Here is a 113,957-nt window from a genome sequence, read left to right on the forward strand (position 1 = left end):
CAGACACACCACCGTCGCCGTCGGCAACCTCGACGAGGTGGAGGTGGCGACCGGCGTGCGCGAGCCGCAGGCCGCCGCCCAGGCACTCCTCGACGCCGGTGTCGAGATCGCCGTGGTCAAGCAGGGGCCCAAGGGTGTCCTCGCCGTCAGCCGCGACGGCGACCGCGCCGAGGTCCCGCCGCTGCCCGTGAACGTCCTCAACGGCCTGGGCGCCGGTGACGCCTTCGGCGGCTCCCTCTGCCACGGCCTGCTCGAAGGCTGGGACCTGGAGAAGATCATGCGGCACGCCAACGCGGCCGGGGCGATCGTCGCCTCCCGCCTGGAGTGCTCCTCCGCGATGCCCACCCCCGAGGAGATCGACGCCGCGCTCGCCGCCGGAGCGGTGCTGTGAGGGCCGGCCGCGTCTCGGGCGCGCACCAGGACGGCGGGGCCGGCGCCTCCGCCGGGCAGGTGAAGGTGGACGTCTCCGCCCTCGTCCACACCCGCACCCACCACCCCGAGGCCATTGCCGAGGCGGCTGCCCGCCGCACCCGCCGTCCGCTCCTCAACGAGGACGGCAAGCTGATGATCGTCGCCGCCGACCATCCGGCCCGCGGCGCCCTGGGCGTGGGCGGCGACCGGCTCGCCATGGCCAACCGGGCCGGGCTGCTGGAGCGGCTCTGCCTGGCGCTGTCCCGGCCCGGCGTCGACGGCGTCCTCGCCACCGCGGACATCCTGGACGACCTGCTCCTGCTCGGCGCCCTCGACGGCAAGGTCGTCATGGGCTCGATGAACCGCGGCGGACTGCAGGGCGCCTCCTTCGAACTCGACGACCGGTTCACCGGCCACCGCGCCGAGGACATACAGCGCCTCGGGTTCGACGCCGGCAAACTGCTCCTGCGCATCGACTACGACGACCCGGGCTCCCTGACCACCCTGGAGTCCACCGCCCGCGCCATCGACGACATGGCCGCGCGCCGGCTGCCGGTCTTCGTCGAGCCGTTCATCAGCCGCCGCACCCCCGAGGGCCGGGTGAAGAACGACCTGTCCGCGGAGGCGGTCACCAGGTCGATCGCCATCGCCTCGGGTCTCGGCGGGAGTTCGGCCTACACCTGGCTGAAGGTGCCGGTCACCGACGACCCCGACGACATGGCCCGGGTCATGGAGACGTCCACCCTCCCCGCCGTGCTGCTCGGCGGCGAGGTCGGCGGCACCGTCGAGGAACAGGCCGGCGCCTACGAGAAGTGGCGCAGCGCCCTCCGACTCCCCACCGTGCGCGGCCTGGTGGTCGGCCGCTCGCTGCTGTACCCGGCGGACGGCGACGTGGCCGCCGCCGTGGACACCGCCGTCGGACTCCTGTGAGGGCGTGGAAATGACGACCAACGAACTGCATCTCGCCAAGGGGGCGACCGCGAACGCGCAGTACGCGCTCGACATCGATCCCCGGCGGGCCGGTTGGGCGCACAGCAGTCTGCGGATCGTCGAACTGGCCCCGGGGGGAACGCATTTGTTCACCACCGGGGACAGCGAGTGGATCGTGCTTCCGCTCCAGGGCGGTTGTACGGTGCGAACAGAGGGAAACGAGTTCCAGATCCTGGGCCGGGAGAGCGTGTTCAGCGGAGTCTCCGACTTCGTGTACGCGCCCCGGGACGCCCAGGTCCAGATCGCCTCCGGCGCGGGAGGCCGCTTCGCCCTGGCAGGAGCGAAGTGCGAGCGACGACTCCCCGCCCGCTACGGCCCCGCGCCGGAGGTCCCCGTCGAAGACCGCGGCAGCGGCACCAGCGCCCGCCAGGTGCGCAACTTCGCCTCCGCGTCCGCGTTCGACTGCGACAAGCTGATCGCCGTCGAAGTGATCACACCCGGCGGCAACTGGTCCTCGTACCCGCCGCACAAGCACGACGAGCACCGGCCGGGCGAGGAGTCGGAGCTGGAGGAGATCTACTACTTCGAGATCGACGGACCGAACGGTATCGGGTACCAGCGCGTATTCCCCTCCCGCGAGGGCGGTACGGACGTCCTCGCCGAGGTCCGCTCCGGCGACGCCGTGCTCGTTCCCGACGGCTGGCACGGCCCGTCGATCGCGCAGCCCGGGCACGACATGTACTACCTGAACGTCATGGCGGGGCCCGGTGCGACGCGGGAGTGGCGGATCTGCTTCCACCCGGACCATACGGAGGGTTACCGATGACGATTCGGCTGACCGTCGCGCAAGCGCTTGTCCGCTTCCTCGCCGCCCAGTACACCGAACGGGACGGCGAGCGCCGCCGCCTGATCGGCGCCACCTGGGGCATCTTCGGCCACGGCAACGTGGCCGGGCTCGGCCAGGCACTCCTCCAGCACGGCGACGAGATGCCATACCACCAGGGCCGCAACGAACAGGCCATGGTGCACGCGGCGGTCGGCTACGCGCGTCAGTCGAACCGTCTCGCCACCCACGCCGTGACCACGTCCATCGGTCCGGGCGCGACCAACCTCGTCACCGGCGCCGCCCTCGCCACGATCAACCACCTCCCGGTCCTGCTCCTCCCCGGCGACGTCTTCGCCACCCGCCCCGCCGACCCGGTCCTCCAGCAGCTCGAGGTCCCGTACGCGGCCGACGTGTCCGTGAACGACTGCCTGCGCCCGGTGTCGAGGTTCTTCGACCGGATCAACCGCCCCGAGCAGCTGATCCCCTCCGCCCTCGCCGCCATGCGCGTCCTCACCGACCCCGTCGAGACCGGCGCCGTGACCCTCGCGCTCCCGCAGGACGTCCAGGCCGAGGCGTACGACTGGCCGGAGGAGTTCTTCGCCGAGCGGGTGTGGACGGTACGCCGGCCGGGCGCCGACCCCGCCGAACTCGCCGCCGCGGTGCAGGTGATCAGGAGCGCGCGCCGGCCGGTGATCATCGCCGGCGGCGGGGTCCACCACAGCCGGGCCGAGGACGTCCTCGCCGAGTTCGCCGCGGCCACCCGGATTCCGGTCGCGTCCACCCAGGCCGGCAAGGGCTCGCTGCGCTGGGACCACCCGCAGGACGTCGGCGGCGTCGGCTACACCGGCACCGCCACCGCCGACGAACTCGCCCGCACCGCCGACCTGGTGATCGGCGTCGGCACCCGCTACACCGACTTCACCACGGCCTCCGGCACCCTCTTCGAGAACCCGGACGTCCGCTTCCTCAACCTCAACATCGCCCCGTACGACGGCCACAAACTCGCCGGTCTGCCGCTGGTCGCCGACGCCCGCAGCGGTCTCGCGGAGCTGAGGAAGGCCCTGGACGGCCACCGGACCGCCGACTCGTACGTCACCGAGTACACCGAGGACAAGGAGCGCTGGGAGCAGCGCGTCGACGCCTGCTACGAGGCCGACGAGCCGGACGTCCGGCCGACCCAGCCGCAGGTCCTCGGCGCCCTGGACGCGCTCGTCGACGAGACGGACGTCCTGGTCAACGCGGCCGGCTCGCTTCCCGGCGACCTGCACAGGATGTGGCGGGCGCGGTCACGCGACCAGTACCACCTGGAGTACGGGTACTCGTGCATGGGCTACGAGATACCGGCCGCCATCGGGGTGAAACTCGCGGCGCCGGAGCGCAACGTGTGGGCGCTGGTCGGCGACGGCACGTATCTGATGATGCCGACCGAGATCGTCACCGCCGTGCAGGAGGGGATAGCCGTCAAGGTGCTGCTGGTGCAGAACCACGGCTACGCCTCCATCGGCGGTCTGTCCGAGTCGGTGGGCGGCGAGCGGTTCGGCACCGCGTACCGCTTCCCCTCGGACGACGGCACCTTCACGGGCGCCCCGCTCCCCGTCGACCTCGCCGCCAACGCGGCGAGCCTCGGCATGCGGGTGCTGCGCGCGAAGACCGTACGGGACCTGCGCGCGGCGCTCGCCGAGGCGCGGGCCGCCGACACTCCCACATGTGTCTACGTGGAGACCGAAACGGCCGACACTGTGTCGGGCCCGCCTCCCGCGCAGGCCTGGTGGGATGTACCTGTGGCCGAGACCGCGGCCCGATCCGCCGCGGTCAAGGCACGTGAGCTCTACGAACGGCACGTCTCGACCCGACGCCGCCATCTGTGAAGGAGTAACCGGTCATGACGAAGATCGTCAACCACTGGATCGGCGGCAAGTCCGTCGACGGCACGTCGGGCACCTACGGGCCGGTCACCGACCCGGCCACCGGCGCGGTGACCACGAAGGTCGCGTTCGCGTCGGTCGACGAGGTCGACGCCGCGGTCGCCGCCGCCAAGGACGCGTATCTGACCTGGGGCCAGTCGTCGCTGGCCAAGCGCACGGAGATCCTGTTCCGCTTCCGCGCCCTGCTGGACGCCAACCGGGACGCGATCGCCGAGCTGATCACGGCCGAGCACGGCAAGGTGCACTCCGACGCCCTCGGCGAGGTCGCCCGCGGTCTGGAGATCGTGGACCTGGCGTGCGGGATCAGCGTGCAGCTGAAGGGCGAGCTGTCCACGCAGGTCGCCAGCCGTGTCGACGTCTCCTCGATCCGGCAGCCGCTGGGTGTCGTCGCGGGCATCACGCCGTTCAACTTCCCGGCGATGGTCCCGATGTGGATGTTCCCGATCGCCATCGCGTGCGGCAACACGTTCGTGCTGAAGCCGTCCGAGAAGGACCCGTCGGCGTCGATCAAGATCGCCGAGCTGCTGGCCGAGGCCGGGCTGCCCGACGGCGTCTTCAACGTCGTGCACGGTGACAAGGTGGCCGTGGACCGACTCCTGGAGCACCCGGACGTCAAGGCGGTGTCCTTCGTCGGCTCGACCCCGATCGCCCGCTACATCCACACCACGGCCTCCGCCAACCACAAGCGCGTCCAGGCCCTGGGCGGCGCCAAGAACCACATGCTGGTCCTCCCCGACGCCGACCTGGACGCGGCGGCCGACGCGGTCGTCTCCGCCGCCTACGGCTCGGCCGGCGAGCGCTGCATGGCCATCTCCGCGGTCGTGGCGGTGGGCGCGATCGGCGACGAGCTGGTGGCGAAGATCCGCGAGCGCGCCGAGAAGATCAAGATCGGTCCCGGCAGCGACCCGACGTCCGAGATGGGCCCGCTGATCACGGCCGTGCACCGCGACAAGGTCGCCTCGTACGTCGAGGGCGCGGCGGCCGAGGGCTGCGAGGTGGTCCTGGACGGCACCGGCCACACGGTCGAGGGCTTCGAGGACGGCCACTGGATCGGCATCTCGCTGCTCGACAAGGTGCCCACCACCGCCAAGGCGTACCAGGACGAGATCTTCGGCCCGGTGCTGTGCGTCCTGCGCGTGGACACCTACGAGGAGGGCGTGGCGCTGATCAACGCCTCCCCCTTCGGCAACGGCACCGCGATCTTCACCCGGGACGGCGGCGCGGCCCGCCGCTTCCAGCTGGAGATCGAGGCCGGCATGGTCGGCGTGAACGTGCCGATCCCGGTGCCCGTCGGCTACCACTCCTTCGGTGGCTGGAAGGACTCGCTCTTCGGCGACCACCACATCTACGGCAACGACGGCACGCACTTCTACACCCGGGGCAAGGTCGTCACCACCCGCTGGCCCGACCCGGCGGACGCCCCCGCGGGCGTCGACCTGGGCTTCCCGCGCAACCACTGAGCGCGACCGCTCGCCTCGTCGAGGCCGTCCGGATACCGGACGGCCTCGACTTTTTTTGCCCGCCCCGCTGCGGTTATCGTTTCGATGGGATGAAACGGATGCCTTAAGTTCTTTGTGTTCATAGCCTTTGAAAGCAAGGTCATGCGACCTGAAGGCTTGATGGTTGAGCCATATCGCCTTCTCCTCCTGCGAAAGCGATGTGATGCACGTCGCTTTACAAGTGCGGAATCCGAAGGTAAACGGCCATTGACGCAATGGTTTTCGTCGGGGTTCCATGCAGCACGGCCCAACCGCCGGAGGCATCCGCACGAGTCGATCGGAACCGCCCGCATGACCGACACGCTCCGCCCTGTCGACAACGCCGTCACAGAGGCGTCCGACAGTCCCAAGACGCTCAAGCGCTCCATCGGAGTAGTTGGCGGCACCCTCCTCACCCTCTCCTGCGTCACCCCCGCCTCCACGCTCTTCGTGGTCGTCCCCGACCTCTTCGGCTCCCTCGGGACCGCCACCGCCCTCACGATCGCCATCGGCTCCCTCCTCTGTATCGCCGTGGCGTTCTGCTACTCCGAGCTGGGCACCCTCATCCCCAGCGCGGGCGGCGAGTACGCGATGGTCTCGACGATGGCGGGCCGGCTCGCCGGCTGGCTCGTCTTCGTCCTCTCCCTGCTGGTCGTGATGATCGTGCCCCCGGTGATCGCGATGGGCACGGCCGACTACCTGGCCCCGATCGTCCACCTGGACCCGGCCATGACCGGCGCCGGCGTGATGCTCCTCGCCACCCTCGCGGGCCTCCTGGACCTGCGCGCCAACGCCTGGATCACCGGCATCTTCCTGGTCCTGGAGGTCATCGCGGCGGGCCTGGTGGCCGTCCTGGGCTTCACCCACAGCCACCGCGGGGTCGGCAGCCTCACCTCCATGCAGGTGGCCGACACGGGAGGCCACACCACCACGGTCACCGCGATGCTCGTCGTCTCCGGCCTCGCCATCGCCCTCTTCGTCACCCAGGGCTTCTCGACGGCCGTCTACCTCTCCGAGGAACTGGAGGACCCGCGCCGCAACGTCGCCCGCACGGTCCTCGCCACCCTCGCCATCTCCACGGTGATCATCCTGGTCCCGGTGGCCGCGATCACCATGGGCGCGACCGACATCAAGGCCCTGACGGGTGGCGACATCAGCTCCATGGTCACCGCCTGGTCGAACTCCGCGGTCGGCACCTTCGTCAGCCTCTGCGTGGCCCTCGCGATCATCAACGCGGGCATCGTCATGGTCATCCAGAACTCCCGCGTCCTGTTCGCCTCGGCCCGCGACAAGGCCTGGCCGACCCCGGTCAACAGCGCCCTCTCCCGCCTGGGCCGCTTCGGCTCCCCCTGGGTCGCCACCCTCGCGGTGGGCGTCCCCGGAGCCCTGCTCTGCTTCGTCAACCTCGACACCCTGTACGGCGTGACGGGCGTCTCGGTGACCGGCATGTACCTCCTGGTCGCCGTCGCCGCCCTGCTCTCCCGCCGGGCCCACCACAAGCACACCCCGGCCTGGCGCATGCCCCTGTGGCCGGCCATGCCGGTCCTCCTCATCGTGGTCCTCGGCTACATCCTCACCCAGCAGGAAACCAGCTACCTCCTCTGGACCGGCGGCATCACCGCCACGGCCACCCTCTACTGGGCCTTCTACCTCCGCCCCCGCAAGGAGACCCACTGGGTGGTCTCCATCCCGGAGGACGCGCAGGCCTGACGGGCCCACGCCCTCGCCGAGGACGCCTCCCCCGTGACCCCCTTGATCAAGCCGTGGGTCATGGGGGAGCGGCGCGTCCAGGCGCGGGGCCTTGGCGGGCCGCCCGTCAGCGCCAGGTGCAGGGGACGCGGGTGACGTCCTCGGACGTCTTCCACAGCTCGGTGAGGACGCCGACGGCGGTGGTGCCCTCACCGCGGCAGACGGCGTGGCCGGCGGATGCCCCGGCTGTCGTCGGTCCTCCTTCGGGGAGAGCAGGGGGCGTGGGCCGGTGGGGTCACAGGCAGGATCCGCGGTCCTCGCTGTCCCCGATGATCGCGAAGAGCATGCGGCGCAGGTCCTGGATCCGGTCCGGGCCGAAGCCGTCCAGGACGGAGGCCTCGGCGGCGTCGCACGCCTCGGCGACGGTCGCGCGCAGCCTCTCGCCCGCCTCGGTGATCGCCGGGATCCGCAGGCGGCGGTCACGGGGATCGGTGTGGCGGACCACCAGGCCGCGGCGCTCCAGCCCGTCGAGTTGGCTCATCAGGGTGGTCTTGTCCAGGCCGAGGGCCTTGCCGAGTTCGCCCTGCGTGAGGTCCGGGGTCTTGTCGAGGGCGCTCAGCACGATGTAGTCGCGCAGCTGGAGACCGTGTCTGGCGGCCTGGTCACCGGTGACGCCGTGCATGTGCTGGGCGGCCCGGTGCAGCAGCCAGGTGATCTCGGACTCGGCACCGGGGCTCGGGCCGGTCATGCGTGCCGGCCTGGGCGGGCCTGTGCCGCGGGGTCGGGCACGAGCAGGGGGATGCCCTCGTAGGAGCCGAGGTCGTGCGCGGGGACTATCCGCAGCAGGCCGTCCAGGGCGATCATGCGCAGCAGGTCCCGGCGCAACTGCGCGGGATCGCTGTCGGCCAGCCGGCTCATCAGCCACGGCCGTTCGGCGGGCCGGCGGATGCCGTCGATCTGCCAGGTGAGGTCGCCGACGAAGGCGTACCGCGGGCCGGTCGGCAGGGTGACGAAGACAATCACCGAGCCGGTCGTGTGGCCGCCCGCGAGGGCGATGACCACCGAGCCGTCGCCGTGCACGTCGTAGGTCGAGGGGAAGCCGAGGTAGGGCCGGTCCGCGAAGGCGTACTCGTGGATCTCGTGCCCCCGGGACACCTGGCGGTAGACCTTGCCGTCGGGGTCGGCGGCCGCGTACTCGCGTTCGAGTCTGTTCATCCAGAGGGGGGTGCCGCCCAGTCCGTCGAGGCCGCCGACGTGGTCCCAGTGCGCGTGGGTGGGCACGACGCCGAGCAGCCGGCCGCGGTCGTAGCCGATGGCGTCGAGTTGCTCGGCGGCGGTGCGGCCCGCCTGGTAGGGGGCGCGGACGAAGCGGGGGAGCATCGCGATGTGCTCGGCGACGGCCGCGCCGAAGCCCGCGTCGATCAGCAGATCTCCTTTCGGGTGCCGCACCAGGACCGCCGAGGCGGCGAAGGGCCGCTTGTCGCGGAACGAGCCGCCGCGGAAGGCCAGGGCCGCGCGGGTCTCGTACGTGCCGGTGGGCAGGTGGTGAACGGTCATGTCCGCCGGCGGCTCGGCCGGCGGCAACGGCGCTGTCCAAGCGGGCGGCCGGGGGAGAGGTGTCATGCCGAGAACCGTACGAGCCAAGAACATCTGATGCAAGACGTTCTTGGTTCAGATGATTCGATGGCGGGTGGGGGTCGCCCCGGCATACCGCACCCGGAGTACAGGTCGGCGCCGCCGTACTTCCCAGGGATGGCCAGGGGTTCACCCCGGCGTCGGCATCGGACGTCACCGCCTGCCCGTACCGTTGAAGCATGGATCTTCGACCCCCCGGCCTACGAGCCCTGCTCCGGCGGCCGCGACGGCTCCTGTCCGCCGCGGCCGCCGTCGTCGTGCTCGTGGGCGCCGGCACGTGGACGGCCGTCGCCTCCGGCGGCCCGGCCCCGGTGCACCGCGCCGACAAGGTCATGGCGGTGGACGGGGTGCGTCTCGACACCTCCTTCTTCACCACGTCCGGCACCGGCCGGCGCCCCGCGGTCCTCCTCGCCCACGGCTTCGGCGGCAGCAAGGAAGGCATGCGCACCGAGGCCGAGGACCTCGCCCGCCACGGCTACGCGGTCCTCACCTGGTCCGCCCGCGGCTTCGGCGCCTCCACCGGGAAGATCGGCCTGAACGATCCCAAGGGCGAGGTCGCCGACGTCTCCAGGCTCATCGACTGGCTGGCGAAGCAGCCCCAGGTCCAGCTCGACAGGGCCGGCGACCCACGCGTCGGCATGGCGGGCGGCTCGTACGGCGGCGCGATCTCCCTCCTCGCCGCCGCCTACGACCACCGGGTCGACGCCATCGCTCCCTCCATCACGTACTGGAACCTCGCCGACGCCCTGTTCCCGGGCGGCGTCTTCAAGAAGCTGTGGGCCGGGATCTTCTTCAACACCGGCGGCGGCTGCGCCGACTTCCAGCCCGAGCTGTGCGCGATGTACAACCGGGTCGCCGAGTCGGGCAAGCCGGACGCGGCGGCCGTGAAGCTTCTCGAAGAGCGGTCACCGTCGGCCGTCGGCGACCGCATCAAGGTGCCCACCCTGCTCTTCCAGGGCCAGACCGACTCCCTGTTCACGCTCTCCCAGTCGGACGCGGCGGCGAAGGCGATCAGGGCGGCCGGCGCCCCGGTGGACGTCGACTGGATCGCCGGCGGCCATGACGGCGGCGACCTGGAGACCAGCCGTGTCGAGGCCCGGACGACCGCATGGTTCGACCGGTATCTGAAGGGCGACAAGGCCACCGGCACCGGGCCCGGCTTCCGGATCACCCGTACCGGAGGGCTGGACTCCACCGACGGTGCCGCCCAGTTGCGCGGCGCGAGCGCCGACAGCTACTCCGGTCTGGAGAGTCACCGGAAGGACATCGCGCTGAAGGGCGGCACCCAGCGCGTCGACAACCCGGCCGGCGCCAGCCCGCCCGGCGTCTCCGCGCTGCCCGGCCTCGGCGGCTCCGGCGGCCTCGCCCAGCTCTCCTCCCTCGGCGTCGGCGTCTCCCTCGACTTCCCCGGCCAGTACGCCCGCTTCGACTCGGCGCCCGTCACCGACACCGTGCAGATCACCGGCACCCCCACGGCCACCGTCCACATCGCCTCGACGGCCGACGACGCCGTCCTCTTCGGCAAGGTGTACGACGTCGGCCCGGACGGCACCCAGCAGGTGCTGCCCTCCCAGCTGGTCGCCCCGGTCCGCGTCGAGGGAGCCAAGGCCGGCAAGGACGTCACGGTCACCCTCCCGGCCATCGACCACGAGGTGCAGAAGGGCCACCGGCTGCGCCTGGTCCTCGCCTCCACCGACCTCGGCTACGCCTCCCCGACCGCCCCGGCCACCTACACGGTCTCCCTCAAGGGCGCCCTGAGCGTGCCGACGGCACCCCAGGTGGACACGGCCGCCGCGCCGCTGCCCGCCTGGGTGTGGTGGCTGCCGCTGGCCGGCGCGGTCGCCGCCCTGGCCCTGCTGCTGACCGGCCGCCGCCGCACTGCCGCCGGCCCGGCACCGGCCGCCGAGCTGGCCGGAGTGCCCCTGCAGATAACGGATCTGAGCAAGCGCTACGCGGGTTCGGCCGACCGGTACGCGGTCCGCGAGCTGTCCTTCCGTGTCGAGAAGGGCCAGGTGCTCGGCCTCCTCGGCCCCAACGGGGCGGGCAAGACCACCACCCTGCGCATGCTGATGGGCCTGATCAAGCCGGACGGCGGCGAGGTCCGGGTCTTCGGCCACGCCATCCGCCCCGGCGCCCCCGTCCTCTCCCGGGTCGGCGCCTTCGTGGAGGGCGCCGGTTTCCTGCCGCACCTGTCCGGCCGGGAGAACCTGGAGCTCTACTGGCAGGCCACCGGCCGCCCGCCCGAGGACGCGCACCTCGACGAGGCCCTGAAGATCGCCGGCCTCGGCGACGCGCTGGCCCGCGCGGTCCGCACGTACTCCCAGGGCATGCGGCAGCGCCTCGCCATCGCCCAGGCCATGCTCGGCCTGCCGGACCTGCTCATCCTCGACGAACCCACCAACGGCCTCGACCCGCCGCAGATCCGCGAGATGCGCGAGGTGATGATCCGCTACGCGGCCGCCGGCCGCACGGTGATCGTCTCCAGCCATCTCCTCGCCGAGGTCGAGCAGTCCTGCACCCACCTCGTGGTGATGGACCGCGGCCGGCTCGTCCAGGCCGGGCCGGTCGCCGAGATCATCGGCTCCGGCGACACCCTCCTCGTCGGCACCGGCACCCCCGTCGCGGAACCGGTCGTGGAGAAGGTGGCCGCGCTGCCCGGCGTGGCCACCGTGACCAGTACGGACGACGGCCTGCTCGTCCGCCTGGAGCCCGGCGGCAGCGCCCCGCAGCTGGTCGCCGAACTCGTCCGGCTCGACGTTCCGGTGGCATCGGTCGGCCCGCACCGCCGGCTGGAAGACGCCTTCCTGACCCTGATAGGAGGTTCCGCATGAGCACGCTCACCGAGGAGTCCGCGGTCGCCTCCGGCTACCGGGCGGGCCGCACCCTGCCGCTCCGCGTCGAACTGGTCCGCCAGCTCAAGCGGCGCCGCACCCTGGTGATGGGCGCCATCCTGGCCGTACTGCCCTTCGTGCTGCTGATCGCGTTCGCGGTCGGCGGCCGGCCGGGCGAGCGCAACGGCCAGGTCACCCTCCTGGACACCGCCACCGCGTCCGGCGCCAACTTCGCCGCCGTCAACCTGTTCGTGTCGGTGGGCTTCCTGCTGGTCATCCCGGTCGCCCTGTTCTGCGGGGACACGGTCGCCTCGGAGGCCGGCTGGTCCTCCCTGCGCTACCTGCTCGCCGCACCGGTGCCGCGGGCCCGTCTGCTGTGGTCCAAGCTGGTCGTCGCGCTCGGCCTCAGCCTGGCCGCGATGATCCTGCTGCCCCTGGTCGCCCTGGCCGTCGGCACGGCCGCCTACGGCTGGGGCCCGCTCCAGATCCCCACCGGCGGCGCACTCGACACCACCACCGCCACCCAGCGCCTCGTGATCGTGATCGGGTACGTCTTCCTGTCCCAACTGGTCACCGCGGGACTGGCGTTCTGGCTCTCCACGAAGACCGACGCCCCCCTCGGCGCGGTCGGCGGCGCGGTCGGCCTGACCATCGTCGGCAACGTCCTGGACGCGGTCACCGCCCTCGGCCACTGGCGCGACTTCCTGCCCGCGCACTGGCAGTTCGCCTGGGCGGACGCCGTACAACCGCACCTGGAGTGGTCCGGCATGATCCAGGGCACCGCGGTGTCGATAACGTACGCCCTGGTGCTGTTCGCCCTGGCCTTCAGGGGTTTCGCCCGCAAGGACATCGTCTCCTAGGTCACCGGACGATCTCCCTCCGGCCTCGAAGCCCCTGGTCCGTGGCCGCTTCGAGATCCATCCGCAACGCATCGGGGCGCACGTTCCGGCCCTCGGTGCCGTCAGAGTCGATGACAAGTCAGGAAGTCGACTCCGACCGGCACAGGGGGCACACGCGATGAACCGACACCGGACACGACGACGGACCTACGGGGCGCTGCTCGCCCTCACCACCGCCGGCACCCTGCTCCTGGCGGGCTGCGCGGGCGACGGCGGCAACCGCTCCAACGGACCGGACCACACCCGCGCCCCCGCCCCCTCCCAGGCCCGGGGCGACGAGACCGCCCCGTCCTCCGACCACCTCTCCACCTTCGCCCTCGACGTCGACACCGCCTCCTACGGCTACGCCCGCCGCACCCTCGCCGACGGCGGCCGCCCCGACCCCTCGACCATCCGGCCCGAGGAATTCGTCAACAGCTTCCGCCAGGACTACCGCACCCCCGAACACAACGGCTTCACGGTCACCGTCGACGGCGCCCGTACCAGCAGGCCGAACTGGTCCCTGGTCCGCGTCGGCCTCGCCACCCGCCCCGCCGACACCGAAGAACGCCCGCCGGCCGCCCTCACCTTCGTCATCGACGTCTCCGGCTCCATGGACGAGCCGGGCCGCCTCGACCTCGCCAAGAAGTCCCTGGACACGATGACCGACCGGCTGCGCGACGACGACTCGGTCGCCCTCGTCACCTTCAGCGAGCACGCCGAACAGGTCCTGCCGATGACCCGCCTCGGCGGCCACCGCGCCGAGATCCACGACGCCGTCGACGGCCTGGAGGCGCTCTCCTCCACCAACCTCGGCGAGGGCGTCGAGACCGGCTACGCCACCGCCGTCGCGGGCCTGCGCGAGAACGCCACCAACCGCGTCGTCCTCATCTCCGACGGCCTCGCCAACGACGGCGAGACCGACCCCGACGCCATCCTCAGGCGCATCGACGGCGACCGCCGCGAGTACGGCATCACCCTCTTCGGCGTGGGAGTGGGCAGCGACTACGGCGACGCCCTCATGGAACGCCTGGCGGACAAGGGCGACGGCCACACCGTGTACGTCGCCGGCACCAAGTCCGCCGCCGACGTCTTCTGCCGTCAACTCCCGCAGAACATCGACCTGGTGGCCCGCGACGCCAAGGCCCAGGTGGCCTTCGACCCGCACACCGTCGCCGAGTTCCGCCTGATCGGCTACCAGGACCGCAAGGTCGCCGACCGGGACTTCCGCAACGACCGGGTGGACGGCGGCGAGATCGGCCCCGGCCACACGGTCACGGCCCTGTACGCCGTCCGCACCAACCCCGGCACGGACGGCCACCTCGCCACCGCGACCGTCCGCTGGCTGGACCCCGACACCCGCACCCCGCACGAGAACACGGGCGCGATGGAGACCGGCGCCCTGCACGACGACGTCTGGTCGGCCTCCCCGCGCTTCCAGGTGACCGCGGTGGCTGCCTACTTCGCGGACGCGCTGGCGGGCGGCGACTACCACCTCCCGGGAGCACCGGGCCTGACGAAGCTGCAGTCCCGGGCCGAAACCCTGGCGAGGGTGACCGAGGACAAGGACGTAGCCGAACTCTCCACAGCGATCGGCGAGGCAGCGCCCCTTTAGGGGCGCCGCGCCCCTAAAGGGGCGCGGGGAACTGCGCGACCAGCCACAACGCACCCGCACCCGGCGTACAACCGTATCTCCTACGGCGCGACCCATTGACCTCTTCTTACTTCCGAGTAAGTTGACGCACCATGAGCGTACGCGGCGACCTCGGACGAGCACGTCAGCGAACCGACCTGGCCGACCGGAGCAAGGTCGAGGTCGTCAAGGACGAGGCCGGGGTCGTGCGGGAGGCGTGTAGGGCGCCTCTCGCCGCCCCGCTCACCACCGGCTCCCTCGCCGACCTCCCGTACACCAACGCGGCCGAGGAACCCCACGCCACCGCGATCCGCCGCCGCGAGGGCACCGTCACGGCGGCCGCGTTCGCCGCCCAGGTGACCTCGGTGGCAAAGGGGTTGATCGCCGCCGGCGTCGCCGCAGGCGACCGTGTGGCCGTCATGTCCCGCACCCGCTACGAGTGGACGGTCCTCGACTTCGCCGTCTGGGCGGCCGGCGGTGTGCCCGTCCCGGTCTACCCCACCTCCTCCGCGGACCAGGTGGACTGGATCGTCCGGGACTCCGGCGCCCGTCACGTCGTCACCGAGACCCCGCAGAACACGGCGACCGTCATCACCGGCACCGCCTCCCACCCGCACCCCCCGCGCACCTGGGAACTCGACGGCGGCGCGCTCGCCGACCTCACTCTCCTCGGCGAGGGGATCCCGGACGAGGAGGTGGCCAGGCGCCGTGCCGCCCTCACCCCCGGCACCGTCGCCACGGTCTGCTACACCTCCGGCACCACCGGCCGCCCCAAGGGCTGCGTCCTCACCCACGCCAACCTGCACGCCGAGGCCGCCAACACGGTCGAGCTGCTGCACCCCGTCTTCCAGGCGGTCACCGGGCAGACCGCCTCGACCCTGCTGTTCCTGCCGCTCGCCCACATCCTGGGCCGTACGCTCCAGCTCGCCTGTCTGATGGGCCGGATCGAGATGGGCCACTTCCCGAGCGTGAAGCCGGACGAACTCAGGCCCGCGCTGCGGGAGTTCCGGCCGACCTTCGTGGTCGGGGTGCCGTACCTCTTCGAGAAGATCCACGACACCGGGCGGGCGACCGCGGAGAAGATCGGCCGGGCCGCCTCCTTCGACCGCGCCGAGCGGATCGGGGTGCGGTTCGCCGCGGCCCACCTGGAGAAGTTCCTCGGCACCGGGAAGGGACCCGGGCCCGGCCTGTACGCCGCCTGGGCGCTGTACGACCTGCTGGTCTACCGCCGTATCCGCAAGGAACTCGGCGGCCGGATGCGGTACGCCATCAGCGGCGGCTCACCCCTCGACCGCGACCTCAACCTGTTCTTCCACGCGGCCGGGATCGTCGTCTACGAGGGCTACGGCCTGACCGAGACCAGCGCGGCCGCCACGATCGTCCCGCCGCTGGAGCCCCGCCCCGGCACGGTCGGGCAGCCGATCCCGGGGGCGGCCGTCCGGATCGCCGACGACGGCGAGGTGCTGGTGAAGGGCCCCGTGGTGTTCGGGTCCTACTGGAACAACCCGGCCGCGACCGCCGAAGTGCTGTCGGACGACGGCTGGTTCGAGACCGGCGACCTCGGCGAGCTCGACGCGGACGGCTATCTCACCATCACCGGCCGCAAGAAGGACATCCTGGTCACCTCCGGCGGCAAGAACGTCTCCCCGGCCGTGCTGGAGGACCGGCTGCGCAGCCGGCCGCCGGTCGGCCAGTGCCTGGTCGTCGGCGACAACCGGCCCTTCGTCGCCGCGCTCATCACCCTCGACCCGGAGGCCGTCGCCCACTGGCTGTCCGTGCGGAAGCTCCCGCCGGACACCCCGCTCGCCGAGCTGGTGCGCGACGTCCGGATGCGGGCGGAGGTGCAGAAGGCGGTCGACCACGCCAACCTGGCCGTCTCCCGCGCCGAGTCGATCCGTGCCTTCGCGCTGGTCGAGGGCGAGTTCAACGAGGAGAACGGGCTGCTCACCCCGTCCCTGAAGGTCAAGCGGCACGCGGTGAGCGCCCGGTACGCGGCCGAGATCGAGGCGCTGTACCGCGGCTGACACGGCGATCGCCGCCGCGCCGTCCGGGTCCCCTTCGGCCACCCACCCGATCGGCCCTGCTCGCGTGAGAAGCCGGATCCGTTCACGGTATGCCTCCCCGAAAGGCGCATGAAGGACATGTCAGGCGCCGTGGTCAGAGGCCCGGCCGTCGTGGGCGGCGGGCCCGATGAACTCCTGGGAGGACCAATGCCTCGCCGTATGCTCCGCTCGGCTGCCACCGTGCTCGTGGCTTCCGCGCCGCTCCTCACCGCCGCGCACGCGCAGGCCGCGTCGGGGGACTTTCCCTGCGCCGTGGGCATCCAGAAATTCAGCACCCCGACGGTGAGTCAGATCAGCCTGAGCCTGTACTGCGGTCAGGCGCGGACCGTCGACGTGAGCGTCGCGGCAGGCGGTGTCGAACTCGCGAGTCTCCAGGAGGCCGTCCAGGCCGGCGTCCAACGGACCGTCACCCTCACCGTGCCCAAGGTCCCTCAGGTCTGCGCCACGCTGCGGACCGACGGTGTGAGCACCGTGGTGTGCACCCCCGACAAGAGCCGATTGTCCGAAAAGAGTTAATAGGTCGATTGATTGCACTCGCTTGGGTGTGTCTGGAATGTGGGGCTAAGTGAGGTGCGTGTTATCGTCTGTGACGAGTCAGGCACGGTCCGTAAGGAGGGTCGTGTGCGTGAGGAAATCGGAGACATCATGCAGAAGCTCAAGAAGGCCGCTGCCGTGGCGGTCATGGTCGGCGGCATCGGGCTTGCCGGTGGTGGGGTCGCCAGCGCGGGGGGCTTCAACGACCCGTACCCGATTGACGTCGCCGCCAACAACGTTCAGCTCGCGGACTGTGAGCAGACGTTCGACGCCGGCGCCGCCTTCGCCCCGGTCAACGGCGCGGTCACCGGCGACCTGAACCAGAACATCGGCAACTTCTGCGCGAACGCCAACGTTCGGCGCTGATTTCAGAGGTGCTTCGGAGGGCCGGTCTCGTGCTGTCGCGCGAGGTCGGCTCCTCGTTGTGTGCGGAATATGGCCAGTTTCAAGATTTATGGGCCTGTTGGTGACACTCGATGGAGTATGTCTCGAATGACACGTTAAGTGAAGTGCGTGTTATTGTCTGTGACGAGTCAGGCACGGTCCGTAAGGAGGGTCGTGTGCGTGAAGGAATCGGAGACATCATGCAGAAGCTCAAGAAGGCCGCTGCCGTGGCGGTCATGGTCGGCGGCATCGGGCTTGCCGGCGGAGGCATCGCCAACGCGGCGGGCTGCGACGACCCGTCCCCCGAAGTCGCCGTCAACAACCTTCAGGTCGCGGACTGCCGGCAGTCGTTCGATGGCGGCCTCGCCTTCGCTCCCTCCAACGTCGCGGACATCGGCGGCGGCTTGAACCAGAACATCGGCAACTTCTGCGCGAACGTCAACGCTGAGCGCTGATCAGGGGTGTTGCCGGGGGCCGGTCTCGTGCTGCTGCGCGAGGCCGGCCCTCCGTCGTGTGCCGGGCCTTCGGTGGGTGCGGGCGGGCGTGTGCGAACTCGTTCTCCTCGTGTCCGCCAGAGGCTCTTTGCCGTGTGTGGCCCGGCGGGCCGGGGTCCGTGATCTGCCAGTGAGGCGGTTTGCGTGATTTATAGGCCTTATGGCGCTATTAGTGCCACTCAAACGGGCGTGTCTGGAATGTGGCGTTAGATGAAGCGCATGTTATTGTCTGTGACGAGTCGGACACGGTCCGTAAGGAGGGTCGTGTGCGTGAAGAAATCGGAGACATCATGCAGAAGCTCAAGAAGGCCGCTGCCGTCGCGCTCATGGTCGGTGGCATCGGCGTGGTCGGCGGTGGCGTCGCCAGCGCCAATGACGGTCCGCACGTCATCGTCGACAACCTGCAGGTCGCGCGCTGCCACCAGGAATTCTCCGGGGGCACGGCCTTCGCCCCCGTCGGTGGTGCCGTCACTGGTGACGAGCACCAGAACATCGGCAACTTCTGCGCGAACGTCAGGTAGTTCCGCTTTTCAGGACGCCGGCGGCAGTCGGGTCCACGCACGAACAAGGGGATGCCGAGCAACAAGAGCTCGGCATCCCCTTGCCGTGTCGGTCGCATCCCGCCGCGCGGCGGACGAGAGTCAATACATGGAGGTTACGTGCGCAGGTTCAAGAAGGTCATGCTGATGACCGGTGTTATCAGTGGCGTCGGCCTGGTGGCCGCGGGTTCCGCCCAGGCGGCGGAGTGTGACCGTCAGCCGCCCCCCGCCAACACACAACTCCTGAACTGCGAACAGACGTTCCAGTCCTCCCTGGTCACCGTCAACGCGCCGATCACGGTGGGCGGAGACATTACGCAGAACCTCGGCAATTTCTGCACCGCGCTCGCGCCGCAGCGGTGATTGGCCGGGCAGCCCGGCGACAGGCCGGGTGAAATTCCGGGCCTGTGTGCGGAGATGGGTCAACGAAGTCAGCGACCGTCATGGCGGTCGCTGACTTTTTTCACATCAAAGCGCCGACCGCCAATAGCAATTAACACCAATCGTCCTATGGCGCCAGGCGGATGAAAACCGGCCGCGACTCGGCCGAAAGAGGGGTTACCGCTTGATACGGGTTTTCCCGCTGAGGCACCATCGGGTTCATCCTTCTGCTGAAGAGGGTGTGAGCCGGTTCGCGCCTCGGAGGGGACATGAGCAATTCGATCATCATGCCGCGCTGTCCGCAGACGGGGAAAGCCTCGTTCCGCACCGAATCCGAGGCGCGATGCTGGCTCATCAAGCAGCCGCTGCTGGAGAGAATCCCGGACCGCATCTACCTCTGCTCGGAATGCCGCTACTGGCATTTCACCGGATCCCATCACTGGACCAGTCAGAAAATCAGATGGCAGCGAAACTACGGCAGACGTGAGGCTGTTTCCCGGCGCCACGGCGGGCGGCGGAAGAAGAACTGACCACGCGCCTGCCGGCAGCCGCCCGCTTTCCTCTTCCAGCTTCTTCTTCGACCAGAAAGACAACCAGAATGCGACAGAACCTGAGCAAGGGAATGATCGTGGCCGGTTGCGCGACGACCCTCCTGTCGCTGTGGGGCATCCCGGCGCTCGCGGACTCGCGGACCGACGCGAGCACGGCCGAGGCACCCGACACCCTGCCCGGGCACAGTGCCGCCGACGCCCCGGCGGCCGCGCCGGCGAAGGCCGACGTGGCGCCGGCCTACGGCGCGCAGGGTGCCGGCCGGAGCGCCGAGCACGGTGCCGCCGGCAAGACCAGTGAGCACGGTGCCGTCGGCGGCAAGACCAGTGAGCACGGTGCCGTCGGCGGCAAGACCAGTGAGCACGGTGCCGTCGGCAAGGCCAGTGACCCCGGTCGCACCGGTGGTCAGCGGGGCGTCGACGGTTACGGCGACGACAGCGGCGCCGGCCGCGGGGCCGCGCAGGGTGACACGAGCGTCTCCGGGCAGACGGCCGGACACGGCGACACGGACGGCGTCGGCCATGTGGTCGGGCAGGGCGTGGAAAACGTCTCCGAGATCATCGCCGGACACGGCGACGCGGGCGGCTCCGACTCGATCGCCGGACACGGTGCCGGCAGCGGCCAGGGCGACGTCGTCACCGGCGGCTACGGTGACGACGAGACTCCGCCCACGACTCCCCCCACGCCGCAGCCGACTTCGCCGCCCCGGGTGGTGACACCGCCCAAGCCGGCTCACGACGTGCACACCCCGGCCCCCAGGCCGTCGACGCCGCCCGCGGCACGTCCCGAGTGGCCGTCGTCCCTCGCGCAGACCGGCGTGGGAAGCGAGACCATGGCCGCCTCGGGCGTTGCCGCGTTCCTGATGGCCAGCGGGGTCGTCTTCTACCGACGGGGCCGGGCCGGGTCCCGCCGGTAGTGCTGTCCGGCAGGGGGGTCGGACCTGCCGCGTCCGGCCCCGGGACCGACCGTCAGCAGCGTGCCCGGGAGGGTGCTTCCGCGGCGCTCCATCCCACCCGCGCGGGCGACGTGTCGCTGAGCGGTGTGCCGCGCAGGCGGCGGCGCACCCCTCGTACCAGTGCCGTGGCCGTGAACGTGGCTCCGTGGACGAAACGCATGGCGGGGCCGAACGAGGAAGCGGTGAGCAGGCCCGCCAGGAAAAGCCCCGGGTGCGAGGACTCCAGATCCCGCCCGGCGGCCGGGGAGCCGTCGGCCGTCGTCGCGAGGCTGTCGCGCAGTTCGTCGGAGAGCAGGCCGAGCCGGTCCAGGGTCGCCCGGAACCCGGTCGCGGCGATGACGTGTTCGGTCTCCAGCGTCAGCGGCCCCCCGGTCAGGCTGACCGTGTCCAGCCGCAACCCGCCCGGCACCGCACTCGCCGCGGTGATCTCCCGGTCGAGCAGCACCTCCACCACCGGCTCCACCCGGTCCCGTACCCACCAGGCTCCCGCCGGGCCCAGCGCGGTGGCCGCGACGCGGGTGCGCACCGACTCGGGAAGGCGCCGGAAGAGGCCCGGGCGCTCGGCGTAGAACCAGTTGCGCCAGCCGCAGCCCAGGCCGCTGTGCGGCATGCGGGCCGACTGCCACCAGGGACGCTGCCAGGGAGGCGGCACATCGTTCCACTGCAGCCGGTCGGCACGGGCCATCACCCGTACCCGAGTGCCCTGTTGGGCGAGCAGCGCCGCGGTCTCCAGGGCCGCCTGGCCGCCGCCGATCACCGTGACGTCCCGGCCACGGAACTGTTCGAGGTCACTGTGATGGCTGCTGTGCGAGACGAGCGAGGGATGCAGACGGCGCAGCGGAGCCGGGATCTGCGTGAAGGGCATGACACCGACCGCCAGCGCCACCGTCCTCGCGTGCAGCACCTCGCCGTCCTCGGTGACCGCCTCGAACCCGGCCGGATGGGCCGCCACCCGGCTCACCATGCGCTCGTCCACCGGGGGGACGGCGTTGGACGCGAACCACAGACCGTACGCGGCGAACGTCGTCACCGGGATCGGTTCGGCGTGACGAGCCGTCATCCCCCGCGTGGCGCAGTACGTGTCCAGCCGCCAGCGGCCCTCGGGATCCGTGAGGTTGGAGGCCCACGGCTCGGACTTCAGGAACATACCGGGTGGCATGTGGTCCCGCCAGGAGGCCATCGGCCGTCCCAGCACACGCAGGTTCAGCCCGGCGGCCGCCGCGTGGGACGCGATGGACAGGCCGTACGGGCCGGCACCCACCACTAGAAGGTCGTACATCAGGAGCTGCTCGCTTTCTCGTCGTCGGTCGAAGCGGACGTGCTTCTTCGGGAGTCCGGGCCTGCCGGAGCGGGAGCCACCGGGGCGGGGCGCAGTCGCTGCCGCAGCCTGTGCGAGACGTGCCGGCACCACAGCGCCCGCATCGCGCGGCCGGGGGCGGGGTCGTCCGGTGCGTGCCAGGCGAGTTCACGTCCGCCCGGGGCCGGTCGCAGCGCGGCGAACGGCGCGTAGTTCTCCACCACGAACGCCCGCCCCGCCCTCGGCGCCGCCCTCGGCAGCGGACGGTGTGTCAGGTCCAGGTGCAGGGCCCGTACGACGTCCAGGCCGCTGGCGTCGGAGAACAGCCGGAACTGGGCACCGGGACGCGGGTTGAAGTCCAGCAGGTGATACCGGCCCGTGGTGCCGCACTGCCGGAAGTCGATGTCGAGGACGCCCCGGTAGCCCAGTTCTGAGGTGAACCGCTCGGCCAGCGCCCGTACCTTCGGGTTCGGCGCCCAGTGACCGACCGCGGTCAGCCCGGCTCCGGGCGGCCAGGCCCGCTGTTTCTGCCCGACTCCGCCCGCCCGCACCGCGCCGGAGCGGTCGGCGTACCCGTGGAAGAACCAGTCGCGGCCCGGCCCCGGTGGCAGACGCTGCTGCAGCAGCAACGGGCTGCCGGCGTCCTCGGCGCGCGCGTACAGCTCCCGCGCCTGCCGGGCCGAGGTCACCACCGTCGTGCTGCGCAGTCCGCTGCCGGCCGGCAGCAGCCAGGGCCGGCTCCATTTCGCCACCGCCGGCAGGCCCAGCCGGACGGTGGCGGCGACGGCCTGCGCCGGACTGTCCGGAACCAGGGTCTCCGGATGCGGAACGCCCACGGACGCGCACAGGGCGGCCAGTTCGCCCTTGTCGGCGAGGCGTTCGGGCAGCTCACCGGAGACGGCCGGCAGCAGAAAACAGGGCGCCAGGGTCTCGCCCGTGCGGCCCACGGCGATCGCGCTCGCGTCGTCCATGGGGATCAGGACGGCGGGAGTCCTGATCTGGGCGGCCACCTTCAGCAGCAGGTCGGCGATCTGGCCCGGGGAGGCCCCGAGCGGGGGCGGAGCGTGCATGCGGTGCAGAAAACGCGATCGCGCCACGGGACTTCCCGTGGAATCCGCGACCACGTGTACCTCCACTCCGGCTCTGCCGAGTGAACGCACGGCCCCCAGTGTTCCGTGGTGAAAGGGATTCCGGTCCACGCGCAGCACAACGGCGGGGACGCGGATGTCGAGCAGTGACACGGGCTTTGTTCCTTCGCATCGGCTCACCCGTCCGGGCGAGCAAGGCACTCGAAAGCCATAGGACGGTGGCGGATTTCCATTTCATGTGACTGACTTCAAATGACAGAGCGTCAGCAACGCGGGAGCGCGGACGCGGTCGTGCGGCAGCGGAGAGGAAAAGGAATGGCCCCACAGCACGGTTGGACCCGAACCGGGCGGCTGGCGGTGACGGCCGTGACGGTCGCCGCCGCGATGGCGCTGACGTCCGGCCCCGGCTTCGCGGCGGTGACGGCGCGTCCGGCCCACCCGCCCGCCCCGGTCCCGACGCCGTCGCCGGTGACCACACCGTCGCCGGTGACCACACCGTCCCCGTCGGCGGCGAAGGTCCCCGCCGCCACGCCGGTCCCGTCCGTTTCCAAGCCGCCGAAGCAGGTCCCGTCCGCGCCGGCCACCGGGACACCGGCCCCGACGCCCCGGCAGGAGACGCCCGCGTACGGTGCCTTCCTCGGTTCCGACGCCCTGGGGGTGGCCCGCATCGCGTCCTTCAGCGACTGGCTCGGCGGTGCCGAGGTGCGCGTCGGGCACACCTATCTGCCGGGCGACCGCTGGAGCAACATCGAGGGCGAGCCGGACTTCCTCCAGGTGTGGGCGGACTGGCGCAGGGCGAAGGACAACCGGATGTTCGTCCTCAACGTGCCCATGCAGGAACGCAACGAGGAGAACCTCTCCGACGCCGCCGTCCGCGTGCTGTTGCGGCAGGGCGCGGCCGGCGAGTTCGACCAGCACTTCCGTGTCCTCGCCCAGCGGCTGGTCGCCGCGAAGGTCCCGGACACGGTCCTGGTGCTGGGGTGGGAGATGAACGGCACGACCTACACCCACCGCTGCGGGCCGGATCCGGAGGCCTGGAAAACGTACTGGAAGAGAATCGTCACCGTCATGCGTTCGGTGCCGGGCCAGAGGTTCCGGTTCGACTTCGCGCCGAGCCGCGGTCTGGACGCCGTCGCCTGGACCCGGTGTTACCCGGGGGACGACACGGTCGACATCATCGGAATGGACGCGTACGACCAGCCGCGCGGTCTTTCCTTCGACGAGCAGGTGACGGAGCCCTACGGACTCCGGGCACAGGTGGATTTCGCGAAATCCCACGGCAAGCCCATTTCCTATCCCGAGTGGGGTCTCTTCCGAAACGGCGACAACCCCGTGTACATGCGGCGCATGCTTGCGTGGATGGACCAGCACAAGCCGGTGTACAACACGCTGACCGACTACTGCCCTCACGGTGTCTGGGAGTGCAACCGGTACTCCCTCTCGTCCCTCGTCTACCGGTCCGCCCTCTTCTCTTCCGCGGGCCGGCCCACCGGGCCGGCCACACCCACGACATCCGTGCCACGGCCGCCCGCGACCGGTTGCTCGCCGCTGGACACCGGTGACTGGCTCCAGCACTGGCCCGGCGTGCTGATGTGTCTGCGCCCCGAGTCGTGGTTGCGGGCCCGGTGACGGTCCTGGCCGACGGCGGCCTCCGGGGCCGGCCCGCCGCCGTCACCACGAGGGGCAAGGCGGCGCAGCACCTCCTTGCCGCGCCGGCGCGCGACCACGTCCCAGGCGACCGCGGACATCAGCGGAGCGGTGGGCCGCCGGGCCAGCAGCAGCCGGTGGTTGGGGACCGCCCGTGGCCGCCAGTGGTGCTTGTACGGCTCGTCGCCCCGCAGCAGGCTCAGCGTGGCCGGCCCGTCCGCAGCCATGTGCCGGGTGCACGCGTCGAGCAGCATCACCGCCACGTCCGCCTTGCGTTCCCGCAGGCGCGGATGGGCGCCGTACAGGTAGGCACCGGCGAGCGGCCGCGACAGCAGGGTCAGATCCACGGCCACCACGTCGTCGTCGATCCGGAACTCGGTGACCATCGCGTTGCCCGAGCGCACCATCGGCCCCACCGAGCGCACCAGGTGTTCGCAGAACCGGCTGCGCAGGTGCTCCGGCGTCACCTTCCGGCCCTGCCACTGGAGCCGGTGCAGCTCCAGCAGTCTGCGCAGTGCCGCGTCCACCTCGTCCGGCCGTACGACGTGCCGCTGCACGCCGAGCGTCTGGAGCCTGCGGAGCTTGGCCCGCACCCGCTGGGCCTTGCCGGACGGCAGCCGCGAGAGCAGTTCGTCCATGGGTACGGCGGGCAGTTCCAGGCACAGGGAATCCTGTATCCGCAGCCTGGGGCCGCCCCAACGGTCGTACACCCGCTCGACGGCGCTGCCCGGGCGTACTTCGCGGAAGTCGATCAGCGCGGTGCGGGCGGCGGCCGCCAGGCCGTCGGCGAGGGCGGCGGTCGCGCGGTCGGCGCGCTCGTCGTCGACGAGCACGTCCGCGTGGTCGGAGATGTCGCCGCCCAGCGGGACCAGCACCGGCAGCGGGCGGCGCCGGAGCATCAGGGGAGCGGCCGCGACCAGGTCGCCGCCCTCCCGTACCAGGAACACCCGCAGCCGGCCTCTTCGGCCGTAGGACAGCCACCACGAGTGCAGCCAGGCGTGGCTCTGGAACGGGGTCGCCGTGCCGCACCGCGCGTACAGCCGCTCCCAGTCCGCCGCGAGTTCGGCGAAGGCGGACGCTTCGGTCACGAGTTCGGTGGAGAACGCGGGCCTCACCGGGTGCTCCGTTCGCACTCCGGATACCGGCGGTGTGTGCTGCGCGGGAACCGGTCCTGCACAGTTGCCTCCCTTGCGAGGAATCCGGGCTGGTGCCAACCCGGCGCGTGTCGGTCGCACGCACGATCGACCCGGGCGGTGTCAGTGGGCGTCGACGGCGGCGTCGGCGTCGATGACGGTGTCCGCGGTGGCGGCGGTGTCGGTGTCGGTGTCGGTGTTGATGACGGTGGTGGCGGTGCCGGTTTTGACGACGGTGTCGGCGGCGGTGTCGATGACGGTGTCGATGACGGTGTCGGCGGCGACGGCCGGCCCCGGCACGAGCGCCGTGGGCACGGCCTCCTCCTTGGGCCTGCGGGGCCGCGCGAGCAGGAACAGCCCGCCGAGCAGGCCGCCCGCGCTCGCGCCGACGGCAGACGTCACCACCGGCGACGCGGACGTCGGCACGGTCGGCCGCACCGCCGGGGAGAACTCGAGGAGCTGGATGTGGGTGCTGCCCTTGGTGCCGTTCGCGTGCCGGACCAGCGCGCGGGTGACCCCGTTGGCCATGCCGGAGGCGAGGCGGGGCCGCGAAGAGGTCGCCGAGACCGCGACCACCGGCGCGTCCGGAGAGGTCGCCGTCCGCACACTGCGCTGCAGTGTCCGCATCGGCACGTGCGCCTCCGCCTGGGCGTCCAGGAGGACCGCGAGCTGGGTGGCGGCCCGGCCGTACGCCTGGGCGAAACCGAGCGCGGTGCCCGGGTCGAAGCGGTCGGTCGGGACGACGACGACGTAGCTGGTGGCCGTGTACACGGGGCCCCGGTACACGGCGTAGCCGCCGCCCAGCGCACCGCCCACGAGGGTGCAGCCCGCGAGCAGCGACCAGGCCAGCAGGGCCCGGCGGGCCGAGTGGCTCAGCCGCCTGCGCCGCGTGGGGTTGTCGGTCATGACGAAGTGACTCCCTGAGGTGAGGAGGAGGACGGACTGGACACCGCGGCCGCGTACACGTCCATGAGCCGGGCGGCACTGCGGGCGATGCTGTAGCGGCGGGCGGCGTCCGGGGCCGTTCGAGGGCCGGGGCCGGCCGCGCGGAGCTCGGCGACGGCACGGGCGTACGCCTCGGGGCCGCCGCGGACCCGCCGGGCGGCGGGGGCGGCCTGCGGGGGCAGGTCCTCGATCGCCGGACAGGAGGCGTAGACCACGGGCAGCCCGCACCCGAGGGCTTCCACGACGGCCAGTCCGAAGGACTCGTCCGGCGACGGCGACGCGAGCAGGTCCATGGCGCAGGTGAGGGCGGGCAGGTCGAGGCCGTCGGCCTCGTCGGACAGGTAGGGGCGCTCGCCGGCGAACACGACGCGGCCGGCCACGCCGGCCTCGTGGGCCGTGCGGCGCAGGACGCTCTCCTGCGGGCCGCCACCGACCAGCAACAACCAGTGGTCGTCGGGAAGCCGGGAGACCGCCCGGACCAGGACGTCGAAGCGCTTGCCCGCGGCGAGCCGGCCGACACAGCCGACGACGTACGCCTCGTCCGGCAGCCCCAGCCGGCGGCGGGCGCGGTGACGTCGTACCGGGTCGAAGCGGAAGCGGGCCAGGTCGATGCCGTTGGGGACGACCTCGATGCGGGGGGCGGGCACTCCCCAGCGCCTGAGCCGGTCGGCGACCGTGGGGGAGACGGCGACCGTGGTGGAGCCGAGCCGCTCGGCGGCCAGGTACAGCGCCCGGACGCCCGCGGTCAGCCTCCGGCCCTCCAACTGGGAGTCGCCGAGGGAGTGTTCCGTCGCCACGACGGCTCTGACACCGGCGAGCCGGGCGGCCGGCCGGCCGTAGACGCAGGCGCGGTACAGATGGGTGTGCACCAGGTCGTAGCCGCCCGCGCGGATCAGGCGGACCAGCCGCGGAAGCGCCCAAAGGTCGCGGTTGCCGCGCATGCCGAGGTGGTGCACGCGGACCCCGTCGGAGACCAGCCCGGCGGCGACGGCACCGGGATTGGTGAGGGCCACCACCTCGCCCTCCACGGGAAGATGCCGCAGCAGCAGGCGGAGTTGCTGTTCGGCGCCGCCGATGCCGAGGCCGGTGATGATGTGCAGCACCCTCATGTCACACGCCCCCCACCGGACGCCGGCGCAGCCGGTGGAGCCGGTACTTGAGGTGGAGCCGCCAGGAGGTGTCGTTCTCGCCGACGTGCAGCCGGGGCAGGGCGTGCCGGCCGGTCAGCGGACCGGGATCGATGGCGCAGGCGTAGGCGTAGCCCGCGTCGCGTACGGCGGTGACCGCGCGCCGGTCGACCGTGCCGTACGGGTAGCAGAAGCCGTCGACCGCGCCGTCGGTCAGCTCCTCCAGCAGCTTTTTGCTGTGGGCTGCCTCGGCGGCGAGGGTGATGTCGTCGACCCGGGTGAGATCGACGTGTGTCAGCCCGTGCGAGCCGATCTCCACCCCGGCGGCGGCCGCGTGCCGGACGCCCTCCGCGGTGAGCAGCGCCTTGCGCGGGCCGAGCGGATCCCAGGAGTTGACGCCGCCGAACCGCCCGGGCAGCACGAAGAGGGTGGCACCGCAGTCCCACCGGCGCAGCACCGGAAGGGCCTGGGTGAGGAAGTCGGCGTATCCGTCGTCGAAAGTGAGAGCGACCAGGCCGCGCCCCTCGCCGCGGGCACGGGCGGCGAACAGCTCGCGCAGCGTCACGGCGCGCAGTCCGCGTCGGTGCAGCCAGGCCAGCTGCCGCTCCAGCCGCCCCGGGGTGACGGTGATGCGGTACGGGTCGTCCGAGCAGTCGCCGACGGAGTGGTACATCGCCACCCACGGCACCGTGCCGGGGCGTACCGCCGGACGACCGCTGACGACGGTGGAACCAGCGGAATCAGTGGGAACGGCCATGAGTCAGCCTTCGTGTGACGGTGTGTGCGGACTGGAAGACGGCCGTGCAGCCCTGGGCGCCCAGGGCCCGGCCGAGCAGGACGAAGACGGCGATCACGGTCAGGCTCCCGGCCGCGAGGCCGGCCACCGGGGAGCCCGGCCCGCGCGCGGCGAGCGTTCCCGCCGTCGTCGCGACCGCGGCCGCCAGGGCGGGCCTGCTCAGCTCCGCCAGTACCTGCCGCACCCGGATCGGGACTCCGCGGGCGCCGCCGTGCGGCATGAACCCTCCCCGGGGTGCCGCGGCCGGTGCCGGTGCCGGTGCCGGTGCCGGGACCGCGACCGTGCCCGGGGCGTCGGGCCGCTCACCGCTTCCGGAGTCCTCCGTGCCGCAGGAGGACCCGGGGGCCGGGACCTCGGCCGCGGGTGCCGGGACCTCGGCCGTGGCGTCCGGGACCTCGGCCGCGGGGTCCGGCTCACCCGCGAAACCGACGAGCAGCAGCGCCGCCGTGACGGTGATGCCGGCCGCGTTGGCGGCGGCGATCCCCGACACGCCCCAGGAGCCCACGGTCCCCACCCCGATCCAGGTGGTGGTGACGACGCCCGCGGTCATGGCGAAGAACGGGTACCAGGTGGCCCGTCCGGCCGAGAAATAGGAGCGGATCAGGACTCCCACCAGGGTCTGGCCGAGCAGGCCGAGGGCGTACACCCGCAGCACGCCCGCCGTGGCCGCCGTGTCCTGCGCGGTGAACGCGCCCCGCTGGAAGAGGACCTGGACGATCTGCGGGGCGCAGGCGATCACTCCGGCCGCGCCGAGGAGCACCAGGCAGGAGGCCAGGGCGAGGTCCCGCTCCACCCGGTCCCGGGCCCGTTCCAGGTCGCCGTCGGCGATGGCCCGCGCCACCAGCGGGAAGGTGACGGTGCACAGCATCAGGGACAGCGTCATGGGGATCTGGGCGATCTTCTGCGCGTAGTTGAGGTGCGAGATGGCCCCGGCGGACAGCGTGGAGGCGAGGAAGCGTTCGATCAGGACCTGGGACTGACGGCACAGCGCGAACAGGAGAACCGTGGCGACCAGGGCGAGGCTCATCGGCCGTGCCTCGGCCGGGGCACCGGCGGCGGCGCCGGTGCGGCCGCGCAACTGCCGCCACAGGGAGGGAAGCTGCACGACCGCCATCAGGCAGCCGCCCACTGCGACTCCGGCCGCCGCGGACCGCACGCCCCAGCCCGGGCCGAGCAGCAGCATCGAGGCGATGATGCCGGCGTTGTAGACGACGTAGATGGACGCGGGCGGCAGGAAGCGCCGGTGCGCCCGAAGGGCCGCGCTGCAGTACCCGGCCAGGCCGAAGGTCAGCACGCAGGTCGCCGTCAGCCGGGTGCAGTCGACGGCGAGACGCGGGTCGGGCAGGCCGGGGGCCAGCGCCGAGACCAGGTAGGGGGCTCCGCCGGCGGTCAGCGCGGACACGGCGACGAAGCAGAGGGACAGGCGGGGCAGGGTGGTGGCGACCAGGCTGCGGACCGGATCCCCCGGCGCTCCTTGCGTGCGCCGTGCCAGCGCCATGCTGAACGCCGGGATCAGCGCGAAGGCCAGCCCGTCCTCGATGAGCAGGGTGGCGGCGAACTCCGGCACGGTCCACGCGATCAGGAAGGCGTCTGTCTCGCTGCCCGCCCCGAACAGGCGGGCCAGCGCCTGGTCGCGTACCAGCCCGAGCAGCGCCCCGAGGACCGAGAGCGACGCGGTGATGAGCGTGGCCTTGGCGAGAAAGCCCCCGGTGACCGCGGCGGATTCGGCATGCTCCCCGGCCCGCGCGTCGGCCGGCGCCGAGGGCCCGGCCGCATCCTCGCGGGGAGCGCCGGGAGCGCCGGGAGCGCCGGGAGCGCCGGGAGCGCCGGGAGCGCCGGGAGCGCCGGGAGCACGCCGGGTGCGCGCAGTCGTCGTCATCGCGCGACGGCCTCCTTGGCCGTCCCCGGCATCGCGGCCGGTGCCGCGGCACCCTCCTCGTCGGTCCCGCCCAGCGCCCACCACGCCACCAGCCCGAAGGCCATGGAGGTCACCACCGTGGAGTGGCCGCCGATGTCGCTGTAGGCGAAGTCGGTCAGCTGCCACACCAGCAGTCCGCAGGCGACGAGCGCGCAGTCCATGCCGTGCCGTGGCGTGCTCCGCGTCCGCCGCAGGCGGCGCAGCGCGCACACCAGCAGGGCCAGCCAGCTGCCGACGAGACAGAGCAGCCCGATCAGACCCTGTTCACCGAGGACCAGCAGATACATGTTGTGCGGTGACAACAGCGGCTGCCTCAGGTACGCGGAGCCCGCGCCCTCGGTGTCGCTGGCCGACGACAGCGCCACCGAGGCGTAGCCGTCCCGGTACTCGGGGAATCCCTTCAACCCGACGCCGGCCACCGGACGTTCGCGCCACATGGCGGTCGAGGCCGACCACATCGCGTACCGGTCGGCGACCGACTGGTCGGGGGTGTCGGCGACCTGCGTGATGCTGTCGATCCGTTCCTGCAGCATCTCGGTGCCGACCCCCAGGCCGCCCACCAGGACCACGCACGCCGCGGCCGTGGTCGCGGCGACCTTGAGCGCGCGCCGCAGCCCGGCCAGTACCAGCTGCAGCGTGCAGGCCACGGCCGTCGCGATCCACGCACCCCGGCTGAAGGACAGCGCGAGCGGCGGCAGCAGCGCCAGCACGCACCCGGCGGCACCGACCCGCTGCCGTACGCGGGAGTGCCCGAGCGCGAGACCGACCGCGCACACCATGCCGACGGCGACCACCGTCGCCATGCCCATCACGTCCTGCGGCCCGAACGTGCCCACGGCCCGGATGTGCGCGCCCCGGTAGGAGGCACCGGTCCCGGTGACGTACTGGTGCACGCCGACGGCGCCCTGCCACAGCGCGAGCCCCACGAACGACCAGGACAGCAGCCGGACGTCCGCCCGGTCCCGGAGCAGCAGCAGCACGGCCGCCGGCACCAGGACGAAGATCTGCAGATAGCGGGCCAGGCCGATGACCCCGCCTTCGGCCGAGGGCGCCCCCAGCGCGGCGACCGTGACCCCGACGACCGGCAGGCCCAGCACCACCGCGGCGGTCCGCGACAGGGGGCGCCGCCGGTCCCGTACGAGACGGAGCACGCAGACCAGCACGACCAGCCCGGACGCCACATCGGCCGGTCCCGGGCCGTCCGTGCCGGCCGAGGAGGGCGGCAGCGCCAGCAGGCCGAGCACGGCGACCGCGGGCAGTACCGGCAACAGCGCGGCGATACGACGGGACGACGGGGCCGGGAGATGGCTCACTGTGGTCAGCTTCCCGTCGGGCGTACGAGCGCGGCGGCGGTGCGCAGCAGGATGCAGACGTCCTGCCACAGCGACCAGTTGTCGATGTAGGCGTTGTCGAACCGGCAGCGGTCCTCGATCGAGGTGTCACCGCGCAGCCCGTGCACCTGGGCGAGGCCGGTAAGGCCGGTCCGTACCCGGTGACGGGCCGCGTAACCCGGATGCTTCTGGCTGAACTGCGTGACGAAATAGGGACGTTCGGGGCGCGGCCCGACCAGGCTCATGTCCCCCCGGAGCACATTCCACAACTGGAGCAGCTCGTCGAGCGACGTGCGCCGCAGAATGCGGCAGAACCGGCGCATCTCGTGCTCGTTCGCCACGCTCCACCGGGTCGCCGCCTCGTGTGCGTCGGCCGGCCGGTGCGTGCGGAACTTCAGCAGCGTGAACGGCCTGCCGTCCTTTCCGATCCGCTCCTGCCGGAACACCACGCCCGGGCCGTCACAGATCCGCAGTACCACCGCGCAGGCCAGCAGCAGCGGGCTGACCAGCAGCAGCAGCGACCCGGACAGGACGACGTCGAGGGCGCGCTTGCCGGCACCGCCGCGGCGCCGCGAGGTCATCTCCAGGCGCCGGCACGGGAACCCGGCCAGCCGGCCCCTCGGCCCGTACGACGGTGTCTCCGCGTCGACCTCCCAGATCAGGCAGCCCGACTCGGCCAGAGCCCGCAGCAGCGCCTCCTGCTCGGTCCGCACCGAAGGGTGGACGGTCAGCACCGCGCGCACCCCGTTCTGGATGACCGCCCGCTGGACCTCCTCGCCCGTCGTCAGTACCGGCAGACTCCCGGTGCCGTTCGCCCGGTCGGACACGACGCCCACCGGGCGCACCCCGCACCGCGGATGCCGCAGCACGGCGGCGGCCACGGCCTGGGCGGTGGCCGCCGGGCCGATGACGAGCGCGGTGCGCGGGTGACGCAGCAGCGCCGCGCGTCGCCTCGCGTGCACGGCTGCGCGCAGTGCGCAGCTCGCCGCGATCTGCACGGCGAGGCCCGCCAGGAGCACACCGAGGGTCAGCGTGTGCTGCGGCCGGTACATCGCCACGAGTGCCGCGAGCGCCAGCCAGGCGACCGTGATCCGCCCGCAGACGGCGGGCAGTTGCTCCAGGAATCCCTCTTCCGGCGGTCGTGCCCCGTCCGGCCGCAGCAACAGCGACGCGGCCACGAGCACGCTCACGGACAGCGCGGGAAGCGCTGTTCCGAACGGCGCCAGGCCTGCCAGCGCAGCGGCCGCGCCGTCGGCGACGAGCAGCGGAACCGGCGAGGCGGACCGGGCCGGTGCCCCGCGGACGGGGGACCGGAACCCGGGGGCGGTGCCGCGGCGTGGCGGCATGACCGAGACGGGCGAGAATCCGTGGCTCAGACGCTGTGCGCCGGAGAGGGGAACGGTGCTTTCCGCGGTCACGAGTGGATGGACTCCCTGTGCGAGGTGGGCGCGGAGGGGGGCGCCGCCCACGGGCCGATCAGGTCGCGGTAGAGGTCCGCCATCGCCCCGGTGGCGTGCCGTACGTCGTGCCGGGTGAGTACGTGGTCGCGTCCCTGGTGACCGAGCGACTCGCGCAGCGGGGGGTCGAGCAGGAGTGCGGTGAGTGCCTCGGCCAGCGCTGCCGGGTTCCCGGCCGGGACCAGGCAGCGCGGGGTCAGTGCGGGTGGCAGGCTTTCGCGGGCGCCGGCGACGTCGGTGACCACCACCGGCCGTCCGCAGGCCATCGCCTCCAGCGGGGCCAGGGCCATGCCCTCCCAGCGCGACGGCAGCACGACCAGATCCGCCGCCTGGTACCAGGGGACGACGTCGGCCGCGCCGCCCGCGAACAGCACCGAGGCCGGCGCCCGGCGGAGCAGGAGATCGCGGTCCGGTCCGTCGCCGACCAGGGCGAGACGCGCGCCGCCCACCCGGCGGGCGACCTCGTGCCATGCCTCCAGCAGGACGTCCTGGGCCTTCTGCCGGCACAGGCGTCCCACGCAGACGACGAGCGGCGCGGCGGGGTCGAGCCCTCGTAGCGGTGCCGGCCGGCGGTGTCCGGCACCGCGGGGGGCGGGCCGGTACCGCCGTGGATCGACGCCGTTGGGAACGACGCTCCACCGGGCCTCGATCCCGGCGCGCACGCCGGCTGCTCGTTCCGCCTCGCTGACACATACGACGCGCGAGGCCCAACGCGCTCCCCACCGTTCCCACCGCAGGGCGAGCGCCGAGGTGAGACCGTCCACGGCCTGGAACGACCACGCGTGCGGCTGGAAGACGGTGGGCAGGCGCCCGCGGACGGCGAGCCGTCCGGCGATCCCGGCCTTCGCGCTGTGCAGGTGCACCAGATCGGGGCGCACCTCACCGACGACGCGGGCCAGGTCACGTACCTCCCGGACGAGTGACGCACCGGGCGGCCGGGTCGCGTGCCAGCGCCGTACGTCCGCGCCCAGCGTGCCCAGTTCGGCGGTGAGCCCGCTGTCGGGGCAGGCGACCGTGACGGCGGCTCCGGCGGCGCGCTGAGCCCGTACCAGGTCCGTCACGACCCGTGCGACTCCGCCGTCCACGGGCTGCGTGACGTGCAGGACACGGGGTCGAGGGCCGGTTGCTGACAGATGCATACGCGATGTCCTCGCTCGCAGTGGCGCTCGGTTCGGCAGGGGAGTACGTCTCACCGCTGGGCGTCGACGGCGACGAAGAACGCACCTGCCCAGGCCATGTCCTGACGGGACGTCAGCCGGAAGGCCAGCCGGTCGCCGCCGTCCCGCAGCGCCGGTGCGAGGTCGAACACGTCCGAGTCGTAGCCGAGGGTGTTGGCGTAGGCGGGCACCCGGTCCGGCTGGGCCGCACCGGGCTGGCTGATCGTCGAGTCGAGGACGTCGTCGGCCGGGCCGGCCGGACCGGTGAGCGCGGTGACGGCGGTGCGCTCATCGCGCTCGGTCACGCGGGTGGTGGCGAGGCGGAGCGTGTCACCGCGCACGCCGCGGTCACCGTCGTACGCCACCAGGCCCGCGCTGCCCCCGGCGCCCGCGGGCAGCGGCCAGGCGAGTTTCCCGAGTTCGACCTCCCCGGTCGGGGTCAGCGCGTCGAAGCCGTCCCAGAGAGAAAGCTGCCGCAGCGGATCCGCCGGGTTCTCGTACGCCACCACCAGCGTCCAGCCGCCCCACGCGCCGGCCGCGGACCTGCCCTTCGCCACGTTGACCTGGCTCACCGTGTACAGGCCCGGCTTGCTGTACCGCACCAGTTCCGTGACGTCGGCGGAGGCCTGGTAGGCGTCGGCGCCGTTCGCCACGCGGTGGCCGACGACCGTGTCCGCGAGGACCTCCTTGTACTCCCCGCCGGGCTCGGCGATCAGTACGCGCCCGTTGTCCTTCGGCGGCTTCTGCTCGCCGACCCGGAGGTTGCCGCCCCAGTACAGCCGTGCGTAGCTGACCCGTGATCCCTCGGGAAGACGGACCTCCGCGCGCGAGGAGTTGTACGTGTTCGGGTCCCGGTCGACGTCGATGTACGTCATGTCGAAGGCGCCGTTGACCCCGGTTCCCCCGGCGCGCGCCGCCGGACAGGCGGCCGCCGTCGCCGTCGTGGGGGCCGGCTGGTCCGCCTGGCAGGTGATGGAGGTGTTGGCGGCGCGCACGATGCCGCCGTGCTGGAGGGCGTTGTACCGCTCGGTGAACGGGATGCGGTCCGCCTCCGGTGACGGCGGCGCCGCGGACGCGGCGGCCAGGGCGGCGGGTGCCAGGATCCCGGCCACAGCGAGGGCGGTGACCGTCCCATGGCGCAGCGGGGAGAGCAGGAAGTCGCGCATGACCGGGTTCGGGCCTTCCGGAAGGGTGTGAAAGGAGGAGGGGAGGACGCCGTGGAGACGATGCGTGCGCCGCGCGGGGCACGCCGGAGGTGAGTAACTCTAGACGCTAGTGGTACTAATCCGGCGAAACCTACGAAAGTGTCGTAATTCTGACTTTCGGCCGAGTGTCGTGAACCGCGTTGCCTCCGCATCCGGCCGCACTCGACCTGAGGCGAGAGCCGCTGCGGACTGCCGCCGCGCCGGCGCGCCCTGGTCGGCCGGGTGCAGCCGCGCCGGGAAGACACGCTCGCGCGGGATCGCCGCCGGGCCGGGTCGGGCATCCGCGTCGGCGTCGCCACCGCCCACGCCTGCGCGACGACCGCCAGGGCGTTCCGCGGGTCCCGGTGCGGTCCGAATCGAATGCCGTCGGTCTCCGTGGCCGTCCTCACTCCGGCCCACTCCGGCGCACTCCGGAGCGGCGGTGCCGAAAGGGCTCCGTGACTCATGGATCTCATATGAGGACTCGGTAATTTCGGGCCGCCCGGTTTCCGGATCGTCCGGGGCTCGTTGATTACGACGACAGCATTCCCGCTGGCTGTTTACCCGTCGTAGAAAGGAACACCAATGAAGTCTCTGAAGGCCGCCGCCGTTGTTGCCGGGTCTCTCGTCGTGGCCGGTGCGGCCGCACCCGCGTTCGCGGTGGACGCGCCGTCCGGCCTGAACGGCACGGTGAAGAGCGTGACCCAGGGAGTGGACGGAATCGGGGTCACGAAGAACAGCCCGGTGAACCGCACTCTGCAGGGCGCCACCGGCGCTTTGAACGGTCAGAAGCCGCTTGTCGGCGGTCTGCCCCTGGGCGGCTGACGATGCCGCGATCTTCGCCGGCCGGCGCCTTCTGACCGGCGCTCACCGGCGTATCGGGTTTCGAACAGGCCGATTCCGTACGACGCGGAGTCGGCCTTCGGTCTCTTCTGCAAGCGGGCATTGAATGCGTTCGGGGAATTTTCCGGCGAGGGGGTTTCCGGCGTCCTTGTGGCTCGTTGACCGGGGTGGGGCCGTGCTCTTCACGGACCCGCATGTTTCACCGATGAAAGGAAATCACCATGAAGCCCATGAAGGCTGCCGCGCTCGTCGTCGGCGCCCTGACGGTGGCCGGTGCGGCCACGCCCGCCGTCGCCCACAGCGGCACCGGGGCCAAGGACGCGGGTCTCGCCGGAGTGGTGAAGCAGGTCACCGGAGGGCCTGTCAGCGTGCAGCCGCTGCAGACCCTGCACACGGTCGCCGCGAAAGGGGAGGGTGCCCTCCCCGGCCCCCTCAAGGACGAGGGGCACGCCGTGCACCAGCGCACGGTCGGCCGTTTGATCGGCGGACTGTAGAACCGGCCGGTGCCGGAACCACAGTCGACGGGAAGTTCGGAGGAGCGTTGACCGTACCGGTGAACAGCGCGTCGAAGCCCACGCGGCGGCGTCGGGTGCTGTGGGGGCTGCTGGCCACGGGAACCATGGCGACGATGGCGCCGGCCCCGCCGTCGCCGGGGCGGTCCGCTCCGAAGGAGGCACGGTTCGCCGAGACGTACCGTGGGCGGCGCATCACCGGAGCGAGCCACGGTGCCGGCCCGTCCGGGGACCCCTGCCGCGCCATGTGGCACGTCACGGTGGACGGACACCCGCTGCCCCTGATGCGCCGGGCGGACGGCAGCTGGATGACCATGGTCGACCACTACCAGTCGTACCCGACCCCGCTCCTCGCCGCCCGTGCCGCCGTGGACGAACTCGGCCCCACCGCGCGGCCGGCGGCGCCGGACGGGAACGACGGCCGCATGGTCCACGGCGGCGGGCGCAGTGAGCGGTCGAGAACCCCGAAGGACCATGTCCATGGTGTACACGCGTAAGGACGTCAGCACGCTCACCCGTGCCGAGCGGCGCCGGTTCGTGGGCGCGCTGCTCGAGCTCAAACGCAGCGGTGAGTACGACGACTACGTGCGCATGCACATCGAGTACTACACGCCCGACGGCGAGAGCGGCCTGCGCGCCGCCCACATGGCCCCCTCCTTCCTGCCGTGGCACCGCAAGTTCCTGCTGGACTTCGAGCGGGCACTGCGCCGCGTGGACGCGTCGGTGACCGTGCCGTACTGGGACTGGACCCGCAATCGCACCCGGACCGCCGTACCGTGGACCGAGGATCTGCTCGGAGGCGACGGGCGGCGGTCCGACCGGCAGGTCACGTCCGGGCCGTTCGCGTTCCGTAACGGCCGGTGGACCATCACGGCAGGGGTGACCGACACCGAGTACCTCATGCGTGATCTCGGCCGTTCGCACGATCCGCTCACCCTGCCGACGTCCCGGGACGTGGAGTCGGCCGTCGCCGACCCCCTGTACGACACGGCTCCCTGGAACTCCACCTCCCCCAGGGGATTCCGCAACAAGCTGGAAGGGTGGGGGCCGGGACACCCTCCGGCTTCGTGGCGCAACCACAACAGGGTGCACCGCTGGGTGGGCGGTCACATGGTCAGCGGCGCGTCCGTCAACGACCCCGTGTTCTGGCTGCACCACGCCTTCGTCGATCTCCAGTGGTCCCGGTGGCGGCGGCGCCATCCGCATGCCCGCTACCTCCCCGCGGAGCCACCCGCCCCCGGCGACGCCCAGCACGGCAGGATCGTCGCACGGCGGGAGAAGCTGCCACCCTGGGACGTGACACCGCAGCAGATGGAGGACCACGGCGCGATCTACCGGTACGCGTAGCACGTTCGGGCGCCGCGTGGCCGGGTGCCGGCCGGGACATGGTCCCGCCGGCGAAGGGCCCTGAAGGGTCCGGTGCGGGCCACCGGACCCGGTACCGGGCGCAGCGGGTGCCGGGCGGGGAGTCAGTTCGTCGCGAGGGTCGATCGATACCACTGCTCGGTACGGCCGAACCAGGTGGCGAACCCTCCGCCCGGACGCTGTCCGAGTTCCGACCAGAGGGCATCGGCCTCGAAGAAGTGATCCGTCGTGAGGATGTCGAGCATGTCCGGCGGAACCCCCTTGGCCGCGAGGATCGCCTTGGCCCCCTCGACGGTGAGGTCGGCACGGGGCCAGTCGATCCCCGCGCAGTCGGCGACCGCCCGCAGCGCGCAGCCGACGGTGACCGGCGTCGGATCCGCGGCGTGGTACACCCGCGAGGCCAGGGCCCCGTCGGGCGCCAGCGCCGTGGCGACCAGCAGCCGGGCCAGGTCCGGTGCCCCGATGACCGACGTCCGCGACAGCCAGCCGGCCACCGCTCCCGGCAGGGCCCGCAGCAGCCGTGCCAGGTTGGGGCCGACCCACATGTCGCCTGTTCCGAAGACCAGATGGGGCCTGAGGACCACACCGCCGGCCGCGAGGACCGTGTCCTCCGCCGCCGCGCGGGTACGGGAGGTGACGGAGCCGGGGTTGCGGGCGAGTTCCTCGGGCCGGTGGCCGCGGAAGGTGCCGCGGCCGTACACCGAGGCCGTGCTGAGCTGGACGATCCGGCGCACTCCGGCCCGCCGCGCCTCGGCGACCAGCGCCGCCGTACCGCGTGCGTTGACCGCCTCGTTGGCCGCGGCGCTGCCGCCGATCTGCGCCGCGCAGTGCAGGACCACGTCGACTCCGTCGCACACCCCGCGCAGTGAGCGGGGGTCGCGGAGATCGGCGTGCACGGTCCGGGTACCGGAGCAGGACCGGGGCAGGGCCCGGCGGTGGCTCATGAGCCTGAGGTCGGCCCGCCGGCGCTGGGCCTCGCGCGTCACATGGGCTCCGACGAACCCGGACGCGCCGGTGATGAGAAGAACGGGCACGGGGACACTCCCGGGGGGCGGTCGGGGTCAGCGGACACGGGGCCGCAGGACCAGGTCGGCGGTGAAGACCGTCTCCTCACGCTGGCTGCCGCGCACCCGCACCAGCAGGTCGCCGCCGGTGCCGTACGGCTCGGGATCGGCGGTGATCCAGCAGGGCGCGTCCAGTTCGGCGTACCGCGTGAACTCGCTGCGCACGCCGAGCAGCAGGGCGCAGGGCACGCCGGTGCGGGCGTGCGCCGCCTGCCGGGCCGCCTCCAGCAGGAACATGCCGGGTATGTGGTCGACCGGGTGGTCGAAGTAGGTCGGGTGCGCGGTGTCGACCCGCAGCTCCCATCTGCCGTACGTACCGGGCGCCGGCTGGCCCAGAACGACGTGCCGGGAACTGGCGTGACCCACGGCGGCCGGGTCGAGGGCGGCCGGCTGGACACGGTCGGTGGTGGTGGGGCGCTCGCCGCGCATCCTCCGGTACACCTCGGGGCTCATGCAGCGGAAAGCGGCCGAGGCGGTGGCGCGGGCCCCGTTCTCGCGCACCACCGTGACGTCGTAGCGCATCTCCCGCAGCCGGCCGGCGCGGCGGACCACGTCCCGGCAGACCGTGTGCATCTCGACGTCGGTGGGGACCGGGTCCGCGATGAGCAGGCCGGGCTCGGCTGTCACGGACATGTCAGACATGAGGAACTGCTGGCCGAACGGCACGCCGAACTCGGCGTGCGCGAGCAGGGATCCGATCTGGCGGATGGACTCGATCAGCAGCATCGGGTCCTGGTAGCCGCCGTCGGGGGCGAACAGCGCGTGGCTGCGCGGCCATTGGGCCCGGACGACGAAGCCGTCGAAGCCGTCGCCGTGCGGGGACACGTCGCGCTCCCAGCCGGTGAGCAGGACCTCGGAGACGGCCGCGCGGTGGACGTACTCACGCGGCACAGTGGTGGTCAGTCCGGGAAGCAGGGGCTTCGGGGCGATGGCCCGTTCGGTGAGATGCGGCATGTGCAGCGCTCCTGTGTCGGTGTGACGGAGGGAGGGGGCAACAGACCGTACGTCGGCTGTCACCCCCCGTGGCCGACGTTCTGGGCAACAAGATACAGACAGGTCGGTCCGGTTCTGCAAGAGTCCAGGCAATTTCTTGTGCGAGTCGGGATGTTCGCGGGCTCGACCGTCAACGGCGGTTGGCCGTTATGTCGGAATTGCAAGCGTAAAACGTACAACCTTGTATGGTTGACCCTCATTCGGTGAGGCTTGGTTGATTCTTTTCCGGTGAGGGTTGAGTGGAGGATGGCCTCCCACTTGTCCGGTAATCCAACGAAATTGCAGGTCGCGATGGCAGTGTCGAAGGCCGGCCGGGGCGACACGCTCCTCGGGTTCGCCAGTTGACAATCAGACAAGTCTGTTTGGTACCGTCTGGGGTGAACCCGCAGTCCGAGATGACGTGGATGTGCCTCAGGGGGAGCAGATGAACCGCCAGTTCGCGGACCTCGTGACGCCGTCGCCGCGGCACCACCGCTCGCCCGGCACCGTCGTCCCGGCCGGGCACTCGGACCCGGCCGGGCACTCGGCCCGCCCGGTCCCCGTGTCCGGCGCGCCCCGGGCGGGAGCGCTGAGCGTCCTGGTCGTCGAGAGCGACCCGCGGGCCGCCGAAACGCTCAGGCAGGGGCTGGTCCGGCACGGCTACGCCACCCACGGCGCCACCACCGGCGCCCAGGCGCTGCGCGGCCACCGCGAGGCCGACCTGGTGCTGCTCGGCCTCGACCTGCCCGACCTCGACGGCCTTGAGGTGTGCCGGGGCATCCGCGCGGTCAGCGACCTGCCCATCATCGCCGTCACCGCGCGCGGCTCGGAACTCGACTGCGTGCTCTGCCTGCAGGCGGGCTCGGACGACTACCTCGTCAAGCCGTACGGATTCCGGGAGTTAGTGGCCCGGATGGAGGCGGTGCTGCGCCGGGTGCGGGTGCAGCCGGCGGACCAGCCGGCCGTCGGCCGGGCCGTCACCCACGGGCCGCTGCGCATCGACCCGGGCGCCCGCACGGCCACCCTCGACGGACGGCCGCTCGACCTGACGCGCAAGGAGTTCGACCTCCTCCACCTGCTGGCCTCGCAGCCCACCACGGTGATCCCGCGCCGTCAGATCATGGCCCAGGTGTGGGAGGACGCGTGGTCGCCGCGCGGCCGCACCGTCGACACCCACGTGGGCACCCTGCGCGGCAAACTGGGCTCCAGTTCCTGGATCGTCACCGTCCGGGGGGTCGGTTTCCGGATCGGCGGTCCCTAGCCCCCTTCTCCCAGGTCATGCCGGATGCCGGCACCCGGCCCCGGGAACCGTTTTCTGACAACTCCCGCCGCGGTACTGAACGCAGGCTGTCCTTGCGGCTTACGATACAGACCAGTCTGTTGAATTCAGTGGGAGAGCGTAGGAATCTGGCATGGCTCAGCAGGAACGTGGCAAGCGATCACGGCGGTCGATCCTGGAGGCGGCGGCCCAGGTCTTCGACGAGCGCGGCTACGACGCCGCCAGCACCAACGAGATCCTGGCCCGCACCGGACTCACCCGGGGGTCCCTCTACCATCACTTCCCCTCCAAGGAAGCCATCGCGCTGGCCCTGGTGCAGGCCCACGCCGAGGCCCTGGAGGTGCCCGAACGGCCCATCAGGCTGCAGTCGGTGATCGACCTGACCCTGGAGTTCGCCCGGCGCCTCCAGCACGACGCGGTGCTGCGCGCGAGCGTACGGCTGGCGACAGAGCAGACGTCGTTCGACTGCCCGCCGCAGACCACCTACGAACAGTCCATGGACACCATCCTGGCGCTGCTCCAGGAGGCCGAGAAGCGGGACGAGATCCTGCCGGGGGTGGACGTGTGCGAGGTCGCCTCGCTCATCGTCGGCTCCTTCACCGGCCTGCAGATCATGTCCCAGGCCTACACCGGCCGCGCCGACCTTCCCCAACGCACCAGCGTCTTCTGGAGGTTCCTGCTGCCCGGCCTCGCCACGCCGGGCCTGATCGGGCGGCTGCGCACCACGCCGCCCGCGGAGTGACCGGCCCACTCTCAGATCCTGCGCTCGCCGCCCCGGTTCGGCCGGTCCCGGTCGAACAGCGGGCGCAGCAGCCGCCACAGGCGCTGGGTGATCTCGCCGTCCCACCAGCTGGGGTCGGTGTGTCCCAGGGTCTCGATGCCCGCGGCCATCACCACGGCCAGGTCCGCGAGGTCCTCGGACGGCTCCGCGGACTCCTTCTGCGCCTCCGTGACCCGCTCGTGGACCGAGGCCAGCAGGTCGTCACGGAGCCGGGGCGGCCCGGCCGAACCGTCCGCGGCCAGCTGCATGCCCGCGCGGACGACCTTCTCGGTGCGCATGGCCTCGCCGAGCGCGAACAGAAAGCGTTTGGGCGCGTCCGCCACCGGGCCCGCGAAGGCCTCGTCGGTCAGCGCCTCCACCCGCGCTCTCGCCTCCTCGTACACGGCGGCGGTCAGCGCGGTGGTGGAGGAGAAGTGATGGTAGAGCGCCCCCCGGCTCACCCCGGCCCGGCGGCAGATGTTGACCAGACCCGCGTCGGACAGCCGGCCGTCGGCGATGAGCTCGGCGGTGGCATGGACGAGAGCCTGCCGCGTTTGCTCGGATCGCGCCTGCATCAGGTCGCACCCGCCTTCCCCTGCCAACAGTGTGTCCGGTACATGCATCACCTGCGGGCACCGGTGCCAATGGTGGTGAGAATCATACAACCATGCCTGTTTCCTGGGAGGAACCCGGCGGGAGTCCGCCTCCTCATGATCTCCACAGGATCCCAACGTCCCTGGCGGCAGCGATACTTGTCTGGAAACATGTGCGACGAGCGGTGATCCAAGGTGGTCGACAATCAGACAGGTCTGTTTGTAATAATGATCAAATCGGGTCACTTGACACGGGTTTGACACTCCGCTGACAGAGCTGCGGAGGTTTGTGGGAACCCTGAACCGCCGTCCGTTGAAGCGCCCGCCGGGCCCCGTGAGACTGGTGGCAGTTCCACACGGACCGAGGATTCGGGGGATGGAATGCGAGAGCCGGAGCGACTCACGGACGGCCACGCCAGCCGCGACTGCCACAGGCGCTGCGGCCGGATCTGTGTCCGCTGCCTGGACCGGATCGACGGCCAACTGCGCACCCTGCTCGACCTGTACCGGGAGAGCGACCAGGCGCTGGTGCCCGGGGCGCCGGTGCTGCGCGAGCGGGTGAGCGGCAGTCGCGCCACGGTCGGCATCGTGCTCGACGAGCGGGTGCTGGCCCTGCGGGCCCGGACGGGGGAGGTCATGGCGTCGTGGGCGCGGCTCGTCGTGGACGAGCGCACCGGCGCCCGGCCCGCCGGCCGCGGGGTGCCCGCGCTGGTCGGGTTCCTGCGCGGGCAGCTGCCCTGGTTCGCCGGGCACCCGGCGGGCGTGGACCTCGACGAGGAACTCGCCGAACTCCGCACCGACTTCCGCCATCTGCTCGGCCCCGGCCCGGTACGCCGGTTCGCCCTCGGCCCGTGCACCCGGCCCGGCTGCGCGGGGACGCTCCACGGCATCCTGCCGGCGGACGGCGGCGACCGGGTGCCGGACCAGGTCACCTGCGACACCGGCCACGCACTGCCGCCACGGCAGTGGCTGCTGGTCGCGGGCCGGATCCGGGAGGTGGCGACGACATGACGGAGCCGGACGTGCCGGCCGGGCCGGCCACCGGTACCGCGAGCGGGACGGAAGGCGGGGCCGCGAAGCCGCGCACGGTCCCCACGGAACTGGCGGCCCTCGCGATGGGCGTCACCCAGGCGACCATCCGTAAATGGGCCAGCCGCGGCAAACTCACCCGGTACGGCGGCCCCCGGCGGGCCGAATACGACCTCGGCGAACTCTTCGCGCTGGCCCGCGCCAACGAGACCGAATAACCGGGCGCGAAGTGCGGCCGCATTACCGGAGCGAATTCGAGTAACCGTCCGCCGTACTCTCCGCCGTCGCCCCGTTCTCTCGACCACCCCCAGGAAACCGGACCCGTGCGGGGGTCCGGTGCGAAGCAGCCCCCGCGGCCGTCCCCCCTGCCGCGGGGGCTTCTTCGGTTTACCCGTCCAACTGTCAACTCGCTTTATTTAAAGGGGCGTTGACGCATCCGAACAGAGGTGTCACACTCTTTCCGGCGCCCCCATGTCCTGATGGCGGTGGCGCTTCTCGCGGGCTGTGGCTTTCGCGCCCGTGGCATCCTTCTCGAAATCCGAATCCGTGTCCCCGCCGGGGGCGCGGATTTCTTGTTTTCTCTCCGCCCCGACTTGAGGAAGTGTGGTCGATGCCTGTTTCCACCTGGACACCCGTCGGTCAATGGACGGGTACGGTCACGCACGACGGCGAGGTGGACGAGTACACCGTCGCCTTCGCCCCGGACGGCTCGCTCTCGGTCACCACGCGCAAGAGCTCCGGCACCGGCGCCTGGACCGTCACCGGTGACGACTCGCTGGAGTTCTCCCTGCGCGAGGACTTCAACCTCGACGTCACCCAGATCAGCCCCAACGGCCACCGGGCCGCGTACATACAGATCGACATCACCGCGCGGCACGACGGCGACGCGCTCACCGGCGAGGGCAAGGCCGTCGTGCACGGCCCCGACGACGTCGTGATCTACGCGACGGACGCCCGGACCGAAGCGCGCCGGGTGTCATGACGGCCGAGGTCGCCCGGCTCACCGACGTGCTGAGCCTGCGGGACCTGGCCGGGCGCTATCTGGCCGGCCTCGACGAGGGCGGCTTCGACGAGACCTGGGCGAGGTCCCTGTTCACCGAGGACATCGAGATGACGTTCCCGGTCGGCAGCCACCAGGGCCTCGCCGGGGTGGCCGGCTTCACCACCGAGATCATGGCGCGCTGGGGCCGCACCCACCACCACGGCTCGGAGACCCGGGCCGACGTCGACGGCGACCGGGCCGAGCTGAGCTGGAGCCTGATCGCCTCCCACGTGCACCACGGCTCGCCGCTGCCGCCGGATCCCACCCAGTACTTCCAGCTCGGCGGCCGGTTCACCGGCACGGCCCGGCGCACTCCCGACGGCTGGCGCTTCGACCGGCTGCGGCTGCGGATCGTGTGGACCACCGGCGCCGTGCCCAGGGGAGTGACCCAGGTCGACCGACAGACCCTCGACACCCGAGGAAACACGCCCACTTCAGCCAAGGAGAACCCACCCATGCCGACCACGCTCACCGCGGACCAGCAGAAGGAACTGATCGAGAAGGTCTTCCACGAGGGCCTGGACCTCGGCGACCTGTCGGCCGCCGACCGCTACCTCACCGCCGACTTCCGCAACCACGGCAGCCACGACGACTCCATGCGCGGCCCGGAGGCGTTCAAGCACACCATCAGGATCCAGCAGTCCGCGTTCAGCGACATCAAGTACGAGATCCTCGACTTCATCTCGATGGGCGACAAGGCCGCCATCCGCTGGGTCATGCACGGCCGGCACACCGGCCCGTTCATCGGCATCCAGCCGACCGGGCTGCAGGTGCAGCACCAGGCGATCATCTGGTTCCGCTTCGAGGGCGACCGGATCGCCGAGCGCTGGGGCATCGTCGACAACTTCGCCCTGGAGCGTTTCCTCAAGTCCGGCGGCCGGCCGGCCGGTCCGCTGACCCCGGCCGGTGGTCCGGCCGGCGGCCCGGGTGCGGGCAAGCCCGCGGCCTGATCCGCCCGTCCGGCCGGCGCCCGGCCCCCGCTGACGGCGGCGGGGGCCGGGCGCCGTACCCCGGCCCTATCCCCAACGGAACCGAAGGACTCGACCGAGCAAGGGACTTGAGACATGCCGATCGACAGGAAAGTCGCCCGCTTCAACCGGCGGTTCGCCAACCATCTCGTCGGGCCGCTGTTCAGCCGGCTGCCCGGTTTCGGGAAGGTCCACCACCGCGGCCGCAAGTCGGGGCGCGAGTTCACCACCCCCGTCAAGCTGTTCCGGCGCGGCGCGGACATCGTCATCACACTGCCGTACGGGCCCGGCTCCGACTGGGTCAAGAACGTGCTGGCGGCGGGCGGCTGCGAGATCACCACGCGCGGCCGCCGGATCCAGGTCACCGGCCCGGTGGTCTTCACCGACGACGGTACGACGAAGATGCCCGCCCTGACCCGGCGGATCCTCTCCCGGGTCGAGGCCACCGAGTTCCTCGCGCTGACGCCGGTCCGGACGTCCGCGCCGGCGGCCCGGCGGTGACCGCCGCCGGCCTGGTCACCCGGCCCCTGCGGGTGACGCTGCTGGTCGGCTCCGCCCGGGACGGGCGGCTCGCCCCGGACGTCGCCGGCTGGTTCGCGCGGGTGGCCGCCCGCCGTGACGACCTGGTCCTGGACGTCGTCGACGTCGCCGAGCACCCGCTCCCGGCGAGCCTCGACGCGGCCGACCCGCGGGCGGCGGCGCTCCGGCCCCGGCTGGGCGGAGCGGAGGCGTACGTGGTCGTCGTACCGGAGTACAACCGCAGCGTGCCGGGCCCGCTGAAGACCCTCATCGACAGCTTCCAGACCGAGTGGGAGGCCAAGCCGGTCGGCTTCGTCGGCTACGGCCTCGGCATGGCGGGCGGGACGCGGGCGATCGAGCACCTGCGGCAGATCTTCGCCGAGTTCCACTGCGTGGGGATGAAGGACGTCGTGACGTTCCCGCGGGTGCTGGAGCACTACGCCGCCGACGGCACGTTTCCGGCGGAGCCGGAAGGGGCCGAGACCGCGGCCAAGCTGATGCTCGACCAGCTCACCTGGTGGGCGACCGCGCTGCGCGAGGCCAAGGCTGCCCGTCCTTACGGCGCTTGAAAGCGGCGTCCAGAACAACGCGATCAGCCGCATCGGGCCTGTGGACGGTCCGCCACGGATCGCGGCACTTCCTGCGCATCGCGGTGCCCCGCGTGGTTGTCGGGCGGCCGCGGCGCCGACGTGGCTTGTCGCGCAGTTCCCTGCGCCCTTTACGGGGCGCGTCAGTCGGGCGGCCGTGGCGCCGTCGTGGCTTGTCGCGCAGTTCCCCGCGCCCCTTACGGGGCACGTCACCTGACCCCCCTTTCACAGGAGAACGTGATGGCCGCCGCCCCCGATCCCCTTACCCCTCTGCTCGTCGCGGTGCCCGTGGTGATCCTTGCCTGCAGGGCCGGTGCCCAGTTGCTCAAGCGGCTCGGGCAACCCCCTGTCGTCGGCGAGATACTCGTCGGCATCCTGTTCGGCCCCTCCCTGCTGGGCTGGCTCTGGCCCGGCGCCCAGGCGTGGCTGTTCCCGCAGTCGGCGTTGCCGTACCTCGGCGTGCTCGGGAACCTCGGCCTGCTCGTGTTCATGTTCCTGGTCGGACTCGAACTCGACCTCAAGTCCCTGCGCGGGAACAGCAGAACGGCCGTCGCCGTCTCCCAGGCCGGCATCGCGCTGCCGCTGGCGCTGGGCGCGCTGCTGGCCCTCGGCATGTACGGCGACCTCGCGCCGCCCGGCACCGGGAGGCTGCCGTTCGTGCTGTTCATCGCGGTGTCGATGAGCATCACCGCGTTCCCGGTGCTGGCCCGCATCCTGACCGACCGGGGCCTGTACCGGACCCGGATCGGCGCGCTCGCCATGGCCAGCGCGGCCGTGGACGACGTCAGCGCCTGGTGTCTGCTGGCGGCCGTGGTGGCGGTGACCAAGAGCAACTCGCCCATGGAGGCCCTGACCACCGCCGGGTACGCGCTCGTCTTCACCGCCGTGATGTTCCTCGTCGTACGGCCGCTGCTGGCCAGATGGGCCGCCCGGGCGGAAGGCCGGTACGCCGACGGTGTGGTGCTGGTCGTGCTGTTCAGCGGGCTGAGCCTGGCCGCGTACGCCACGGACCGGATCGGGGTGCACGCGCTGTTCGGCGCGTTCCTGTTCGGCGTGGTCACCCCGCGCGGCAGCAGGCCGACCGAGGCCACCGCGGCCCGGATGCGGGCCTTCGTGGTGCCGGTGCTGCTGCCGCTGTTCTTCGTCGGCACCGGGCTGAAGACCGATGTGGGGCTGCTGGGCGGCAGCGGCACGCAGTGGCTGTGGGCGGGGGCCGTGCTCGTGGTCGCCGTGACCGGCAAGTGGGGCGGCGGCACGCTCGCGGCCCGGCTCTCCGGCCGGGACTGGCGGGACTCCATGTCACTGGGCGCGCTGATGAACTGCCGGGGCCTGACCGAGCTGATCGTGCTCAACATCGGGCTCGGGCTGGGTGTCATCGGGCCCGAGCTGTTCACCGTCCTCGTGCTGATGGCACTGCTCACCACGGCCATGACCACCCCCGCGCTGACCCGGATCCGCAAGGGGATCGACGAGGACCTCGGACGGGAACCGGCCGGAATCGGCCAGGAAGAACCCGCCCTGGAGATAGCAAGAACCCGCTGACCTGCGCCTTCGGGTGCGGCAGCGGCGTCAGCCGCCGACCGGCGAATAGTTCCGGCCCTGATGGTTGGATTATTGCTAGTTGGAAGCTTGATAGATAAGCAGGTTGACGATAGTCTCGCGGTACGACGACGGAGCAGTGAGGGAGAGACCGATGAGCCAGGACTTCAAGAACCTCGACATGACGATGATGTTCGCGATCCACGACGCGCTCCGCCGCGAGCTGGAGCGCATCGCCCGGATCACCGCGCGGGTCGACGAGGACCCCCGGCACGTACTGAGCACCGCGGTCGGCTGGGAGCTGTTCAAGAAGTTCCTGACCATCCACCACGTCTCCGAGGACGTGAAGATATGGCCCGTGATGGAGGCGGCCCTGGCCGGCCAGAACTCCGAACTGGCCCTGCTCGCCGACATGGAGGCCGAGCACGGCGTCATCGACCCGCTGCTCGCCGCCATCGACGCCGCCCTCGCCGACCGCGACGGGGGCCTGGAGCGCCTCACCGGTCTGACCGACACCCTCTACACCCAGCTCAGCGCCCACCTCGACCACGAGGAGCGGGACGCCCTGCGGCTGATGGACAGCACCCTCTCCCAGGAGCAGTGGGCGGCCTTCGCCGCCGAACAGCGCACCCGGGTCGGCGACGACTCCGTCCGCTACCTGCCCTGGCTGCTCGACGACGTGGACGCCGCGAAGGCCGCCAAGCTCCTCGGCAACATGCCCGAACCGCTGCGCAACGCCTACGAGAACGACTGGCGCAAGGCCTACGAGGGCCTCGCCATCTGGACTCCCGAGACCGCCACCACCAGCCGCTGACCGGATCCCGAGGGCTCCGCTCGACGCCCTCTCCCTGAGAGATCCGCAGACATCCGCAGACATCAGCCGACATACGCAGACAGACACAGACAGACACGGAGACCCCCCATGTCGCTGCACGACCGCACTCAGGCCGTCCCCGAGGCCGCGGCCCCGCCGCAGCAGGACGGCAGACTCGGACTCGCGTTACTCGTGATCGCCGCGGCCCAGCTCATGCTCGTCCTCGACAACACGATCGTCGCCGTCGCCCTGCCGAGCATGCAGAGCGCCCTCGGGCTCAGCGAGTCCGGCCTCGGCTGGATCGTCACCGCCTACGCCCTGGCCTTCGGCGGGCTGCTGCTGGCCGGCGGCCGCGCCGGTGACCTCTTCGGCCGCCGCCGGGTCTTCCGTACCGGACTGATCCTGTTCACCGCGGCCTCGCTGCTCGGCGGCCTCGCCCAGAGCGGCGAACTGCTCATCGCCGCCCGGGTGATCCAGGGCGCGGGCGCCGCCATCGCCGCCCCCACCGCCCTGTCCCTGCTGGCCACCACCTTCCCGGCGGGCCCCGCCCGCAACAAGGCGCTCGGCGTCTACGGCGCGATGGGCGGCCTCGGCTCGGTCGTCGGCCTGCTGCTCGGCGGCGCGCTCACCGAGTACCTGAGCTGGCGCTGGGTGATGTTCATCAACATCCCGATCGCCCTGGCCGTCCTGTTCGGCACCGGCGTCCTCACCGAGGGCGAGCGCGAACGCGGCAAGGTCGACGTGCCCGGCGCGCTCACGGCCACCCTGGGCTTCGGCTCGTTCGTCTACGCCATCAACCGCGCGGGCGACAAGGGCTTCGGTGACGGTGTCACCCTGATCGGCCTGGGTGTCGCCCTCGTCCTGATCCTCGCCTTCGTCCTCATCCAGCGCGCCGCCGCGGCGCCGATGATCCCGCGCGGGGTGCTCGCCGACCGGAGCCGGGTCGGCGCCAACCTGATCATGTTCCTGGTCGGCGCGGGCATGCTCGCCACCTTCTACTTCCTGACCCTCTACATGCAGGTCGTCAAGGGCTACGCCCCGATGGTCACCGGCGTCGCCTACCTGCCCTTCGCCCTCGGCATGGGCATCGCGGCCGGCGGTGTCGGGCCGCAACTGCTCGCCAAGCTGCCCGAGCGCAACGTGATCGCCCTCGGTCTGCTGATCGGCACCGCCGGCATGGTCTGGTTCAGCTTCATCGAGCCCGGCCAGACCCCGTGGGCCGCGCTGCTGCCGGCCCAGCTGGTCGCCGGTCTCGGCCTCGGCATGGTCTTCGTGGCCGTCACCATCGTCAGCGTCCGCGGGGTCGCCCCGCAGGCCACCGGCGCGGCCTCCGGCCTGGTCAACACCGCCCAGCAGATCGGCGGCGCCATCGGCCTCGCCGGCCTCGCCGCGGCCGCCACCGCCATCACCGACCACGAGCTGCCGGGCAGCGTCCCGCACGCCCTCACCACCGGCTACTCGTACGGGTTCCTGCTCGGCGGCGGCCTCTACCTGCTGGCCCTGATCGTGGCCCTGGCCACCCTCCCGGGCACCCGCCCCCAGCAGCAGGACGCCGAGCACCCGCCCGTCGCCCTGTGACCAGCCCCGGCGGCCCCGCCCTGACGACTCGGGCGGGGCCGCCGGTTTCCGGTGCCGGACCGGCCGGGAGACCGTCGATATACTCGGGCAGGAGGTGCTGTCTTGCGGTACGAGAGCGATGAGGAGCGCGGCCCGGTGACCGGGACCGAGCAGACCGCGGAAGTGCCCGGAGTCCTCCCGGACTCGCTCACGGGCTTCATCGGCTACCTCCTGCGCCGCGTCTACGCCCAGTTCTCCGCCACCGACGACGGCGACGGCGGCGACTCCCGCGACTTCCTGGTCCTCGACGCCCTCACCGGCCGCGACTGGGAGTCCCAGCTCGACCTCGCCGAGCGGCTCGGCATCAACCGCACCATCATGGTCGGCGTCATCGACCGCCTGGAGGCCCGCGGCGAGGTCCGGCGCACCCGCAACCCCGACAACCGGCGCCAGTACGTGCTCTCCCTGACCGATGTGGGGCGCGAGGCCGTCGAGGCCAGCCGGCGGGCGGTCGCCGAGCGGGACGCCCGGCTCACCGCCGTACTCACCGACGAGGAGACCGCCCGGCTCGACGAGCTGCTGGCCCGGCTGCTGCCCGAGTCGGCGCAGCCCCTCGTGCAGGGCACCGAGTACCTGGTCGCGCAGGCCCACCACCGGCTGCGCAGACACGGCGACGACAAACTGGCCGGCACCGGACTCAGGGTGCGGCACTACGGCCCGCTGTACGCCCTCGACGTCCTCGGTCCCATCGCCCAGCAGCGGCTCGCCGAACTGCTCGCCATCACCGGGCCCGCCGCCTCCCAACTCGTCGACGAACTGGTCAAGCTGGGACTGGTCCGGCGTGGGCGGGATCCGCACGACCGGCGCCGGTACGCCCTCGAGGTGACCGACCTCGGCCGTGAGCAGCTGGGTGTCGTGGCCGGCGCCGTCGCGGGGCTCGCCGCGGACGTCTCCGCGATGCTCGGCCCCGGCGGCGACGACGAACTGCGCGGACTCCTGCTGAAACTCCTGGCCCCGACGCATTCCGGACCGGCATTCGCCGAGAACGCCAAGTCATCGGTTCCCGCCAGGGGTTGACCTGTCGGCCAAAGAATGTCACGCTTAATTCGGCGGATTAACCACGCCCTTTTTCAGGCTCTTCGCACTGTTCTTCCGAATTCCTTTCGGAAGAACCGCGAGGGGCCTTTTTTCATGCTGATTTCCCGTTGCGCACCGCCCCTCGACGAAGGAGACAGTCATGGTCGCCAAGAAGACCGACGGCGCGCCGGAACCGGCGCGCACACCCGAGGACATGACCTTCGACGTCATCATCCTCGGCTCGGGCCTCGCCGGCTCCGTCACCGGTGCCATCCTGGCCAAGCACGGCGCCAAGGTGCTGCTGGTCGACGCGGCCGCGCACCCGCGTTTCGCCATCGGCGAGTCCATGACCCCGCAGCTCGTGGAATGGATCCACATCCTCTCCGAACGCCATGACATTCCCGAGCTGAAAAGCCTGGCGAGCGTCGAGGCCTCGACCCGCGACATCGGCCCGACCTTCGGTACGAAGGCGCACTTCGGTTTCCTGAAGCACGAGGTCGGAAAGGAGCCCGACCCGCGCGAGGCCACCCAGCTCGCCCTGCCGAAGATATTCCACCAGAACAGCCACATGTTCCGGCAGGACAGCGACTCCTTCATGTTCCACGTGGCCATCAGGTACGGCTGCACCCCGCGGCAGAACTGGCGCGCGAACGAGGTCGAGTTCGACGACGACGGTGTGACCGTCCTCGGCCGCAGCGCCGCCCCCGGCGCCGAGCCCGAGCTGTACCGGGCGAAGTACCTGGTGGACGCCTCCGGCTTCCGCTCCCCCCTCGCCGACAAGTTCGACCTGCGCGACAAGCCCACCGCCCGCTTCAAGCACCACTCCCGCTCGATGTTCACGCACTACGTCGGCATCAAGCGGTTCGACGACGTCAGCGGCCACCCGCAGGAGCTGCGCCCGCCGGCCGACTGGCACACCGGCACCATGCACCACCTCATCGAGCGCGGCTGGTTCTGGATCATCCCCTTCGACAACCACCCCAAGTCCCGCAACCCGCTGTGCAGCGTCGGGCTGACGATGGACGAGCGCACGTACCCGAAGCCCAAGGACCTCACCCCGGAACAGGAGTTCCAGTCATTCCTCGACAAGTACCCGGCGGTGAAGCGGCAGTTCGACGGCGCCACCCGGGTCCGTGAGTGGATCTCCACCGACCGGCTGCAGTACTCCTCCAAGCAGACCGTCGGCGACCGCTGGTGCCTGATGTCGCACGCGGCCGGCTTCCTCGACCCGCTGTTCTCCCGCGGCCTGTCCAACACCCTGGAGGTCGTCGACGCGCTCACCGCCCGGCTGGTCCCCGCCCTCAAGGACGGCGACTTCTCCGCCGAGCGCTTCGCGTACGTCGAGCGCGTCGAGCAGGGTCTGCTCCAGTACAACGACGACCTGGTCAACAGCTCCTTCATCGCGTTCTCCCACTTCCGGCTCTGGAACGCGGTCTTCCGGGTCTGGGGCTCCTTCATCACCCCCGGCACCATGCGGCTGACCCGGGCCCGCCTCAAGCACTTCAAGGACCACGACGTCCGCCACTTCGAAGAGCTGGAGAAGGTGCCGTACCCGGGCCTGTGGTGGCCGCAGAGCGACTCCTTCAAGCGGATCCTGGAGACCACCGCGGAGACCTGCGAGAAGTACGAGGCCGGCGCGCTCACCGGTGACGAGGCCGCCGACATCGTCTTCGGACTGCTCAAGGAGTCCCCGGTCGTCAACCCCGTCTTCGGCTGGAAGGACGAGGAGCGGCGGTTCATCTACCCCAACACGCTGACCATGGCCCGCTTCCTGTACTGGGCCTCCGTCGAGGCGCCCGCCGAGATGAACAGCGTCGGCCGGGAGTTCCTGCTCGGCATCGTCAAGGCCGGCGCGAAGGTCCGCAAGCTCCTCTGACCCTCCCGGAAGGGCTCCTCCCAGAAAGGGATGCGCATGTCCGCAGCAGCGCGGTCGCTGACCCGCGCCGAAGAAGAGACCCGGATCGTCGAACCGCTGGACCTGCGCCGCGTGTGCGGCCTGTTCACGACCGGCGTCACGGTCATCACCACCGGCCCCGACGGCGACGCGGACGGCACCACCGTCAACTCGTTCACCTCGGTCTCGCTGGAACCCCCGCTGGTGCTGTTCTGCCTGCACCAGCAGTCCCGGCTGCACACGCTCCTGGAGCGGAGCGGCGGGTTCACCGTGAACTTCCTGTCCGGCCGCCAGCAGCCGCTGGCCCGGCACTTCGCCGGGCGCCGGGCCACCGCCGACGCCTTCGAGGGCGTACCGCACCACTTCACCGCGGACGGGCTGCCCGTGCTCAGCGAGGCCCTCGCCCACCTGACCTGTACCACGGTCGACGTGCACACCGCCGGCGACCACGACATCGTCATCGGCGAGGTGGTGGAGCTGGGCGTCCCCGAGCACGGCCTGGAACCGCTGATCTTCTTCGACGGCTCCCTGGGCCCGCTGGAGACCGGCGCGGACCGCTTCCAGCACACCCGGCAGGCGTCCTGACATGCGCAGAGTGCTCATCGCCAACCGTGGCGAGATAGCCGTACGCGTGGCCAGAGCCTGCCGGGACGCCGGGATCGCGAGCGTCGCCGTCTACGCGGACCCGGACCGCGACGCCCTGCACGTCCGGGTCGCCGACGCGGCCTTCGCCCTGGGCGGTGACACCCCGGCCACCAGCTACCTGGACATCGAGAAGGTGCTGCGGGCCGCCCGGGAGACCGGCGCGGACGCCGTCCACCCCGGCTACGGGTTCCTCTCCGAGAACGCCGAGTTCGCGCAGGCGGTCCTGGACGCGGGCCTCACCTGGATCGGGCCGCCGCCGTCCGCCATCCGCGACCTCGGCGACAAGGTGGCGGCCCGGCACATCGCCCAGCGGGCCGGCGCGCCCCTGGTGCCCGGCACCCCGGACCCGGTGAACGGCGCGGAGGAGGTGGTGGCCTTCGCCGCAAAGCACGGCCTGCCGATCGCCATCAAGGCGGCGTTCGGCGGCGGCGGACGCGGGCTGAAGGTCGCCCGGACCCTGGAGGAGGTGCCGGAGCTCTATGAGTCGGCGGTGCGGGAGGCGGTGGCCGCCTTCGGACGCGGCGAGTGCTTCGTGGAGCGCTACCTGGACCGGCCGCGGCACGTCGAGACGCAGTGCCTCGCGGACCGGTACGGCAACGTGGTGGTCGTATCGACCCGCGACTGCTCGCTGCAGCGCCGCCACCAGAAGCTGGTGGAGGAGGCTCCGGCACCGTTCCTGACCCCGGAGCAGACCGCCGAGCTGTACCGGGCGTCCAAGGCCATCCTGCGGGAGGCCGGCTATGTCGGCGCGGGGACCTGCGAGTTCCTCGTCGGGCAGGACGGCACGATCTCCTTCCTGGAGGTCAACACCCGCCTTCAGGTGGAGCATCCGGTGACCGAGGAGGTCGCCGGCATCGACCTGGTCCGGGAGATGTTCCGGATCGCCGACGGCGCCGAACTCGGTTACGCGGACCCCGAGGTGCGGGGCCATTCGTTCGAGTTCCGGATCAACGGCGAGGATCCGGGGCGGGGGTTCCTGCCCGCGCCGGGCACGGTGACGGTCTTCGAGCCGCCGTCGGGGCCGGGGGTACGGCTGGACGCCGGCGTGGAGTCGGGCAGTGTCATCGGCCCCGCCTGGGACTCGCTGCTCGCCAAGCTGATCGTCACCGGCCGCACCCGCGCGGAGGCGCTGGAGCGGGCCGCGCGGGCGCTCGACGAGTTCCGCGTGGCGGGGATGGCCACGGCGCTCCCGTTCCACCGGGCGGTCGTCCGGGACCCGGCCTTCACCGGTGAACCCTTCCGGATCCACACCCGCTGGATCGAGACCGAGTTCGTCAACGACATCGAGGCCTTCGCGGCGGACCCGGCCGCCGGATCCGAACCGGAGGAGTCCGGCCGCGAGACGGTGGTGGTCGAGGTCGGCGGACACCGGCTGGAGGTCTCGCTGCCGGCGGTCCTGGGAAGAGTCCCGGACCGGACGCTCGTGGGGGCGGCCGCCGCGCCCCGCGCCCGCCGCCGGGGCGCCGCAGGTTCCGCGCCCGCGGCCTCCGGGGACACGCTCACCTCTCCCATGCAGGGCACCGTCGTCAAGGTGGCCGTGACCGAGGGGCAGCGGGTCGAGAAGGGCGACCTGGTCGTCGTACTCGAAGCCATGAAGATGGAGCAGCCGCTCACCGCGCACCGGTCCGGCACCGTCACCGGGATCGCCGCCGAGGCCGGGCAGGCCCTCGCCGCGGGCGCCGCGATCTGCGGCATCACGGACTGATCCAGAACTGATCAAGACCGATCGAGGACTGATCGCTTTGGCAGCACTCACCTATACCGACGCCATGAACGGAGCGCTGGAGCGGCTGCGTTCCGTGGGGTACGAGCACGGGCGCGGCTTCGTCAACCACGCCCCGATGGCCGCCGAGGCCCTCGCCCACATGGGATACGCCGACGAGGTGCCCGGCTGGGTGGAGGGACACCTGCGCGGCCACACCTTCCACGACGTCCCCGAGCGGCGGTTCACCCTCGACCCGGCCGACGAGGCCGACTGGCGGCAGGCGCTCGGCGAGTTCGGCCGGGTCGCCGACTGGACCACCCTGTTCGAGCGCGAGCTCGCCGGGGGCGAGTGGACCGACGTCCTGGCCCGCTGGTGGCCCCGGCTGCTGCCCGGCATGTCCGGGGTGCTCACGCACGGGGTGATCCGCACCGCGCACGCGGTCCGTGCGGTGGTGACCGCCGGCCCCGACAACGGGCCGCAACTCGCCGAACTGGCACAGGGCCTGGGGTACTGGGCGGCCCGGTACTCCGAGGGCGGGGTCGTGGTCGAGGAGAGCGGTGAGGGGGACGGTGACAGGGGCGGCGACGGCGGCGGCGACGTCGTACGGGCGCTGGACGACCTCGTCGCCGAGTTCTCCGGGATCTACGCCACCCTCTCGCTCCCGCATCCGATCCCGCTGATCCACTCGGTCACCGGGCCCGCCGCCGTACGCCTGGTGGTGGAGCACCTGCCGGCGGACCAGCGGTGGCCGTCGTACCGGGTCGCGCGGGCCGTCAGCCGCACCATGCTCGACTGGTTCCACGCCGTGCCCCGGCCCGCGGTCCCGCTGCCGGACGCCCCCGATCCGGCGGCCCTGTTCGCCGAGGCGGTCCAGATCGGCGACGAGCACGCCATCAAGCTCGCCGAAGTGGCCGTACGGCACGAGGCGCTGGCGCCCGACCCGCGGCACGCAGCGGCCGCGCGCGTGGCCAACCGGGCGATCGGGCGCCTGTACCGCTGACAGTTCGTCTTCGCCGACGGTCTCCCCGACGGGACCGTACGGAACCGTTCCCGAGGAGTGTCATGGACGCACAAGTCATCGTCGTGGGCGCCGGGCCGGCCGGCATGATGCTCGCGGGCGAGCTACGGCTCGCGGGCGCCGACGTCATCGTGCTGGAGAAGCTGCCCGCGCGCACCGGAGAATCGCGCGGCCTCGGCTTCACCGCCCGCACCATGGAGGTCTTCGACCAGCGCGGACTGCTGCCCCGCTTCGGGGACATCGAGGTCAGCAACGTGGGCCACTTCGGTGGCCTGCCGGTCGACTTCGGTGTCCTCGACGGCGCCCACCAGGCTGCCAAAACGATCCCGCAGTCGGTCACCGAGACCGTCCTGGAGGAGTGGGCCGGCCGGCTCGGCGCGGACATCCGGCGCCGGCACGAGGTGCTGTCCGTCAAGGAGAAGGAGGACAGCGTCGAGGTCGAGGTGCGCGGACCCGAGGGGGTGCACCAGCTGCGCGCCGAATACCTCGTGGGGTGCGACGGCGGCCGCTCGACCATCCGCAGGGCCGCCGGGTTCGACTTCCCGGGGACGCCGTCGACGCTGGAGATGTACCTCGCCGACGTGCGGGGCATCGAGCTGGAGCCCCGGATGATCGGGGAGACCCTGCCCGGCGGGATGGTGATGGTCGGGCCGCTGCCCGGCGGCATCACCCGGCTGATCATCTGCGAGCGCGGCACCCCGCCGCAGCGCCGCGAGAAGCCGCCGACCTGGGAGGAGGCCGCGGCGGCCTGGCAGCGGCTGACCGGCGACGACATCTCGCACGCCGAGGCGGTGTGGGTGTCCTCCTTCGGCGACGGCACCCGCCTCGTCACCGAGTACCGGCGCGGCCGGATCCTCCTCGCCGGCGACTCCGCGCACATCCATCTGCCGGCCGGCGGCCAGGGCATGAACACCAGCATCCAGGACGCCGTGAACCTCGGCTGGAAGCTGGGCGCGGTGGTACGGGGGCGGGCACCGGAGACGCTGCTCGACACGTACCACGACGAACGGCACCCGGTCGGGCAGCGGCTGATGATGAACACCCGGGCGCAGGGGCTGCTGTTCCTGTCGGGGCCCGAGGTGCAGCCGCTGCGCGACGTGCTGACCGAGCTGATCCGGTATCCGGAGGTCAGCAGGCATCTGGCGGCGATGGTGTCCGGGCTGGAGATCCGCTACGACGTCGACGGGGGCGCGGGCGCGCTGCTCGGCCGACGGCTGCCCAACGTGCCGCTTGCCGGTCACCGGAGGGTGGCCTCCAGCACCGAGGCGCTGCGTGCCGGGCGGGGTGTACTGCTCGACCTGGCCGACAACGAGAGGTTGCGGGAGCGGGCCTGGGCCTGGCGGGACCGGGTGGATGTGGTGACGGCGGTCGCGGAGGTGGCGGCCGGCAGCCCGCTGGCCGGTACCACGGCCGTGCTGGTGCGGCCCGACGGGTATGTGGCCTGGACGGCGCCGGGCAGTCACGCGGATCTGCCGATGGCCCTTGAGCGGTGGTTCGGGCCTGCGCGGTGAGTGCGCCGCCGGGAGTGCCGGGTTGTGTCGTCGTGCGGCTGCCCCGCCGTCGTGGCTGGTCGCGCCCACGCGGCGGCAGCCGCAAATTCAGCACGGCCTCGCGCCCCTGAAGGGGCGCTTTTCCTTGAGGAGATTTCATGCACAGCACCCTGATCGTCGCCCGTATGGAACCGGGCAGCAGCCAGGAGGTCGCCCGGCTCTTCGGGGAGTTCGACCGGACCGAGATGCCGCACCTCATGGGCACCCGGCGCCGTGAGCTCTTCGCCTACCGCGGGCTGTACTTCCACCTCCAGCACTTCGACACCGACAACGGCGGTGAGCTGATCGAGGAGGCCAAGACCGACCCGCGGTTCGTGCGGATCAGCGCGGACCTGAAGCCGTTCATCCAGGCGTACGACCCCGCCACCTGGCGGTCCCCCGCCGACGCGGTCGCCACGCGCTTCTACGACTGGGAGGGCCGGGCGTGAACGCCAGGCGAGTGGTCATCACCGGGGTCGGTGTCATCGCCCCCGGCGGTGTCGGCACCAAGAACTTCTGGAACCTGCTCAGCGAGGGCCGCACCGCGACCCGTGGCATCACCTTCTTCGACCCGTCCTCCTTCCGGTCCCGGGTCGCCGCCGAGGTCGACTTCGACCCGGAGGAGCACGGGCTGAGCCCGCAGGAGATACGGCGGATGGACCGGGCGGCGCAGCTGGCCGTCGTCAGCGCCCGCGAGGCCCTCGCCGACAGCGGGCTCGACCTGTCCGGCGCCGACCCCTACCGGGTCGGGGTCAGCATCGGCAGCGCGGTCGGCGCGACCATGGGCCTCGACCAGGAGTACCGGGTGGTCAGCGACGGCGGCCGGCTCGACCTCGTCGATCACACCTACGCCGTCCCGCACCTCTACAACTACCTGGTGCCCAGCTCGTTCGCGGCGGAGGTGGCCTGGGCGGTGGGCGCGGAGGGCGCGGCCACCGTCGTGTCCACCGGGTGCACGTCCGGGCTGGACTCCGTGGGCCACGCCGTCGAGCTGATCCGTGAGGGCTCGGCCTGCGCGATGATCGCCGGCGCCACCGACGCCCCGATCTCCCCGATCACCCTGGCCTGCTTCGACGCCATCAAGGCCACCACCCCGCGCAACGACGACCCCGAGCACGCCTCACGACCCTTCGACGGCACCCGCAACGGGTTCGTGCTGGGGGAGGGGTCGGCCGTCTTCGTCCTGGAGGAGCTGGAGGGGGCGCGGGCACGCGGGGCGCACATCTACGCCGAGATCGCCGGGTACGCCTCCCGCTGCAACGCCTTCCACATGACCGGACTGCGGCCCGACGGCGCGGAGATGGCCGAGGCCATCACGGTCGCCCTCGGCGAGGCGCGCCTCAACCCGGAGGCCGTCGACTACATCAACGCGCACGGCTCCGGCACCAAGCAGAACGACCGGCACGAGACCGCCGCGTTCAAGAAGAGCCTCGGCGACCACGCCTACCGGACGCCGGTCTCCTCGATCAAGTCGATGGTCGGGCACTCGCTCGGCGCGATCGGCTCCATCGAGATCGCCGCGTCCGTCCTCGCCATGGAGCACCACGTCGTGCCCCCGACGGCCAACCTGCACACCCCCGACCCCGAGTGCGACCTGGACTACGTGCCGCTCACCGCCCGTGAGCACCGCACCGACGCGGTGCTCACCGTGGGCAGCGGGTTCGGCGGCTTCCAGAGCGCGATGGTGCTCGCCCGACCGGAGAGGAGCGCGGCCGCATGACTACGCGGACCGTGGTGACCGGGCTCGGCGTCGCCGCGCCCAACGGCCTTGGCACGACCGACTACTGGGCCGCCGCCCGAGCCGGGAAGAGCGGGATCGGCCGCATCACGCGGTTCGACCCGTCCGGGTATCCGGCGAAGCTGGCCGGTGAGGTGCCCGGCTTCAGTGCCGGGGAACACCTGCCGAGCCGGCTGCTCGCGCAGACCGACCACATGACCCGGCTGGCGCTCGTCGCGACGGACTGGGCGCTGGCCGACGCGGACGTCAGCCCGGCCGACCTGCCCGCCTACGACATGGGTGTCGTCACCGCCAGCTCCTCCGGCGGCTTCGAGTTCGGGCAGGGGGAGCTGCAGAAGCTGTGGAGCCAGGGCAGTCAGTTCGTCTCGGCATACCAGTCGTTCGCCTGGTTCTATGCCGTCAACAGCGGCCAGATCTCCATCCGCAACGGGATGAAGGGCCCGAGCGGGGTGGTCGTGTCCGACCAGGCCGGCGGGCTTGAGGCGCTCGCGCACGCACGCCGGCAGATCCGGAAGGGGACGCGGCTCATCGTCTCCGGGGCGATCGACGCGTCCATCTGCCCGTGGGGGTGGGTGGCGCAGCTCGCCAGCGACCGGCTGTCCACGTCGGAGGAGCCGGACCGGTCCTACCTGCCGTTCGACGCCGCCGCGGCCGGGCATGTGGCCGGCGAGGGCGGGGCCATCCTGATCCTGGAGGCCGAGGAGACGGCCGTACGGCGCGGCGCCCGGGTGTACGGGGAGATCGCGGGGTACGGCGCGACGTTCGATCCGGCGCCGGGGACCGGGCGGCCGCCGGGGCTGCGCAAGGCGATCGAGCTGGCGCTCGCGGACGCGGGCGCCGACGCGGCCGACGTGGACGTCGTGTTCGCCGACGCGGCGGCCGTGCCGGAGCTGGACCGGGTGGAGGCCGACGCGCTCAGTGACGTGTTCGGGCCGCACGGGGTGCCGGTGACCGCGCCGAAGACGATGACGGGGCGGCTGTACTCGGGTGCGGCGCCGCTGGACGTGGCGACGGCGCTGCTGGCCGTCCGGGACGGGGTGGTGCCGGCGACGGTGAACGTCTCGCCGGAGGCGAGCTACGACCTCGACCTGGTGGTGGGCGAGCCGCGGCTGACCGAGGTGCGGACGGCGTTGGTGCTGGCGAGGGGGTACGCCGGGTTCAACTCCGCGATGGTCGTGCGGGCGTAGGCCGCCGACGTGGGGTTCGCGTCGTGGTGCGGCCGCGGGCCGGCGGGGGCTGATCGCGCCCACGCGGCGGAGCCGCACATCCGACTCAGCCCCGCGCCCCTTACGGGGCGCTGCAGTCGCGTCGGCTTCCCAGCTGCGGGCAGTCGTGCCGCAGGGCGGCACGGGTGGGCGCTGGGGGTCCCCCCGGCCGAAGGCTGGGGGAGGCACCCTGCCGGCGCCGGTGAGCGTCCCCACCCCCCAGCCCCCGCTGACCTCAGCCCCTCCAAAGACCCGCCCGTCCTCCCGGCCCCGCCGTCTCTCCCACATCCGGGGCCGGCAGGGCGGGCGTTCCCATTCGTAGTCGTGAAAGGAAGAACACCGTGGCAACTCAGTCCTTCACCCTGGACGACCTCAAGCGGATCCTGCTGGAGGCCGCCGGTGCCGACGAGAGCGTCGATCTCGACGGGGACATCCTCGACACCGACTTCGAGGAGCTCAGCTACGAGTCCCTCGCCATCCTGGAGACCTGCGGGCGCATCGAGCGGGAGTACGACATCACGCTGGACGACACCGTGGTGACCGAGGCCAGGACGCCCCGCGAGCTGCTGGCGCTCGTCAACGCGCAGCTCGGTGACGTCGCCGCCGCGGCCTGACCTCTCTCCCCTCCCCTCCGGCCGCCGGCGCCCGCCCTGACCGGGCGCCGGCGGCCTTCCCATACCCCTGAAAGGGAGCTGCAGACATGTCCGAACAGCAGCAGAGGGTCGCCCTGGTCTCCGGGGCCACCAGCGGAATCGGTCTCGCCACGGCGCGGCTGCTGGCCCAGCAGGGCCACCGCGTGTTCATCGGCTCCCGCGACGCCGGGAACGTCGAGCGGACCGTGAAGGAACTGCGCGAGGACGGGCTGGACGTCGACGGCACGACCCTCGACGTGCGGTCCCCGCTGTCCATCGAGAACTTCGTGCGGGCCGCCGTGGAGCGGTACGGCACCGTCGACGTGCTCGTCAACAACGCCGGCCGGTCCGGCGGCGGGGTGACCGCCGACATCGACGACGAGCTCTGGTACGACGTCGTGGAGACCAACCTCAACAGCGTCTTCCGCCTCACCCGTGCCGTCCTCACCACCGGCGGCATGCGGGACAAGAGCCGGGGACGGATCATCAACATCGCGTCCACGGCCGGGAAGCAGGGCGTCGTGCTCGGGGCGCCGTACTCCGCCTCCAAGCACGGGGTCGTCGGGTTCACGAAGGCCCTCGGCAACGAGCTGGCCCCCACCGGCATCACCGTCAACGCCGTCTGCCCGGGGTACGTGGAGACGCCCATGGCACAGCGGGTGCGCGCCGGTTACGCGGCCGCCTACGACACCAGCGAGGACGCCATCCTCGACAAGTTCACGGCGAAGATCCCCCTCGGCCGCTACTCGACCCCGGAGGAGGTCGCCGGTCTGGTCGGCTACCTCGCCTCCGACACCGCCGCCTCCATCACCGCGCAGGCCCTCAACGTCTGCGGCGGCCTCGGCAACTTCTGAAAACCCCGGCACCCTCAAGGAGTCACCCATGTCCGAGCCGAAGGAAGTCGAGCACGAGATCACGATCTCGGCGCCGGCCGCCGAGGTCTACCGGCTGATCGCCGACGTGGCCAACTGGCCGCGGATCTTCCCGCCGACCATCTACGTCGACCACCTGGAGCGCTCCGGGAACGAGGAGCTGATCGGCATCTGGGCCACCGCGGGCGGCCAGGCCAAGAACTGGACCTCGCGCCGCGTGCTGGACCCCGAGGGCCTGCGGATCACCTTCCGCCAGACCGTCTCCGCCCCGCCCGTCGCGAGCATGGGCGGCACCTGGATCATCGAGCCGCTCGACGAGGCGACCTCGCGGGTGCGGCTGCTGCACGACTACACCGCCGTCGACGACGACCCGGCGGGGCTGGCCTGGATCGACGAGGCCGTCGACCGCAACTCCCGCTCCGAGCTGGCCGCGTTGCGGACGAACGTCGAACTCGCCACCGCCTCTGATGAGTTGACGTTCTCCTTCGAGGACACCGTCCAGGTCGACGGTGCCGCCAAGGACCTCTACGACTTCGTCAACGAGGCCGACCGCTGGTCCGAGCGGCTGCCGCACGTGGCGACCGTCCGGCTCACCGAGGACACCCCGGGCCTGCAGACCCTGGAGATGGACACCCGCGCCAAGGACGGCTCCACGCACACCACCAAGTCGTACCGGGTCTGCCTGGACGGCCGGAAGATCGCCTACAAGCAGACCACCCTGCCGGCCCTGATGAACCTGCACACCGGCTACTGGACCTTCCGCGAGACCGACGAGGGCACCTTCGCCTCCTCGCAGCACACCGTCGTGCTGCGCCCCGAGAACATCGCGAAGATCCTCGGCCCGCAGGCGGGAGTCGCCGAGGCCCGGGAGTACGTGCGGGGCGCGCTCAGCACCAACAGCCGCGCCACCCTGAACCACGCCAAGGCGTACGCCGAGGCGAGGCGCTGACCCATGGCCGGTGCCGACGCGGTCGACACGCACGTCCTGGTGGTCGGCGCCGGACCCGTCGGGCTGATGCTCGCCGGTGAACTGCGCCTCGGCGGCGCCGACGTGACCGTCCTGGAACGGCTGGCCGCCCCGACGACGGAGTCGCGGGCGTCCACCCTGCACGCCCGGACGATGGAACTGCTGCGGCAGCGCGGCCTGCTGGACGGGCCCGGCGGTCTCAGCGACCCCGAGGCGCCGCCGAACGAGCCCCGCGGCCACTTCGGCGGCCTCCCCCTCGACCTCACCCTGCCCAGCAGCCATCCCGGGCAGTGGAAGGTCCCGCAGACCCGCACCGAGGAACTCCTCGGCGCCTGGGCGGCCCGGCTCGGGGCGCGGGTGCTGCGGGGCCATGAGGTGCTGGAGCTGGCGCAGGAACCGGACCGGGTCCGGCTCGTCGCAGAACACCACGGCGTCCGCCGGGAGTTCGCCGCCCGGTACGTCGTCGGCTGCGACGGCGAGCAGTCGGCCGTACGACGCCTCGCGGGCATCCCCTTCCCCGGCGACGACGCCGGACGGGAGCTGATCCGCGCCGACGTCGACGGCATCGACATCCCGAACCGGCGGTTCCAGCGGCTGCCGAACGGGCTCGCCATCGCCGCCCGGCGCGGCGACGGTGTCACGCGGGTGATGGTCCACCGGTTCGGCACCCCGCCGCGCACCGCGCGGACCCGCTTCGCCGACATCGTGACCGCCTGGCGGGACGTCACCGGCGAGGACATCGCCCACGGCACCCCGCTGTGGGTGAACTCCTTCGGCGACGCCTCCCGGCAGGCCGAGCGCTACCGCGCGGGCCGGGTGCTGCTCGCCGGCGACGCGGCCCACCAGCAGATGCCGATCGGCGGCCAGGCCCTCAACCTCGGCCTCCAGGACGCCGTGAACCTCGGCTGGAAGCTCGCGGCCACCGTCCTCGGCCGCGCCCCGGCGGGGCTGCTGGACACCTACCACGACGAACGGCACGCCGTCGGCCGCCGCGTCCTGTCCAACATCCGCGCCCAGGCCCGGCTGCTGCTCGGCGGGCCCGAGGTGGAGTCGCTGCGCTCGGTCGTCGGCGAACTCACGTCGTACGACAAGGTCCGGGCCCACCTCGCCGGGATGATCAGCGGCCTCGACGTGCGGTACGGGGCCGCCGAGGGCGACGAGGCCGCGCTCACCGGCTCCCGGCTGCCCGAGCTGCGGCTCGACTCGGGGGCGAGCACGGCCGAACTGCTCCGCCCGGCCCGCGGGTTGCTGCTCGTGACCGACCCGGCGTTCGCCGCGGCGGCGGAGGGCTGGTCGGCGTCGGTCGACACCGTCGTCACCCGCCCCACCGGCCCCCTCTCGGGCCACACCGCCGTGCTCGTACGACCGGACGGATACGTCGCCTGGGCCGGCGACGGCGCGGCCGGCCTGCTCCCGGCCCTGACCCGCTGGTTCGCACCCGACCCGCGCCCCACCACAACCCTCCACCCACCACAACCGACCGTCAGGAGAAGGAAGATGGGCAACCTGACCGGAAAGACCGCGCTCGTCACCGGCGCCAGCCGGGGCATGGGCCGGGCCACCGCCGAACGGCTCGCCGCCGACGGCGCGCTGGTCGCCGTGCACTACGGCAGCAGCGCGGACGCCGCCGCCGAGGTGGTCGCCGGGATCGAGAAGGACGGCGGGCGGGCGTTCGCCGTCGGGGCCGAACTGGGCACGCCCGGTGACGTCCACGAGCTGTTCCTCGCCCTGGAGGCGGGACTCAAGGAGCGCACCGGCGAGACCGAGCTGAACATCCTGGTCAACAACGCGGGCGTGATGGGCGGCGTCAAGGCCGAGGACACCACCCCCGAGCAGTTCGACCGGATCTTCGCCGTCAACGCCAGGGCGCCGTTCTTCGTCATCCAGCGGGCGCTCGCCAACATGCCCGACGGCGGCCGGATCGTGAACATCTCCTCCGGCCTGACCCGGTTCGCCAACCCCGACGAGATCGCCTACGCCATGAGCAAGGGGGCCGTCGAGCAACTCGCCCTGCACTACGCCAAGTTGCTGGGTCCGCGCGGGATCACCGTCAACAGCGTCGCGCCCGGCATCACCCGCAACGGCAACCCGCTGTTCGACATCCCCGAGGCCGTCGAGGCCATGTCCGCGCTGTCCGCCTTCAACCGCGTCGGCGAGCCACAGGACGTCGCCGACGTCGTCGCCTTCCTCGTCTCCGACGACGCCCGCTGGGTCACCGGCTCCTTCGTCGACGCGAGCGGCGGCACGCTCCTCGGGTGACGCGGTGACCAGGACCCTTCCGCCACCGGTCGCGGCCGGCCCGGACGAGCGGTTCGGCCCCCGGCTGTGGGGGCTGCTGCTCGTCCTCGCCGGCAACATGCTCATCGACGCGCTGGAGGTGTCCGTGGCGGTGGTGGCGCTGCCCGCCATCGGCACGGACCTGGGACAGCCGCCGACGGTCACCCAGTGGGCGATGACCGGCTTCGCGGCCGGCTTCGGCGGCCTGCTCCTCTTCGGCGCCCGCGTGGTGACCCTCCTCGGCCGCCGCCGCGTCTACCTGGCGGCCCTCCTCGCCTTCGCCGCCGCCTCCGCGCTCAGCGCCCTCGCCCACGACCCCTGGCTCCTCCTGGCCACCCGCGTGCTCAAGGGCTTCTGCGCCGCCCTGACGGCCCCCACCGGCCTGGCGATCATCACCAGCACCTTCCCGGAGGGCCGCCCCCGCTCCCGGGCGGTCTCCGTCTACACCCTGTTCGGCGCGGGCGGCTTCACGGCGGGGCTGGTCCTGTCCGGCTGGCTGACAGAGACGTCCTGGCGCTGGGCCTTCGCCTTCCCGGCGCCGGTGGTACTGCTGCTGTTCGCGCTCGGGCTGCGCCTGGTACCGGGGGAGACGCCGGGCTCCCCGGACGGAGTCGGCCCGGGCGCTCCGAGTGGGGGCGAGGTGAGCGCCCCAAAGGGAACCGGCACGAGCGCTTCGAGTGGGGGCGAGGTGAGCGCCCCAAAGGGAACCGGCACGAGCGCTTCGAGTCGGGGCGAGGCGAGCGCCCCAAGGGGGCGCGGGGCTGTGTCGGACATGCGGCTACCGCCGCGTGGGCGCGATCAGCCCCCACGGCGCCGCACTTGTACCACGACGGCCCGCCGTTACGACATCCCCGGCGCCCTCACCTTCCTGGGAGCCCTCCTCGCCCTCGTCCAAGGCATCACCCAACTCCCCACCCACGGCTGGAGCGACCCGAGAGCCCTCGGCCCGCTCTGCACGGCCGCCCTGTTACTGCTGGCCTTCTGGCAGATCGAGCGCCGGTCCGCCGACCCCCTGCTGAACATCGGCCCCTCGCTGCGCCGCAACCCCGCCCTCATCCGCTCCGCCGTCGGCGCCGCCTGTCTCAACGGGGCATACCTGGGACTCCTGTTCGTCCTGACGTACCAGACCCAGACCCTCGTCGGCTGGTCCCCCCTGCGCACCGCGCTCGCCCTGCTCCCGGCCGCCGCGCCCCCGGCGCTCACCGCGCCGGCCGCCGGCCGCCTGGTCGCCAGGTTCGGCGCCCCGCGCCTCATCGTGGCCGGCGCCGCCTGTGCCTTCGCGGGCTGTCTGCTGCAACTGCGCCCGCACGCATGGCCGTTGGACTACCCGGGCCGGATGCTGCCGACGCTCCTCCTGATCGGCGCCGCCTTCGTGCTCTCCTTCGCCGCACTCAACATGCAGGCGATGTCCCGTCTCACTCCCGCCGACCGGCTCACCGGCAGCGGCCTGTACCAGACGGCCGTACAGCTCGCCGCGCTCCTCGCGGTCGCGCTCGTCGCCGCCCTGCTCGCCGCCCACGCGCCGGCGCCCGGCGCGGGTCCGGCCGCCGCGGCCGCCGCCTGCCGGCCGGCGCTGACCCTGGTCGCCGCCCTCGGCTTCCTGGGCCTGCTCGTCGGCCTCACCGGCCTGATCCGCACCCCACCCCCACCCTCCTCACTCCACCACGGGGAATGACCATGGACCAGACAACCCAGACCTGGGTCTTCGACGACCTGGACGACGACGAACTCGACGACTTCGACTACGAGTTCGAGCACGACCAGATCGTCGAGGTGGTGCCGCCCAGCCTCACGCACCTCGCCTCCGTCGGCCTCGCCGAACGCACCCGGCTCATCGACGCGTACGTCCGCGGCGAACTCGCCCGGGTGCTGCGGGTGGCCCCGGAGAGCATCGACACCGTGGGCCGCCCGATGAACAGCCTGGGCATCGGGTCCATCACCGGCCTGGAACTCCAGCGCCGGATGGAGGCCGCGCTCCGTGTCGACGTCAACCTGAACCGGCTGCTGCGCGCCAACAGCGCCGCCGAACTGGTCGACTGCCTCGCCGGACAGCTCGGCCCGGAGGACAGCCCGCACAAGCACGCCGGCCGCGACGAGCACCACCTGGTCGCGCACGTGCCGAGCCCGAGGTGATCGGGCAGATGCCGGTCCTGGAGTCCGGGACGGCCCCCCGCACCGCCGGGCCCGGACGGCCCGCGGCCGGGCAGCTGGACGTCTGGCTGGTCCGCCGGGCCGCCCTGGAGAGCGCGGCCGAGTTGCTCGACCTGTCCGAGCTGAGCGAGCCGGAGCGCCGGCGGACCGCGTCCTTCGTCCGGCCCGCGGACGGGGTGACGTACGCCTCCGCGCATGTCGCCCTGCGCCGGCTGCTCGGCGCCTATCTGGGGCTGCCCCCGCAGGACGTGCCGTTCGTGCGGGAGCCCTGCCCGGGCTGCGCCGAGCCGCACGGCCGGCCGGCGGTCGCCCACCCCGACCCGCCGCTGCACTTCTCCCTCGCGCACAGCCACGGCATGGCCGTGGTCGCCGTCTCCCGTACGGTCGTCGGCGCCGACGTGGAGCGGCTGCCGCGCGCGGAGACCGTCGAGGTCTGCACCCCGGCACTGCACCCGGGGGAGCAGGCGGAACTGGCCGCGCTCGGCGACGCCGGGGAACGGCGCGCGGCCTTCGGGCGGCTGTGGACCCGCAAGGAGGCCTACCTCAAGGCGCTCGGCACCGGGCTCTCCCGCGACCCCGGCCGCGACTACCTGGGCGCCGACCCGGACCGCAGGCCGGCCGGCTGGACGCTCCTCGACCTGCCGTCCGGGCCCCGGCACAACGCGGCCGTCGCGGTGCGCGGCGGGGCGCCCGACCAGGTCACCGTGCGCTGGGTGCCGCCGACCGCGCTGTACGCGGGCGAGACGGTCGACCTGGACGCCGACGGGACGGTGGGCGTGCCCGTGGGCGTGACCACCCGAGTATCCGACTGGGGAGCGTGACCCGCCAATGTCACTCGAACAGCAGACCGACCGCCTGAGCCTGCACGACCGTGAGCACCGCGGTCAGTGGACCGCCGCCGAGCGCATCGAGGAGCTCGGCCTGATGAAGGAGGCCGCCCGGCACGGCGATCCGCTCGCCACCGAGCGCCAGCACGCCAAGGGCAAGCTCACCGCGTACGAACGTATCGAACTCCTGCTCGACGAGGGGTCGTTCAACGAGGTCGAGATGCTCCGCCGGCACCGCGCCACCGGCTTCGGCCTGGAGAAGAAGCGGCCGTACACCGACGGCGTGATCACCGGCTGGGGCACGGTCCACGGCCGTACCGTCTTCGTCTACGCGCACGACTTCCGCATCTTCGGCGGCGCCCTCGGCGAGGCCCATGCCCAGAAGATCCACAAGATCATGGACATGGCCATCGCGGCGGGCGCACCCCTGGTGTCCCTCAACGACGGCGCCGGCGCCCGGATCCAGGAAGGCGTCTCCGCCCTCGCCGGCTACGGCGGCATCTTCCAGCGCAACACCCGCGCCTCCGGGGTGATCCCGCAGATCAGCGTGATGCTCGGGCCGTGCGCGGGCGGCGCCGCCTACTCGCCCGCCCTGACCGACTTCGTCTTCATGGTGCGGGACATCTCCCAGATGTTCATCACCGGCCCCGACGTGGTGAAGGCGGTGACCGGCGAGGAGATCACCCAGAACGACCTCGGCGGCGCCGACGTCCACGCCGGTGCCTCGGGCGTGGCCCACTTCGCCTACGACGACGTGCGCAGCTGCCTGGAGGACGTGCGGCACCTGCTGTCGCTGCTGCCGTCCAACAACCGTGACCTGCCGCCCCGTTCGGTGACCGCCGACCCGGCCGAGCGCCGCACCGACCGGGTGCTGGAACTGGTCCCGGACGACCCCGGGCGGGTCTACGACATCCGGGCCGTCATCGAGGAGATCGTCGACGACGGCGACTACTTCGAGATCCAGCCCGGCTGGGCCACCAACGTGGTGTGCGCGCTGTCCCGGCTGGACGGCGAGGTCGTCGGCCTCGTCGCCAGCCAGCCCGCCTCGTTCGCCGGGGTCCTGGACATCGACGCCAGCGAAAAGGCGGCGCGGTTCGTGCAGTTCTGCGACGCCTTCAACATCCCGCTGGTCACCCTGATCGACGTACCGGGCTTCCTGCCGGGCGTGGACCAGGAGCACAACGGCATCATCCGGCGCGGCGCCAAGCTGCTCTACGCGTACTGCAACGCCACCGTGCCGCGGATCTCCCTGGTGCTGCGCAAGGCCTACGGCGGCGCCTACATCGTCATGGACTCCCGGTCCATCGGCACCGACCTCGCCCTCGCCTGGCCGTCCAACGAGATCGCCGTGATGGGCGCCGAGGGCGCGGCGAACGTCATCTTCCGCCGGGAGATCGCCGCCGCGGACGACCCCGAGGCCACCCGCGCGCAGAAGATCAAGGAGTACCAGGCGGAGCTGATGCACCCCTACTACGCGGCCGAGCGCGGCCTGATCGACGATGTCATCGACCCGCGTGAGACCCGCTCCACCCTGATCCGCGCCCTCGCGATGCTCCGCAGCAAGCAGGCCGACCTGCCGTGCCGCAAGCACGGCAACCCGCCGCAGTGAGCGCGCCGGAGCGCGCGAAGGGCCCGGGCGGGGCGGACGGTGCCCTGGTCATCAGGGTCGTGAAGGGGCAGGCGAGCGCCGCCGAGCTCGCCGCCCTCACCACCGTCCTGCTCGCTCGCGCTGCCGCCCTCGCCGCGGTTGACCCCTGCCCCCTGGAGTCCCGCCCGGTGGCCGCCTGGCGCCGCCCGGAACGCCTGGCAACCCACCGCGACCCCCGCGGCTGGCGCGTCACCGGCGGCCGAGCGGCCTGACCGGCGGGCCGTGCGGCCTGACCGGCGGTCGTGCGGCCTTACCGGCGCCTCATGCCGTGTTACCGGCGCTCATGCCGCTTCACCGGTGGCCTGGCCCGGACGGCTTGACCGGCGGCAGGACGGCATGACCGGCGGTCGGACGGCTGACCGGCCCCCTCGACCGAATCCCCGACCGAATCGGAGTCACGGACCCCATGACCTCCCCGCCCCTCGACCGCGTCGACACGCTCTCCGCCCTGCACTCCGAACTCGACTCCCTGCGCTCCGAACTCGACTCACTGCGGGCCGACTTCGGGGCTCTCGCCGACCGTGCGGCGGTCGCCGAACTGATCGACCGCTACATCACCCTGCTCGACACCCAGGACGACCACGGCTTCGACCCCGCCTGGCCGGCCACGGTCTTCACCCCGGACTGCCGCCTGGAGTTCCCGGTCGGCGCCGTCGAGGGCCGGGACCAGGCCGCCGCCTTCCACCACGACCGCAAGTCCCGCTTCGCCCGCACCCACCACCTGGCCGCCAACTACGGCATCCACGTGTCCGGGGACACCGCCCGCGTCCGCGTCCACCTCATCGCGTCCCATGTGCACCACGAGGACGGCCCGGACCCGGACGGCCGTTTCGACATCGGCGGCTACAGCGAGGGCGAGGCGGTCCGCACCCCGGGCGGCTGGCGGCTGCACCGCTGGCGGTTCCGGCTGCTGTGGTCCGACGGCGCCGGCCCCCGTCCCGGCCCCGACCCCCGCGAACTGCGCAGTTCCCAGCCCCGACCACGCCACCCGAAAGGACGATGAGACAGTGTCAGGCATACCGGCCATCAGCGCGCTGAACCTGGGCGCCCTGCGCGACACCTCCGGCGACGACCGCCGGGCGGCATTCGAGACGTTCCTCTGCCGGAACCTCGCCCAGCACCTGGACATCCCCCCGGCCCACCGCATCGCCCGCGACCGCCCCCTCTACACCCAGGGCATCGACTCCCTCACCGCGCTGACCCTCCAGCGCACCCTGGAGTCGGCCCTGAACATCCCGGTACCGGCCCACCACCTGCTGCGCGAGCAGTCGGTGGGGGAACTGGCCGCGATCCTGAGCGATCTGGTCGGCCGGAGCTGAGCCCCGGAAGGGCGCCACCGGTGGCCGAGCCCGGTGCCACCGGTGGCCTCTGGCACCCGGCGGCTGTGACAACGTTGTCCGCCGTCCCGCGGCGACGGGTCCATGCGTTGCTGTGGCCGGATGTGATCCGTCTGCCGGCGGTGGCCGCGCTCCCCGAGGCGCTGCGGACGGCGGCGGCCGAACGGTTTCCGCCGACCGGATCCCCGCTGCGGCAGGGGAGGGGGAGAGCGCCCCCGGCAGGACTCGAACCTGCGGCCAAGCGCTTAGAAGGTGTCAGGGGCTGAGCGGTGTGCTCACCTGCGTCTTCGCTGGTCGCTCGCGAACGAACGCCGTCAAAGCGCTTGGTCTCGTCCGGGGGACCCTTGGCCGACTGCCGTCCATCGTGCCTTCGTACCGGCTGATGGGGACAGGGCGAAGACACGTTCGCGGCCTACCGGTCGTGCAGGATCTCGGGCCGGGTGACGGGCACGATGGTGACCAGGTCGTCGAGGCCCTTGAAGTCGTCGGGGTTGGTGGTGAAGAGGGGGAGTTGCTCGGCAGCCGCGGTGGCGGCGATCATCAGGTCGGCCATGCGTCGACGGGGCTTGCGTCCTGCGGAGACAACGGCGGCGCAGATTCTGCCGTAGAGGCGGGCGGCCTCCACGTCGAAGGGGATGGGGTCGAATTCGTTCTCGGCGCGCTGCAGGACGTCCATGCGGCGGGCCCGCTCGGCATGTTCGTCGTAGTCGCTCTGCTCGCCGGTGCCGCGCACCTGGTGGGGCCCAGCCGAGAGTTCCGCGAGAGTGATCGCGCTGATGGCCATCTCGGCGGGCAGTTCGCCGGCGTCGATCCACTTGCGCAGGATCATGATGTTGGTGTCGAGCAATCCCTGCTCGTGCTCAGCGGGCATACGGGTCGTCCAACTCCTGCTCGACGACGGCGTCCTGGTCGTCGCGGAAGGCATCCAGTGAGATGTCGGGGGCGGTGCGTGACATGGCCGCGAACTCGGCACGGGGAACGAAGCGGCGACGGCCGCGGAGCGGGATCAGTTCGCCGACACGGTGTCCGTCGCGGGTGACGGTGAACGCCTGTCCTCCCTGGACCGCGTCCATGATCTCTTTGGAGCGGGTGCGCAGATCGCGCTGAGTGATCTCCGGCTGCGCTGTCATGCTGTCCACGATAGCGAAGGTGTGCTACTCGGTGCTACACCGTTACTCGCGATCGTGGATAGATTGAAGGCGCTTGCTCATGGAGCGATGTGCATCCGGGACACGAAAAAGCCCCCCACGCGTTCCCGCAGGTGAGGGGCCGTGCGCGCCCCCGGCAGGACTCGAACCTGCGGCCAAGCGCTTAGAAGGCGCCTGCTCTATCCACTGAGCTACGGGGGCCGGCTGTGCTGGCCTCGTACGTACTGCCCTGGTGGGGGCGGGTCCGTGACGTTGCCGGGGACAAGGATAGGACTTGCTGATCCGTGCCCCTGCTGCTTCGCCTCCGTGGCTCAATGTGGAGGTTCAGTGAAGCGGTCCTGATAATCGCAGGCAGGTACGAATCGTGCATCGCTTTTGGCGCCCGGCGCACCGGGTGTTGTGCACTCGTTATGCCTGGACTGTGCCTCCGTCCCGGTCGCCCCTTCCGCCCGTTGTGTCCTGTCGGCGCGCAGACATGTCTATATGCTTCAGAATTCCCCTAAAATTGGGCATTCTTCGCATGTGGTGACCTTGGACGTACGGCCTCAGCTGCTCGACACACTCTCCGCCCTGCGCGACCGTGTCGCTGCCGCACGCTTCCCGCTGCCCCTGGCGGGGGCTCCACGCGCGCGTGCCAACCGCGACGAACTCCTCGCACAGCTCGACGATTATCTGGTGCCCCGCCTCAGAGAGCCCGAAGCGCCTCTTCTGGCCGTCGTGGGCGGCTCCACGGGCGCGGGCAAGTCGACCCTCGTCAACTCACTCGTGGGCCGCCGGGTCAGCGAGGCGGGCGTGCTGCGGCCGACCACCCGCACGCCGGTCCTGGTCTGCCATCCGGAGGACCATCACTGGTTCAGCGGCATGCGCGTGCTGCCCGACCTCACCCGCGAATGGGTACCGCACCAGGAGCCCCGCGACGATCTCCTCCTCCCCGGCGAGAACCCCGGGCGCGTGCTGCGCATCGAGACCGCGGAGAGCATCCCCCGCGGCCTCGCCCTGCTCGACGCCCCGGACATCGACTCCCTGGTCGTCGACAACCGCGTCCTCGCCGCCGAACTCATCTGCGCCGCCGACATCTGGGTGATGGTGACCACGGCCGCCCGCTACGCCGACGCCGTCCCCTGGCACCTGCTGCGCACCGCCAAGGAGTACAAGGCCACCTTGGTGACCGTCCTCGACCGGGTCCCGCACACGGTCGTCTCCGAGGTCTCCCGGCAGTACGGCGCCCTCCTCACCAAGGCCGGACTCGGCGACGTACCCCGGTTCACGGTGCCCGAGCTGCCCGAGTCGGCCTGGGGCGGCGGGCTGCTCCCGGCCACCGCGGTCGCCCCGCTGCGCGCCTGGCTCCTCCACCAGGCCCAGGACCCCGGCGCCCGCAGCCACACCCTGGCCCGCACCGCCCACGGCCTCCTCGACTCCCTCAAGGCCCGCATGCCCGAGCTGGCCGGTGCCGCCGCCGCCCAGTACGCCGCCGCGCTGCGCCTGACCTCTGCCGTCGACACGGCCTACGACAGCGAGCACGCGCGCGTGCGAGGACGCCTGCAGAGCGGAGCCGTCCTCGCCGGCGACGCCCTCAAGCGCTGGCGCGCCTACCCCCTGGACTGCACCGCCGGTGAACTCCTGGACGCCCTGGCGGAGAGCCTCGCCGCCCTGCTGCTGTGCGCCGTCACCGCCGCCGACGAACGCGTCGACGACGCCTGGCGGCGCGAGCCGGCCTCCGCCGCCCCCGGACTCGCCGACCGCGACCCCTCCCTGGAGAGCGCCGAGCACCGCATCGGCCTCGCCGTCCGGCGCTGGCGGCGCGAGCTGGAGGAGTACGCCGAGGACGAGGTGCGCGAGCTCGACCGCAGCGTCGCCCCGGACTCCGAGGCCGTCGCCGCCCTGGTGGCCACCGCGCTGCTCGGCGGACGGCGTACCAGGGCGGCGGGGGAGCGGCTCGCCGAGCGCATCGGCGCCCACGGCGCGCTGCGGCTGCGCGACCGGGCGGGACGGCTGCTCAACGAGCACGTGGACCGCGTCCTGTACGCCGCACGCGAGCGCCGCCTCGCCCCGCTGGACGCCCTCGACGTGCACCCCGAACCCCAGTCCGAACTCATCGCCGCCCTGTCCGTCCTGCAGAAGGAGAGGTGACCGGTGACCGCCGTCACTGACCACGACCACACGGATCACATGAAACGCATGGATCACACCAGTGACTACACCGGTGACCACGCCGACGGCTTCGAGACCGGCCTGACCGCGGCGGACTCCGCACCGGACGCCGTACGGGAGTCCGTACGGGCACGTGTCCCGGACGGTGACCAGCACCGGGACGGGGCCGAGGGGGCGCCCAAGGAACCCAAGGGGACCAAGGCGCCCGCGGACACCGGCAAAGCCACCGAGCGCCCCCGGGTCCCCGAAGCCGGCGGATCTCCGCAGGCTCCCGAGGCTGCCGAAGCCGCCGCCGGAACCGAGAACGTGCCGCACGCGCGCGTGCGGGACCAGCAACGGGAGCCGGCCGAAGACACCCCGCCCGCCGACGACGATCAGGCCGCCGCCGCCGCCGACGACGACGACGTGTGGGACGACGGCCTCATCGCCCGCCGCGTCACCGAGACCGCCAAAGCCGCCGTCCCCGTCCTGGAGACCCGCGGCCCCGGCGCCCCGGCCCCCGCCCCGCTCGCGTACGACGGCCCGCTGCGCTCCCGCCTCGACGCACTGCGCGAACTGGTCGGCCTCTCCCGCACCCGCCTCGACAGCAACACCCTCGCCGAGGCCGGCCGGGTCCTGGACGAGGCGGCCAACCGGCGCCGGCTCTCCGGCCAGCACACCGTCGTCGCCCTCGCCGGCGCCACCGGCAGCGGCAAGTCCCAGCTGTTCAACGCGCTCGCCGGAGTCGCCATCTCGGAGACCGGGGTGCGACGGCCCACCACCGCCGCGCCCATCGCGTGCAGCTGGAGCGACGGCAGCGCGGCCCTCATCGACCGGCTCGGCATCCCCGGCCGGCTGCGCCGCCGCCCCGTGCACAACCCGGAGGCGGACGCGCAACTGCGCGGCCTGATCCTGATCGACCTGCCCGACCACGACTCGGCCGCCGTCCAGCACCGTGAACAGGTCGACCGGATCCTGAAACTGGTCGACGCGGTGATCTGGGTCGTCGACCCGGAGAAGTACGCCGACGCGGTCCTCCACGAGCGCTATCTACGGCCCATGGCCGGCCACGCCGAGGTCATGTTCATCGTCCTCAACCAGACCGACCGGCTGCCCGGCGAGGCCAGGGACCAGGTCCTGGACGATCTGCGCCGGCTGCTCGACGACGACGGCATCGCGCTCGGCGAGTACGGCGACCCCGGCGCGACCGTGCTCGCGCTGTCCGCGCTCACCGGCGACGGCGTCGGCGAACTGCGCGATGTGCTCGGCCAGTTCGTGTCCGAGCGGGGCGCGGCCGCGCGCCGTGTCGCCGCCGACCTGGACGCCGCCGCGGCCCGGCTGCGCCCGGTCTACGCCACCGGGCGGCGCGCCGAGCTCAGCGAGGAGGCGCGCGACGAGTTCGCGGCGCGGCTCGCGGACGCGGTCGGCGCCACCGCCGCCGGCGAGGCCGCCGAACGGGCCTGGCGGCGCAACGCCAACCGGGCCTGCGGCACACCCTGGCTGCGGTTGTGGCGCTGGTACCAGAAGCGCGGCGAGCCGCCCACCGGGCGCCTGCGGAAGGCCCAGCCGGAGGAGGAGGCCACGGCGCGGCAGCGCGTCGAGCAGGCGGTGCGCACGGTCTCCGAGCGGGCCTCGGCCGGGCTGCCCGCCCCCTGGGCGCAGGCGGTGCGCGAGGCGGCCGTACGCGGTTCGCAGGGTCTTTCGGAGGCGCTCGACGAGCTGGCCGCACGGGCCGGACTGCCGCCGGGGCGGCCACCGCGGCCGGGCTGGTGGCCGGTGGCGGTGCTCGCCCAGGCCGCCATGACGCTGCTCCAGGTGCTCGGCGGGCTGTGGCTGGTCGGGCAGATCGCCGGAGTGATGGCGCCCAACCTGGGCGTTCCGGTGCTGCTGATGATCGCCGGGATCGTCGGCGGACCGCTGGTCGAGTGGGGCTGCCGGATCGCCGCCCGCGGACCGGCCCGCCGGTACGGCCTGGAGGCCGAGCGCCGGCTCCGGGAGGCGGCGGCCGGCTGCGGACGGGCCCGGGTGCTGGACCCGGTGGCGGCGGAACTGCTGCGCTACCAGGAGGTACGGGAGCAGTACGGGAGGGTGACGCGAGTGGGCGCCGGAGTGAGGTGACGCCGGGTGGGCGTCGGAGTGAGGTGACGCGGACGGTGCCGGGATCGGGTGTCGCGGGCGGCGCCGGTGCCGGGGCCGGGTGACGCGGACGGATCGGGGACGGGTGACGCGGACGGGCCTGGGTGGGGTCAGGCTCCGGCCGGGGGCGTGGGTCACCCGTCCGGGCGGTGGAGTTTTCCACAGGCCGGCGGTGGTCCACAGCGCCCGGCGGGTCCGGGCCGGCGGCGGCAGTCTGGTCCCACGGCGATCACGGCGCACATGGGGTGCACCTCGACGTACCAGCGCGTACACGGAGGTACCCCGATGTGCCTCGGATGGATGCGGGCGCACACGGACACGTCCGGACACATTCGGCGAGCACGAGCACGAACGCATCCCCCGCACGCGGTCGCCGCGGTGGACACAGTCGTACGGGACGGACCCGTACGCGGATCCGCCCGGCCGCGGCGGCCGGGCGAGGGAGGGGTTCGTGATGAACGAGACGATGGTCTGCGCGGTGGGCAACGTGGCGACGCAGCCGGTGTTCCGGGAACTGGCGGCGGGACCGTCGGCGCGGTTCCGGCTGGCGGTGACCTCGCGCTACTGGGACCGGGAGAAGAACACCTGGACGGACGGCCACACCAACTTCTTCACGGTGTGGGCCAACCGGCAGCTCGCCACCAACACGGCGACCTCGCTGGCGGTCGGCGACCCGGTCGTCGTACAGGGGCGGCTGAAGGTGCGCACCGAGACCCGGGAGGGACAGCAGCGGACCTCCGCCGACATCGACGCGGTCTCGATCGGCCACGACCTGGCCCGCGGTACGTCGGCCTTCCGGCGCACCGGCAAGCCGGACACGACGACACCGGCACCGGTGCCACCGCGCCCGGAACCGAACTGGGAGACACCGGCGGAGTCCTCCGGCACGTCCGCACAGACGCAACCGGAACCAGAACCGGAACCGGCGGCGGTGACGTGACGTGGTGTAACCCTCCACGTACGAACGCCCTTTGACGGCTTATCGGTGAAGGCACTCCGCGGCGCCGGCGCCACGGCCGGGGTGACCGGGTGGATTTGCCGACAAGCCAGGCTCGCCGAGGCTCCCGCGATAACGATTACGGATCGGATCGCTCATCGGACCATCTCACCGGGAAAGGCCGGTCCGGCTGATCCATAGGATGCCGGGCGTGGCCCCTGGGGCCGCTGATTCTGCTGGTGGGACCATCCCCCCCGCTTCCAACGGGTCCTGCTCGAAGGGGAATTCTGTGCTCGCTGCGTTCTCTGGTCCTTCGGCGCCCCGCGCGTCCACCAGGCACTACGGCACCGCCGTGGCCGCGAGAGGCATGGCCCGCCTCGCCGCCGCGACCCTGGTGTCCGGGCTGGTGGCCGCCGTCGCGCTGACCGGCGCCGGCCGGGCCGCGGCCGACGACGGGACCGCCGCGAGCCAGAGCGGGGCGACGGCGACCATGGGCGGGCTGAAGACCTACGGCGCGGCCGTGGTCCACGGCGACGGCGGCGACGAACAGGTGGCCGCGGGCCTGTTCGAGATGTCCGTGGACGGCGGCGGCACGCTCCAGACGTACTGCGTCGACCTCCACAACCCCGCCCAGCGGGACGCCAAATACCGCGAGACGGCGTGGAGCGGCACCTCGCTCGGCGCCAACAAGAACGCCGGCGACATCCGCTGGATCCTGCAGAACTCCTACCCGCAGGTCAACGATCTCGCGGCGCTGGCCCGCAAGGCCGGGGTCGGCAGCCTCACCGAGCAGGACGCGGCGGCCGGCACCCAGGTGGCGATCTGGCGCTACTCGGACGGCGCGGACGTCGACGCCGTCGACCCGCAGGCCGAGAAGCTGGCCGACTACCTGGAGAGGAACGCCCGCGGCCAGAACGAGCCGCCGGCCTCGCTGACCCTCTCCCCGGCAGCCGTCTCCGGCCGGCCGGGCGGCCTGCTCGGCCCGGTGACGGTCCACACCAACGCGCGCACGGTCACCGTGATACCGCCGTCCGACGCGGCACTGAGCGGCGTACGGATCACCGACAAGGCCGGCAAGCCGGTCACCACCGCCCAGGACGGCGGCAAGCTGTACTTCAAGGTCCCGGACGACGCCGCGGACGGCTCGGCCGAACTGACCGTCCAGGCGTCGACGACGGTCCCCGTCGGCCGCGCCTTCACCTCCGACAGCCGCAGCCAGACGCAGATCCTGGCCGGCTCCAGCGAGTCGACGGTCGCCGCGACCGCGAACGCGACCTGGGCGGGCCAGGGCGCGATACCGGCGCTGTCGGCCGAGAAGGACTGCGCCCGGGGCGGCGTGAACATCACCGCGGCCAACACCGGAGACAAGCCGTTCACCTTCGAACTGGTGAGCACCGAGTACACCATCCCCGCCGGCACCTCGCGGACGGTGACCATCCCGCTCCAGGAGGACCAGGCCTACGACTTCACGATCACCGGCGCGAACGGCCTCGAACGCCGCTTCACCGGTGTCCTCGACTGCAAGACCCAGGGCACCGACGCCGGCCTCACCACCCAGACCCTCAGCGACCCCAGCCCCGCCTCGGTCGGCGGCGCCGGGGTCGACGCCAACCTGGCCGCGACCGGCGGCGACTCCGCGACCGGCGTGATCACGGGCGTGGCCATCGGCCTGGTGGTGATCGGCGGCGCGGTCCTGGTGATCCTGCGGCGGCGCGAGAACCAGCAGACGGGCTGACTCCCGGGCGGGCACCATGACGGCATGAGCACCTCACCCGCACCCCGCACGTCGTCGTCCTCGGACTCCGTCCTGTCCCTGTGGTCGCACGACTCGGTGCTGTCGATCGGCTCAGGACGCCGGGCCGGCGAGGAGCGTGTGCGTATCCGGTCCGGCGGCGCGGGCCGGGGGCCAGGCCTCGACCGCGGGCGCCAGCGGCCGAACGTCCCGTTCGGACGGCGACAGCCGGGTGTGGGCGAGCCGTGACGGAAGGGGCGGCCACCGTCCGGTGACCGCCCCGCACTGAGAATCCCTACCGCCGCCCCGTCAGGACGGCGGTGCTTACTGGACCATGAGCGGGCCGATGACCGCGTCCAACTCCGCGTCCGTGAGGGGGCCGCCGGTGCCCAGGCCCTCCCAGCGTTCCATTTCCCGGAGGCGTTCCACCGGGACGTGGTAGGCGCTGAAGAAGTGGACCATGAGCTGGAAGACCTTGAAGTCGTCCCCCATCTCCCGCATCACCCAGCGCGCGGCCTCGGAGGCCGGGCGGCCCTCCTCGCCGAGCCGGCGCAGGCCGGCCACGATCGCCGTTCGGTCGGTCACTTCCTGAACACCACCTTCGCCGCTGTGTACTCGCCGGGCGAGCCGACGGTCTCCTCGATGGTCACCTTGGTGAAACCGTACTTCGCGGCCATCTTTCCGGTGAACGTCGCACGGGCGGCGTCCTCCGGGGTGTCGTAGATCTCGAAGTACCCACCACAGGTGTTGTGCACCAGCACGTCGAGGTCGGTCGCGTAGCAGGTGTGGTCGGTCTCCACCTCGAAGTTCGTCCGCAGCGGCACCGTGGATACCCCGCCGCGGATTCTGCTGCACAGCCGGCAGCTCGACAGGAGCCGCTCTGCCGCCGTTGAGGTGTCACCCCGCCGCCTGGCGATCTCCACTGCGCGAGCCCCGTGGCGTTGTTGGTGTACGACCCCGGCGAAAGTCGCGCCGGCTCCCGCGATGACGCCTGCCAAGCCGATCAGCGCGCCCCACGCTGATGAATCCGTGGTGAGGACGGTCGCAGGCCGGAAGGGCAGGAGGTGCGGCTTCCGAGGCGTTGATTCGATGCCGCTCAGGATTTGCTGACGTCCATCGATGTTCCCGTCGCGCGACTCGACGACCCCTCTGCGGAGCAGGCGGCAGACGCGGAGCCGGCGCTCGCCGGATGCTGTCCCGCTCCTTTCGTCCGTGCTTCCACGTCGCGGGCGCGAGTAGCCCCGGCTCAGGTTGGCTCCTGGACCGTCCCCGGGCCGTCCGGGGCGCTTCCCGAGGGCACGCAACGGCGACCGAAAGTGACAGACGAGTCACCGTCGACAGGCGAGTCACCGCCGCCAGCGGTGAAACCGCAGGTCACAGCCCTCCAACCAAACGGGTTAACACCCAAGGCTGGACGTCAGGCAAGATGGGGTGTATCTGCCCACTGCCAGATTTCAAGATGCCGGACGGTTTCTCTTGGCTGAGTTCATTTACACCATGCGCAAGGCGCGCAAGGCGCACGGCGACAAGGTGATTCTCGACGACGTCACCCTGAGCTTCCTGCCGGGTGCCAAGATCGGCGTCGTCGGTCCGAACGGTGCCGGTAAGTCGACCGTGCTGAAGATCATGGCGGGGATCGAGCAGCCGTCCAACGGCGACGCCTTCCTCTCGCCCGGTTACAGCGTCGGCATCCTCCTGCAGGAGCCCGAGCTCAACGAGGAGAAGACCGTCCTGGAGAACGTCCAGGAGGGTGTCGCCGAGATCAAGGGCAAGCTCGACCGGTTCAACGAGATCGCCGAGCTGATGGCCACGGACTACTCCGACGCCCTGCTCGACGAGATGGGCAAGCTGCAGGAGGAGCTGGACCACGCGAACGCGTGGGACCTGGACGCTCAGCTGGAGCAGGCCATGGACGCCCTCGGCTGCCCGCCCGGCGACTGGCCCGTCACCACCCTCTCCGGTGGCGAGAAGCGCCGTGTCGCGCTCTGCAAGCTGCTGCTCGAAGCTCCCGACCTGCTGCTGCTCGACGAGCCCACCAACCACCTCGACGCCGAGTCGGTGAACTGGCTGGAGCAGCACCTCGCCAAGTACGAGGGAACCGTCGTGGCCATCACCCACGACCGGTACTTCCTGGACAACGTGGCCCAGTGGATCCTCGAGCTCGACCGCGGGCGCGCGTACCCGTACGAGGGCAACTACTCCACCTACCTGGAGACCAAGGCCACCCGCCTCAAGGTCGAGGGCCAGAAGGACGCCAAGCGGCAGAAGCGGCTCAAGGAAGAGCTGGAGTGGGTGCGGTCGAACGCCAAGGGGCGCCAGGCCAAGTCCAAGGCCCGTCTCGCGCGGTACGAGGAGATGGCCGCGGAAGCCGACAAGATGCGGAAGCTGGACTTCGAGGAGATCCAGATCCCGCCGGGCCCGCGGCTCGGCAGCATCGTCGTCGAGGTCGACAAGCTGAACAAGGCCTTCGGGGACAAGGTCCTCGTGGAGGGACTGTCGTTCACGCTGCCGCGGAACGGGATCGTCGGGATCATCGGCCCGAACGGTGCCGGCAAGACCACCCTGTTCAAGATGATCCAGGGCTTTGAGACGCCGGACTCCGGCGACATCAAGGTCGGCGAGACCGTCAAGATCTCGTACGTCGACCAGGGGCGCGCCAACATCGACCCCAAGAAGACGCTCTGGGAGGTCGTGTCCGACGGACTCGACTACATCAACGTCGGCCAGGTCGAGATGCCGAGCCGGGCGTACGTGTCCGCGTTCGGGTTCAAGGGCCCGGACCAGCAGAAGCCGGCCGGTGTCCTCTCCGGCGGTGAGCGCAACCGCCTCAACCTCGCGCTCACCCTCAAGCAGGGCGGCAACCTGCTGCTCCTCGACGAGCCGACCAACGACCTGGACGTGGAGACCCTCTCCAGCCTGGAGAACGCGCTGCTGGAGTTCCCCGGCTGCGCCGTCGTCGTCTCCCACGACCGGTGGTTCCTCGACCGGGTCGCCACGCACATCCTCGCCTACGAGGGCGAGTCCAAGTGGTTCTGGTTCGAGGGCAACTTCGAGTCGTACGAGAAGAACAAGATCGAGCGGCTGGGCGCGGACGCCGCGCGTCCGCACCGTGCCACCCACAAGAAGCTGACCCGGGGCTGATCGGTCTTGCGTCATCTCTACCGCTGCCCCCTGCGCTGGTCCGACATGGACGCGTACGGCCATGTCAACAACGTGGTCTTCATCCGCTACCTGGAGGAAGCCCGCATCGACTTCCTGTTCCGCCCGGACAAGGAGTTCAAGCAGGGGTCCGTGGTGGCGCGCCACGAGATCGACTACAAGCGGCAGCTCGTCCACCGGCACCACCCGGTCGACATCGAGCTGTGGATCACCGAGATCAGGGCCGCGTCCTTCACCATCACCTATGAGGTGAAGGACGACGACCTGGTCTACGTGCGGGCCTCCACGGTGGTCGTGCCGTTCGACTTCGAGGCCGGCCGGCCGCGCCGGATCACCGCCGAGGAGCGGGACTTCCTGGAGGAGTACCGCGACGACGACAAGGAGGAGGCCGTCGCCGCATGACGGTGCTCCACCTCGCTGACGACGGGGAGGCGGCGGATCTCGCGGCCTTCCTGTCCCGGCTGCTCCACTACGACCGCTCGGCCGCGGTGCGGCTCCAGGCGGCCGGTACCGCGCTCGCCGTCTTCGGGCGGCCGCCGTCCTTCGAGGTGCTGGCGATCCGCGCGGTACGGCTCGCCAAGCCGTACGAGGACGGCCTGGACGTCACACTCGACGTGACCGTGTCGGCGGGGGAGCTGCTGGAGTCGGTGGACGAGCGGGCCGCCACGGCCGCCGTACCGAAGCCGGTGACCGGCCCGCCGTGGGCCGGGGTGCTCCCGCCGCGGGGCGGCTGGCAGGCCGAGCCGGGACTGCCCGCGCCGCACGCACTGCGGGCCATGGTCGCCGCCGCGGTCGGTGAGTTCCGGTCCCGTACCGAGGAACTGGCCCCGGACGGCCGTACCCGGGCCGAACTCGACCGGATCGGGCGGGACATCTGGTCCCGGACGGTCGGCTCCACCCCGCTGCCGGTCCGGGCCGTCCACGCTGCGCAGGCACTGGGCTTCCTGCGACCGAGCGACGAGGCCGTGCTGTTCTCGGCGGGGGCGTGGCTGCGGCTGCGGACGCCGTTCGGGTCGATCGCCGTACGACGGGCGGGACTCGGGGCCCTGGACGTCAGCGTCCGCTGAGCGCCGACGGCGGTCAGTCAGGGGTGTTGATCATCGAGGCGGCCGCGTAGGTGAGGTAGTTCCAGAGCTGTTCGCGGTGCACGTCGGTCAGGCCGAGCTCGTCCACGGCCACCCGCATGTGCCGCAGCCAGGCGTCGTGCGCCGCCCGGTCCACGGTGAACGGCGCGTGCCGCATCCGCAGCCGGGGGTGGCCGCGGTTGTCGCTGTACGTCGTGGGACCGCCCCAGTACTGGATGAGGAACAGGGTGAGCCGCTCCTCGGCCGGTCCCAGGTCCTCCTCCGGGTACATCGCACGCAGGACCGGGTCCTCGGCGACGCCCTCGTAGAAACGGTGGACCAGCCGGCGGAAGGTCTCCTCCCCGCCGACCTGCTCGTAGAAGGTCTTCTCCTGCAGCGTGCCGCGCCGAATCTCTCTCACCCGTACATGGTCTCAGACGGGGCGGCCCAGGACTCAAGGCCTAGGACCCCGGGCAGCGGTACGGCACGCGCCTAGGGTGGAGACATGGGCGCCTACGACAGCGGGATCGAGGCCCTCGCGGCCATGGCACGGGCCGCGCTGGTGCGGGAGATCGACGCCGAGGGGGTCTGGGCGGCGGAGCCGGTGTGGCGGGAGGCGTTCGCACAGGTGCCGCGGCACCTGTTCGTTCCCTATTACTACGTCGCCGGGGCGCGCGGCTACGAGCGCCGATGGGGCGAGAGCCCGGATCCGGCGGCCCGGGAACGGTGGGTGCGCGGCGCCTACGAGGACGTACCACTGGCCACCCGGCTGCGCGACGGCGAGCTGATCTCCTCCAGCAGCCAGCCCTCGCTGATGGCACGGATGCTGGTCGCGCTGCGGGTGGCCGACGGCGACCGGGTGCTTGAGATCGGCGCGGGGACCGGCTACAACGCGGCACTGCTGGCGCGTCGGCTGGGCGACGACGACCTGGTCACCACCGTCGACCTGGAGCCGGAGATCACCGAGTCCGCGCGGCGCCACCTGGCCGCGGCGGGGTACCGGCCGGCCGTGGTCACGGGGGACGGCGCGCGCGGGGTGCCGGACCGGGCGCCCTACGACCGGATCATCGCAACGTGTGCGCTGCCGAACGTGCCGCGGGCGTGGGTCGCGCAGTGCACGGAGGGGGCGCGGATCCTGACGCCGGTGGCCACGGGGCTGCTGGCGCTGACCGTGCGGGGCGGAGGGCGCGCCGAGGGGAGGTTCCTGCCGTCCCCGGCGTTCTTCGTGCCGTTGCGGGGCGTGACGAGGGCGGGGCTGGGAGATCTGGACGGGGTGCCGTCCCGGGCCGTTGAGGACGAGCTGTTCCAGTTCCTGGTCGAGCTGACCCGGGGGGTGCTCAGTCCACGGGAGGCGTACGAGGTGTGGGCGCGGGAGGGCAGGCCCGGGCGGGAGCGGTTCGGGGTGAGCGTCGAGAAGGACCGGGAGTGGGCGTGGCTGGACGACCGGGAGGGGCCGTCTGTCTGGCCTCTCCCGGTGTGAACGGTGTGCTGCGCCTCAGCCCCGTCGGACGGTGATCGTCGTCCAGGCCCCGACGTGCACCCGGTCCCCGTCCTGCAGCGGTACCGGGACGAACGGCTGGATCGGCTCCTCGCCGCCGTTGACCGTGGTCCCGTTGGTCGAGTTCTGGTCGACGACCGCCCAGCTGCCGTCCGGCTGCTGGACCAGGACCGCGTGCTGGTGGGAGACGCCCGGGTCCTCCGGCGGCACCGACAGGTCGATGTCGGGGGTGTCGCCGGTGGAGTGCCGGCGGCGGCCGATGGTGACCTGGTTGCCGGTGAGCGTGCGCTGCTGCTCGGGGGAGTACGCCGGCAGGTTGAGGCCGGCCGCCTCCGGACCCGAGCGCTGCATCATCGCCATGAAGTACTCGCGGTCCGGGCCGATCGTCGCCGTCCAGGTCGCCGGAGCCTGCGGGGCCTGGGGGAAGGCGGGACCGGGCGGGGCCTGGGTGGAGCCGGGCTGCGGGTAGCCGTAACCGCCGGGGCGGGCGGGTGCGCCGGGGCCGGCGGCCTGCCCCGGAGGGGAGATCACCCAGTCGTCGTCCCGGCCGCCGAAGGACGGTCCGGCCGGCGGCCGGGTCTCCTGCGGGAAGGCGGGCGGCGCGGTCGGCGCCGACTGCTGGAAGGCTCCGGGTGCGCCACCGCTGGTCGGGCCGGGGCCGGCGGGCGGCCGGGACGGGTCCGAGCCGCCGAACGGACCGGCGGCGGGGCCGCCGGACGGATCACGGGTGTAGGGACCGGAGGCCTGGCCGGCACCGGGAGGGGCGCCGAAAGCGGACGCGCCGCCGGCGTTCTGGCCCGGGGCACCGCCGTACGGCGGAGGCGGAGGCGGCGCGGAGGGACCGCGCTCACCACCGAAGGGCGCGGGAGCGGACTGGCCGCGGTCGCCGCCGAAGGCGGGCGGGCCGGACTGCTGGCCACGGTCGCCGCCGCCGAACGCCGGAGGGCCGGACTGCTGGCTACGCTCGCCGCCGCCGAACCCCGGAGGGCCGGGCTGGCCGGGCTGGCCGGGGCGTCCGCGGTCGCCGCCGCCGAACGCGGACTGGCCGCCGCCGCGCTCGCCCGCGAACGGTGTCGGGCCCGAGGGCTCGCTGCCGAAGGACGGGATCGGCTCGGCCGGGCGGTTCATCTGCGAGGGGCGCGAACCCTGGTACTCGTACGAGTCGCCGCCGCCGAACGACGGCGGGGCCGGCGGCCGGAAGGTGGGCGCGGCCGGGCCGCCGCCCGCTGGCGGGCGCGGGGCGGCCGGGGTGTACGAGGTGGCCGTGTTGGTCAGGAAGTTCCACCGGCACTCCTCGCAGAACGGCGCACCGCCCTCACGGGGCGTACGGCACTGCGGGCACAGCTCCGGCTCGGCCCCGTTCGGCACGGCCGACAGATGGCGGCCACCGCCCATCGGGGCGCCGGCCGGGGCGCCGGGCGCGGGCGGCGGGAAGCCGTAGCCGCCGGCGGTCGGCGGGGGCGGCGGAGGTACGGCACCGGCCATGCGGTGACCGCACACCTCGCACCAGTCGTCGGAACCCGACTGGTGTCCGTTCGGGCAGGTCGGCATGGCGGGCTTCCCTCTCTGTCAGGTTCGTCCTGAGCCTGTCTGGGTGATCCTGCGTGTGGACCGTCAGGTCACTTCTTTACACGAACAGTCTTTGTGGACCGTGTCTCGAGAGTCATCTCGTCGGCCTCCTCGACCTTCGCCTTCAGTCGCACAGTACCTGTCGTGGCATCGACCACGTCCACCACCTTCGCAAGCAGTTTCGCAGTATCCGCGTTCCCGGAAGCGCTTGCCAACTGAACGGCCCGACCCAGTTTGGCCGTTGCCCCATCCATATCGCCCGCTTTGCGGAGGTCCAGACCCTGTTGGATGGCCTGAGCCAGTTCGGCCTGCCCCGTGTAGTGGGCGACCTGGGGGTTGAGGGAGGTCGAGGCGGCCATGTCGTCCGTCCAGACCGCCCTGATCAGCCCCTGTGCGCCGAGGTTCTGGACGCTTCCTCCCCCACTCTCGGCTGCGCTCGAGCGGGAGGTGCCCCCGGGCTGCGGGACGACCAACGAGACACGCGCGGCGAGCATTTCCTGGCCGAGGCCGGCCGCGGGGACCTCCACACAGACGTGGTAGTCGCGGGACTCGTCGCCCCAGGAGCCGGTCGGGTAGTCCCCGGCGCGCGGCCCCGCCTCGGTGCGCCGGCCGGTCAACTCCTCGACGGTGGGCGCCACTTGCTTGACGAACTTGATGGTGGTGCCGACCGGGGTCCACAGCCGCAGCGCGACGTCCGCGACCTCCTTGCCCATCGCCGTCTCCATCATCTGCGTGAAGTCGGCGGCCAGACCCGTGGGGTCGGCGACTATGTCGGCGGTGCCGAGGAGCGCGGAGGCGATCCCTGTGACTTCTTTCACTTCCCAGTCGGTGCCGACCCCGCGCGCGTCACAGGTGAACCGTCCGGCGCAGGAGTCCAGGGCGGCCTTGAGGTCCTCCGGCGCCTCGTGCTCGTTGCGGCCGTCGGTGAGCAGGATGCCGTGCCGGATGGTGACGTCCGCGGAGGACAGGAGACGGTCGGCGAGCCGGAGCCAGGTGCCGATCGCCGTCCCGCCGCCCGCGCTGAGCCTGCGCAGCGCCTGCTTGGCCTGCTCCCGGGTGGTGCGGTCGGCCACCGCGAGCCGGCCGCCGCCCGGGTAGACCTCCTTGGCGACGTGCGTGCCGCCGATCACCGCGAAGTGGGTGCCATCGCGCAGGGTGTCGATGGCGGCCGCCGTGGCGTCCCGGGCGTTGCGCATCTTGGTGGGCGGGTAGTCCATCGAGCCCGAGCAGTCGACCATGACCGCCACGCCGGCCGACGGTCCCTGCCCGGGGGCGTACGACGCCCCGGCCGCGGTCCCGACGGTGCCGCCGCCGGTCGCCGTCACCGTGACGATCGCGTTGACCTCGCGGCCGCCGTCCGGCAGGTACTCGTTCTGGTACACGTCCACCGAGAACTGCGGCACGCTCGACTTCGAGAAATTGGCCATGACTGCTCTGCTCCCCCTCCACCCCACGCGTGGTGGGTGCTGACGGTGTGCGGACCGGTCCCCTCCGGTCCGCCCGTGCTTCCCCGTACGTCTTTCGCCGTACGCCTCGTCCTCGTACGCCTGTCTCCCGTTTGCGGCCGTTTTGCGGTGGCCTCAGGCGGATCCTGCCCCCTGCGGCGGTTCCGGGAACGGCAGCAGCGCCACTGTTACGTTGTCGTGGCCCCCGCCGTCCAGGGCGTGGCCGACCAGCACCCGGGCCGCGTGCAGCGGCCGCTGGGCCGCGTCGGCGGGCACGACCTCGGACATCTCCTCGGCCGTCTCCGCGTAGTTCCACAGGCCGTCGGTGCACACCACCACCACACCGGCCCGGTCCGGCTTGAAGGAGGCGGTGTGCGGCTCCAGTTCGTACGCGTCCGCGCCGAGCCAGCCGGTAATCGCGTGGGCGCGCTCGTCGGCGTACGCCTCGGCCTCGCTCATCAGGCCCGCGGCGACCATCTGCGCCGCCCAGGAGTCGTCCTCGGTGAGGCGGGCCGACGGCGCGCTCCGGTCCACCGGCACCCAGTAGACGCGGCTGTCGCCCACCCAGCCGACCACCAGCAGGTCCGCAGCCACGACCGAGCCGACGATCGTGCACGCCGGGGCGTTCTGGTGCGGGGCGTGCTCACGGGCCGAGGGGGGTTCCTCCGTGAGGGCGTTGACCGCCTGGGAGGCGGCGACGATCGCGTCGTGCATCGCCTGCTGCGGATGGGTGCCCTGCTCCAGCGCGGCCAGCAGCGACTCGATCGCGGCCCGGGAGGCGGCCATGGAGGCCTCGTCGGGGCGGGTGGCCGAGGAGACGCCGTCGCAGACGACCGCCACCGAGGCCGGGGTGCCGTCGGGCAGCGCGGTGTGGCCGACGGCGAACGCGTCCTCGTTGCGGTGGTGGCGCAGCCCGCGGTCGCTGACGGCGGCCACCGGGCCCGCCTCCTGCTCCATGTGGTCGCGTTCGCGGGGCTGGGCGTGCCCGCAGTTCTCGCAGTAGCCGTCGTCGTCGACCCGGCCCGCGCGGCAGGCCACGCACACCTTGGGCAGCTCGGCGGTCTCACTGTTCTCGGCCGACTCGGCGGTCTCAGTGGAGGAGGCGGAGGCGGCCACCCGCGGGTCCGGCGCCTGGAGCGGATAGTCCTCGGGCTCCGGCGGCCGGTCGAACCGCACCCCGGAGGCCGGCGACACCGGCGAGCCGTGCGCCGGTGAACCGTGCGGCGACGGGGAGTCCGGCGAGCCGTGCGCCGGCGTCGACCCCGGCAGCGGCTTTCCGCCCGAGTCGGTGCCGGCCAGGTCGGTCGGCAGATGCGGGGCAGCGGGTGTGCCGGAGCCCTCCGGCTCGGGCGGTGGCCATTGCACACCCGAGGGTCCCACACCGGGGGCGCCCATGGTGAGGGTCGGATGGTCCGGCGGCGCGGCGGGCACGGCCGACAGGTCGTACCCGCACGCGCCACAGAACAGGTCACCCGATTCGAGCGGCTCCGCGCAGCTCGGGCACTTCGCCGGTGCGGCCTGCTGGGGCATCTGCGACATCAACTACACCCACGTCCGGGGGCGGTAACGGTTGGCCCGTTCCACCAGGTCGATCCTCTCCTCACCGCCGGTCGCCAGTCTGGCCAGCGTGCGGTACGAGCGTTCCAGGCCGAAGCGGAGGCCCCGCTCGTCCAGACCGCTGCCGAGCAGCACCCGGCCGCCGACGGCGGGCTGGGAGTCCTGGCCTCCGGAGAGTATCCAGTCCAGCGCGCAGCCGAGGACTTCCGCCGACAACTGCTCGCGCCGGGCCGGATCCAGACCGTAAGCGTCCAGCGCCTCGATCTGCCCGGCGGCGGCCGTCAGATCGTCCAGGAACGGCGTGTCGTCGGCCGCCGCGGTCCGGTGCCGCAGCCGCGCCCGTACGGCCGCCACCCGGGCCGCCGTGTAGTGGATCGAGGCCTCCGGCACCGACTCCAGCGTCCGTACGGCACCACGCCGGTCCCCGGCCGCCAGCTGCACCCGGCCCAGGCCGAACGCGGAGCTGACGAAGCCCGGGTCGGTCGCCCACACCAGCCGGTAGTACTCGGCCGCGTTGTCCAGCTGGCCGAGCACCTCCGCGCACAGGCCGAGCGCCAGCTTGGGCGCCGTCTCGCCGGGGAAGGCGTCGTAGACCGCGTCGAAGGACAGCGCCGCGCCCTCGTGGTCGCCGGTGACCAGGGCGGCCACGCCCCGGTACCAGACCACCCGCCAGTCGTCGGGCCGCTCGTCCTCCAGCCGGCCGAGGCTCACCAGCGCGGCCTCGGAGTCGCCGTTCTCCAGCAGGGCGCGGATCTGCCGCAGCCGGGTCTCGACCGTCTGGGCCGGCGCCGCGGCCAGCGCGCCGAGCAGGCTGACCTCGCCGACCAGAGAGGTCGACAGGCCGGCCAGGAACCCGGCGTTCGGATCGCTCTGGTCGACCAGCGGGACCGGCAGGGCGAGCGCGGCCGCGGGGACGGCGACGGGTTTGACCAGGGCCGGGTCGGCCGGGGCCGCTCCCGACGGGTCCAGGGCCAGCGTTCTGGACGCCGTGCGCCGCGCTCCCAGCCGGGACACGTCCCCGTCCAGCTTCGGGAACAGCTCGGTGTCCGTGACCTTCACCTCGGGCCCGAAGAGCGTCGACAGGGCGGGCCGGGCGGTGCCGGTCTGCACCGAGACGACCTCGCGCAGCACGCCGGTCAGCTGCTCGGCCATCTCCTGCGCGGAGGCGAACCGGCGGGCCGGATCGGGGTCGGTGGCCCGGACCAGCAGCCGGTAGAACGACTCGTACTGGCGGAAGACCTCGATGGTGTCCGGATCGGGCAGCGAGTCCACGAAGACGGTCGTGTAGCCCTGGAAGTCGAAGGTGAGGACAGCGAGGGTACGGCCGACCGTGTAGAGGTCGGAGGCGACGGACGGGCCGACCTCGGCGACCTCCGGCGCCTGGTAGCCGACCGTGCCGTAGATGGCCGACTCCTCGTCGTCCGTCCGGCGCACCGCGCCCATGTCGATCAGCTTGAGCTGGTCCTCGCTCTGGATGGCGTTGTCGACCTTGAAGTCGCAGTACAGCAGGTTGCGGCTGTGCAGGTGGCCGAGGGCCTCGAGGGCCTCGATGCCATAAGCGCACGCCTGCTCCACCGGGAGCGGGTCGCGGCGGCCCTCCGGCGTACGGCGGGCGTTGGCGATCTCCTTCAGGGACTTGCCGCCGACGTACTCCATGACGATGTAGCCGTCGAGGGAGCCGGTGCGCTGGTCCAGGTGCTCGACGAAGTTGTAGATCCGCACGATGTTGGCGTGCTCGATCTCCGCGAGGAACCGCCGCTCGGAGATCGCGGCCGCCATCGCGTCCTGGTCGCCGGTGTCCAGCAGCCCCTTGAGGACCACCCAGCGGTCGGAGACGGCGCGGTCCACCGCGAGGTAGATCCAGCCCAGGCCGCCGTGCGCCAGACAGCCCACGACCTCGTACTGGCCGTGCACCACGTCGCCGCCCTTGAGCTTGGGCACGAACGAATACGGGTTGCCGCACTTGGTGCAGAACCCCTCGGTCCGGCCGGGCCGCTCCCCGCGGGCCCGGCCCACCGGCGCCCCGCAGTCCGACCGCGAGCAGAACCGCTTCCGCTCCGGCACCTCGGGGTTCTCCAGGACCATCTCGCGCGGGTCCGGCTTCGGCACCCGCTCCACCGTGACCAGGCCCGCGCCCAGCCGGCTGCGCCCGGACGTGCTCGCCGACGAACCGGAGCTGCGCACCGACACCGAACGGCCCGTCGACCTGCCCGACACGGACCGCGACAGCCGCCCGGAGACCGACCGCCGTGACTTCGAGGACTGCGAGGACGTACGCGAACTGCTCCCGCTGCCGGTCCCCGAACTCCCGCTGCCCGTCGAGTCCTTGCCGCCGGCCGTAATCCCGGTGGGCGACGAGCCGAGCATCCCTCCCGCGGCCGCGACGACCGGCGCCAGGCCGCAGGTGTCGCAGTACAGCTCACCGCCGCCCACGTCCTCGTACGACCCCTCACAGCCCGGCCGCTGGCAGGTCTCTCCCGCCTGACTCACGACTACTCCCCCCTCCGGTCCTCGGGCCCGCCCTGCCGCGGCACCCGAGGCGCCCCCAGCGCCTCGGCCACCGACTGCTGATAGCGCAGCACCGCCTGCTCCGCGACCCGGAGATCGCAGGGCGCACTCCACAGCATCCGCCGGGCCGCGTCGTACCGCTCGGTCAGGAACGGGTCCTCCGCCAGCCCGTGCCGGGCCACCTTCGCCTTGTACGCGTCCAGCCGGCCGCGCAGCTCCGCACGCACCGCGAGCGGCGCGGTGACCGCCGTCAACGACTCGCGGGCGCGCAGCAGTTCGTCCTCCGCCTTCTGCTCCAGCGATTCGAGCAGCGGAGACAGACGGTGCCACTGGGCCCCTCTGCGGTACTCGGCAGCCGTCGCCAGCTGCTCCTGCAACGCGGTCGGCGGGCCGCTGACCACCGGCACCTCGGTCGCCGCGATCTTCGCCAGCACCTCACCGCGTGCCGTGCGGGCCTCGGCGAGCGTGCGGTCCGCGCGGGACAGCACGTCCCGCAGCCTGATCAGCCGGGCCTCGGCGTCCTGCCGTACCGTCAGCACGGCGTCGATCTCCCGCCGCACCTCCTCCAGCGCCCGCGCCTCCCGGTCGTACACCGTGGTGTCGGGACGGCCGCCGCCCGGCGCCGAACTCCCCTGCGCGGGAACCCAGAAGGCCAGCGGATCCGAGACGACGTCCGCACGGAGCCTCGTCAGCGTCCGGGTGATCCGCTCCAGGTCGTCGCCCGCCGGGTGCTCGCCGGGGCGCACGCCGACGGAGTGCGCCAGCTTGCGGGTGCGCTGCAGCTCGGCGGCGAGTAAATCGATCCGCGCGGGCAGCGCCGACCACACCGCGTCGGCGGTGACGACCATGTCCAGCGAGGTCGCGTACAGCTCGTTCATCCGGTCGACCAGGGCCGCCAGCGAGAACCGCTCGCTGAGCCGGCCGGCCGCCGACAGCAGGGTCGGGGCGTTCGCCGTGGCGGTCGCGCTGCCCGCCACCGTCACCGACTCGCCGCGCAGCAGCTCGGTCAGTTTCTCCAGGTCCTCACGGCTGGACCAGCGGCGCCGGGCCCGGATCTCCCGGGCGGAGCGCAGCGCGTCCGTGTAGGCGTCGAAATAGGCCCACAGCAGGGTGATCGAGGCCTCGGCGGCCGTCCACCGCTCCCGGGTGGTCCCGGTCAGCTCGGCGCCTTCGAGGAGTCTGCGGCCCGCGTGGTCCTGGAGGGCGAGCAGCGAGGTCTCGATCGCCTCGTGCTCCGCGCCGAGCCGCGCCAGCGCACGGTCCACCTCGTCCCGGTCCATCACCGGCCCGGCGGGGTCCGTGACGCCCATCGATCACCTCTCGCTTGCTAGTCGGGGCTGGGCCGGCGGGTGCGGGTCAGCTCTTGCGCAGGTACTGCGGCGCGGGCGGTTCCGACGCCGACGAGTCCGCTCCCAGTGTCGCCGACAACCACTTGTCGTACGACGCCTGCCAGCCGTCGGACCGGTACTCCACCAGGATCTGGTTGACCCGGCGCACCAGATCGGTCGCGTCCTTCTTCATCGCCACCCCGTAGTACTCGGTAGTGAAGGCGGCGCCCTTGAGCTCGACCGTCGGGTCCTGGGCGGCCTGGCTGGCGGCCAGCGCGCCGTCGGTGACCACCGCGTCGACCTCACCGAGCTGCAACCGCACCAGGCAGTCGAGCTGGTTGGGGACGGTGGTGGAGGTGTCCGCCGAGGCGACCAGCTTCCCGGACTTCCTGTCGGCGTCCAGCTTGGTGTGTGCCGTCGAACCGGCCGCCGTGCAGATCCTCTTGTGCGCCAGCGTGCCGTTGTACCCGGTGATCGACGACGACTTGGGGGCGAGGACCTGCTGCCCGGTCTTGAAGTACGGCGCGGAGAACGCGACGTCCTTCAGCCGGTCGCAGTTGATGGTCATCGTGCGCACCACCATGTCGACGCGGCCGTCCTGGATCGCCGGTATCCGCTGGCTCGTCGGAATCGCCTTGAACTGCACCGCGTTCGGGTCGCCGAGGATGTCCTGGGCGATCCGGTGCACGAGGTCGATGTCGAAGCCCTCCAGCTCCGCGTCCGAGGTGTTCGGGTTGCGGTAGCCCCAGCGGTAGCTGTTCTGGTCGACGCCGACGATCAGCTTCCGCCTGGCGCCGGTACGGGACTTGATGGCCGCTATGGCCGGACCGTCCACGCTCGACGGCGCCCAGGTCTCGTCCTGCGCCTGGGAGTCGACGCAGGTGTCGGCCCTGGCCGGGCTGCCGGTGGCCAGCCCCGGGCCGCCGAGCCCCTCGCCCTGCCCGCCCCCGCCGCCGGACTGGGTGAGCGGCAGCAGCAGGACGAACGCCAGCGCCAGGACGCAGCCGACCGCCATCGCGCCCACCCCGCCCCAGCCGCGCAGGGAGGCCCGCATCCTTTGCACGAACATCGCCACGCCCCCTCTCACCGGTACTCCGAAAGCCTGCGTCCGATGCCGAACAGCGCGCCGGCCGCCGCTGCGACGCCGAGCATGGCCGCACCGATCGGCAGTCCGGACATGGCGTCCCGGCCATGGGTGGCCTGCTCCTTGAACTGGGCCTCTTCATGGGCCAAGGCGTTCTTCAGGTTCGTGTCGACGCTGTCGAAGCACTCGGCGGTCGCGTCCTTCGTGCCGATCACCTTGTCCAGCGCCGCCTGGTAGTCGCCGTTCTCGTCCTCGGCGCGGGCGTCGGCGTGCCACTCCTTCCACACCTTCATGTTCCCCTCGGCCGCCACGACGGGCTTGCTGCCCGCCGTGTCGTCCGCGAGCGCCGCGGCGTCGGTGAGGCTCTTGCCGAGCGCGGCCATGTCCTTGTCGAAGTCGTAGTAGTACGCGTCGTACGTCCGCCCGCCGACCGAGACCGTCTCGGCGCCGCGCGCCACCAGGCTCAGGTTCTCGTTGCCGCGCGCCTTCAGGGAGGCGATCCGCGCGTCGTGCAGCACGTTCAGCGAACGGACGCCGTGGTCGTAGGAGCCGTCCAGGCCGGCCCGGGCGACGGTGTGGCCGACCACCAGCCACAGCAGCGTGCCGACGGTGGCCGCCGAGGCCGCGACCAGGCCGCGGTTCAGCAGGCGGTTCGTCCGGCGGTAGTGGCGCAGCTGGGCCCAGGCGAGCGCGGCGAACGCGAGCAGACCGAGGACGATCGCCGCCCACGGGTACGGCGTCGCGTCCGAGTAGTCGGAGGCGAGACGCGCGTTCTCCTTGGTGTAGAGATCCTCCGCGGCCGGGAGCATCTCCTGCTGCATCTTCTCGTTCGCGTACCGCAGATACGCGCCGCCGACCGGGTAACCCTGCCGGTTGTACACGCGGGCCCGCTCCACCAGGCCCTTGTACTCCGGCAGCAGCGTGTTCAGCTTCGCCACGGCCGCCTCCGAGGGCGAACCGGGCTCGGAGTTGGCGGCGGCGGTGACCAGTTTGGCGGCGGCGGTCTGGATGTCCTTCTCGTACCGCGCGCGGGACGCGGCCGTCTCCTGACCGCCCGCCAGGAAGCCGCTGGAGGCGGCGGTGTTGGCGTCCGCCAGCGAGCGGTAGATGTCGGCGGCGCCCGAACTCAGCGGCTGGCTGCGGTGCAGCACGTCGTCTGCGGCGGCCGCGCGGTCGGTCATCTGCCAGGCGGTGACGGCGCCGAACGCGACGATCAGCACGGCCAGGACGGCGCCGATGAGGCGGAGCCGGCCGGGTTCGGTGGTGGCGGCGGCGCGGAGCCGGTCGGCGCCCTCGGCGAACGCGGTGCGGCGGGAGGGCGTGGGGGTGCCGGGCCGGGTCCGCTGCGCGGGCAGGGCGGTGCCTGTGCCTGGCGGTGCCGCGCTCTTCGTCGGCGGGTGTGTCACTTGACCTCCCCCATGGTCATCCGGTCGCCGCCCAGTATCGCCGCCCGGACTGACATTGGGCACCGGCCTTCACTGGATCTTGATCGGATCGCAGCGGAACCCCTGCTCATGAATACGCCGGGGGGATCGGTTCGGTTCCGGAGGGGTGGTGACGGTGCGTACGGGGGCGCGCGGCCCGGTGGGGGCTGGTCGCGCAGTTCCCCGCGCCCCTGAGGGGCGCGCTGCCCAGCCGTGTCTCATAAGCCGCGGGCAGTCGTGCCGCTGGGGCGGCACGGGTGGGCGCTGGGGGTCCCCCCGGCCGAAGGCTGGGGGAGGCACCCTGCAAGCGCCGGTAAGCGTCCCCACCCCCGCCCAGCCCCGCCACGGGTCACCCCTCGAAGTAGGCCCGCACCCTCTCCCGCACCTCCACCCCCGCTCCCACCACGTCCAGCCCCAGCAGCGCAGCGCCCAGCACCGGCCGCGCCGTCACCACCCTCGGCACCGCCTTGGGCGCCCGCGCGGCCAGCAGCTCCCGTACCCCGTCGTCCAGTTGCGGGTGCCCGCCCGCCAGCACCCCGCCCCCCAGCACCACCGGCGTCTCCTCCTCCAGCAGCTCGAGGCGCGTCAGCGCGACCACCGCCATGGCCACCACCTCCTGCGCCAGCCGGTCCACGACCGCCCGCGCCACCGGGTCGCCGTCTGCCGCCGTCGCGAACAGCACCGGGGTCAACTCGTGCCGGCGGGCGGGCTCGACCTCCTCCCGGTGCAGTGCCTCGATCAGCGCGAGCATGCTGCCGTACCCGAAGTACGCCGGAAGCGCGCGGGCCAGGGCCGTTGGCTCGCCGCGGCCGTCCTCGGCCCGTGCCGCGTGCCACAGGGCCTCCTCCGCCAGCCCCCAACCGCCGCCCCAGTCACCGGAGATGCGGCCGAGGGCGGGGAAGCGGGCGGTGCGGCCGTCGGGGCGCATGCCGACGCAGTTGATGCCGGCGCCGCACACGACGGCGACGCCGCGCGGCTCGGTGACGCCGGCCCGGAGGATCGCGAAGGTGTCGTTGCGGACCGCCACCGTCGTCCCCCACGCGCGCGTGGCCAGCGCGGCGGCCAGCTGCTCCTCCTCGAAGGGGAAGTCGGCGTTGGCCAGACACGCCGACACGTGGGCGGCCGAGGTGACCCCGGCGGCGCCGTACGCCTCGGCGACCGCCGTGGCCACCTCGTCCACGGCCTGCTCCACGCCCACCACCGGCGGCCGGAAGCCGCCGGCCCGGGCCGTGGCGAGGATCTCGCCGTCCGCCGCCACCACCGCGACGTCGGTCTTGCTGTTGCCCGCGTCGATGGCGAGGACACTTGCGGTCAGGCCCACGCGAGGTGCTCCCGGTTGTGCGCGACCAGTCGGTCGGTCAGGGCGTCGGCGTACTCGTACTGGCCGATCAGGGGGTGGGCCAGCAGGGCCCGGAAGACGCGGTCCCGGCCGCCGCGCAGGGCCGCCTCCAGGGCCAGCTCCTCGTATGCCGTCACGTTCGCGACGAGCCCGGCGAACAGCGGGTCGACGTCCGGGATCGGCAGCGGCCTCGGCCCGGCCGGGCCCACCGCCGCCTGGACCTCGATCACCGCGTCGTCGGGGAGGAAGGGCAGCGTGCCGCCGTTGTAGGTGTTCACCACCTGGTAGGGGTTGCCGGTGCCGCCCAGCAGCGCCGCCGCCAGGTCCACGGCCGCCTCCGAGTAGTAGGCGCCGCCCCGCCTGGCGAGCAGCTCCGGCTTCTCGTCCAGGGCCGGGTCGCCGTACATCTCCAGCAACTGCTTCTCCATCGCGGCCACCTCGGCCGCCCTCGACGGCTTGGTGCGCAGCTCCCGCACCACCTCGTCGTGCGCGTAGTAGTAGCGCAGGTAGTAGGAGGGGATGACACCGCCGAGGCGGTCGAGGAGCGCGGGGGGCAGTCTCAGGTCGGCGGCGATGGTGTCGCCGTGCTCCCCGAGCAGCTTGGGCAGGACGTTCTCGCCCTCGGGGCCGCCGAGGCGCACGGCCGTCTCCCAGGTGAGGTGGTTGAGGCCGAGGTGGTCCAGGTGGATCTCGGACGGCGTGACGTCCAGCAGGTCCGCGAACTTCCGCTGGAAGCCGATCGCCACGTTGCACAGCCCGACCGCCTTGTGGCCGGCCTGGAGCAGGGCGCGGGTCACGATCCCCACCGGGTTGGTGAAGTCGATGATCCAGGCGTTCGGGTTGGCACGGCGCACGTGTTCGGCGATGTCCAGGACGACGGGCACCGTGCGCAGGGCCTTGGCCAGGCCGCCGGCGCCGGTGGTCTCCTGGCCGACGCAGCCGCACTCCAGGGGCCAGGTCTCGTCCTGCTGACGGGCCGCCTGGCCGCCGACGCGCAGCTGGAGCAGCACCGCGTCGGCGCCCTCGACGCCCGCGTCCAGGTCCGAGGTGGTGACGATACGGCCGCCGTGCCCCTGCCTGGCGAAGATCCGGCGGGCCAGTCCGCCCACCAGTTCCAGGCGCTCGGCGGCCGGGTCCACCAGCACCAGTTCCTCGATGGGCAGGGTGTCCCGCAGGCGTGCGAAGCCGTCGATGAGTTCGGGGGTGTAGGTCGAGCCTCCACCGACCACGGTGAGTTTCACTGGAGAGTGCCTCGCTTCCGAATGCCGGAGACGTTGATCATGGGTTGGGGGTCCGGCCCGCCGCACAGCGGCGATCGGGAACCGCGCTCCCCGGGGAGATGCTGCATAAAAGGGTTAACCCTTCACTCCGGTGAGCGTGACGCCCTCGACGAACGCCTTCTGGGCGAAGAAGAAGACGAGGATCACGGGCGCCATGACCAGCACGGTCGCGGCCATGGTCAGGTTCCAGTCGGTGTGGTGCATGCCCTTGAACGACTCCAGGCCGTAGGAGAGGGTCCAGGCGCCAGGGTTCTCCGAGGCGTAGATCTGGGGGCCGAAGTAGTCGTTCCAGGCGTAGAAGAACTGGAACAACGCCACCGCGGCGATGCCCGGTCTCGCCATCGGGACGACCACCCTGAGCAGGGTTCTGAGGTCGCCGCAGCCGTCCACCTTGGCCGCGTCCAGGTACTCGTTGGGGATCGTCATCAGGAACTGGCGCAGCAGGAAGATGGAGAACGCGTCGCCGAACGCCATCGGCACGATCAGCGGCCACAGCGTGCCGGAGAGGTCCAGCTGTTTCGCCCAGAAGAGGTACATCGGGATGATGACGACCTGCGGCGGCAGCATCATCATCGAGATCACCAGCATCAGGGACAGACTGCGGCCGCGGAAACGGAACTTGGCGAGCGCGTAGGCCACCGGGAGCGACGACACGACGGTCAGGACGGTGCCGAGGCCCGCGTAGACCAGGGTGTTCCGCCACCACGTCAGGAAGCCCGGGGTGTCGAACACCTTCCGGTAGTTGCCCCACTCCCAGGTGTGCGGGATCAGGTCCCGGCTCAGTGCCTGGCTGTCGCTCATCAGCGAGGTCAGGAACACGAAGACGAAGGGCAGGGTGAAGAACAGGGCGGCGGCGACGCCGAGGGAGTGGACCGCCACCCAGTTCAGCGCCTCCTTGCGGCGTGCGGTGCGTTCGGCGTCCGACACCGGGGCCTTCAGCTCCGCCGGCCGGTCCAGCACTTGGGTCATCGTCAGTCACCTGCCTGGATGAGACCGCCCCGGCGCCGCATCAGGAACGCGGTGAACACCATGGACAGGGCGAAGAGCACGAGGGCGACGACACACGCGGAGCCGTAGTCGAAGCGCTGGAAACCGAGGTTGTAGACGAGCTGGGGGAGGGTGAGCGTCGACTTCTCCGGATAGCCGGGCTCGAACTGCGTGCCCGCGCCCTGGATCACGCCCGAGGCGACTTTTCCGGCGATGAGCGGCTGTGTGTAGTACTGCATCGTCTGGATGACACCCGTGACGACCGCGAACATCACGATCGGCGAGATGTTCGGCAGCGTCACGTACCGGAACCGCTGCCAGGCGGAGGCGCCGTCCAGCTCCGCCGCCTCGTACTGCTCCGTCGGCACGTCGAGCAGCGCGGCCATGAAGATGACCATCAGGTCGCCGACCCCCCACAGGGCCAGCAGGGTCAGGGCCGGCTTGGACCAGGCCGGGTCGTTGAACCAGCCGGGCGCCGGGATGCCGATCTTCTCCAGGATCGAGTTGACCGGCCCGGTACCGGGGTTGAGGAGGAACGCGAAGGCCATGGTCGCCGCGACCGGCGGGGCCAGGTAGGGCAGGTAGAAGAGGGTGCGGAAGACCCCTGTGCCCGTCTTGATCTTCGTGATGAGCATGCCGACGCCGAGTCCGAAGACGACCCGGAGCGACACCATCACGAGCACCAGCCACAGCGTGTTGCGCAGCGCCGGCCAGAAGTACGGGTAGTGCTCGAAGACGTAGGTCCAGTTCTTCGTGCCGGTCCACGTCGGCGCCTTGAAGCCGTCGTAGTGCATGAAGGAGAAATAGACCGTGGAGATCAGCGGGTAGGCGAAGAACACCGCGAAACCGATCAGCCAGGGCGACATGAAAGCGATCGTGCGCAGTGCCGACCGGCGGCGTTTCGAAGCCAGCGTGAGGGCGGTCATCGCGGTCCTACTTCGCCTGGGCGATGTCGGTGTCGATCTGCTCGGCCGTGGCCTCCAGACCGGACTTGAGGTCCTTGGCCTTGCCGCTCTCGTAGTCGTACCCGAAGTTCTGGATCGTCGTCAGGTACACACCGCCGTTGATGGAGGCCGGAGACGTCGTGGAGTCCGGGTCGGCGGCGATGTCCAGGAAGGTCTTGAAACGCGGGTCGTACTTCAGCTTCGGCGACTTCAGGGCGGCCAGTGTGGAGGGCACGTTGTGGATGGCGTTGGAGAAGTTCACCACCGCGTCCGTGTCCGTGGTGATGTACTTGACGAACTCCCAGGCCGCGTTCTGCTTCTTGCTGGTCGCGGCGATTCCGGCGATGGTGCCGGTGATGTAGCCCTTGCCGTACTGGGCGGCCTGGTCGTCGGGCACGGGCAGCGGGGCGACGCCGATGTCGAACTTCGGCTTGGCCGCGAGCGCCATGCCGAGCCGCCACTCGCCGTCGAGCTGCATGGCGACCTGACCGGTCTGGAAGGGGTGCTTGTCGCCCCACTCGTCGCCGAGGGTCGCCCGGTACTTCTCCAGCTTCTGGAATCCGCCGAGTTCGTCGACGAGGTCCTTCTGCAGGGTGAACGCCTCGGTGAAGGCGGGGTCCTTGGCGATGTCCGACTTTCCGTCGGCGGTGAAGTACGTCGGCGAGAACTGGGCCGCGTAGTGCTCGGTCGTGGTCTCCCAGCCGTGGTAGTCCGGCATGAAACCGAGCTGCTGGTAGCCGCCGCCCTGGGGGACCGTCAGTTTCTTCGCGTCCGCCTTGAATTCGGTCCACGTCTTCGGCGGGCTGGTGATACCGGCCTTCTCGAACGCCGTCTTGTTGTAGTAGAGGCCGTACGCGTCACCGAGCAGCGGAGCCGTGCAGCGGTTGCCGTCGTACTGGGTGTACTGGCTCATCGCCTTCGGGAACGTCGTCGCCGGGTCGATGCCGGACTTCTTGAAGAACGGGTTCAGGTCGACCAGCGCGCCCGAGGAGCAGAACTTGCCCACGTTGTTGGTGGTGAACGACGAGATGACGTCCGGGGCCTTGTCGCCGCCGCTGCGCAGCGCCTGGTTGATCTTGTCGTCGGTCATGTTGCTGACGACGTTGACGTGGATGTTTGGGTGTGCCTTCTGGAAGCCGGTGATCAGCGCGTTGACCGCCTTCACCTCGTTCGGGGCGCTCCAGGCGTGCCAGAAGTTGATGGTGGTGTCCGCGGAGGCGTCGTCGTCGGCTCCGGAGGAGGACTGGCCGGTACAGGCGGTGAGCAGGGCCAGCGAACTGGCTGCCGCGGTCAGGGCAAAAGCCGTCTTTCGGGCAGCGGAGGGTATGCGCATGGCGAGATCTCCCGGGGCGGGCGGTGAGCGGGGAAGGTGGTGGTTGTGCGGGGGTCTGAGGGGGCTCAGCGCGAGGTGTCGAAGACCTCGTCGCGGGTGGTCGCGAGCGCGCTCTCCAGCGCGCCGCGCAGCACGGGGTGTTCCCGGACGTCGCCGACGACGAGCCGCGGCCGGGCGGCCGCCAGCTCCTCCAGCTCGGCCTGGACGAGGGTGCGCAGCACCTCGCCGCCGGCGGTCAGGACGGTGCCGCTGAGGACGACGAGTTCGGGGTCGAGGACGGAGACGAGGGAGGCCAGACCGGTGGCGACCCGGGTCGCGTAGGTCCGCAGCAACTGGTGGTAGGGCCCGGTGACGTGGTCGGCGGCGCGGGCGACGAGTTCGGCGGCCACCACGTCGTACGGGCCGTCCGGCAGGTCCTCGATGCCGAGCTCGCGGGCCAGCCGGGGCACGGCCTGCGAACCGGCGAGTTCCTGGTAGCCACCGCTGTTGGCCTTGGTGACCTGGCGCACCAGCGGGGTCCCCGGCACCGGCAGGAAGCCGACCTCGCCGGCGCCGCCGGTCCAGCCCCGGTGCAGCCGCCCGCCGAGGACCAGGGCGGCGCCGAGGCCCTCCTGGTTCCACAGCAGCACGAAGTCGCCGTGGCCGCGGGCCGCGCCGAGCCGCTGTTCGGCGATGGCGGCGAGGTTGACGTCGTTCTCGTACTCGACGGGCATCGGCAGCGCGGCGGCGAGGTCGTCGAGAAGTGCGGGGGAGTGCCAGCCGGGCAGGTGCGAGGCGTACCGCAGCCGGCCGGTGTTGGGGTCGAAGGCGCCAGGCGTGCCGATGACGACCCGGTGGACGTCGTCCCGGGCCAGCCCGGCCGCCTTCACGGCGCCGTCGAGGGCGTCGGTGACCTGCCGTACGACGGACTGCGCGGAGCGCCGGCCGGGGGTCGGCAGCTCGTACTCGCCGACGGTACGGCCGGTGACGTCGGCGACGGCGGCCCAGATCCGGCCCGGGTTGACGTCCAGTCCGGCGGCGTGGGCGGCGGCCGGATTCACCGAGTACAGCTGGGCGTTGGGGCCCGGCCGGCCCTCGCTGGTGCCCGTCGCCAGCACCAGCCCGGCCGCCTCCAGGCGGGCCAGCAGCTGGGAGGCGGTCGGCTTGGATAGGCCGGTGAGCTTGCCGATCCTGGTGCGCGACAGCGGGCCGTGCTCCAGCAGCAGGTCCAGTGCGGCGCGGTCGTTCATGGCGCGGAGCACGCGCGGGGTGCCCGGCGTACCGGCGGTTCCTGCCATGGGGTTCGACACCTGCCTTTCCAGCCGCTCAGTTTCCCAGTGACCTGGGCGGTCGGTCCACCCGGGTGACCCACTGGAGGCGTCATCCTCTGATCACTGTTAGGAAAGTTTCCTGTTGGCTGGAAAACGTAGGCCGCCGGAACGGGAGCGTCAATAGCCCGCCGGGGCGGCAACCCAGTCGTTACCTGGGCTCGGACAGGCGAAGGGCCCGCCCGGAAGATCCGAGGATCCGGGCGGGCCCTGCCGGGTCACGCGGTGGCGATGTGCCGTCACTTCACCTTGACGTAGTCGCCGGTGGCCGTCGCCGCCGCGGTGGTCGTCGTACCCGCGAAGACGTACCGGTAGTAGCCGCTCTTCGACGCCTTCACCGTGGCGGACAGGGCGCCGCCGGTGCCGGAGGTGATGCCCTTGACGTTCTGGTAGGTGCTGGTGCCCGCCGGGCGGAACTGGAGGACGACCTTCTGGCCCTGGTAGCCCGGGTACGAGGAGGTCTCCCAGTTCGCCCGGGTCAGCTTGCCCTTGACGGTGATCGTCTTGCCCGCGACCGCCGGTTCGGGGGTGGCGTCGACGGTCAGCCTGGCCGCCCGCTGCACCTTGGCGGTGGTCAGGTTGCCCCAGACGGCCACCTCGGACGAGGAGCTGAGGAAGTCGTCCGAGGCGGTGCCGTCGACGTGGGCGTACAGGCCCGCGGCCTTCCACGTGGTGGCGTCCGCGGCGTCGTACAGGTACTCGTACGGGTCGACCGGGATGTTCTCGGAGCAGCTCTCGGTGACCGTGGTGTCCGTCGTCGCGGTCGTCGTGCAGGTGGGCATGACGGCCGGGTCCAGCTCGTTGGCGAGCGACCTCAGCGTGCCGCGGTAGAGCATCACCGCGGCGAACGTCTTCTTGTTGTCGATGACCAGGTCGGCTGGCCGGGTGAGGGTGTACGTCACCGGCACGTTCACCGTCTTGGTGGTGCCCACGACGATCGCCTTGCCCTTGTTCACGGTCACGTCGGAGAAGACCAGGTTCGGCGTGGCCGCGGAGGCGGCGGGCGCCGTGACGCCGGCCAGGGCCAGGGCGCCGGTCAGGGCGGTGCCTATGGCGAGCTTTCGCATGTTTCCCCACATTCGGAACGGGCCCCCGGGCGACGTCGCGCTCCAGAGCAAGGGCCCGTAGTGGGGTGACCATAGATCATCACGGATGCGGGGGCGATGAGGGGGGTCTGTGAAGATCGCCTGAATCGACCCGCGCCCGCACCGGGGTCACGGCACCGGCCGCTCAGTCGCCGCGGAAGGGGGCCGTGTCGAGGGTGGGGTAGGGGGCCGGGAGGGGCAGCGGGTCGCCGAGGTTCACCTTCTCGTCGGTCTGGTAGTAGGCCTCGGTGGGGTCGTCGCCGGGGAGGACGGGGTCGGTGTAGCAGTGGGCCGTTTTCGTGTGGCGGTCGATGAGGACGTAGACCGGGATGCCGGCTGCGGCGTAGGTGCGGAACTTGGGACCGGTGTCGGTCTCGTGGTTGGTCGAGGTGACCTCTCCGACGAGGGTGATCATGTCGATGGGGTACCAGCCCCTGTGGGCCTTGCGGTAGGACTCGTCGAGTTCGGTTGGATTGCGGCGGCAGACGTAGAAGTCCGGGACGACGAGAGCCATCGTCCGACCGTCTGGGTGGGGCACTCGGAAGCCGTCGTTCACCCCCGCCATGTCCAGTCCGGCCAGGTGAAACTGGACGATGAGTTTCACGGCACCCGGCGCCGGAATGCCCCGCTCGTTCACTCGAACGAGTGTGCTGAACCGTTCCGCTACCGTCCGCTCGTGGCCGACCGCTGCGGGGCGATCGGGGTCGTCGCCGCCACCTGCGGGGAGTCCGAGTCGGCGAACGCCGACGGTGCCGCCACCCCGGCGGCACGGTCGGGGGTCTCCTCGTCCAGGAGTACGGCCGTCTCGCCGCCCACGATGCGGATGTGCGCCGCGTCGAACGCGCGCTTGATCCGCCAGCGCAGCTCGCGTTCCACGGTCAGGGCCTTGCCCGGCATGGTCTTCGCGGAGACGCGGACCACCATGGAGTCGATGAGCACGGAGTCCAGGCCGAGCACCTCGATGGGGCTCCACAGGACCTCGTTCCAGGGCTCTTCCTTGGCCATCTTCTCGGCGACCTCGCCGAGGGTGGCCCGGACCTTGTCCAGGTCCTCGCTGGCCCGCACGGTGACGTCGACGCCCGCCGTGGCCCAGCCCTGCGAGAGGTTGCCGATGCGCTTGATCTCGCCGTTGCGGACGTACCAGATCTCGCCGCTCGCGCCGCGCAGCTTGGTCACGCGCAGTCCGACCTCGACCACCTCGCCGGAGGCCACCCCCGAGTCGATGGTGTCACCGACGCCGTACTGGTCCTCCAGGATCATGAACACGCCCGACAGGAAGTCAGTGACCAGGTTCCGGGCACCGAAACCGATCGCGACACCCGCGACACCGGCGGAGGCCAGCAGTGGTGCCAGGTCGATCTGGAAGCTGCTCAGCACCATCAGCGCGGCCGTGCCGAGGATCAGGAAGCTCGCCACCGACCGCAGCACCGACCCGATCGCCTGCGAGCGCTGCCGCCGCCGCTCGGCGTTGACCAGCAGCCCGCCGAGGGTGGTGCCCTCCGCCGACTCCACGGTCCGGTTCATCCGGTCGATGAACTTGGTTATCGCCCGCAGCACGATCTTTCTGAGCGCCACGGCGATCACCACGACCAGCAGTACCTTCAGCCCGATCGCCAGCCACGTCGACCAGTTCTGCTCGACCCAGCTGGCCGTGTGCACGGCGCTCTCCTGGGCGTCCTGGAGCGTGGGGACGGTCGTGGTCGCCGACTCCGAGGGAGTCGGCGACGGCGACGGACCGGCGGCCGTGAGGACGGCGGGCAAGGACACGGCGGGTACCTCCAGGCGGTGCGCTACTGCCCTCCGGTACGGCTGACAAGGTCGGGTACGGCGTTCAAGGTCACGGAAAGGTCACCGGACGGGCAGGAACACCACACTAACGGGGCATTGTGTGTGGGCCCTGCCGTTGGGAGGAGGAGAGACCGTGCTCACGCCTGCTTCTCACCACCGGTTCTCGCCACCCCTTGAACAGGCCTGCTGGAACAGGCCCGCTTGAAAAGGGGTGCGACCGGGGGATGAATGCCGTGTGGTCGAAAACACTCCCAGCCCGTTACCGGGAGATGGTGGCGCGTCCACCAGGCATGAGGGGAGACTGGCCACAGATCGTCCCGGCGCGAGCCACGCGCCGCCGACGCCCAAGGAGGCACCCGTGCCGCATGTCCTGGTCCTCAACGCGTCGTACGAGCCGCTCGGCGTCGTACCGCTCCGCCGCGCGCTCGTCCTCGTCCTGGAGAACAAGGCAGTCGCCTTGGAGGAATCCGGCGCCTATATGCACAGCGCAACCGTCACAGTCCCCGCACCCAGCGTGGTCCGGCTCAAGCGATTCGTACGGGTTCCCTACCGGGGGCCCGTCCCTCTCACCCGAAGGGCGCTCTTCGCGCGCGACGGGGGCCGGTGCATGTACTGCGGTGGCGTCGCAACCAGCGTCGACCACGTCATCCCGCGCAGTCGCGGGGGTCAGCACGTCTGGGACAACGTGGTGGCGTCCTGCCGCCGCTGCAACCACGTCAAGGCCGACCGCCATCTCTTCGAGATCGGCTGGCGGCTGCGGCACAAACCAGCCCCGCCCACCGGTCTGGCCTGGCGCATCATCGGGACCGGCCATAGGGACCCGCGCTGGCTGCCGTACTTGCAGCCGTACGGCGCGGACGACGCCCTGGCCCGGATCGACGGCATCTCCGCCTGACGATCCGGGCCTTCGCATACCCCGTGGCCACCGGTTCGGCCACGGGGCCCTCCGCCGTGCACGGGGCGCCCGGCCGGGCCCGCTCACCTGGGCCGTCGCGACGCGCCCACCTGCCGGCACCGGCGGGCCCCGCCTCTCGCCGCCCGGCGCGTGACCTCGGTCGGTCAGGCGTCTACCGCGGTCACGCGCCGGGCGGCGAGCACTCGATGCCGGAGACCGTCGCGGCCGCAGGGGCGGCCTGGCCGGGCGCGTGGGCGGGGGCGGCCTGCTCGTCGAGCCCCCGGGCGGTGTGGATCCGCAGCAGTCCCTCGATGCCGCGCAGCAGGGTCTCGCCGGCCAGGACGGGATCGCCCAGGTAGCCGGCGCTCATCGCGCCGTCGCGGAGCATGACGAAGTGCCGCCCGGCGTGCTCGGCCTGGGTGGCCGAGATCTCGGCGAACAGTCCGGTGATCGTCCGCAGGAACCATGCGCGGTGCTGCACGACGGCACGGTGGACCGGGTGGCCGGGGTCGGGGAACTCCGCCGCCGCGTTGAGGAAGGCGCAGCCGCGGTAACCGGGGGAGCGGATCTGCTCGACCAGGGACGCGCCAATGCCCCGCAGGATGCCGTCGGGCGGCGTGTCCATGGCCGTCAGGGAGCCGATCTGGGTACGGATCGCCTGGTCGACGCTGCCGAGGTAGGCGACGGCGAGGTCTTCCTTGCTGCGGAAGTGGCGGTAGAAGGTGGCGTTGGTGACCTTCGCCTCGGCGACCAGGCGGTCGACGCCCACCTTGTGGATGCCCTCCGCGTAGAAGAGCCGCCCGGCGGTCCTCAGGAGGCGTTCCCGGGCCTCGGAGACCCGCCTGCCGGTGCCCGTCCCGGCTTCCGTCTTCGTCATGTCACCCATGGTAGCGGGTAGAACGCTCTCTCTTGTCTTCGTGGAGAAGGTGTGCCAGGGTCGGGCCAGAAAGGAGAGAGAACGTTCTCTCTCGTCTTCCCTCGCCGATCTCCCCATCCGTGTCCCTGCCCGTAGTCACTGGAGAACCCATGGCATCCACCGCCTCCACCGAGTCCGTCGCCGCCACGCCCGCCCTGCGCCGGCTGTACGTCACCCGCTTCGTCTTCGCCGTCGCGTGGGCCGCGCTCCTGCTGTTGTCCGGCTCCGGGCTCACCGCCGGGGCCAGGCTGCTGCTGTTCCTCTATCCCGCCTTCGACGTGGCCGCGGCCGTCGTCGACGCCAGGTCGGCGCGCGCCGCCGGGCCGCTCAAGGGCCTGTACGCCAACATGGCCGTCAGCGTGTTCGCCGCCGTCGGCGTCGCGGTCGCCGGCACCTCGGGCGTCGCCGACGTGCTGCGTGTCTGGGGCGCGTGGGCGGTCGTCTCCGGCCTCGTCCAGCTCCTCGTGGGCGTCGCCCGCCGGCCGATGGGCGGCCAGTGGCCCATGATCCTCAGCGGCGGCATCTCCGTCCTCGCCGGCGCGTCCTTCATCCGAAGCGCCACCCAGGACGACCCCTCGCTGACCGCCCTCGCCGGCTATGCCACGCTCGGCGGGATCTTCTTCCTCGTCTCGGCGATCCGCCTGTCCCGCCCGGCCCGCAGGACCTGACCCGCCGTCCCCCTCCGGGCGCGAGCGGATCCGTACCGCACAGGGTGAGGTCCGGTCAGCCGCCGCCGCGCGGGCCCTCAGGACGCGCGCCGCGCACGGCGTACAGCGCGCCGCCCACCGTGAAGGCCCCCAGGGCAGCGGCCCACGCGCCCGGTTGTGTCCCCGGCTGCATGGGCCACGCCCACACCGTCGCCGCGCCCGAGTGCGCCCCCGCCGAGCCCAGATAGACGGCACTGACGTAACCGAAGGCCGGGAGCCAGCTCAGGCGGGCGCCGAGCAGCACGGCCGCCGCTGCCGTGACACCCGTACAGCCCAGGGTGTTGCGGATCATGGCCGGTGGTCCGAAGACCTCCGGATGCCCCAGCACCGCCAGCGGCAGCAGCGCCGCCGACAGCGCGGTCAGCCCGGCGAGCTGGGTCAGCCGCCGCGGCCACCACGGCCGTACGGCCGTACCGTCCAGTTCCTCGGAGGGCGAGCGCAGGCTCACCCCGATCACCGCGGCCGCCAGCAGCGGGGCCAGGGCGACGACGGGGACGCGGCGGTCGGGGTCCAGAAAGCCGTCCAGGCGGGCCGCCGCCCAGACGGCGAAGCCGGTCGTACCGGCGAGCGCGGCCAGGGAGGCGGGGAGGCCGCGGGAGCGGGCGTGGAGCAGGTGGCCGTTGGACGTCACAGGGCCGGCACCCCGCTCGGGTCGCACGCGGCCCGGGCCGCGAAGTACGCCGACAGCCAGTCGCGGCGCTCCTGTTCGCCCATGGCCGCCAGGCGGGCCCGGGCCGCGCGGCGCCCGGCCAGGGCGGCCCGGCGCCTCGCATCGCCCTGGGAGTCCAGGTCGTCGAAGTACCGCCGGGAAGGGAGGGGCGCAAGGTAGTTCTCGACGGCGTCGTCGGCCCGCTCGAAACGGGCGCCCAGCCGGTCGTCCGGACAGTCACCCCGCAGCACCAGCGTCCCCACGGCCTCCCGCGCGAACTCCCCGGTATCGGTCAGCCGCCCCCGCACGAACGACCAGCCGAGCGGCGTCAGCGACGGCAGCTCCGCCTCGTCGTCGCGCGGGCCGCCGTCGCGGTCCTCCCAGCGCACGGGCAGGTTCCGTACGCCCTTCAGCCTGCCCGTGACACCCGACAGCGCATCGGTGATCTGCGGGAGCGCACCCGCGTACCGGGCGTTGACGCACACGGCCGGGGCGACGGACGTGTCGCACACCTGCCGCCGGGTCAGCGGGTCGGTGTGCCACAGCCCGTCCCCGGTCTGCGCGAGGAGGGCGCCCGCGGCGGTCGCGGCGGCCAGCGGCAGCAGGGCCGTCCACCGGCGCCGGGCCGCGTACGCCAGGACGGCCGCTCCCGCCAGGCCCCCGGCCCACACCGCCATCGCCATCGGCTGCCACCACACCGGCACCCAGCTCTCCATGACCGGGAACGCCGGGTTGAGATACCGCCCGGCCCCCTCGTGCGCGGCCGCCGTCACCCCCAGCCCCACGTACCCGGCCATCGCCAGCAGCGGAGCCGTGAGCCGCGCGGGCACCAGCCGCCCCACCGCATGGCCGGCGAGCACCGCGGCCCCCGACACGCACGCGTCCGTCGGCACCAGCGCCGGACGTGGGCCGTCCCCCAGGGCGTACGGCCAGGTCGCGAGCAGCGCCAGTCCCGCCGCGACCGCGTACCCGGCGGCCACCCACAGGGCCGTCGGCAGCGCGGCCACCAGGAAACGGGCCAACGGCGGGCGTGGAACCGTCGCCCACAGCTCCTCCGTACGGCGCCGCCGCTCCCGCCCGCCCTGCCAGCAGCCCGCCGCCGCGGCCGCCGGGACCGTGATCAGCACGGCGTTGTGCAGCTCGGCGGCCGTCTCCGCCCAGCCGCCCTGCCACCGGTCGGCCGACGCGGCGAGCAGCACCCCGAGCGTCAGCAGCACGGTGAGCCCGGCCCAGGGGGCGAAACCCCGGCGGGCCTCGGTCACCAGCGGGGTCTGTGTCACGACGTTCGTCTGTGTCACGGCGTTCATCGCGGCGCCTCCGTCGCGCGGTGGGCGCGCAGGGCCGCCGTGTAGCCGCGTTCGACGGGGTGGTCGCCGGGGCCGCCGGAGGTCTCGCCGAGGGCGGCGAGCGCCCCGGGTGTGCCCCGGTAGGCGACCCGGCCCGCGTCGAGGAGGGTGACCTCCGTACAGGCCGCCGCCACGTCCTCCACCAGATGGGTGGAGACGACCACGGTCGTCGAGGCGCCCAACTCGCGCAGCAACTCCCGGAACTCCACGCGCTGTTCGGGATCAAGTCCGGCGGTCGGTTCGTCGAGCAGCAGGAGGTCGGGTTCGTTGACGATCGCCTGCGCGACACCGAGCCGGCGGACCATGCCGCCGGACAGCGTCCGGACCTTCGCGTCGGCGCGGTCGGCCAGCCCCACCCGGGCCACCGCCCGTTCGACGGCGGCGGGGGTCCCGGCCGCGGGCAGCTCCTTGAGCCAGGCCACGTACGCCACGAACTCCCGGACGGTGAACCCCGGGTAGTAGCCGAACTCCTGTGGCAGGTACCCGAGTCGAGCGCGGACCTCGCCGAGGGCGCGCCGCCCGGCGGTGTCCCGGCCGAGCAGCTCCACCCGGCCGGCGGACGGCCGGGCGACGGTCGCCAGCACCCTGATCAGCGAGGTCTTCCCGGCGCCGTTGGGGCCCAGCAGTCCGTGCACACCGGTGCCGAGCGTGAGATCGACAGAGTCCAGGGCGACGGTCCCGCGGTGCCGGACGCGCAGACCGGTCACTCGTATGCTCAACGGTTCTCCAGATGGTCGTAGGCGCCGCGGCGGGCGGCCAGCAGCGCGGCGCAGACGACGGCGGCCGCGGCCCAGCCGGGCTGGACGCCGTCGAAACAGGTGGCCAGCCGTCCGGCCAGCCGGGTGGTGAGCGGCCCGCCGGGGGCGGCGACGGCCGGGACGAGGACGGCGGCCAGCCAGCCGCCGGCGACCACGGCGGTCGCGGTGCGGCAGCCGACGTATGACGCGAGCGTCAGGGAGCCCAGGGTCAGCGCCAGCCCCGGCAGCAGCCAGGCGGCCGCGCCGGGGGCGCCCGAGGCGGGCAGGGCCGCGCCGGTGAGGGTCAGGGCGGGAACGCTGACGCCGAGGACGGCGGCGGTGCGGGTGAGGGCGAGGCGGAGACCGCCGGAAGGGGTGGCCGCGGTGATCTCGTGCAGGGGGTCGGCGTGCGGGCCGTAGGAGAGGGCGACGCCGGACACCGGGACGACCGGGGCGATGGTGAGGAGGAGGGTGCGGGTGGCGGCGTAGCCCGCGGCGTGATCGAGGAGGAGGGCGCCGATGGTCACGGAGAGCAGGGCGAGGAGCCAGGTGCCTCGCAGGGCGGGGCCGAGGGCCCAGAGGGCGGGTTCGAGGCGGGGGGTCCGCCGCGGTGCGGTGGGGGCTGGCCGTGTCCGCGCGGCGGAGCCGCACGGGTCGGAGCCGCGCGCCTCTTCGGGGCGCGTGGTGGCCGCCGTCAGTACCGAGCCCCGTATCTCCGCCAGCTCCGCTCCCGCCGCTGTCGCCCGTACCGCCGCCGATACCCGGGTCGCGCAGCCGGTGCAGGTCTCCAGGTGTTTCTCCAGGGACCAGGCGTCCGCTTCCGGCAGGGAGCCGTCGGCGTAGCGCAGGGCCAGGTCCTCGGCGGCGTGCCAGGCCGTCGTCATGCCGGGCCTCCCGTCGGTGAGGGGTTCAACCGGGACAAGGCCGCGCGGAGTTCGGCCCTCGCGCGGACGGCGCGGGACTTGACCGTGCCTTCGGGTATGCCGAGCAGGCGGGCGGTCTCCCGGGTGGTCAGGCCGTCCACGACCGTGGCCCGGAGCACCTCGCGCAGTTCCGGGGAGATACGGTCCAGGGCGGTGCCGACGTCGCCGTACTCCAGGGCGGTGAGGACGCGGTCCTCCGCCGAGGGCGCCACGGCGGGCGGGGCGGGAAGGGTCTGCGCGCGGGCCGCGCGCTCCTGGACCCGGCCGGCGTCCACCAGGCGGCGGGCCGCGATCGTCCAGAGCCAGCCGCCGGCCTCCTGCCCGCGGTGCCCGGCCGCCGACCGCCACACCGTGACGAAGGTGTCCTGGAGCACCTCCCGCACCACCTCGGGGTCGGCACAGCGCCGGGTCAGCCGGGCGTGCAGCCAGCCCGCGTGCCGGTCGTAGAGGACGGCCAGCGCCGAGGCGTCCCCGGCCGCGACCGCACGCAGCAGTGCCGCGTCCCCGTCCGCGTCGTCGTTCTCGCGGTGGCCCCCCATGGGGCGGAACAGTCTCACACCGTCTCTATCGATCACCCGGACGCGGTCGGTTCGCGGGGCGGGGCCGGCCGTCACGCGTGCCCTCGCGACGACGGGGTAGGGCTCCTCTGACCCGGCATTCGCCGCCGTACCCGACGTCATGACGAGGAGGCCGCCGTGGCCGCAACGGTTCATCATCCGATCCCGGCCCAGTTCAAACCCCCGGTGCGGACCGAGGTGGAGCCCCACCTGTACGTGTCCGGCGCCGAGAGCGCGGGCGCCGAGGCCCCGCTGACCAGTGAGC

106 protein-coding genes, 1 tRNA gene and 2 pseudogenes (2 of these 109 only partly in view) are annotated in these 113,957 nt (G+C 72.1%); 65 read left to right on the top strand and 44 right to left on the bottom strand.

The window, feature by feature from the left end:
- The 6 genes from iolC to LQ326_RS12515 all read left to right on the top strand — a co-directional run.
- Positions 1-391 carry the 3' end of a 5-dehydro-2-deoxygluconokinase gene (iolC, locus tag LQ326_RS12490; protein ID WP_234535722.1) on the top strand. Its footprint begins 584 nt before the window's first position, so 391 of the gene's 975 nt are visible here — the last part of the coding sequence; the start codon falls outside the window, past its left edge; its stop codon occupies positions 389-391.
- 59 nt (positions 392-450) lie between these two features.
- A complete protein-coding gene (locus tag LQ326_RS12495; protein WP_234535977.1) occupies positions 451-1,341 on the top strand; it encodes a Cgl0159 family (beta/alpha)8-fold protein in 891 nt (296 codons plus the stop codon).
- A 10-nt stretch (positions 1,342-1,351) separates the two neighbouring features.
- Entirely contained in the window at positions 1,352-2,167 is an 816-nt protein-coding gene (iolB, locus tag LQ326_RS12500; protein ID WP_234535724.1) for a 5-deoxy-glucuronate isomerase, read from the top strand.
- Complete coding sequence (gene iolD, locus LQ326_RS12505) at positions 2,164-4,035, top strand: 3D-(3,5/4)-trihydroxycyclohexane-1,2-dione acylhydrolase (decyclizing) (RefSeq protein WP_234535726.1); 1,872 nt, start codon at positions 2,164-2,166, stop codon at positions 4,033-4,035. The genes iolB and iolD overlap by 4 nt, the downstream gene beginning before the upstream one ends.
- A 14-nt stretch (positions 4,036-4,049) precedes the next feature.
- A complete protein-coding gene (gene mmsA / locus LQ326_RS12510; RefSeq protein WP_234535727.1) occupies positions 4,050-5,552 on the top strand; it encodes a CoA-acylating methylmalonate-semialdehyde dehydrogenase in 1,503 nt (500 codons plus the stop codon).
- Between the two features lie 330 nt (positions 5,553-5,882).
- Positions 5,883-7,280, top strand: a complete 1,398-nt coding sequence (locus tag LQ326_RS12515) for an APC family permease (protein ID WP_234535729.1) — start codon at positions 5,883-5,885, stop codon at positions 7,278-7,280.
- A gap of 274 nt (positions 7,281-7,554) precedes the next feature.
- Here LQ326_RS12515 and LQ326_RS12520 read toward each other — a convergent pair whose 3' ends face one another.
- Both LQ326_RS12520 and LQ326_RS12525 read right to left on the bottom strand, forming a co-directional pair.
- Positions 7,555-8,007: a MarR family winged helix-turn-helix transcriptional regulator gene (locus LQ326_RS12520; RefSeq protein ID WP_234535732.1), complete on the bottom strand. Its 453-nt coding sequence runs from the start codon at positions 8,005-8,007 to the stop codon at positions 7,555-7,557.
- Positions 8,004-8,882, bottom strand: coding sequence for an MBL fold metallo-hydrolase (locus LQ326_RS12525; RefSeq protein ID WP_234535734.1), 879 nt, complete (start codon positions 8,880-8,882; stop codon positions 8,004-8,006). Before LQ326_RS12525 ends, LQ326_RS12520 begins: the two co-directional genes overlap by 4 nt.
- A 191-nt stretch (positions 8,883-9,073) precedes the next feature.
- Between LQ326_RS12525 and LQ326_RS12530 the strand changes: the two genes are divergently transcribed.
- The 11 genes from LQ326_RS12530 (at position 9,074) to LQ326_RS12580 (ending at position 20,096) form a co-directional block, all read left to right on the top strand.
- Positions 9,074-11,725 (top strand): CocE/NonD family hydrolase, encoded by a 2,652-nt coding sequence (locus LQ326_RS12530; protein ID WP_234535737.1) that lies wholly within the window; start codon positions 9,074-9,076, stop codon positions 11,723-11,725.
- Positions 11,722-12,585 (top strand): ABC transporter permease, encoded by an 864-nt coding sequence (locus LQ326_RS12535; RefSeq protein ID WP_234535739.1) that lies wholly within the window; start codon positions 11,722-11,724, stop codon positions 12,583-12,585. The genes LQ326_RS12530 and LQ326_RS12535 overlap by 4 nt, the downstream gene beginning before the upstream one ends.
- A 157-nt stretch (positions 12,586-12,742) precedes the next feature.
- Positions 12,743-14,218: a vWA domain-containing protein gene (locus LQ326_RS12540; protein WP_234535741.1), complete on the top strand. Its 1,476-nt coding sequence runs from the start codon at positions 12,743-12,745 to the stop codon at positions 14,216-14,218.
- A gap of 131 nt (positions 14,219-14,349) precedes the next feature.
- Positions 14,350-16,260 carry an AMP-dependent synthetase/ligase gene (locus LQ326_RS12545; protein ID WP_234535743.1) on the top strand — a complete coding sequence of 637 codons (1,911 nt, stop codon included), beginning with the start codon at positions 14,350-14,352 and terminating at the stop codon, positions 16,258-16,260.
- A gap of 219 nt (positions 16,261-16,479) precedes the next feature.
- On the top strand, positions 16,480-16,815 hold the full coding sequence (locus tag LQ326_RS12550; RefSeq protein ID WP_234535746.1) for a hypothetical protein: 336 nt from the start codon (positions 16,480-16,482) through the stop codon (positions 16,813-16,815).
- A gap of 105 nt (positions 16,816-16,920) precedes the next feature.
- A complete protein-coding gene (locus LQ326_RS12555; RefSeq protein WP_308401909.1) occupies positions 16,921-17,199 on the top strand; it encodes a hypothetical protein in 279 nt (92 codons plus the stop codon).
- Between the two features lie 218 nt (positions 17,200-17,417).
- Entirely contained in the window at positions 17,418-17,672 is a 255-nt protein-coding gene (locus LQ326_RS12560) for a hypothetical protein (RefSeq protein ID WP_234535748.1), read from the top strand.
- 305 nt (positions 17,673-17,977) lie between these two features.
- Positions 17,978-18,232: a hypothetical protein gene (locus LQ326_RS12565; protein WP_308401910.1), complete on the top strand. Its 255-nt coding sequence runs from the start codon at positions 17,978-17,980 to the stop codon at positions 18,230-18,232.
- A 138-nt stretch (positions 18,233-18,370) separates the two neighbouring features.
- Complete coding sequence (locus LQ326_RS12570) at positions 18,371-18,613, top strand: hypothetical protein (protein WP_234535750.1); 243 nt, start codon at positions 18,371-18,373, stop codon at positions 18,611-18,613.
- Positions 18,614-18,900: 287 nt separating this feature from the next.
- Positions 18,901-19,161: a hypothetical protein gene (locus tag LQ326_RS12575; RefSeq protein WP_234535751.1), complete on the top strand. Its 261-nt coding sequence runs from the start codon at positions 18,901-18,903 to the stop codon at positions 19,159-19,161.
- 68 nt (positions 19,162-19,229) lie between these two features.
- On the top strand, positions 19,230-20,096 hold the full coding sequence (locus LQ326_RS12580; protein WP_234535753.1) for a hypothetical protein: 867 nt from the start codon (positions 19,230-19,232) through the stop codon (positions 20,094-20,096).
- Positions 20,097-20,148: 52 nt separating this feature from the next.
- Here the strand turns inward: LQ326_RS12580 and LQ326_RS12585 are convergent, their stop codons facing one another.
- The gene (locus LQ326_RS12585; protein WP_234535755.1) at positions 20,149-21,414 is read right to left on the bottom strand and encodes an NAD(P)-binding domain-containing protein; all 1,266 of its coding nucleotides are present in this window, start codon (positions 21,412-21,414) and stop codon (positions 20,149-20,151) included.
- Positions 21,414-22,673 (bottom strand): carboxylate--amine ligase, encoded by a 1,260-nt coding sequence (locus LQ326_RS12590; protein ID WP_234535757.1) that lies wholly within the window; start codon positions 22,671-22,673, stop codon positions 21,414-21,416. The genes LQ326_RS12585 and LQ326_RS12590 overlap by 1 nt, the downstream gene beginning before the upstream one ends.
- Positions 22,674-22,835: 162 nt before the next feature.
- Here LQ326_RS12590 and LQ326_RS12595 point away from each other — a divergent pair, with 162 nt between their 5' ends.
- Positions 22,836-24,149: a glycoside hydrolase family 26 protein gene (locus tag LQ326_RS12595; protein WP_234535759.1), complete on the top strand. Its 1,314-nt coding sequence runs from the start codon at positions 22,836-22,838 to the stop codon at positions 24,147-24,149.
- Positions 24,150-24,181: 32 nt separating this feature from the next.
- Here the strand turns inward: LQ326_RS12595 and LQ326_RS12600 are convergent.
- From LQ326_RS12600 to LQ326_RS12640, 9 genes and pseudogenes are all read right to left on the bottom strand, one after another.
- Positions 24,182-25,282, bottom strand: a pseudogene (locus LQ326_RS12600) (GNAT family N-acetyltransferase); the annotation flags it as partial.
- A 291-nt stretch (positions 25,283-25,573) separates the two neighbouring features.
- Positions 25,574-26,206, bottom strand: a pseudogene (locus LQ326_RS12605) (YveK family protein); the annotation flags it as partial.
- Positions 26,203-27,354, bottom strand: a complete 1,152-nt coding sequence (locus LQ326_RS12610; RefSeq protein ID WP_234535761.1) for a glycosyltransferase — start codon at positions 27,352-27,354, stop codon at positions 26,203-26,205. The pseudogene LQ326_RS12605 and the gene LQ326_RS12610, both read right to left, overlap by 4 nt.
- A gap of 1 nt (position 27,355) precedes the next feature.
- Positions 27,356-28,129 carry a polysaccharide deacetylase family protein gene (locus LQ326_RS12615; protein WP_234535763.1) on the bottom strand — a complete coding sequence of 258 codons (774 nt, stop codon included), beginning with the start codon at positions 28,127-28,129 and terminating at the stop codon, positions 27,356-27,358.
- Positions 28,113-30,047: a murein biosynthesis integral membrane protein MurJ gene (gene murJ / locus LQ326_RS12620; protein ID WP_234535765.1), complete on the bottom strand. Its 1,935-nt coding sequence runs from the start codon at positions 30,045-30,047 to the stop codon at positions 28,113-28,115. Before murJ ends, LQ326_RS12615 begins: the two co-directional genes overlap by 17 nt.
- Positions 30,044-31,399 carry an O-antigen ligase family protein gene (locus tag LQ326_RS12625; protein WP_234535766.1) on the bottom strand — a complete coding sequence of 452 codons (1,356 nt, stop codon included), beginning with the start codon at positions 31,397-31,399 and terminating at the stop codon, positions 30,044-30,046. Before LQ326_RS12625 ends, murJ begins: the two co-directional genes overlap by 4 nt.
- Positions 31,400-31,404: 5 nt before the next feature.
- Positions 31,405-32,835: an exopolysaccharide biosynthesis polyprenyl glycosylphosphotransferase gene (locus tag LQ326_RS12630; RefSeq protein ID WP_234535767.1), complete on the bottom strand. Its 1,431-nt coding sequence runs from the start codon at positions 32,833-32,835 to the stop codon at positions 31,405-31,407.
- Positions 32,832-34,013, bottom strand: coding sequence for a glycosyltransferase (locus tag LQ326_RS12635; RefSeq protein ID WP_234535769.1), 1,182 nt, complete (start codon positions 34,011-34,013; stop codon positions 32,832-32,834). Before LQ326_RS12635 ends, LQ326_RS12630 begins: the two co-directional genes overlap by 4 nt.
- A 50-nt stretch (positions 34,014-34,063) precedes the next feature.
- Positions 34,064-35,197, bottom strand: coding sequence for a DUF3344 domain-containing protein (locus LQ326_RS12640; protein WP_234535772.1), 1,134 nt, complete (start codon positions 35,195-35,197; stop codon positions 34,064-34,066).
- A 603-nt stretch (positions 35,198-35,800) separates the two neighbouring features.
- Here LQ326_RS12640 and LQ326_RS12645 point away from each other — a divergent pair.
- From LQ326_RS12645 to LQ326_RS12660, 4 genes are all read left to right on the top strand, one after another.
- Positions 35,801-36,040 (top strand): hypothetical protein, encoded by a 240-nt coding sequence (locus LQ326_RS12645; protein WP_234535773.1) that lies wholly within the window; start codon positions 35,801-35,803, stop codon positions 36,038-36,040.
- 239 nt (positions 36,041-36,279) lie between these two features.
- Positions 36,280-36,552 carry a hypothetical protein gene (locus LQ326_RS12650; RefSeq protein WP_234535775.1) on the top strand — a complete coding sequence of 91 codons (273 nt, stop codon included), beginning with the start codon at positions 36,280-36,282 and terminating at the stop codon, positions 36,550-36,552.
- A gap of 47 nt (positions 36,553-36,599) precedes the next feature.
- Positions 36,600-37,067 carry a tyrosinase family oxidase copper chaperone gene (locus LQ326_RS12655; RefSeq protein ID WP_308401911.1) on the top strand — a complete coding sequence of 156 codons (468 nt, stop codon included), beginning with the start codon at positions 36,600-36,602 and terminating at the stop codon, positions 37,065-37,067.
- Positions 37,051-37,917 carry a tyrosinase family protein gene (locus LQ326_RS12660; RefSeq protein WP_234535777.1) on the top strand — a complete coding sequence of 289 codons (867 nt, stop codon included), beginning with the start codon at positions 37,051-37,053 and terminating at the stop codon, positions 37,915-37,917. The genes LQ326_RS12655 and LQ326_RS12660 overlap by 17 nt, the downstream gene beginning before the upstream one ends.
- Positions 37,918-38,039: 122 nt before the next feature.
- Here LQ326_RS12660 and LQ326_RS12665 read toward each other — a convergent pair whose 3' ends face one another.
- Both LQ326_RS12665 and LQ326_RS12670 read right to left on the bottom strand, forming a co-directional pair.
- Positions 38,040-38,969, bottom strand: coding sequence for an NAD-dependent epimerase/dehydratase family protein (locus LQ326_RS12665; RefSeq protein ID WP_234535779.1), 930 nt, complete (start codon positions 38,967-38,969; stop codon positions 38,040-38,042).
- A gap of 27 nt (positions 38,970-38,996) precedes the next feature.
- Positions 38,997-39,953, bottom strand: a complete 957-nt coding sequence (locus tag LQ326_RS12670) for a ScbA/BarX family gamma-butyrolactone biosynthesis protein (RefSeq protein WP_234535781.1) — start codon at positions 39,951-39,953, stop codon at positions 38,997-38,999.
- Between the two features lie 463 nt (positions 39,954-40,416).
- On the opposite strand from LQ326_RS12670, the gene LQ326_RS12675 reads away from it, so the two are divergent.
- A complete protein-coding gene (locus tag LQ326_RS12675) occupies positions 40,417-41,232 on the top strand; it encodes a response regulator transcription factor (protein ID WP_234535783.1) in 816 nt (271 codons plus the stop codon).
- A gap of 151 nt (positions 41,233-41,383) precedes the next feature.
- On the top strand, positions 41,384-41,992 hold the full coding sequence (locus LQ326_RS12680) for a ScbR family autoregulator-binding transcription factor (protein WP_234535785.1): 609 nt from the start codon (positions 41,384-41,386) through the stop codon (positions 41,990-41,992).
- A gap of 11 nt (positions 41,993-42,003) precedes the next feature.
- Here LQ326_RS12680 and LQ326_RS12685 read toward each other — a convergent pair whose 3' ends face one another.
- The gene (locus LQ326_RS12685) at positions 42,004-42,585 is read right to left on the bottom strand and encodes a TetR/AcrR family transcriptional regulator (protein ID WP_234535788.1); all 582 of its coding nucleotides are present in this window, start codon (positions 42,583-42,585) and stop codon (positions 42,004-42,006) included.
- A gap of 399 nt (positions 42,586-42,984) precedes the next feature.
- Here LQ326_RS12685 and LQ326_RS12690 point away from each other — a divergent pair, with 399 nt between their 5' ends.
- The 29 genes from LQ326_RS12690 to LQ326_RS12830 all read left to right on the top strand — a co-directional run bounded on the left by LQ326_RS12690 (position 42,985) and on the right by LQ326_RS12830 (position 72,162).
- On the top strand, positions 42,985-43,614 hold the full coding sequence (locus tag LQ326_RS12690; RefSeq protein WP_234535790.1) for an OvmZ protein: 630 nt from the start codon (positions 42,985-42,987) through the stop codon (positions 43,612-43,614).
- Positions 43,611-43,850 (top strand): MerR family transcriptional regulator, encoded by a 240-nt coding sequence (locus LQ326_RS12695; protein WP_234535792.1) that lies wholly within the window; start codon positions 43,611-43,613, stop codon positions 43,848-43,850. Before LQ326_RS12690 ends, LQ326_RS12695 begins: the two co-directional genes overlap by 4 nt.
- A 392-nt stretch (positions 43,851-44,242) precedes the next feature.
- Entirely contained in the window at positions 44,243-44,614 is a 372-nt protein-coding gene (locus tag LQ326_RS12700; RefSeq protein WP_220214763.1) for a dehydrogenase, read from the top strand.
- Complete coding sequence (locus LQ326_RS12705; protein WP_234535793.1) at positions 44,611-45,624, top strand: ester cyclase; 1,014 nt, start codon at positions 44,611-44,613, stop codon at positions 45,622-45,624. The genes LQ326_RS12700 and LQ326_RS12705 overlap by 4 nt, the downstream gene beginning before the upstream one ends.
- A gap of 114 nt (positions 45,625-45,738) precedes the next feature.
- Positions 45,739-46,143, top strand: coding sequence for a nitroreductase family deazaflavin-dependent oxidoreductase (locus LQ326_RS12710; protein ID WP_234535794.1), 405 nt, complete (start codon positions 45,739-45,741; stop codon positions 46,141-46,143).
- Positions 46,140-46,730, top strand: coding sequence for an NADPH-dependent FMN reductase (locus LQ326_RS12715; RefSeq protein ID WP_234535796.1), 591 nt, complete (start codon positions 46,140-46,142; stop codon positions 46,728-46,730). The genes LQ326_RS12710 and LQ326_RS12715 overlap by 4 nt, the downstream gene beginning before the upstream one ends.
- 258 nt (positions 46,731-46,988) lie before the next feature.
- Positions 46,989-48,290, top strand: a complete 1,302-nt coding sequence (locus LQ326_RS12720) for a cation:proton antiporter (protein ID WP_234535798.1) — start codon at positions 46,989-46,991, stop codon at positions 48,288-48,290.
- Positions 48,291-48,441: 151 nt separating this feature from the next.
- A complete protein-coding gene (locus LQ326_RS12725; protein ID WP_234535800.1) occupies positions 48,442-49,101 on the top strand; it encodes a hemerythrin domain-containing protein in 660 nt (219 codons plus the stop codon).
- Positions 49,102-49,209: 108 nt separating this feature from the next.
- Positions 49,210-50,679: an MFS transporter gene (locus LQ326_RS12730; protein ID WP_234535802.1), complete on the top strand. Its 1,470-nt coding sequence runs from the start codon at positions 49,210-49,212 to the stop codon at positions 50,677-50,679.
- Between the two features lie 135 nt (positions 50,680-50,814).
- Complete coding sequence (locus tag LQ326_RS12735; RefSeq protein WP_308401914.1) at positions 50,815-51,735, top strand: MarR family winged helix-turn-helix transcriptional regulator; 921 nt, start codon at positions 50,815-50,817, stop codon at positions 51,733-51,735.
- A 160-nt stretch (positions 51,736-51,895) separates the two neighbouring features.
- Positions 51,896-53,611, top strand: a complete 1,716-nt coding sequence (locus LQ326_RS12740; protein ID WP_234535806.1) for an NAD(P)/FAD-dependent oxidoreductase — start codon at positions 51,896-51,898, stop codon at positions 53,609-53,611.
- Positions 53,612-53,647: 36 nt separating this feature from the next.
- The gene (locus LQ326_RS12745) at positions 53,648-54,214 is read left to right on the top strand and encodes a flavin reductase family protein (protein ID WP_181806351.1); all 567 of its coding nucleotides are present in this window, start codon (positions 53,648-53,650) and stop codon (positions 54,212-54,214) included.
- 1 nt (position 54,215) lies between these two features.
- Positions 54,216-55,979 (top strand): acetyl/propionyl/methylcrotonyl-CoA carboxylase subunit alpha, encoded by a 1,764-nt coding sequence (locus tag LQ326_RS12750; protein ID WP_234535808.1) that lies wholly within the window; start codon positions 54,216-54,218, stop codon positions 55,977-55,979.
- A 64-nt stretch (positions 55,980-56,043) separates the two neighbouring features.
- Positions 56,044-56,979, top strand: a complete 936-nt coding sequence (locus LQ326_RS12755; protein ID WP_234535810.1) for a questin oxidase family protein — start codon at positions 56,044-56,046, stop codon at positions 56,977-56,979.
- Between the two features lie 62 nt (positions 56,980-57,041).
- Positions 57,042-58,508, top strand: a complete 1,467-nt coding sequence (locus LQ326_RS12760) for an FAD-dependent monooxygenase (RefSeq protein WP_234535812.1) — start codon at positions 57,042-57,044, stop codon at positions 58,506-58,508.
- Positions 58,509-58,645: 137 nt separating this feature from the next.
- Positions 58,646-58,975 (top strand): TcmI family type II polyketide cyclase, encoded by a 330-nt coding sequence (locus LQ326_RS12765; RefSeq protein ID WP_234535814.1) that lies wholly within the window; start codon positions 58,646-58,648, stop codon positions 58,973-58,975.
- Positions 58,972-60,246, top strand: a complete 1,275-nt coding sequence (locus tag LQ326_RS12770; RefSeq protein ID WP_234535815.1) for a beta-ketoacyl-[acyl-carrier-protein] synthase family protein — start codon at positions 58,972-58,974, stop codon at positions 60,244-60,246. Before LQ326_RS12765 ends, LQ326_RS12770 begins: the two co-directional genes overlap by 4 nt.
- On the top strand, positions 60,243-61,451 hold the full coding sequence (locus tag LQ326_RS12775) for a ketosynthase chain-length factor (RefSeq protein WP_234535817.1): 1,209 nt from the start codon (positions 60,243-60,245) through the stop codon (positions 61,449-61,451). Before LQ326_RS12770 ends, LQ326_RS12775 begins: the two co-directional genes overlap by 4 nt.
- 359 nt (positions 61,452-61,810) lie before the next feature.
- Positions 61,811-62,083, top strand: a complete 273-nt coding sequence (locus LQ326_RS12780) for an acyl carrier protein (RefSeq protein ID WP_234535818.1) — start codon at positions 61,811-61,813, stop codon at positions 62,081-62,083.
- 86 nt (positions 62,084-62,169) lie between these two features.
- Entirely contained in the window at positions 62,170-62,955 is a 786-nt protein-coding gene (gene fabG, locus LQ326_RS12785) for a 3-oxoacyl-ACP reductase FabG (protein ID WP_181808218.1), read from the top strand.
- A 28-nt stretch (positions 62,956-62,983) separates the two neighbouring features.
- Positions 62,984-63,922 (top strand): aromatase/cyclase, encoded by a 939-nt coding sequence (locus tag LQ326_RS12790; protein ID WP_234535820.1) that lies wholly within the window; start codon positions 62,984-62,986, stop codon positions 63,920-63,922.
- A gap of 3 nt (positions 63,923-63,925) precedes the next feature.
- Positions 63,926-66,199, top strand: coding sequence for an SDR family oxidoreductase (locus LQ326_RS12795; RefSeq protein ID WP_234535822.1), 2,274 nt, complete (start codon positions 63,926-63,928; stop codon positions 66,197-66,199).
- A 4-nt stretch (positions 66,200-66,203) separates the two neighbouring features.
- A complete protein-coding gene (locus LQ326_RS12800) occupies positions 66,204-67,892 on the top strand; it encodes an MFS transporter (protein WP_234535824.1) in 1,689 nt (562 codons plus the stop codon).
- 2 nt (positions 67,893-67,894) lie between these two features.
- Positions 67,895-68,350 (top strand): acyl carrier protein, encoded by a 456-nt coding sequence (locus LQ326_RS12805; protein WP_234535826.1) that lies wholly within the window; start codon positions 67,895-67,897, stop codon positions 68,348-68,350.
- 8 nt (positions 68,351-68,358) lie between these two features.
- Positions 68,359-69,189: a 4'-phosphopantetheinyl transferase family protein gene (locus tag LQ326_RS12810; RefSeq protein WP_234535828.1), complete on the top strand. Its 831-nt coding sequence runs from the start codon at positions 68,359-68,361 to the stop codon at positions 69,187-69,189.
- 103 nt (positions 69,190-69,292) lie between these two features.
- Entirely contained in the window at positions 69,293-70,804 is a 1,512-nt protein-coding gene (locus LQ326_RS12815) for an acyl-CoA carboxylase subunit beta (RefSeq protein ID WP_372496823.1), read from the top strand.
- Positions 70,801-71,055, top strand: a complete 255-nt coding sequence (locus LQ326_RS12820) for an acyl-CoA carboxylase epsilon subunit (RefSeq protein WP_234535831.1) — start codon at positions 70,801-70,803, stop codon at positions 71,053-71,055. Before LQ326_RS12815 ends, LQ326_RS12820 begins: the two co-directional genes overlap by 4 nt.
- Before the next feature lie 194 nt (positions 71,056-71,249).
- Entirely contained in the window at positions 71,250-71,846 is a 597-nt protein-coding gene (locus tag LQ326_RS12825) for a nuclear transport factor 2 family protein (protein ID WP_234535834.1), read from the top strand.
- A gap of 4 nt (positions 71,847-71,850) precedes the next feature.
- Positions 71,851-72,162, top strand: a complete 312-nt coding sequence (locus LQ326_RS12830; protein ID WP_234535836.1) for an acyl carrier protein — start codon at positions 71,851-71,853, stop codon at positions 72,160-72,162.
- A 430-nt stretch (positions 72,163-72,592) separates the two neighbouring features.
- Here the strand turns inward: LQ326_RS12830 and LQ326_RS12835 are convergent, their stop codons facing one another.
- The 3 genes from LQ326_RS12835 to LQ326_RS12845 form a co-directional block, all read right to left on the bottom strand.
- Complete coding sequence (locus LQ326_RS12835) at positions 72,593-73,051, bottom strand: type II toxin-antitoxin system VapC family toxin (RefSeq protein WP_234535838.1); 459 nt, start codon at positions 73,049-73,051, stop codon at positions 72,593-72,595.
- On the bottom strand, positions 73,041-73,310 hold the full coding sequence (locus LQ326_RS12840) for a type II toxin-antitoxin system Phd/YefM family antitoxin (protein WP_187828868.1): 270 nt from the start codon (positions 73,308-73,310) through the stop codon (positions 73,041-73,043). The genes LQ326_RS12835 and LQ326_RS12840 overlap by 11 nt, the downstream gene beginning before the upstream one ends.
- Positions 73,311-73,456: 146 nt before the next feature.
- Positions 73,457-73,529, bottom strand: a tRNA-Arg gene (locus LQ326_RS12845).
- 321 nt (positions 73,530-73,850) lie between these two features.
- On the opposite strand from LQ326_RS12845, the gene LQ326_RS12850 reads away from it, so the two are divergent.
- The 5 genes from LQ326_RS12850 (at position 73,851) to LQ326_RS12870 (ending at position 80,512) form a co-directional block, all read left to right on the top strand.
- Entirely contained in the window at positions 73,851-75,458 is a 1,608-nt protein-coding gene (locus tag LQ326_RS12850; protein WP_234535840.1) for a dynamin family protein, read from the top strand.
- 48 nt (positions 75,459-75,506) lie between these two features.
- Complete coding sequence (locus LQ326_RS12855; protein ID WP_234535843.1) at positions 75,507-77,576, top strand: YfjP family GTPase; 2,070 nt, start codon at positions 75,507-75,509, stop codon at positions 77,574-77,576.
- Positions 77,577-78,048: 472 nt separating this feature from the next.
- Positions 78,049-78,534, top strand: a complete 486-nt coding sequence (locus tag LQ326_RS12860; RefSeq protein ID WP_234535845.1) for a single-stranded DNA-binding protein — start codon at positions 78,049-78,051, stop codon at positions 78,532-78,534.
- A gap of 364 nt (positions 78,535-78,898) precedes the next feature.
- Positions 78,899-80,266, top strand: a complete 1,368-nt coding sequence (locus tag LQ326_RS12865; RefSeq protein WP_234535984.1) for a Cys-Gln thioester bond-forming surface protein — start codon at positions 78,899-78,901, stop codon at positions 80,264-80,266.
- A gap of 24 nt (positions 80,267-80,290) precedes the next feature.
- Positions 80,291-80,512 (top strand): hypothetical protein, encoded by a 222-nt coding sequence (locus tag LQ326_RS12870; RefSeq protein ID WP_234535847.1) that lies wholly within the window; start codon positions 80,291-80,293, stop codon positions 80,510-80,512.
- Between the two features lie 75 nt (positions 80,513-80,587).
- On the opposite strand, the gene LQ326_RS12875 is transcribed toward LQ326_RS12870, so the two are convergent.
- Both LQ326_RS12875 and LQ326_RS12880 read right to left on the bottom strand, forming a co-directional pair.
- On the bottom strand, positions 80,588-80,848 hold the full coding sequence (locus tag LQ326_RS12875) for a hypothetical protein (RefSeq protein ID WP_234535849.1): 261 nt from the start codon (positions 80,846-80,848) through the stop codon (positions 80,588-80,590).
- On the bottom strand, positions 80,845-81,087 hold the full coding sequence (locus tag LQ326_RS12880) for a hypothetical protein (RefSeq protein ID WP_234535852.1): 243 nt from the start codon (positions 81,085-81,087) through the stop codon (positions 80,845-80,847). The genes LQ326_RS12875 and LQ326_RS12880 overlap by 4 nt, the downstream gene beginning before the upstream one ends.
- A gap of 652 nt (positions 81,088-81,739) precedes the next feature.
- On the opposite strand from LQ326_RS12880, the gene ettA reads away from it, so the two are divergent.
- The 3 genes from ettA to LQ326_RS12895 are packed head-to-tail and all read left to right on the top strand — an operon-like array spanning position 81,740 to position 84,489.
- Positions 81,740-83,404 (top strand): energy-dependent translational throttle protein EttA, encoded by a 1,665-nt coding sequence (gene ettA, locus LQ326_RS12885; RefSeq protein ID WP_234535854.1) that lies wholly within the window; start codon positions 81,740-81,742, stop codon positions 83,402-83,404.
- 6 nt (positions 83,405-83,410) lie between these two features.
- On the top strand, positions 83,411-83,824 hold the full coding sequence (locus LQ326_RS12890; RefSeq protein WP_234535856.1) for an acyl-CoA thioesterase: 414 nt from the start codon (positions 83,411-83,413) through the stop codon (positions 83,822-83,824).
- Positions 83,821-84,489 (top strand): DUF8185 domain-containing protein, encoded by a 669-nt coding sequence (locus LQ326_RS12895; RefSeq protein ID WP_234535858.1) that lies wholly within the window; start codon positions 83,821-83,823, stop codon positions 84,487-84,489. The genes LQ326_RS12890 and LQ326_RS12895 overlap by 4 nt, the downstream gene beginning before the upstream one ends.
- 13 nt (positions 84,490-84,502) lie before the next feature.
- Here the strand turns inward: LQ326_RS12895 and LQ326_RS12900 are convergent, their stop codons facing one another.
- Positions 84,503-84,907, bottom strand: coding sequence for a globin (locus LQ326_RS12900; RefSeq protein WP_234535860.1), 405 nt, complete (start codon positions 84,905-84,907; stop codon positions 84,503-84,505).
- Between the two features lie 84 nt (positions 84,908-84,991).
- Here LQ326_RS12900 and LQ326_RS12905 point away from each other — a divergent pair, with 84 nt between their 5' ends.
- A complete protein-coding gene (locus LQ326_RS12905) occupies positions 84,992-85,966 on the top strand; it encodes a methyltransferase domain-containing protein (RefSeq protein WP_234535862.1) in 975 nt (324 codons plus the stop codon).
- Between the two features lie 15 nt (positions 85,967-85,981).
- Here LQ326_RS12905 and LQ326_RS12910 read toward each other — a convergent pair whose 3' ends face one another.
- From LQ326_RS12910 to LQ326_RS12985, 16 genes are all read right to left on the bottom strand, one after another.
- On the bottom strand, positions 85,982-87,535 hold the full coding sequence (locus LQ326_RS12910; RefSeq protein WP_234535864.1) for an FHA domain-containing protein: 1,554 nt from the start codon (positions 87,533-87,535) through the stop codon (positions 85,982-85,984).
- 68 nt (positions 87,536-87,603) lie between these two features.
- Positions 87,604-88,980 carry a vWA domain-containing protein gene (locus LQ326_RS12915; protein WP_234535866.1) on the bottom strand — a complete coding sequence of 459 codons (1,377 nt, stop codon included), beginning with the start codon at positions 88,978-88,980 and terminating at the stop codon, positions 87,604-87,606.
- Between the two features lie 153 nt (positions 88,981-89,133).
- Positions 89,134-90,540, bottom strand: coding sequence for a PP2C family protein-serine/threonine phosphatase (locus LQ326_RS12920; protein WP_372496820.1), 1,407 nt, complete (start codon positions 90,538-90,540; stop codon positions 89,134-89,136).
- Entirely contained in the window at positions 90,541-93,045 is a 2,505-nt protein-coding gene (locus LQ326_RS12925; RefSeq protein ID WP_234535870.1) for a serine/threonine-protein kinase, read from the bottom strand.
- Between the two features lie 2 nt (positions 93,046-93,047).
- Positions 93,048-94,373, bottom strand: coding sequence for a coiled-coil domain-containing protein (locus LQ326_RS12930; protein ID WP_234535872.1), 1,326 nt, complete (start codon positions 94,371-94,373; stop codon positions 93,048-93,050).
- 46 nt (positions 94,374-94,419) lie between these two features.
- Positions 94,420-95,460: a glutamate ABC transporter substrate-binding protein gene (locus LQ326_RS12935; RefSeq protein ID WP_234535873.1), complete on the bottom strand. Its 1,041-nt coding sequence runs from the start codon at positions 95,458-95,460 to the stop codon at positions 94,420-94,422.
- Between the two features lie 14 nt (positions 95,461-95,474).
- Entirely contained in the window at positions 95,475-96,881 is a 1,407-nt protein-coding gene (locus LQ326_RS12940) for a GlnX family signal transduction membrane protein (RefSeq protein WP_372496821.1), read from the bottom strand.
- A 367-nt stretch (positions 96,882-97,248) separates the two neighbouring features.
- Positions 97,249-98,220 (bottom strand): N-acetylglucosamine kinase, encoded by a 972-nt coding sequence (locus tag LQ326_RS12945; protein WP_234535875.1) that lies wholly within the window; start codon positions 98,218-98,220, stop codon positions 97,249-97,251.
- The gene (locus tag LQ326_RS12950; RefSeq protein ID WP_234535877.1) at positions 98,211-99,479 is read right to left on the bottom strand and encodes a 6-phospho-beta-glucosidase; all 1,269 of its coding nucleotides are present in this window, start codon (positions 99,477-99,479) and stop codon (positions 98,211-98,213) included. Before LQ326_RS12950 ends, LQ326_RS12945 begins: the two co-directional genes overlap by 10 nt.
- Before the next feature lie 114 nt (positions 99,480-99,593).
- Positions 99,594-100,487, bottom strand: a complete 894-nt coding sequence (locus LQ326_RS12955) for a carbohydrate ABC transporter permease (protein WP_234535879.1) — start codon at positions 100,485-100,487, stop codon at positions 99,594-99,596.
- 2 nt (positions 100,488-100,489) lie between these two features.
- Entirely contained in the window at positions 100,490-101,431 is a 942-nt protein-coding gene (locus LQ326_RS12960; protein ID WP_234535881.1) for a carbohydrate ABC transporter permease, read from the bottom strand.
- Positions 101,432-101,438: 7 nt separating this feature from the next.
- Positions 101,439-102,782: an ABC transporter substrate-binding protein gene (locus LQ326_RS12965; protein WP_234535883.1), complete on the bottom strand. Its 1,344-nt coding sequence runs from the start codon at positions 102,780-102,782 to the stop codon at positions 101,439-101,441.
- Between the two features lie 65 nt (positions 102,783-102,847).
- Positions 102,848-104,059, bottom strand: a complete 1,212-nt coding sequence (locus tag LQ326_RS12970; RefSeq protein ID WP_234535885.1) for an ROK family transcriptional regulator — start codon at positions 104,057-104,059, stop codon at positions 102,848-102,850.
- Between the two features lie 269 nt (positions 104,060-104,328).
- Positions 104,329-105,156 (bottom strand): hypothetical protein, encoded by an 828-nt coding sequence (locus LQ326_RS12975; protein ID WP_234535887.1) that lies wholly within the window; start codon positions 105,154-105,156, stop codon positions 104,329-104,331.
- Between the two features lie 163 nt (positions 105,157-105,319).
- Positions 105,320-105,739: a Uma2 family endonuclease gene (locus LQ326_RS12980; protein ID WP_268206998.1), complete on the bottom strand. Its 420-nt coding sequence runs from the start codon at positions 105,737-105,739 to the stop codon at positions 105,320-105,322.
- Between the two features lie 98 nt (positions 105,740-105,837).
- Positions 105,838-106,941 carry a mechanosensitive ion channel family protein gene (locus LQ326_RS12985; protein ID WP_234535891.1) on the bottom strand — a complete coding sequence of 368 codons (1,104 nt, stop codon included), beginning with the start codon at positions 106,939-106,941 and terminating at the stop codon, positions 105,838-105,840.
- Between the two features lie 379 nt (positions 106,942-107,320).
- On the opposite strand from LQ326_RS12985, the gene LQ326_RS12990 reads away from it, so the two are divergent.
- Positions 107,321-107,857, top strand: coding sequence for an HNH endonuclease (locus LQ326_RS12990; RefSeq protein WP_181805740.1), 537 nt, complete (start codon positions 107,321-107,323; stop codon positions 107,855-107,857).
- Positions 107,858-108,038: 181 nt separating this feature from the next.
- Here LQ326_RS12990 and LQ326_RS12995 read toward each other — a convergent pair whose 3' ends face one another.
- Positions 108,039-108,743, bottom strand: a complete 705-nt coding sequence (locus LQ326_RS12995) for a TetR/AcrR family transcriptional regulator (protein WP_234535893.1) — start codon at positions 108,741-108,743, stop codon at positions 108,039-108,041.
- Between the two features lie 140 nt (positions 108,744-108,883).
- Here LQ326_RS12995 and LQ326_RS13000 point away from each other — a divergent pair, with 140 nt between their 5' ends.
- A complete protein-coding gene (locus LQ326_RS13000; RefSeq protein ID WP_234535895.1) occupies positions 108,884-109,441 on the top strand; it encodes a hypothetical protein in 558 nt (185 codons plus the stop codon).
- A gap of 55 nt (positions 109,442-109,496) precedes the next feature.
- Here LQ326_RS13000 and LQ326_RS13005 read toward each other — a convergent pair whose 3' ends face one another.
- Genes LQ326_RS13005 through LQ326_RS13025 form a run of 5 tightly spaced genes read right to left on the bottom strand, consistent with a single transcriptional unit; the run spans position 109,497 to position 113,674 of the window.
- Positions 109,497-110,111, bottom strand: a complete 615-nt coding sequence (locus LQ326_RS13005; RefSeq protein WP_234535897.1) for a hypothetical protein — start codon at positions 110,109-110,111, stop codon at positions 109,497-109,499.
- Complete coding sequence (locus tag LQ326_RS13010) at positions 110,108-111,436, bottom strand: hypothetical protein (protein ID WP_234535898.1); 1,329 nt, start codon at positions 111,434-111,436, stop codon at positions 110,108-110,110. Before LQ326_RS13010 ends, LQ326_RS13005 begins: the two co-directional genes overlap by 4 nt.
- Positions 111,433-112,194: an ABC transporter ATP-binding protein gene (locus LQ326_RS13015; protein ID WP_234535901.1), complete on the bottom strand. Its 762-nt coding sequence runs from the start codon at positions 112,192-112,194 to the stop codon at positions 111,433-111,435. Before LQ326_RS13015 ends, LQ326_RS13010 begins: the two co-directional genes overlap by 4 nt.
- Positions 112,191-113,096 (bottom strand): zf-HC2 domain-containing protein, encoded by a 906-nt coding sequence (locus tag LQ326_RS13020; protein WP_234535903.1) that lies wholly within the window; start codon positions 113,094-113,096, stop codon positions 112,191-112,193. The genes LQ326_RS13015 and LQ326_RS13020 overlap by 4 nt, the downstream gene beginning before the upstream one ends.
- Positions 113,093-113,674, bottom strand: a complete 582-nt coding sequence (locus LQ326_RS13025; RefSeq protein WP_234535905.1) for an RNA polymerase sigma factor — start codon at positions 113,672-113,674, stop codon at positions 113,093-113,095. The genes LQ326_RS13020 and LQ326_RS13025 overlap by 4 nt, the downstream gene beginning before the upstream one ends.
- A gap of 156 nt (positions 113,675-113,830) precedes the next feature.
- On the opposite strand from LQ326_RS13025, the gene LQ326_RS13030 reads away from it, so the two are divergent.
- Positions 113,831-113,957: the 5' portion of a hypothetical protein gene (locus tag LQ326_RS13030; protein ID WP_234535992.1), read on the top strand. Its footprint extends 83 nt past the window's final position; 127 of the gene's 210 nt are visible here — the first part of the coding sequence; its start codon is at positions 113,831-113,833; the stop codon falls past the right edge of the window.

The sequence above is a fragment of the Streptomyces shenzhenensis genome, assembly GCF_021462265.1.
In the GTDB taxonomy this organism is placed as follows: Bacteria; Actinomycetota; Actinomycetes; order Streptomycetales; family Streptomycetaceae; genus Streptomyces; species Streptomyces shenzhenensis.

What these genes read in the sequence shown, in the direction of transcription:
- LQ326_RS12645 (WP_234535773.1), top strand. Translation starts at nt 35,801, where the DNA reads ATGAAGTCTCTGAAGGCCGCCGCCGTTGTTGCCGGGTCTCTCGTCGTG.
- LQ326_RS12840 (WP_187828868.1), bottom strand. Translation starts at nt 73,310, where the DNA reads ATGACAGCGCAGCCGGAGATCACTCAGCGCGATCTGCGCACCCGCTCC.
- LQ326_RS12545 (WP_234535743.1), top strand. Translation starts at nt 14,350, where the DNA reads ATGAGCGTACGCGGCGACCTCGGACGAGCACGTCAGCGAACCGACCTG.
- LQ326_RS12540 (WP_234535741.1), top strand. Translation starts at nt 12,743, where the DNA reads ATGAACCGACACCGGACACGACGACGGACCTACGGGGCGCTGCTCGCC.
- LQ326_RS12810 (WP_234535828.1), top strand. Translation starts at nt 68,359, where the DNA reads ATGCCGGTCCTGGAGTCCGGGACGGCCCCCCGCACCGCCGGGCCCGGA.
- LQ326_RS12795 (WP_234535822.1), top strand. Translation starts at nt 63,926, where the DNA reads ATGGCCGGTGCCGACGCGGTCGACACGCACGTCCTGGTGGTCGGCGCC.
- LQ326_RS12640 (WP_234535772.1), bottom strand. Translation starts at nt 35,197, where the DNA reads ATGCGCGACTTCCTGCTCTCCCCGCTGCGCCATGGGACGGTCACCGCC.
- LQ326_RS12650 (WP_234535775.1), top strand. Translation starts at nt 36,280, where the DNA reads ATGAAGCCCATGAAGGCTGCCGCGCTCGTCGTCGGCGCCCTGACGGTG.
- LQ326_RS12750 (WP_234535808.1), top strand. Translation starts at nt 54,216, where the DNA reads ATGCGCAGAGTGCTCATCGCCAACCGTGGCGAGATAGCCGTACGCGTG.
- LQ326_RS12855 (WP_234535843.1), top strand. Translation starts at nt 75,507, where the DNA reads ATGGATCACACCAGTGACTACACCGGTGACCACGCCGACGGCTTCGAG.
- LQ326_RS12835 (WP_234535838.1), bottom strand. Translation starts at nt 73,051, where the DNA reads ATGCCCGCTGAGCACGAGCAGGGATTGCTCGACACCAACATCATGATC.
- LQ326_RS12680 (WP_234535785.1), top strand. Translation starts at nt 41,384, where the DNA reads ATGGCTCAGCAGGAACGTGGCAAGCGATCACGGCGGTCGATCCTGGAG.
- LQ326_RS12970 (WP_234535885.1), bottom strand. Translation starts at nt 104,059, where the DNA reads ATGGCAGGAACCGCCGGTACGCCGGGCACCCCGCGCGTGCTCCGCGCC.
- LQ326_RS12965 (WP_234535883.1), bottom strand. Translation starts at nt 102,782, where the DNA reads ATGCGCATACCCTCCGCTGCCCGAAAGACGGCTTTTGCCCTGACCGCG.
- LQ326_RS12700 (WP_220214763.1), top strand. Translation starts at nt 44,243, where the DNA reads ATGCCTGTTTCCACCTGGACACCCGTCGGTCAATGGACGGGTACGGTC.
- LQ326_RS12720 (WP_234535798.1), top strand. Translation starts at nt 46,989, where the DNA reads ATGGCCGCCGCCCCCGATCCCCTTACCCCTCTGCTCGTCGCGGTGCCC.
- iolD (WP_234535726.1), top strand. Translation starts at nt 2,164, where the DNA reads ATGACGATTCGGCTGACCGTCGCGCAAGCGCTTGTCCGCTTCCTCGCC.
- LQ326_RS12935 (WP_234535873.1), bottom strand. Translation starts at nt 95,460, where the DNA reads ATGTTCGTGCAAAGGATGCGGGCCTCCCTGCGCGGCTGGGGCGGGGTG.
- LQ326_RS12560 (WP_234535748.1), top strand. Translation starts at nt 17,418, where the DNA reads ATGCAGAAGCTCAAGAAGGCCGCTGCCGTGGCGGTCATGGTCGGCGGC.
- LQ326_RS12530 (WP_234535737.1), top strand. Translation starts at nt 9,074, where the DNA reads ATGGATCTTCGACCCCCCGGCCTACGAGCCCTGCTCCGGCGGCCGCGA.
- LQ326_RS13025 (WP_234535905.1), bottom strand. Translation starts at nt 113,674, where the DNA reads ATGGGGGGCCACCGCGAGAACGACGACGCGGACGGGGACGCGGCACTG.
- LQ326_RS12725 (WP_234535800.1), top strand. Translation starts at nt 48,442, where the DNA reads ATGAGCCAGGACTTCAAGAACCTCGACATGACGATGATGTTCGCGATC.
- LQ326_RS12790 (WP_234535820.1), top strand. Translation starts at nt 62,984, where the DNA reads ATGTCCGAGCCGAAGGAAGTCGAGCACGAGATCACGATCTCGGCGCCG.
- LQ326_RS12695 (WP_234535792.1), top strand. Translation starts at nt 43,611, where the DNA reads ATGACGGAGCCGGACGTGCCGGCCGGGCCGGCCACCGGTACCGCGAGC.
- LQ326_RS12760 (WP_234535812.1), top strand. Translation starts at nt 57,042, where the DNA reads ATGGACGCACAAGTCATCGTCGTGGGCGCCGGGCCGGCCGGCATGATG.
- LQ326_RS12775 (WP_234535817.1), top strand. Translation starts at nt 60,243, where the DNA reads ATGACTACGCGGACCGTGGTGACCGGGCTCGGCGTCGCCGCGCCCAAC.
- LQ326_RS12575 (WP_234535751.1), top strand. Translation starts at nt 18,901, where the DNA reads ATGAGCAATTCGATCATCATGCCGCGCTGTCCGCAGACGGGGAAAGCC.
- LQ326_RS12730 (WP_234535802.1), top strand. Translation starts at nt 49,210, where the DNA reads ATGTCGCTGCACGACCGCACTCAGGCCGTCCCCGAGGCCGCGGCCCCG.
- LQ326_RS12930 (WP_234535872.1), bottom strand. Translation starts at nt 94,373, where the DNA reads ATGGGCGTCACGGACCCCGCCGGGCCGGTGATGGACCGGGACGAGGTG.
- LQ326_RS12865 (WP_234535984.1), top strand. Translation starts at nt 78,899, where the DNA reads ATGGCCCGCCTCGCCGCCGCGACCCTGGTGTCCGGGCTGGTGGCCGCC.
- LQ326_RS12915 (WP_234535866.1), bottom strand. Translation starts at nt 88,980, where the DNA reads ATGGCCAATTTCTCGAAGTCGAGCGTGCCGCAGTTCTCGGTGGACGTG.
- LQ326_RS12535 (WP_234535739.1), top strand. Translation starts at nt 11,722, where the DNA reads ATGAGCACGCTCACCGAGGAGTCCGCGGTCGCCTCCGGCTACCGGGCG.
- LQ326_RS12960 (WP_234535881.1), bottom strand. Translation starts at nt 101,431, where the DNA reads ATGACCGCCCTCACGCTGGCTTCGAAACGCCGCCGGTCGGCACTGCGC.
- LQ326_RS12995 (WP_234535893.1), bottom strand. Translation starts at nt 108,743, where the DNA reads ATGGGTGACATGACGAAGACGGAAGCCGGGACGGGCACCGGCAGGCGG.
- LQ326_RS12710 (WP_234535794.1), top strand. Translation starts at nt 45,739, where the DNA reads ATGCCGATCGACAGGAAAGTCGCCCGCTTCAACCGGCGGTTCGCCAAC.
- LQ326_RS12685 (WP_234535788.1), bottom strand. Translation starts at nt 42,585, where the DNA reads ATGCAGGCGCGATCCGAGCAAACGCGGCAGGCTCTCGTCCATGCCACC.
- LQ326_RS12690 (WP_234535790.1), top strand. Translation starts at nt 42,985, where the DNA reads ATGCGAGAGCCGGAGCGACTCACGGACGGCCACGCCAGCCGCGACTGC.
- LQ326_RS12520 (WP_234535732.1), bottom strand. Translation starts at nt 8,007, where the DNA reads ATGACCGGCCCGAGCCCCGGTGCCGAGTCCGAGATCACCTGGCTGCTG.
- LQ326_RS13010 (WP_234535898.1), bottom strand. Translation starts at nt 111,436, where the DNA reads ATGAACGCCGTGACACAGACGAACGTCGTGACACAGACCCCGCTGGTG.
- fabG (WP_181808218.1), top strand. Translation starts at nt 62,170, where the DNA reads ATGTCCGAACAGCAGCAGAGGGTCGCCCTGGTCTCCGGGGCCACCAGC.
- LQ326_RS13000 (WP_234535895.1), top strand. Translation starts at nt 108,884, where the DNA reads ATGGCATCCACCGCCTCCACCGAGTCCGTCGCCGCCACGCCCGCCCTG.
- LQ326_RS12705 (WP_234535793.1), top strand. Translation starts at nt 44,611, where the DNA reads ATGACGGCCGAGGTCGCCCGGCTCACCGACGTGCTGAGCCTGCGGGAC.
- LQ326_RS12670 (WP_234535781.1), bottom strand. Translation starts at nt 39,953, where the DNA reads ATGCCGCATCTCACCGAACGGGCCATCGCCCCGAAGCCCCTGCTTCCC.
- LQ326_RS12980 (WP_268206998.1), bottom strand. Translation starts at nt 105,739, where the DNA reads ATGGCGGGGGTGAACGACGGCTTCCGAGTGCCCCACCCAGACGGTCGG.
- LQ326_RS12805 (WP_234535826.1), top strand. Translation starts at nt 67,895, where the DNA reads ATGGACCAGACAACCCAGACCTGGGTCTTCGACGACCTGGACGACGAC.
- LQ326_RS12755 (WP_234535810.1), top strand. Translation starts at nt 56,044, where the DNA reads ATGAACGGAGCGCTGGAGCGGCTGCGTTCCGTGGGGTACGAGCACGGG.
- LQ326_RS12905 (WP_234535862.1), top strand. Translation starts at nt 84,992, where the DNA reads ATGGGCGCCTACGACAGCGGGATCGAGGCCCTCGCGGCCATGGCACGG.
- LQ326_RS12870 (WP_234535847.1), top strand. Translation starts at nt 80,291, where the DNA reads ATGAGCACCTCACCCGCACCCCGCACGTCGTCGTCCTCGGACTCCGTC.
- LQ326_RS12975 (WP_234535887.1), bottom strand. Translation starts at nt 105,156, where the DNA reads ATGCGAAAGCTCGCCATAGGCACCGCCCTGACCGGCGCCCTGGCCCTG.
- murJ (WP_234535765.1), bottom strand. Translation starts at nt 30,047, where the DNA reads ATGACGACGACTGCGCGCACCCGGCGTGCTCCCGGCGCTCCCGGCGCT.
- LQ326_RS12745 (WP_181806351.1), top strand. Translation starts at nt 53,648, where the DNA reads ATGTCCGCAGCAGCGCGGTCGCTGACCCGCGCCGAAGAAGAGACCCGG.
- LQ326_RS12585 (WP_234535755.1), bottom strand. Translation starts at nt 21,414, where the DNA reads ATGTACGACCTTCTAGTGGTGGGTGCCGGCCCGTACGGCCTGTCCATC.
- LQ326_RS12825 (WP_234535834.1), top strand. Translation starts at nt 71,250, where the DNA reads ATGACCTCCCCGCCCCTCGACCGCGTCGACACGCTCTCCGCCCTGCAC.
- mmsA (WP_234535727.1), top strand. Translation starts at nt 4,050, where the DNA reads ATGACGAAGATCGTCAACCACTGGATCGGCGGCAAGTCCGTCGACGGC.
- LQ326_RS12515 (WP_234535729.1), top strand. Translation starts at nt 5,883, where the DNA reads ATGACCGACACGCTCCGCCCTGTCGACAACGCCGTCACAGAGGCGTCC.
- LQ326_RS13020 (WP_234535903.1), bottom strand. Translation starts at nt 113,096, where the DNA reads ATGACGACGGCCTGGCACGCCGCCGAGGACCTGGCCCTGCGCTACGCC.
- LQ326_RS12895 (WP_234535858.1), top strand. Translation starts at nt 83,821, where the DNA reads ATGACGGTGCTCCACCTCGCTGACGACGGGGAGGCGGCGGATCTCGCG.
- LQ326_RS12740 (WP_234535806.1), top strand. Translation starts at nt 51,896, where the DNA reads ATGGTCGCCAAGAAGACCGACGGCGCGCCGGAACCGGCGCGCACACCC.
- LQ326_RS12675 (WP_234535783.1), top strand. Translation starts at nt 40,417, where the DNA reads ATGAACCGCCAGTTCGCGGACCTCGTGACGCCGTCGCCGCGGCACCAC.
- LQ326_RS12595 (WP_234535759.1), top strand. Translation starts at nt 22,836, where the DNA reads ATGGCCCCACAGCACGGTTGGACCCGAACCGGGCGGCTGGCGGTGACG.
- LQ326_RS12765 (WP_234535814.1), top strand. Translation starts at nt 58,646, where the DNA reads ATGCACAGCACCCTGATCGTCGCCCGTATGGAACCGGGCAGCAGCCAG.
- LQ326_RS12955 (WP_234535879.1), bottom strand. Translation starts at nt 100,487, where the DNA reads ATGACCCAAGTGCTGGACCGGCCGGCGGAGCTGAAGGCCCCGGTGTCG.
- LQ326_RS12860 (WP_234535845.1), top strand. Translation starts at nt 78,049, where the DNA reads ATGAACGAGACGATGGTCTGCGCGGTGGGCAACGTGGCGACGCAGCCG.
- LQ326_RS12610 (WP_234535761.1), bottom strand. Translation starts at nt 27,354, where the DNA reads ATGAGGGTGCTGCACATCATCACCGGCCTCGGCATCGGCGGCGCCGAA.
- iolB (WP_234535724.1), top strand. Translation starts at nt 1,352, where the DNA reads ATGACGACCAACGAACTGCATCTCGCCAAGGGGGCGACCGCGAACGCG.
- LQ326_RS12615 (WP_234535763.1), bottom strand. Translation starts at nt 28,129, where the DNA reads ATGGCCGTTCCCACTGATTCCGCTGGTTCCACCGTCGTCAGCGGTCGT.
- LQ326_RS12635 (WP_234535769.1), bottom strand. Translation starts at nt 34,013, where the DNA reads ATGCATCTGTCAGCAACCGGCCCTCGACCCCGTGTCCTGCACGTCACG.
- LQ326_RS12815 (WP_372496823.1), top strand. Translation starts at nt 69,293, where the DNA reads ATGAAGGAGGCCGCCCGGCACGGCGATCCGCTCGCCACCGAGCGCCAG.
- LQ326_RS12910 (WP_234535864.1), bottom strand. Translation starts at nt 87,535, where the DNA reads ATGCCGACCTGCCCGAACGGACACCAGTCGGGTTCCGACGACTGGTGC.
- LQ326_RS12660 (WP_234535777.1), top strand. Translation starts at nt 37,051, where the DNA reads ATGGTGTACACGCGTAAGGACGTCAGCACGCTCACCCGTGCCGAGCGG.
- LQ326_RS12580 (WP_234535753.1), top strand. Translation starts at nt 19,230, where the DNA reads ATGCGACAGAACCTGAGCAAGGGAATGATCGTGGCCGGTTGCGCGACG.
- LQ326_RS12525 (WP_234535734.1), bottom strand. Translation starts at nt 8,882, where the DNA reads ATGACACCTCTCCCCCGGCCGCCCGCTTGGACAGCGCCGTTGCCGCCG.